The 111,732-nt window shown below is 71.0% G+C and carries 119 protein-coding genes and 1 other RNA gene (2 of these 120 only partly in view); 45 read left to right on the top strand and 75 right to left on the bottom strand.

The genetic code is table 11. The features are described from left to right. The 5 genes in view from BIV28_RS08350 to BIV28_RS08330 are tightly spaced (at most 24 nt apart) and all read left to right on the top strand, a layout consistent with a single transcriptional unit that may run on beyond the window. Window positions 1-577 carry the 3' portion of a Nif3-like dinuclear metal center hexameric protein gene (locus BIV28_RS08350; RefSeq protein ID WP_076260923.1) on the top strand. 326 nt of this gene lie to the left of the window's left edge, so only the last 577 of its 903 coding nucleotides appear in the window; its start codon lies off the left edge, out of view; it ends in the stop codon at window positions 575-577. After that, window positions 493-1,314, top strand: a complete 822-nt coding sequence (locus BIV28_RS08345; RefSeq protein WP_341350207.1) for a zinc ribbon domain-containing protein — start codon at window positions 493-495, stop codon at window positions 1,312-1,314. Before BIV28_RS08350 ends, BIV28_RS08345 begins: the two co-directional genes overlap by 85 nt. A 19-nt stretch (window positions 1,315-1,333) precedes the next feature. Beyond that, window positions 1,334-2,383, top strand: coding sequence for a reverse transcriptase-like protein (locus BIV28_RS08340; RefSeq protein ID WP_076260922.1), 1,050 nt, complete (start codon window positions 1,334-1,336; stop codon window positions 2,381-2,383). Window positions 2,384-2,407: 24 nt separating this feature from the next. Next, on the top strand, window positions 2,408-2,821 hold the full coding sequence (locus tag BIV28_RS08335; RefSeq protein WP_076260920.1) for a rhodanese-like domain-containing protein: 414 nt from the start codon (window positions 2,408-2,410) through the stop codon (window positions 2,819-2,821). Further along, complete coding sequence (locus tag BIV28_RS08330; protein ID WP_076260919.1) at window positions 2,818-4,011, top strand: O-succinylhomoserine sulfhydrylase; 1,194 nt, start codon at window positions 2,818-2,820, stop codon at window positions 4,009-4,011. Before BIV28_RS08335 ends, BIV28_RS08330 begins: the two co-directional genes overlap by 4 nt. 52 nt (window positions 4,012-4,063) lie before the next feature. Here BIV28_RS08330 and BIV28_RS08325 read toward each other — a convergent pair whose 3' ends face one another. The 3 genes from BIV28_RS08325 to BIV28_RS08315 form a co-directional block, all read right to left on the bottom strand. Then, on the bottom strand, window positions 4,064-4,453 hold the full coding sequence (locus BIV28_RS08325; protein ID WP_076260917.1) for a hypothetical protein: 390 nt from the start codon (window positions 4,451-4,453) through the stop codon (window positions 4,064-4,066). Window positions 4,454-4,535: 82 nt separating this feature from the next. Then, a complete protein-coding gene (locus BIV28_RS08320; protein ID WP_076260916.1) occupies window positions 4,536-5,627 on the bottom strand; it encodes an SLC13 family permease in 1,092 nt (363 codons plus the stop codon). Between the two features lie 3 nt (window positions 5,628-5,630). Beyond that, window positions 5,631-6,380 carry a YaaA family protein gene (locus tag BIV28_RS08315; RefSeq protein ID WP_076260914.1) on the bottom strand — a complete coding sequence of 250 codons (750 nt, stop codon included), beginning with the start codon at window positions 6,378-6,380 and terminating at the stop codon, window positions 5,631-5,633. A gap of 151 nt (window positions 6,381-6,531) precedes the next feature. Between BIV28_RS08315 and BIV28_RS08310 the strand changes: the two genes are divergently transcribed. Then, window positions 6,532-7,968 (top strand): RNB domain-containing ribonuclease, encoded by a 1,437-nt coding sequence (locus BIV28_RS08310; protein ID WP_076260913.1) that lies wholly within the window; start codon window positions 6,532-6,534, stop codon window positions 7,966-7,968. Between the two features lie 53 nt (window positions 7,969-8,021). Here the strand turns inward: BIV28_RS08310 and BIV28_RS08305 are convergent, their stop codons facing one another. Further along, window positions 8,022-8,834, bottom strand: coding sequence for a hypothetical protein (locus tag BIV28_RS08305; RefSeq protein ID WP_076260911.1), 813 nt, complete (start codon window positions 8,832-8,834; stop codon window positions 8,022-8,024). Between the two features lie 241 nt (window positions 8,835-9,075). Here BIV28_RS08305 and BIV28_RS08300 point away from each other — a divergent pair, with 241 nt between their 5' ends. Then, the gene (locus BIV28_RS08300; RefSeq protein ID WP_076260910.1) at window positions 9,076-9,405 is read left to right on the top strand and encodes an STAS domain-containing protein; all 330 of its coding nucleotides are present in this window, start codon (window positions 9,076-9,078) and stop codon (window positions 9,403-9,405) included. 33 nt (window positions 9,406-9,438) lie between these two features. On the opposite strand, the gene BIV28_RS19960 is transcribed toward BIV28_RS08300, so the two are convergent. Then, on the bottom strand, window positions 9,439-9,861 hold the full coding sequence (locus tag BIV28_RS19960) for an ATP-binding protein (RefSeq protein WP_076260908.1): 423 nt from the start codon (window positions 9,859-9,861) through the stop codon (window positions 9,439-9,441). A 67-nt stretch (window positions 9,862-9,928) separates the two neighbouring features. Here BIV28_RS19960 and BIV28_RS08290 point away from each other — a divergent pair, with 67 nt between their 5' ends. From BIV28_RS08290 to BIV28_RS08280, 3 genes are all read left to right on the top strand, one after another. Beyond that, window positions 9,929-11,728: a PP2C family protein-serine/threonine phosphatase gene (locus BIV28_RS08290; RefSeq protein ID WP_076260906.1), complete on the top strand. Its 1,800-nt coding sequence runs from the start codon at window positions 9,929-9,931 to the stop codon at window positions 11,726-11,728. 107 nt (window positions 11,729-11,835) lie between these two features. Beyond that, an RNA gene (rnpB, locus tag BIV28_RS08285) (RNase P RNA component class A) lies at window positions 11,836-12,231 on the top strand. 498 nt (window positions 12,232-12,729) lie between these two features. Further along, window positions 12,730-12,990 carry a three-helix bundle dimerization domain-containing protein gene (locus BIV28_RS08280; RefSeq protein ID WP_083707153.1) on the top strand — a complete coding sequence of 87 codons (261 nt, stop codon included), beginning with the start codon at window positions 12,730-12,732 and terminating at the stop codon, window positions 12,988-12,990. A 245-nt stretch (window positions 12,991-13,235) separates the two neighbouring features. Here BIV28_RS08280 and BIV28_RS08275 read toward each other — a convergent pair whose 3' ends face one another. The 12 genes from BIV28_RS08275 to BIV28_RS08220 form a co-directional block, all read right to left on the bottom strand. Continuing rightward, window positions 13,236-13,478 carry a hypothetical protein gene (locus BIV28_RS08275; protein WP_207555855.1) on the bottom strand — a complete coding sequence of 81 codons (243 nt, stop codon included), beginning with the start codon at window positions 13,476-13,478 and terminating at the stop codon, window positions 13,236-13,238. A gap of 43 nt (window positions 13,479-13,521) precedes the next feature. Further along, a complete protein-coding gene (locus tag BIV28_RS08270) occupies window positions 13,522-14,697 on the bottom strand; it encodes an AAA family ATPase (RefSeq protein WP_076260902.1) in 1,176 nt (391 codons plus the stop codon). Between the two features lie 192 nt (window positions 14,698-14,889). Continuing rightward, window positions 14,890-15,453: a hypothetical protein gene (locus BIV28_RS08265; protein WP_076260900.1), complete on the bottom strand. Its 564-nt coding sequence runs from the start codon at window positions 15,451-15,453 to the stop codon at window positions 14,890-14,892. Then, window positions 15,450-15,644, bottom strand: coding sequence for a hypothetical protein (locus BIV28_RS08260; RefSeq protein ID WP_076260898.1), 195 nt, complete (start codon window positions 15,642-15,644; stop codon window positions 15,450-15,452). Before BIV28_RS08260 ends, BIV28_RS08265 begins: the two co-directional genes overlap by 4 nt. Then, the gene (locus BIV28_RS08255) at window positions 15,641-16,510 is read right to left on the bottom strand and encodes a peptidoglycan-binding domain-containing protein (RefSeq protein ID WP_076260897.1); all 870 of its coding nucleotides are present in this window, start codon (window positions 16,508-16,510) and stop codon (window positions 15,641-15,643) included. The genes BIV28_RS08260 and BIV28_RS08255 overlap by 4 nt, the downstream gene beginning before the upstream one ends. Window positions 16,511-16,587: 77 nt before the next feature. Beyond that, the gene (locus BIV28_RS08250; protein WP_076260895.1) at window positions 16,588-16,917 is read right to left on the bottom strand and encodes a hypothetical protein; all 330 of its coding nucleotides are present in this window, start codon (window positions 16,915-16,917) and stop codon (window positions 16,588-16,590) included. Continuing rightward, on the bottom strand, window positions 16,914-17,456 hold the full coding sequence (locus BIV28_RS08245; protein WP_076260893.1) for a hypothetical protein: 543 nt from the start codon (window positions 17,454-17,456) through the stop codon (window positions 16,914-16,916). Before BIV28_RS08245 ends, BIV28_RS08250 begins: the two co-directional genes overlap by 4 nt. Next, window positions 17,449-17,652, bottom strand: a complete 204-nt coding sequence (locus BIV28_RS08240) for a hypothetical protein (protein ID WP_076260892.1) — start codon at window positions 17,650-17,652, stop codon at window positions 17,449-17,451. The genes BIV28_RS08245 and BIV28_RS08240 overlap by 8 nt, the downstream gene beginning before the upstream one ends. 94 nt (window positions 17,653-17,746) lie before the next feature. Next, window positions 17,747-17,998, bottom strand: a complete 252-nt coding sequence (locus BIV28_RS08235) for a hypothetical protein (RefSeq protein ID WP_076260890.1) — start codon at window positions 17,996-17,998, stop codon at window positions 17,747-17,749. Then, window positions 17,995-19,551: a hypothetical protein gene (locus BIV28_RS08230; protein ID WP_076260889.1), complete on the bottom strand. Its 1,557-nt coding sequence runs from the start codon at window positions 19,549-19,551 to the stop codon at window positions 17,995-17,997. Before BIV28_RS08230 ends, BIV28_RS08235 begins: the two co-directional genes overlap by 4 nt. After that, window positions 19,548-19,757, bottom strand: coding sequence for a hypothetical protein (locus BIV28_RS08225; protein ID WP_076260887.1), 210 nt, complete (start codon window positions 19,755-19,757; stop codon window positions 19,548-19,550). Before BIV28_RS08225 ends, BIV28_RS08230 begins: the two co-directional genes overlap by 4 nt. Window position 19,758: 1 nt before the next feature. After that, complete coding sequence (locus BIV28_RS08220) at window positions 19,759-22,008, bottom strand: OmpA family protein (RefSeq protein WP_207555854.1); 2,250 nt, start codon at window positions 22,006-22,008, stop codon at window positions 19,759-19,761. On the opposite strand from BIV28_RS08220, the gene BIV28_RS19955 reads away from it, so the two are divergent. Continuing rightward, window positions 21,989-22,285: a hypothetical protein gene (locus tag BIV28_RS19955; RefSeq protein ID WP_207555853.1), complete on the top strand. Its 297-nt coding sequence runs from the start codon at window positions 21,989-21,991 to the stop codon at window positions 22,283-22,285. The two genes, BIV28_RS08220 and BIV28_RS19955, sit on opposite strands and share 20 nt — an antisense overlap. A gap of 20 nt (window positions 22,286-22,305) precedes the next feature. Here the strand turns inward: BIV28_RS19955 and BIV28_RS08215 are convergent, their stop codons facing one another. The 15 genes from BIV28_RS08215 to BIV28_RS08145 form a co-directional block, all read right to left on the bottom strand. Next, a complete protein-coding gene (locus tag BIV28_RS08215) occupies window positions 22,306-22,950 on the bottom strand; it encodes a 3-keto-alpha-glucoside-1,2-lyase-like domain-containing protein (RefSeq protein WP_076260884.1) in 645 nt (214 codons plus the stop codon). 8 nt (window positions 22,951-22,958) lie between these two features. After that, the gene (locus BIV28_RS08210; RefSeq protein ID WP_076260883.1) at window positions 22,959-23,357 is read right to left on the bottom strand and encodes a phage tail fiber protein; all 399 of its coding nucleotides are present in this window, start codon (window positions 23,355-23,357) and stop codon (window positions 22,959-22,961) included. 16 nt (window positions 23,358-23,373) lie between these two features. Further along, complete coding sequence (locus tag BIV28_RS08205; RefSeq protein WP_076260881.1) at window positions 23,374-23,739, bottom strand: hypothetical protein; 366 nt, start codon at window positions 23,737-23,739, stop codon at window positions 23,374-23,376. An 11-nt stretch (window positions 23,740-23,750) separates the two neighbouring features. Continuing rightward, window positions 23,751-24,518 carry a hypothetical protein gene (locus BIV28_RS08200; RefSeq protein ID WP_076260879.1) on the bottom strand — a complete coding sequence of 256 codons (768 nt, stop codon included), beginning with the start codon at window positions 24,516-24,518 and terminating at the stop codon, window positions 23,751-23,753. A gap of 4 nt (window positions 24,519-24,522) precedes the next feature. After that, a complete protein-coding gene (locus tag BIV28_RS08195; protein ID WP_076260878.1) occupies window positions 24,523-27,624 on the bottom strand; it encodes a hypothetical protein in 3,102 nt (1,033 codons plus the stop codon). A gap of 211 nt (window positions 27,625-27,835) precedes the next feature. After that, window positions 27,836-28,333, bottom strand: coding sequence for a DUF7426 family protein (locus BIV28_RS08190; RefSeq protein WP_076260876.1), 498 nt, complete (start codon window positions 28,331-28,333; stop codon window positions 27,836-27,838). A 97-nt stretch (window positions 28,334-28,430) separates the two neighbouring features. Next, window positions 28,431-29,120: a phage tail tube protein gene (locus BIV28_RS08185; protein WP_076260875.1), complete on the bottom strand. Its 690-nt coding sequence runs from the start codon at window positions 29,118-29,120 to the stop codon at window positions 28,431-28,433. A 71-nt stretch (window positions 29,121-29,191) separates the two neighbouring features. Beyond that, complete coding sequence (locus tag BIV28_RS08180; protein ID WP_076260873.1) at window positions 29,192-29,575, bottom strand: hypothetical protein; 384 nt, start codon at window positions 29,573-29,575, stop codon at window positions 29,192-29,194. 9 nt (window positions 29,576-29,584) lie between these two features. Beyond that, window positions 29,585-30,031, bottom strand: coding sequence for a minor capsid protein (locus BIV28_RS08175; RefSeq protein WP_076260872.1), 447 nt, complete (start codon window positions 30,029-30,031; stop codon window positions 29,585-29,587). After that, complete coding sequence (locus tag BIV28_RS08170) at window positions 30,028-30,378, bottom strand: HK97 gp10 family phage protein (protein WP_076260870.1); 351 nt, start codon at window positions 30,376-30,378, stop codon at window positions 30,028-30,030. Before BIV28_RS08170 ends, BIV28_RS08175 begins: the two co-directional genes overlap by 4 nt. Then, window positions 30,375-30,692 (bottom strand): hypothetical protein, encoded by a 318-nt coding sequence (locus BIV28_RS08165; RefSeq protein WP_076260869.1) that lies wholly within the window; start codon window positions 30,690-30,692, stop codon window positions 30,375-30,377. Before BIV28_RS08165 ends, BIV28_RS08170 begins: the two co-directional genes overlap by 4 nt. Next, window positions 30,692-31,102, bottom strand: a complete 411-nt coding sequence (locus tag BIV28_RS08160; protein WP_076260867.1) for a hypothetical protein — start codon at window positions 31,100-31,102, stop codon at window positions 30,692-30,694. Before BIV28_RS08160 ends, BIV28_RS08165 begins: the two co-directional genes overlap by 1 nt. Window positions 31,103-31,259: 157 nt before the next feature. Continuing rightward, entirely contained in the window at window positions 31,260-31,973 is a 714-nt protein-coding gene (locus BIV28_RS08155; protein ID WP_076260866.1) for a hypothetical protein, read from the bottom strand. Between the two features lie 82 nt (window positions 31,974-32,055). After that, complete coding sequence (locus tag BIV28_RS08150; RefSeq protein ID WP_076260864.1) at window positions 32,056-33,060, bottom strand: major capsid protein; 1,005 nt, start codon at window positions 33,058-33,060, stop codon at window positions 32,056-32,058. 15 nt (window positions 33,061-33,075) lie between these two features. Continuing rightward, window positions 33,076-33,822, bottom strand: a complete 747-nt coding sequence (locus tag BIV28_RS08145; RefSeq protein ID WP_076260862.1) for a hypothetical protein — start codon at window positions 33,820-33,822, stop codon at window positions 33,076-33,078. A gap of 118 nt (window positions 33,823-33,940) precedes the next feature. On the opposite strand from BIV28_RS08145, the gene BIV28_RS08140 reads away from it, so the two are divergent. Then, complete coding sequence (locus BIV28_RS08140; protein ID WP_076260861.1) at window positions 33,941-34,276, top strand: hypothetical protein; 336 nt, start codon at window positions 33,941-33,943, stop codon at window positions 34,274-34,276. Here BIV28_RS08140 and BIV28_RS08135 read toward each other — a convergent pair. From BIV28_RS08135 to BIV28_RS08110, 6 genes are all read right to left on the bottom strand, one after another. After that, window positions 34,273-35,454 carry a phage minor capsid protein gene (locus BIV28_RS08135; protein ID WP_076260859.1) on the bottom strand — a complete coding sequence of 394 codons (1,182 nt, stop codon included), beginning with the start codon at window positions 35,452-35,454 and terminating at the stop codon, window positions 34,273-34,275. The two genes, BIV28_RS08140 and BIV28_RS08135, sit on opposite strands and share 4 nt — an antisense overlap. After that, window positions 35,426-37,072 carry a hypothetical protein gene (locus tag BIV28_RS08130; RefSeq protein WP_076260857.1) on the bottom strand — a complete coding sequence of 549 codons (1,647 nt, stop codon included), beginning with the start codon at window positions 37,070-37,072 and terminating at the stop codon, window positions 35,426-35,428. The genes BIV28_RS08135 and BIV28_RS08130 overlap by 29 nt, the downstream gene beginning before the upstream one ends. A gap of 112 nt (window positions 37,073-37,184) precedes the next feature. Further along, on the bottom strand, window positions 37,185-38,447 hold the full coding sequence (locus tag BIV28_RS08125; protein WP_076260856.1) for a PBSX family phage terminase large subunit: 1,263 nt from the start codon (window positions 38,445-38,447) through the stop codon (window positions 37,185-37,187). After that, window positions 38,444-38,944, bottom strand: coding sequence for a helix-turn-helix domain-containing protein (locus BIV28_RS08120; protein ID WP_076260854.1), 501 nt, complete (start codon window positions 38,942-38,944; stop codon window positions 38,444-38,446). Before BIV28_RS08120 ends, BIV28_RS08125 begins: the two co-directional genes overlap by 4 nt. A 177-nt stretch (window positions 38,945-39,121) precedes the next feature. Next, the gene (locus BIV28_RS08115; protein WP_076260853.1) at window positions 39,122-39,421 is read right to left on the bottom strand and encodes a hypothetical protein; all 300 of its coding nucleotides are present in this window, start codon (window positions 39,419-39,421) and stop codon (window positions 39,122-39,124) included. 295 nt (window positions 39,422-39,716) lie between these two features. Next, a complete protein-coding gene (locus BIV28_RS08110) occupies window positions 39,717-40,637 on the bottom strand; it encodes a hypothetical protein (RefSeq protein ID WP_076260851.1) in 921 nt (306 codons plus the stop codon). Window positions 40,638-40,774: 137 nt separating this feature from the next. Here BIV28_RS08110 and BIV28_RS08105 point away from each other — a divergent pair, with 137 nt between their 5' ends. Then, window positions 40,775-41,311, top strand: coding sequence for a hypothetical protein (locus BIV28_RS08105; RefSeq protein ID WP_076260849.1), 537 nt, complete (start codon window positions 40,775-40,777; stop codon window positions 41,309-41,311). On the opposite strand, the gene BIV28_RS08100 is transcribed toward BIV28_RS08105, so the two are convergent. From BIV28_RS08100 to BIV28_RS08025, 16 genes are all read right to left on the bottom strand, one after another. Next, entirely contained in the window at window positions 41,283-41,777 is a 495-nt protein-coding gene (locus tag BIV28_RS08100; protein WP_076260847.1) for a hypothetical protein, read from the bottom strand. The two genes, BIV28_RS08105 and BIV28_RS08100, sit on opposite strands and share 29 nt — an antisense overlap. A gap of 210 nt (window positions 41,778-41,987) precedes the next feature. Continuing rightward, window positions 41,988-43,526, bottom strand: a complete 1,539-nt coding sequence (locus BIV28_RS08095; RefSeq protein WP_076260846.1) for a DnaB-like helicase N-terminal domain-containing protein — start codon at window positions 43,524-43,526, stop codon at window positions 41,988-41,990. 105 nt (window positions 43,527-43,631) lie between these two features. After that, window positions 43,632-43,964 (bottom strand): hypothetical protein, encoded by a 333-nt coding sequence (locus BIV28_RS08090; RefSeq protein ID WP_076260844.1) that lies wholly within the window; start codon window positions 43,962-43,964, stop codon window positions 43,632-43,634. Next, the gene (locus BIV28_RS08085) at window positions 43,961-44,776 is read right to left on the bottom strand and encodes a hypothetical protein (protein WP_076260842.1); all 816 of its coding nucleotides are present in this window, start codon (window positions 44,774-44,776) and stop codon (window positions 43,961-43,963) included. The genes BIV28_RS08090 and BIV28_RS08085 overlap by 4 nt, the downstream gene beginning before the upstream one ends. Continuing rightward, window positions 44,773-45,240, bottom strand: coding sequence for a WhiB family transcriptional regulator (locus BIV28_RS20420; protein ID WP_207555852.1), 468 nt, complete (start codon window positions 45,238-45,240; stop codon window positions 44,773-44,775). Before BIV28_RS20420 ends, BIV28_RS08085 begins: the two co-directional genes overlap by 4 nt. Next, window positions 45,240-46,163, bottom strand: a complete 924-nt coding sequence (locus BIV28_RS08075; RefSeq protein ID WP_076260840.1) for a ParB/RepB/Spo0J family partition protein — start codon at window positions 46,161-46,163, stop codon at window positions 45,240-45,242. Before BIV28_RS08075 ends, BIV28_RS20420 begins: the two co-directional genes overlap by 1 nt. Then, on the bottom strand, window positions 46,163-46,639 hold the full coding sequence (locus BIV28_RS08070) for a RusA family crossover junction endodeoxyribonuclease (protein WP_076260838.1): 477 nt from the start codon (window positions 46,637-46,639) through the stop codon (window positions 46,163-46,165). The genes BIV28_RS08075 and BIV28_RS08070 overlap by 1 nt, the downstream gene beginning before the upstream one ends. After that, window positions 46,636-47,490 (bottom strand): exonuclease domain-containing protein, encoded by an 855-nt coding sequence (locus tag BIV28_RS08065; protein WP_207555851.1) that lies wholly within the window; start codon window positions 47,488-47,490, stop codon window positions 46,636-46,638. Before BIV28_RS08065 ends, BIV28_RS08070 begins: the two co-directional genes overlap by 4 nt. 14 nt (window positions 47,491-47,504) lie before the next feature. After that, window positions 47,505-48,407, bottom strand: coding sequence for a recombinase RecT (locus tag BIV28_RS08060; protein WP_076260834.1), 903 nt, complete (start codon window positions 48,405-48,407; stop codon window positions 47,505-47,507). Beyond that, the gene (locus BIV28_RS08055; RefSeq protein ID WP_076260833.1) at window positions 48,404-49,291 is read right to left on the bottom strand and encodes a lambda-exonuclease family protein; all 888 of its coding nucleotides are present in this window, start codon (window positions 49,289-49,291) and stop codon (window positions 48,404-48,406) included. The genes BIV28_RS08060 and BIV28_RS08055 overlap by 4 nt, the downstream gene beginning before the upstream one ends. Continuing rightward, the gene (locus tag BIV28_RS08050) at window positions 49,288-49,659 is read right to left on the bottom strand and encodes a hypothetical protein (RefSeq protein ID WP_076260832.1); all 372 of its coding nucleotides are present in this window, start codon (window positions 49,657-49,659) and stop codon (window positions 49,288-49,290) included. The genes BIV28_RS08055 and BIV28_RS08050 overlap by 4 nt, the downstream gene beginning before the upstream one ends. Beyond that, window positions 49,647-49,985, bottom strand: a complete 339-nt coding sequence (locus BIV28_RS08045) for a hypothetical protein (protein ID WP_076260830.1) — start codon at window positions 49,983-49,985, stop codon at window positions 49,647-49,649. Before BIV28_RS08045 ends, BIV28_RS08050 begins: the two co-directional genes overlap by 13 nt. Further along, the gene (locus tag BIV28_RS08040) at window positions 49,982-50,356 is read right to left on the bottom strand and encodes a hypothetical protein (RefSeq protein WP_076260828.1); all 375 of its coding nucleotides are present in this window, start codon (window positions 50,354-50,356) and stop codon (window positions 49,982-49,984) included. Before BIV28_RS08040 ends, BIV28_RS08045 begins: the two co-directional genes overlap by 4 nt. Next, a complete protein-coding gene (locus BIV28_RS08035) occupies window positions 50,353-50,685 on the bottom strand; it encodes a hypothetical protein (protein WP_076260826.1) in 333 nt (110 codons plus the stop codon). Before BIV28_RS08035 ends, BIV28_RS08040 begins: the two co-directional genes overlap by 4 nt. Window positions 50,686-50,807: 122 nt before the next feature. After that, the gene (locus BIV28_RS08030; protein WP_076260824.1) at window positions 50,808-51,011 is read right to left on the bottom strand and encodes a helix-turn-helix domain-containing protein; all 204 of its coding nucleotides are present in this window, start codon (window positions 51,009-51,011) and stop codon (window positions 50,808-50,810) included. Next, window positions 51,008-51,277, bottom strand: coding sequence for a DUF7572 family protein (locus BIV28_RS08025; RefSeq protein ID WP_076260822.1), 270 nt, complete (start codon window positions 51,275-51,277; stop codon window positions 51,008-51,010). Before BIV28_RS08025 ends, BIV28_RS08030 begins: the two co-directional genes overlap by 4 nt. A gap of 470 nt (window positions 51,278-51,747) precedes the next feature. Here BIV28_RS08025 and BIV28_RS08015 point away from each other — a divergent pair, with 470 nt between their 5' ends. From BIV28_RS08015 to BIV28_RS07995, 5 genes are all read left to right on the top strand, one after another. Further along, window positions 51,748-52,206 (top strand): hypothetical protein, encoded by a 459-nt coding sequence (locus tag BIV28_RS08015; protein ID WP_076260819.1) that lies wholly within the window; start codon window positions 51,748-51,750, stop codon window positions 52,204-52,206. Between the two features lie 57 nt (window positions 52,207-52,263). Then, window positions 52,264-52,692: a hypothetical protein gene (locus tag BIV28_RS08010; protein ID WP_076260818.1), complete on the top strand. Its 429-nt coding sequence runs from the start codon at window positions 52,264-52,266 to the stop codon at window positions 52,690-52,692. Between the two features lie 36 nt (window positions 52,693-52,728). Beyond that, window positions 52,729-53,136 carry a hypothetical protein gene (locus tag BIV28_RS08005; protein WP_076260816.1) on the top strand — a complete coding sequence of 136 codons (408 nt, stop codon included), beginning with the start codon at window positions 52,729-52,731 and terminating at the stop codon, window positions 53,134-53,136. Beyond that, a complete protein-coding gene (locus BIV28_RS08000) occupies window positions 53,133-53,363 on the top strand; it encodes a DUF3263 domain-containing protein (RefSeq protein WP_083707151.1) in 231 nt (76 codons plus the stop codon). Before BIV28_RS08005 ends, BIV28_RS08000 begins: the two co-directional genes overlap by 4 nt. 182 nt (window positions 53,364-53,545) lie before the next feature. Beyond that, window positions 53,546-54,508: a tyrosine-type recombinase/integrase gene (locus BIV28_RS07995; protein ID WP_207555850.1), complete on the top strand. Its 963-nt coding sequence runs from the start codon at window positions 53,546-53,548 to the stop codon at window positions 54,506-54,508. A 144-nt stretch (window positions 54,509-54,652) separates the two neighbouring features. Here BIV28_RS07995 and BIV28_RS07990 read toward each other — a convergent pair whose 3' ends face one another. Further along, the gene (locus BIV28_RS07990) at window positions 54,653-56,269 is read right to left on the bottom strand and encodes a hypothetical protein (protein WP_207555849.1); all 1,617 of its coding nucleotides are present in this window, start codon (window positions 56,267-56,269) and stop codon (window positions 54,653-54,655) included. A 508-nt stretch (window positions 56,270-56,777) separates the two neighbouring features. On the opposite strand from BIV28_RS07990, the gene BIV28_RS07985 reads away from it, so the two are divergent. From BIV28_RS07985 to BIV28_RS07970, 4 genes are all read left to right on the top strand, one after another. Next, window positions 56,778-57,452 (top strand): response regulator transcription factor, encoded by a 675-nt coding sequence (locus tag BIV28_RS07985; RefSeq protein WP_076260810.1) that lies wholly within the window; start codon window positions 56,778-56,780, stop codon window positions 57,450-57,452. Then, the gene (locus BIV28_RS07980; protein WP_242652841.1) at window positions 57,449-58,798 is read left to right on the top strand and encodes a sensor histidine kinase; all 1,350 of its coding nucleotides are present in this window, start codon (window positions 57,449-57,451) and stop codon (window positions 58,796-58,798) included. Before BIV28_RS07985 ends, BIV28_RS07980 begins: the two co-directional genes overlap by 4 nt. Window positions 58,799-59,296: 498 nt before the next feature. Continuing rightward, complete coding sequence (locus BIV28_RS07975) at window positions 59,297-60,298, top strand: AfsR/SARP family transcriptional regulator (RefSeq protein WP_076260809.1); 1,002 nt, start codon at window positions 59,297-59,299, stop codon at window positions 60,296-60,298. Between the two features lie 146 nt (window positions 60,299-60,444). Then, complete coding sequence (locus tag BIV28_RS07970) at window positions 60,445-65,820, top strand: peroxidase family protein (RefSeq protein ID WP_242652840.1); 5,376 nt, start codon at window positions 60,445-60,447, stop codon at window positions 65,818-65,820. A gap of 110 nt (window positions 65,821-65,930) precedes the next feature. On the opposite strand, the gene BIV28_RS07965 is transcribed toward BIV28_RS07970, so the two are convergent. Continuing rightward, entirely contained in the window at window positions 65,931-67,739 is a 1,809-nt protein-coding gene (locus BIV28_RS07965) for a copper resistance CopC/CopD family protein (protein ID WP_083707149.1), read from the bottom strand. Window positions 67,740-67,895: 156 nt separating this feature from the next. On the opposite strand from BIV28_RS07965, the gene BIV28_RS07960 reads away from it, so the two are divergent. The 3 genes from BIV28_RS07960 (at window position 67,896) to BIV28_RS07950 (ending at window position 73,970) form a co-directional block, all read left to right on the top strand. Then, window positions 67,896-68,549, top strand: a complete 654-nt coding sequence (locus tag BIV28_RS07960; protein WP_076260804.1) for a hypothetical protein — start codon at window positions 67,896-67,898, stop codon at window positions 68,547-68,549. Window positions 68,550-68,561: 12 nt separating this feature from the next. After that, window positions 68,562-73,256, top strand: coding sequence for a multicopper oxidase domain-containing protein (locus BIV28_RS07955; RefSeq protein ID WP_083707148.1), 4,695 nt, complete (start codon window positions 68,562-68,564; stop codon window positions 73,254-73,256). Between the two features lie 279 nt (window positions 73,257-73,535). Then, window positions 73,536-73,970: a DUF1003 domain-containing protein gene (locus BIV28_RS07950; RefSeq protein ID WP_083707147.1), complete on the top strand. Its 435-nt coding sequence runs from the start codon at window positions 73,536-73,538 to the stop codon at window positions 73,968-73,970. Between the two features lie 67 nt (window positions 73,971-74,037). On the opposite strand, the gene BIV28_RS07945 is transcribed toward BIV28_RS07950, so the two are convergent. After that, window positions 74,038-75,402 carry an MFS transporter gene (locus BIV28_RS07945; protein ID WP_076260800.1) on the bottom strand — a complete coding sequence of 455 codons (1,365 nt, stop codon included), beginning with the start codon at window positions 75,400-75,402 and terminating at the stop codon, window positions 74,038-74,040. A 63-nt stretch (window positions 75,403-75,465) separates the two neighbouring features. After that, window positions 75,466-75,879, bottom strand: a complete 414-nt coding sequence (locus BIV28_RS07940) for a VOC family protein (RefSeq protein WP_076260799.1) — start codon at window positions 75,877-75,879, stop codon at window positions 75,466-75,468. A 129-nt stretch (window positions 75,880-76,008) separates the two neighbouring features. Between BIV28_RS07940 and BIV28_RS07935 the strand changes: the two genes are divergently transcribed. Further along, window positions 76,009-76,401, top strand: a complete 393-nt coding sequence (locus BIV28_RS07935; RefSeq protein WP_076260797.1) for a tautomerase family protein — start codon at window positions 76,009-76,011, stop codon at window positions 76,399-76,401. A 72-nt stretch (window positions 76,402-76,473) separates the two neighbouring features. Then, on the top strand, window positions 76,474-77,397 hold the full coding sequence (locus tag BIV28_RS19695) for an ATP-binding protein (protein WP_083707146.1): 924 nt from the start codon (window positions 76,474-76,476) through the stop codon (window positions 77,395-77,397). On the opposite strand, the gene BIV28_RS07925 is transcribed toward BIV28_RS19695, so the two are convergent. From BIV28_RS07925 to BIV28_RS07890, 8 genes are all read right to left on the bottom strand, one after another. After that, window positions 77,383-77,916, bottom strand: coding sequence for a DUF1990 family protein (locus BIV28_RS07925; protein ID WP_083707145.1), 534 nt, complete (start codon window positions 77,914-77,916; stop codon window positions 77,383-77,385). The genes BIV28_RS19695 and BIV28_RS07925 overlap by 15 nt on opposite strands. Window positions 77,917-78,065: 149 nt before the next feature. Beyond that, window positions 78,066-78,311, bottom strand: a complete 246-nt coding sequence (locus BIV28_RS07920) for a hypothetical protein (protein WP_076260795.1) — start codon at window positions 78,309-78,311, stop codon at window positions 78,066-78,068. A gap of 149 nt (window positions 78,312-78,460) precedes the next feature. Then, complete coding sequence (locus BIV28_RS07915; protein ID WP_076260793.1) at window positions 78,461-78,874, bottom strand: VOC family protein; 414 nt, start codon at window positions 78,872-78,874, stop codon at window positions 78,461-78,463. A gap of 197 nt (window positions 78,875-79,071) precedes the next feature. Beyond that, window positions 79,072-79,530 (bottom strand): hypothetical protein, encoded by a 459-nt coding sequence (locus BIV28_RS07910; protein ID WP_076260792.1) that lies wholly within the window; start codon window positions 79,528-79,530, stop codon window positions 79,072-79,074. Between the two features lie 86 nt (window positions 79,531-79,616). After that, complete coding sequence (locus BIV28_RS07905) at window positions 79,617-80,453, bottom strand: phosphotransferase family protein (RefSeq protein WP_242652838.1); 837 nt, start codon at window positions 80,451-80,453, stop codon at window positions 79,617-79,619. Between the two features lie 50 nt (window positions 80,454-80,503). Next, a complete protein-coding gene (locus tag BIV28_RS07900; protein WP_076260790.1) occupies window positions 80,504-81,286 on the bottom strand; it encodes an alpha/beta hydrolase-fold protein in 783 nt (260 codons plus the stop codon). Between the two features lie 72 nt (window positions 81,287-81,358). Beyond that, window positions 81,359-82,006, bottom strand: a complete 648-nt coding sequence (locus BIV28_RS07895) for a hypothetical protein (RefSeq protein WP_207555848.1) — start codon at window positions 82,004-82,006, stop codon at window positions 81,359-81,361. Window positions 82,007-82,187: 181 nt separating this feature from the next. Then, entirely contained in the window at window positions 82,188-84,443 is a 2,256-nt protein-coding gene (locus BIV28_RS07890; RefSeq protein ID WP_076260787.1) for a GAF domain-containing SpoIIE family protein phosphatase, read from the bottom strand. A 498-nt stretch (window positions 84,444-84,941) separates the two neighbouring features. Between BIV28_RS07890 and BIV28_RS07885 the strand changes: the two genes are divergently transcribed. The 4 genes from BIV28_RS07885 (at window position 84,942) to BIV28_RS07875 (ending at window position 89,085) form a co-directional block, all read left to right on the top strand. After that, window positions 84,942-87,749, top strand: a complete 2,808-nt coding sequence (locus BIV28_RS07885) for a TolB family protein (protein ID WP_207555847.1) — start codon at window positions 84,942-84,944, stop codon at window positions 87,747-87,749. Window positions 87,750-87,838: 89 nt separating this feature from the next. After that, entirely contained in the window at window positions 87,839-88,615 is a 777-nt protein-coding gene (locus BIV28_RS07880) for a hypothetical protein (RefSeq protein ID WP_076260783.1), read from the top strand. Window positions 88,616-88,712: 97 nt separating this feature from the next. Then, a complete protein-coding gene (locus BIV28_RS20415; protein WP_278247766.1) occupies window positions 88,713-88,838 on the top strand; it encodes a hypothetical protein in 126 nt (41 codons plus the stop codon). Then, window positions 88,801-89,085 carry a cyclic-phosphate processing receiver domain-containing protein gene (locus tag BIV28_RS07875; protein WP_083707143.1) on the top strand — a complete coding sequence of 95 codons (285 nt, stop codon included), beginning with the start codon at window positions 88,801-88,803 and terminating at the stop codon, window positions 89,083-89,085. Before BIV28_RS20415 ends, BIV28_RS07875 begins: the two co-directional genes overlap by 38 nt. A 654-nt stretch (window positions 89,086-89,739) precedes the next feature. Here BIV28_RS07875 and BIV28_RS07870 read toward each other — a convergent pair. Then, entirely contained in the window at window positions 89,740-90,123 is a 384-nt protein-coding gene (locus BIV28_RS07870; RefSeq protein ID WP_076260781.1) for a hypothetical protein, read from the bottom strand. Between the two features lie 367 nt (window positions 90,124-90,490). Here BIV28_RS07870 and BIV28_RS07865 point away from each other — a divergent pair, with 367 nt between their 5' ends. Both BIV28_RS07865 and BIV28_RS07860 read left to right on the top strand, forming a co-directional pair. After that, window positions 90,491-92,737: a molybdopterin cofactor-binding domain-containing protein gene (locus BIV28_RS07865; RefSeq protein WP_242652836.1), complete on the top strand. Its 2,247-nt coding sequence runs from the start codon at window positions 90,491-90,493 to the stop codon at window positions 92,735-92,737. Between the two features lie 11 nt (window positions 92,738-92,748). Next, window positions 92,749-93,225, top strand: coding sequence for a (2Fe-2S)-binding protein (locus tag BIV28_RS07860; protein WP_076260778.1), 477 nt, complete (start codon window positions 92,749-92,751; stop codon window positions 93,223-93,225). A gap of 242 nt (window positions 93,226-93,467) precedes the next feature. On the opposite strand, the gene BIV28_RS07855 is transcribed toward BIV28_RS07860, so the two are convergent. Further along, window positions 93,468-94,361, bottom strand: a complete 894-nt coding sequence (locus tag BIV28_RS07855; RefSeq protein WP_076260776.1) for an MmyB family transcriptional regulator — start codon at window positions 94,359-94,361, stop codon at window positions 93,468-93,470. Between the two features lie 308 nt (window positions 94,362-94,669). Here BIV28_RS07855 and BIV28_RS07850 point away from each other — a divergent pair, with 308 nt between their 5' ends. The 5 genes from BIV28_RS07850 to BIV28_RS07825 all read left to right on the top strand — a co-directional run bounded on the left by BIV28_RS07850 (window position 94,670) and on the right by BIV28_RS07825 (window position 99,927). Then, window positions 94,670-95,977 carry an MFS transporter gene (locus tag BIV28_RS07850; protein ID WP_242652834.1) on the top strand — a complete coding sequence of 436 codons (1,308 nt, stop codon included), beginning with the start codon at window positions 94,670-94,672 and terminating at the stop codon, window positions 95,975-95,977. A gap of 476 nt (window positions 95,978-96,453) precedes the next feature. Further along, entirely contained in the window at window positions 96,454-97,332 is an 879-nt protein-coding gene (locus BIV28_RS07840) for an aldo/keto reductase (RefSeq protein ID WP_076260771.1), read from the top strand. 34 nt (window positions 97,333-97,366) lie between these two features. Further along, entirely contained in the window at window positions 97,367-98,107 is a 741-nt protein-coding gene (locus tag BIV28_RS07835; RefSeq protein ID WP_076260769.1) for an SDR family oxidoreductase, read from the top strand. A 29-nt stretch (window positions 98,108-98,136) separates the two neighbouring features. Continuing rightward, window positions 98,137-99,126 carry an aldo/keto reductase gene (locus BIV28_RS07830; RefSeq protein ID WP_076260767.1) on the top strand — a complete coding sequence of 330 codons (990 nt, stop codon included), beginning with the start codon at window positions 98,137-98,139 and terminating at the stop codon, window positions 99,124-99,126. 231 nt (window positions 99,127-99,357) lie between these two features. Then, window positions 99,358-99,927 carry a GNAT family N-acetyltransferase gene (locus BIV28_RS07825; RefSeq protein WP_076260766.1) on the top strand — a complete coding sequence of 190 codons (570 nt, stop codon included), beginning with the start codon at window positions 99,358-99,360 and terminating at the stop codon, window positions 99,925-99,927. 57 nt (window positions 99,928-99,984) lie between these two features. On the opposite strand, the gene BIV28_RS07820 is transcribed toward BIV28_RS07825, so the two are convergent. The 3 genes from BIV28_RS07820 to BIV28_RS07810 all read right to left on the bottom strand — a co-directional run bounded on the left by BIV28_RS07820 (window position 99,985) and on the right by BIV28_RS07810 (window position 103,626). Beyond that, complete coding sequence (locus BIV28_RS07820) at window positions 99,985-102,435, bottom strand: DUF4132 domain-containing protein (RefSeq protein WP_207555845.1); 2,451 nt, start codon at window positions 102,433-102,435, stop codon at window positions 99,985-99,987. A 97-nt stretch (window positions 102,436-102,532) separates the two neighbouring features. Beyond that, window positions 102,533-102,901 (bottom strand): hypothetical protein, encoded by a 369-nt coding sequence (locus tag BIV28_RS07815; protein WP_207555844.1) that lies wholly within the window; start codon window positions 102,899-102,901, stop codon window positions 102,533-102,535. Between the two features lie 86 nt (window positions 102,902-102,987). Further along, entirely contained in the window at window positions 102,988-103,626 is a 639-nt protein-coding gene (locus BIV28_RS07810) for a hemerythrin domain-containing protein (RefSeq protein ID WP_207555843.1), read from the bottom strand. Between the two features lie 161 nt (window positions 103,627-103,787). Between BIV28_RS07810 and BIV28_RS07805 the strand changes: the two genes are divergently transcribed. The 4 genes from BIV28_RS07805 (at window position 103,788) to BIV28_RS07790 (ending at window position 106,808) form a co-directional block, all read left to right on the top strand. Further along, window positions 103,788-104,261 carry an ANTAR domain-containing protein gene (locus BIV28_RS07805; RefSeq protein WP_076260758.1) on the top strand — a complete coding sequence of 158 codons (474 nt, stop codon included), beginning with the start codon at window positions 103,788-103,790 and terminating at the stop codon, window positions 104,259-104,261. A gap of 98 nt (window positions 104,262-104,359) precedes the next feature. Next, window positions 104,360-105,439: a glycerophosphodiester phosphodiesterase family protein gene (locus BIV28_RS07800; RefSeq protein ID WP_076260757.1), complete on the top strand. Its 1,080-nt coding sequence runs from the start codon at window positions 104,360-104,362 to the stop codon at window positions 105,437-105,439. 370 nt (window positions 105,440-105,809) lie between these two features. Continuing rightward, the gene (locus BIV28_RS07795; protein ID WP_076260755.1) at window positions 105,810-106,166 is read left to right on the top strand and encodes a DUF1622 domain-containing protein; all 357 of its coding nucleotides are present in this window, start codon (window positions 105,810-105,812) and stop codon (window positions 106,164-106,166) included. 39 nt (window positions 106,167-106,205) lie between these two features. After that, a complete protein-coding gene (locus BIV28_RS07790) occupies window positions 106,206-106,808 on the top strand; it encodes a nucleotidyltransferase family protein (RefSeq protein WP_076260754.1) in 603 nt (200 codons plus the stop codon). 19 nt (window positions 106,809-106,827) lie between these two features. Here the strand turns inward: BIV28_RS07790 and BIV28_RS07785 are convergent, their stop codons facing one another. Then, on the bottom strand, window positions 106,828-107,601 hold the full coding sequence (locus tag BIV28_RS07785) for a hypothetical protein (protein ID WP_076260752.1): 774 nt from the start codon (window positions 107,599-107,601) through the stop codon (window positions 106,828-106,830). A gap of 230 nt (window positions 107,602-107,831) precedes the next feature. Between BIV28_RS07785 and BIV28_RS07780 the strand changes: the two genes are divergently transcribed. Continuing rightward, window positions 107,832-108,053 (top strand): hypothetical protein, encoded by a 222-nt coding sequence (locus BIV28_RS07780; protein ID WP_207555842.1) that lies wholly within the window; start codon window positions 107,832-107,834, stop codon window positions 108,051-108,053. Between the two features lie 95 nt (window positions 108,054-108,148). Beyond that, window positions 108,149-108,559 (top strand): VOC family protein, encoded by a 411-nt coding sequence (locus tag BIV28_RS07775; protein WP_076260751.1) that lies wholly within the window; start codon window positions 108,149-108,151, stop codon window positions 108,557-108,559. Between the two features lie 78 nt (window positions 108,560-108,637). Here the strand turns inward: BIV28_RS07775 and glsA are convergent, their stop codons facing one another. Further along, window positions 108,638-109,666 (bottom strand): glutaminase A, encoded by a 1,029-nt coding sequence (gene glsA / locus BIV28_RS07770; RefSeq protein WP_083707140.1) that lies wholly within the window; start codon window positions 109,664-109,666, stop codon window positions 108,638-108,640. A gap of 136 nt (window positions 109,667-109,802) precedes the next feature. Further along, complete coding sequence (locus tag BIV28_RS07765) at window positions 109,803-110,474, bottom strand: MBL fold metallo-hydrolase (protein ID WP_076260749.1); 672 nt, start codon at window positions 110,472-110,474, stop codon at window positions 109,803-109,805. Between the two features lie 105 nt (window positions 110,475-110,579). On the opposite strand from BIV28_RS07765, the gene BIV28_RS07760 reads away from it, so the two are divergent. Next, complete coding sequence (locus BIV28_RS07760; RefSeq protein WP_076260748.1) at window positions 110,580-110,990, top strand: nitroreductase family deazaflavin-dependent oxidoreductase; 411 nt, start codon at window positions 110,580-110,582, stop codon at window positions 110,988-110,990. A gap of 18 nt (window positions 110,991-111,008) precedes the next feature. Here the strand turns inward: BIV28_RS07760 and BIV28_RS07755 are convergent, their stop codons facing one another. Further along, a protein-coding gene (locus tag BIV28_RS07755; RefSeq protein ID WP_207555841.1) for an alpha/beta fold hydrolase crosses the window boundary here: on the bottom strand, window positions 111,009-111,732 show its 3' portion. It continues 215 nt past the right edge of the window; only the last 724 of its 939 coding nucleotides appear in the window; its start codon lies off the right edge, out of view — the gene reads right to left on this strand; its stop codon occupies window positions 111,009-111,011.

The raw sequence follows: 111,732 nt of genomic DNA, 5'->3' as shown, positions 1-111,732 counted from the left end.
CCCGGGGGTGTCCACCGTCCTCGCCGACGCGCTCGGGCTGACGAGCCAGCGACCGCTGACGGAGGTCGGCGGCCGCCCGGCGGGACGCATCGGGGAGCTGCCCGTGGCCGTGTCGCTGCACGACTTCGCCGAGGCGCTGGCCGACGCCCTGCCCGCGACGGTGGGCGGGATGCGGGTCAGCGGCCAGCCGGACGCCGTCGTGCACCGCGTCGCCGTCATGGGCGGCTCGGGCGACGACCAGTTCGACGCGGTCCGCGCGTCGGGCGCCGACGTCTACGTCACGGCCGACCTGCGCCACCACCCGGTGCTCGAGGCCCGCGAGGAGGCGCGCGACGGCACGCCCTTCCTCGTCGACGCCGGGCACTGGGCCACCGAGTCGCTGTGGCTGGCCAGCGCGCGCGAACGCGTCCTCGAGGCACTGGGGGAGGACCCGACCCCGGGCGCGGAACCGACTAGGGTCGTGGGCAGACTCTCGAGCGTGCGCACCGAGCCGTGGACCTTCGTCGTCGGTGCCAACCGAGCCCAACCCGAGCCGGGCCCTGCCCGCGACCGGACCGACCCCGGAGGTGCGTCCTGAAAGCCGACCCGTCCCGCCAGTGGCGCCTGCTCGACCTGCAGGCCATCGACACGCGACTCGACCAGATCGCGCACGCCAAGGCGAACCTGCCCCAGCTCGCGGCCGTCGACGCGGCGCGTCGTGAGGTCGGCGCCCTCGAGACCGACGTCGTCAACGCCCGCACCGCGGCCGACGACGTCCAGCGCGAGCTGACCAAGTCCGAGCAGGACGTCCAGCTCGTCCGCGACCGCGCGGCCCGCGACCAGGCCCGGCTCGACTCCGGTCAGGGCTCGGCCAAGGACCTGCAGGCCCTCCAGCACGAGCTGACCTCCCTCGCCCGCCGCCAGGCCGAGCTCGAGGACGTCGAGATCGAGGTCATGGAGCGCGCCGAGTCCCTCGCGGCCCGGGTCACCGAGGTGCAGAACCGTCACGCCGAGGTGGCCGAGCGCCTGACGCGCCTCGAGTCCGAGCGCGACGCCAGGCTCGCCGAGCTCGACGCCGAGGCGACGAAGGTGGGCGCCGGGCGCGCCGACGTCGTGGCCGGCGTCGGAGACGACCTCGTGAGCCTCTACGAGAAGATCCGCGCGTCGAGCGGTGGCCTGGCCGCCGCGGCGATGCAGCACCGGCGGTGCGGCGGCTGCCGCCTCGAGCTGAACCCCGTCGACATCGACCGCATCCGCAGCACCCCTCAGGACGAGATCATCCGCTGCGAGGAGTGCCGCCGCATCATGGTGCGCACCGCCGAGTCGGGGCTGTGACGCGCTCGGAGCCCAGCGCGTGACCGGGACCTCCGGGACGTCCGGGCGCCGCCTCGTCGTCGAGGCCGACGGCGGGTCACGGGGCAACCCCGGTGTCGCCGGCTACGGCGCCCTCGTGCGTGACGCCGAGACCGGCGCGGTGCTCGTCGAGCTGGCCGAGCCGCTCGGCCAGCAGAGCAACAACGTGGCCGAGTACTCCGGCCTCATTGCTGGGCTGACGGCCGCCGCCGAGCTCGCCGCCGGGCCGCGCGTCGTCGCGAGGTTGGACTCCAAGCTCGTCGTCGAGCAGATGTCGGGCCGCTGGAAGATCAAGCACGAGGACATGCGCCGCCTGGCGCTCGAGGCGCGCGAGGTGGTGCGTCGCATCGCCGACGCCGGCGGCTCGGTGCAGTTCGAGTGGGTCCCGCGCGAGAAGAACAAGGCTGCCGACGCCCTGAGCAACGACGCGATGGACGGCAAGAGCGTGCGCCGCGTCCTCGAGGGCGCTGCGCGCGTGGACGCCCCCGACGCGTCAGCGGCGCCCGACGCGTCGGCGGTGCTCGAGCACGCCGCCGAGGCCGCTGCGGCGGTCTCGGCATCAGCCTCCGTCTCCGCCTCCGGGCCGACGACGTCGAGCGCCGCGACCCGCCCGCTGCGGCTCCTGCTCGTGCAGGTGCCCTACGACGAGACCGTCGGGTCGCGCGTCGTGCGGGCCGTGCAGCGACTCGTCGGCGACGACGCCCGCGTCGTCGGGTCGGCCGAGCCGCCCACCGCGGACCTGGCCCGGACGCTCGCGACGGCGCTCGACGCGTCCGTCGACGTCACGGAGGCGTGGGACGGCACGGCGCCGGGGGAGGGTGCCGACGAGCGGGTGCGCGACGCCTACCGCGGCCTCGTGGCCGAGGGCGGCACCGTCGTCGCCGTCACGTCCCGCCGCGGGGTGCTCTCGGTGCTCGGCGACGTCCTCGCGACGCCGACGGCCCGGTTCTGGGCTTTGGCCACCGCCCCCGGGAGCCTGTCGGCCGTCGAGGTCTGGGAGGACGGTTCCGCGTCGGTGGCTTTCACCAATCGGACCGACCATCTCGCCTGACGGACGCTGTGCGATATTCGCTGCATGAGCTATGCCGGTGACGTGACCCCCGAGCAGGCCTGGGCGGCCCTGCGCGACGAGCCCGGTGCGGTGCTCGTCGACGTGCGAACGAGTGCCGAGTGGTCCTACGTCGGGCTGCCCGACCTCGCCGAGGTGGGCAAGGACGTCGTGCTCGTCGAGTGGCAGAGCTACCCCGACGGCCGGGTCAACGAGCGCTTCGTCGACGACCTGGCCGCGGCCGGCGTCGGCAAGGAGCAGCCGGTCTACTTCCTGTGCCGCTCGGGCGTGCGCTCGGTGAGCGCCGCCGAGGCCGCGACCGCCGCGGGCTGGGCGCAGTCGCGCAACGTGCTCGAGGGCTTCGAGGGGCCGCACGACGCGCAGCGCCACCGCGCGGTGTCCGGCTGGAAGGTCGCGGGCCTGCCGTGGGTGCAGGGATGAGCGCCGACATCGCGGGCGCGACCCAGGGTTGGCGACCCGACACCCTCGCCGTGCGAGCGGGCTTGTCCCGCAGCGGTTTCGAGGAGACCTCGGAGGGCCTGTACCTGACCTCGGGCTTCGTCTACGACACCGCCGAGGACGCCGAGGCGGCGTTCAAGGGCGATGTCGACCGCTTCGTCTACTCCCGGTACGGCAACCCGACCGTGACGATGTTCGAGGAGCGGCTGCGGCAGATCGAGGGGGCCGAGGCCTGCTTCGCCACCGGCTCGGGGATGTCCGCGGTGTGGGTGGCCCTCGCGGCGCTGCTCGGTCAGGGCGACCGCGTCGTGTCCTCGCGGGCCCTCTTCGGCTCGTGCTTCGTCATCCTCGACGAGATCCTCCCGCGCTGGGGCGTCGAGACGGTCTTCGTCGACGGGCCCGACCTCGACCAGTGGCGCGAGGCGCTGTCGGAGCCGACGACCGCGGTGTTCTTCGAGACCCCGAGCAACCCGATGCAGGAGCTCGTCGACATCGCCGCCGTCAGCGAGCTGGCCCACGCCGCCGGCGCCAGGGTCGTCGTCGACAACGTCTTCGGCACGCCGGTGTTCAGCAAGCCGCTCGAGCACGGGGCCGACATCGTCGTCTACTCGGCGACCAAGCACATCGACGGCCAGGGCCGGGTGCTCGGCGGGGCGGTGCTCGGGCCCAAGGAGTTCGTCGACGGCCCGGTGCAGAACCTCATGCGGCACACCGGCCCGTCGATGTCGCCGTTCAACGCCTGGGTCCTCGTCAAGGGCCTGGAGACGATGTCGCTGCGGGTCGAGCGGATGGCGGCCAGCGCCCTCGAGGTCGCCCGGTTCCTCGAGTCGCACCCGCGGGTCACGCGCGTCGTGCACCCGTTCCTCGAGTCCCACCCCCAGCACGAGCTGGCCAAGCGCCAGATGCTCGGCGCCGGCACGGTCGTGACGTTCGAGCTCGACGGTGGCAAGGACGAGGCGTTCGCGCTCATGAACGCCCTCGAGGTCATCGACATCTCCAACAACCTCGGCGACTCCAAGTCGCTCATCACGCACCCGGCCACGACGACCCACCGCCGGCTGGCGCCGGAGGCCCGGGCGGCTGTCGGCATCACCGACGGCGTCCTGCGGGTGTCGGTCGGCCTCGAGGACGTCCGCGACCTCGTCGACGACCTGGGCCGCGCCCTCGGCTGACGCCGTCGCACCGGGCCGGCTCGGGCGAGCCGCCGGGCCGGGCCGGACGCGCTCAGCCGTCGGTCGGGACGGAGAGGATCTCGCCCAGCACCGCGGCGAGGCGTGCGGCGTCGACGGAGCCACGGCCGGTCAGCTCGACGGTCGGGGAGTCGACGCCCGAGCCCTCGGTCGAGAGCCGGGCGCGGTGCGTCGTGGCGTCGACGTACACCCAGTAGTCGATGCACGGCGGCGGCCACTGGCCGCCGTACGACTCGACGACCCCGCTGGCGGGGTAGCGCTCGAGGAACCGGATCGGGTCGGCCTCCCACAGCAGGTCACCGACGACGCCGTCACGCGGGTGGGCTGGGGAGGACCGGGAGAAGCCCGCGGACGCGCGGAGGAAGAGCGCGTCGAGCACGGCGCACACCGTCGCCGACCAGTCGTCGTCGAAACCCTCGGGCACGCGCCCACTGTAGGTCGCCGTCGCCCCGGTCGGGCGACCTCGGGGTCGGCGCGCCAGGTGGTCTCGGCGACGCGTGAACCGTTCAGGCCGTCGCGGCGAGCGTGAGCGTCGTGGCGCCGACGACGACGACCGCGCAGAGCAGGCCCGTGCGCGCCACGCGTCCGGCGTCGACCGTGAGCCCGGCCGAGCGGCACCGCTGGGCCCAGAGCAGGGTCGCCACCGAGCCCCACATGGTGACGATCGGGCCGGTGTTGACGCCGACGAGGAGGGCCGCGAGGCGTGCCGGGGCGTCGGCGACCGTCGGCTCGAGGGCCAGGTAGGCCGGCAGGTTGTTGATCCCGTTGGCCGCGAGCGCGCCGAGCCCGCTGACGCGCAGCAGCGCGGTCGCGGTCGTCCCCTCGCCGACGAGCGTGCGCAGCCACTCCTCGAGGCCGGCCCGCAGGGCGGCGTCGACGACGAGGAAGAGGATGCAGATGCCCATGACGGTCAGCCAGGGCATCTTGATGCGGCGCAGCAGCTCGGGGGCGCGCCAGTAGGTGACCGCGAGGAGGAACAGGGCGGCGGGGACCGAGGCGAGGGCCGGTTGCAGCCCGGACACGAACGCGACGGCGAGGGCGCCGCAGGTCCAGGCCGTGATGACCATGAGGAGGTGGTCGTGCGGCTCGGCCCGCGGTGGGGTCTCGTACCGGCTGCGCAGCTGGGTGCGGTGCAGCAGCCACAGCACGGCGACGGTGGCGAGGATCGCGGCGAGCGCGGGGGCGGCCATGAGCCGCAGGTAGCCCCACGTGGAGACGCCGAGCGCCGCGAACGGGTGCAGGGACAGCAGGTTCGTCAGGTTCGACACCGGCAGCAGCAGCGAGGCGGTGTTGGCCAGCCACAGGGTCGTCATCGCGAAGGGCAGCGCGGGCGCCCCGACCTGACGCGCCACGGTCACGGCGACCGGCGTGAGCAGCACGGCCGTCGTGTCGAGGCTGAGCACGACGGTGGAGACGACCGCGAGGGCGACGACGAGCAGCCACAGCACGGCGACCCGACCGCGGGCCAGGCGCGCGGCCCAGTGGGCGGCCTCGTCGAAGAGGCCCGCCTGGTCGCAGAGCTCGGCGACGAGCGTGATGGCCACGAGGAAGACGAGGATCGGGGCCACCCGGTCGACGAGCTGCGCGAGGTCGAGCACGGATCAGTCCTTCGCGGTGGCGGCCAGCTGCCACGTCTTGCCGGGCCGCTCGGGCGGGGTGAGGGTCACCGCGAAACGCTCGGACAGCGCGTCGGCCAGGGCCTCCGGCGTCCGCGGGGCCTCGCGGCCGACGAGGTCGCGCGTGACGAGGCCGCGGGTGTGCTTGGCCATGTGCGAGGCCCCCGGGACCGTGACGTGGACCGTGCGGCGGGCGACGTGCGCCGGCGGTCGCCACATCGACGCGTACGTGCTGGAGCGGCAGTCGACGACGAGGCCGCGCTCGCCGGCGGCGCGCTCGAGCACGGGCGCGAGGTGGGGGCGCCACACCCGCTCGAGGTGGCCGATGCCGGGCAGGTCGGCGCAGGCGTGGACGCGGTAGGCCGGGATGCGGTCGGTGAGCCGCACCGCGCCGAAGAGCGCGGACATGACGACGATGCTCCGGTTGGCGCGGCGGCGGGCCGCGGCGTCGAGGCTCGGCAGGTCGAGCGCCTTGTAGAGGACGCCGGAGTACACGTCGGCGGCGACGCGTGCCGGTCCGGTGAGCAGCCGCGTGTTGCGCTCGACGTCCTCGACGAGGTTCGGGCTGACGCGGAGCACCTCGGGGGCGCCCGGCTCGGCGCTGATCGCGGCGACGGCGCGCACGGTGTCCTCGCGCAGCGGCGTCAGCTCAGGGAAGGACAGGGAGCCGAGGTCGAGCGGTCGTCCCCGGCGGGCCGGGGTCTTGCCCTCGGACGGGGGCAGGAGGATCAGCACGGAGGCCAGCCTAGGCACTTCGGGGCAAAGGTGGCGCACCCCTCCCACGGCGCGCTGGCGCCCGTGCCTTCCGGCCGCGCCTCCTCGGGACGCAGCGGACGCACGGGGCGCGTCGGCGCCACCGGTGACGCGGCGTGCATAGGGTGGCGCCATGCCCTCGAGACACATCGTCTTCCGCCCGGCACCGACGCCCGGCGACGTGGCCCAGGCCCTGACCGCGCGCTTCGAGGAGATCCGGCGCGAGGCCCAGCTGCCCGACGCGTTCCCACCCGAGGTGCTCGCGGAGGCGGCCGCGGCGGCCGGGGCCGCGCAGCTGCCCGAGCGCGACGAGACGGCGGTCCCGTTCGTCACCATCGACCCCCCGACGTCGATGGACCTCGACCAGGCGATGCACATCGAGCGGGCCGGCGACGGCTTCCGGGTGCGCTACGCCATCGCCGACGTCCCGGCGTTCGTGCGGGCCGGGGGAGCGGTCGACACCGAGGCACGACGCCGGGGCCAGACCGTGTACTGCCCCGACGAGCGGGTGCTGCTGCACCCCAAGGAGCTGAGCGAGGGCGCCGCGAGCCTGCTCCCGGACCAGGTGCGGCCCGCGTTCGTGTGGGACATCACCCTCGACGCCGACGGTGAGGGCACCGCGGTCGAGGTGTTCCGCGCCCTGGTGCGCAGCGTCCGGCGCTACGACTACGTCGAGGTGCAGCACGCGGTCGACGCCGGCACGGCCGAGGCGGTCCTCGTGCTGCTCAAGGAGGTCGGCGAGAAGCGGATCGCCCTGGAGCGCAAGCGCGGCGGGGCCTCGCTGCCGATGCCCGAGCAGGAGGTCCAGGAGGACGGCTCGGGCGGGTTCACGATCTCCTACCGCCCCCTGCTGGCCTCCGAAGACTGGAACGCCCAGATCTCGCTGCTCACCGGCATGGGCGCCGCCGACCTCATGCTCCGCGGGAAGGTCGGCATCCTGCGGACCATGCCGACTCCGGACCCCCGCGACCTCGCACGGTTCCGCCGGCAGGCCGCCGCCGCCGGCGTCCCGTGGCCCGAGGGCCTGCCCTACGGCGAGTTCCTCCGCACCCTCGACCGGGCCGACCCCAAGCACCTGGCGCTGATCCACGAGGCGACGACCCTCTTCCGGGGTGCCGGGTACACGCCGTTCGACGGCGCGGTGCCCGACCAGCCCCTCCACGCCGCCGTCGCCAACCCGTACGCCCACGTCACGGCACCGCTGCGCCGGCTCGTCGACCGCTTCGGTCTCGTCGTCTGCGAGGCGCTCTCGGCGGGTACCGACGTGCCGGGCTGGGCGCGTGAGGCGCTCGCCGCGCTGCCCGAGGTCATGTCGGCCTCGGACCGGCGCGCCGGCCAGGTCGAGCGCGCCTGCACCGACGCCGTCGAGGCCGCCGAGCTCGTCGGCCAGGTGGGCGCGGTGCTCGACGCGGTCGTCGTCGACGTCAACGGCAAGGGGGTCGTCGTGCAGCTCGTCGACCTCGCGATCGTCGCGAAGGCCACGGGTACGGCGCGGCCGGGCGACTCGGTGCGCGTCCGCGTCGAGACGGCCGACGTGTCGACGGGCGCCGTCGGGCTCACCGTCGTCTGAGCTGGTCGACGCCCGACGCGTCAGGCGGGGACGGGCGTGCGGCTTTGCGGGTGTCAGGGTGTGGGCTGGGCCGGGTTCGCCGGGAGGGTGCCGGTCGAGGGCGACTGCGGGTCGGTTCCGCCGGTCGGGGCGGTCGTCGTGCCGGTCGCGGACGCGTCCGAGGTCGAGGTGCCGGTGGGGGCGCCGGTGCTCGTGCTGCCGGCAGCGCCACCCGACGCGGGAGCGTCGGTCGTCGCGGCAGGGGCCGGGGTGCCGGTGGTGGTGCTCGTCGGCGTCGGGCTCGTGGTCGCCTGCCGGGACGCGTCGGAACCCGAGGAGCCGGACGTGCCCGACGCGTCGGATCCGAGCGCCTCGACGACGGGTGCCGCGGCGGCGCTGCGACCGATCGTCGTGCCGGTGACCTGCGCCCCGGTGGTCAGCTGCACTCCGGTGAGGAAGGCGGCCGCGACGGCGAAGAGGGCGCCGGTGGTCGCGATCAGGCGGCGGGCACCGGCGCGGTCGGGCAGGCGCCACCACTCCGGGCGGCGCGAGGCGACGGTGCCGCGGTTGTAGGCACGGGCGAGCACCATGGCCTCGCGTGCCCGGGCCATGGAGTTCGTGTAGAGGTTCGCGGCAACGGCGGTGACGACCGATCCGATCGCGGCGCCGGCGATCGTGCCGAGCAGGCCGAGCCGCGAACCGAGGGCGGCCGCGGTGGCGGCGGCCAGCGAGCCGCCGAGGATCTGGGTCAGCGAGAGGTCGAGCAGGCGCGAGCGAGGGGAGCCGTCCTCGGGCTTCGTGACGGGCAGCTCGCTGGTGCGGTCGGCGGCGAGCACCTGGGTGTCGTCGAGGGAGGGTCGGGCGGTCGGGGGAGCGGTCTGGGTCATCGTCCTCAGGGCAGGTTTCCGGTTGCGGGGCGGTCCACGTCCACGCTGACGAGCAGGGACGTGCGCGCCGTCCCTCTCAAGGACGACGAGCGACGGGCCGGGATCGTTGACGCAGGCGCCCGACTGTGACTCGGGTCACAGCCGGTCGTGCTCGCCGGTACAAACGTGGGGCCCGGAAACCGGTGACGGCGACCGGTCCGCGGGCCTACGGTTGGAAGGTCCGGGGGGAGGGAGGAGTCACGTGGACGTCTCGGTATCGGCGGGGGACTCCAGCAGCCTCGTACGGCTGGCCGGTGAGGTCGACACCTACACCGTGCCCGACGTGCGCGCGGCGTTCGACTCCGTCGCCCTGGCGCCCGGCGCCACCGTCGTCGTCGACCTGCGCGACGTCACGTTCCTCGACTCCTCGGGCCTGGGCGCCGTCATCGGGCTCTACCACCGGGCCCGTGCCGCCGGCGCGACGCTGCGCCTCGTGTGCGACGGGGTGTCGCTGCGCCTCGTGCGCCTGACGCGTCTCGACCAGGTCATCGACGTCGAGGCCTCGCCCCGGGAGGACCACGCCGTCCACTGAGGCTCGCCGCCCGTTCGCCGGCGCGACCGATCGTTACCGGCTGGGCGCGCGCGAGGGTCGCGACGGGAGGTTGACGTGCAGGCGCACCGTGGTGCGCGCCGGCGTCGACTCGATGACGAGGCGGTCGGTCAGGCTCTCGGCGATCCACAGCCCGCGCCCGCTGACGGCCTGGTGGTCGGCCTCGCGCACGACGGGTGCCGAACCGCCACCGTCGTCGTCCTCGACCGTGAACACGAGTGACTCGTCGAGGGCGTCGATGCGCAGGTGACCGTGGCCGCCCCCGTGGACGATGCTGTTGACGGCGACCTCGTGCACCGCCATCTCCGCGTCGCCGACGCGCTCGGGGACCCGATCCTGCGTGACCGTGCGTACGACCTCGCGGACCCGGCGCAGGTCGTCCGGGCCGAAGTCGAGACGGACGAGCTCGGTGTCGCCGTCCACCGTCGGCGTGGTCACCTGTCCATGGTGGCACTCCATCGTCGTTATCGGGGACGACGACGCGGCCAACTGCCAAGATGTGCGCATGACTGCGACGGAGCCGGGCGCCGGCGGCGTGACGCCCGGCGTCGCGCCACGCCTGGCCGCGCTCGCGCGGATCGTCGCCCAGCTCGGCGCGGCGGCCACGATGGACGACCTCACCGAGATCGTCACCGAGCGCGCGTCCGACGTCATCGGCGCCTCGCGGGCGGTCTTCGCGCTGCGTGACGGCCCCGACCGGCTGCGCCTCGTCGGGACCCACGGCATGAGTGCCCGGCTGGTGCGGCAGTGGGCGATCTTCGACCTCGCCCACCGGACGCCGATGACCGACGCGGTCCGGCTGGGCAGGACGATCGTCGTCGAGAGCCGTCAGCAGATGCTCGAGCGCTACCCCGACCTCGAGGACGAGGCCGTCGAGCGCTCCAGCGTCACCCTGGCCCTGCTCGAGCCGGCCTCGCACGAGGCGATCGGCGCCGTCGGCTTCCGGTTCGACGGACGCGTCGGCCCTCCCGACCCCGAGGTGCTGTCGGTGCTCGGCGTCCTCGGTGACATGTGCGCCCAGACGATGCTCCGGCTGCAGGCCGAGGAGCGCAGCGCGTCGCGGGCCGCCCAGCTCGAGTTCCTCGCCGACGCCTCCCAGGCTCTCGCCGGCAGCCTCGACTACCGCGAGACCCTTCGGCAGGTCGCCTCGCTGGCCGTGCCGACGCATGCCGACTGGTGCTCCGTGCAGCTCGTCGACGACGGGGTGCTGCGCACGCTGGCCGTCGCGCACGTCGACCCGCAGAAGGTGGCCCTCGCCAAGGAGCTCGAGACCCGCTGGCCCCCCGACCTCGACCGTCCCGGTGGGGTCTCCGAGGTGGTCCGGTCGGGCACGAGCCTGCTCGTCGAGACCGTCACCGACGAGATGCTCGTGGCCTCGGCACGCGATGACGAGCACCTGCGGATCGCCCGCGAGCTCGGCCTGCGCAGCGCCATGTCCGTCCCGCTCATGGCGCGCGACCGGGTGCTCGGGGTCATGACGTTCGTCGCGGCGGAGTCCGGGAGGCGCTACACGCCCGAGGACATCGTCTTCGCCGAGGACCTGGCCCGTCGCGCGGGGCTGGCCATCGACAACGCCGACCTCTACTCGCAGACGCGTCGTACTGCCGCGGTGCTGCAGGCGACGTTGCTGCCGCAGGAGCTGCCCGACGTCCCCGGCTGGGGCTTCGGCGCCGTCTACCGCCAGGCCGGCCGCACCGACATCGGCGGCGACTACTACGACGTCGCAGCACTCGAGGACCAACGGCTCGTCGCCGTCGTCGGCGACGTCATGGGCCGTGGCGTCGATGCGGCCCTCGGCGGCTCGCGGATGCGCTCGGCCGTGCGCGTCCTCGCCACCCAGCACCCCGAGCCCGACGCCCTCGCCCGCGCGGTCGACCGGCTGATGGCCGTCGAGGCGCCGACGCCGATGGCCTCGGCCGTGTACGTGCTCTTCGACCCGGGCTCGGACAGCCTCTCGATGACGATCGCCGGCCACCCGCCGCCCCTGCTGATCCGCAGCGGCGAGGGCCGCTACGTCGAGGACGGCTCACCGCTGCACGGCATCGGCACGGTCGCGCGTCCGGTCGTCAACCTGCCCTTCGGCATCGGCGACGTGCTGCTCCTCTACACCGACGGGCTCGTCGAGCGTCGCGGGGAGGGGATCGACACCGGTCTCGAGCGGCTGCGCGGGGTGGCCGAGAAGCACTTCCGCGACATGCCCGCCGACGCCGACCTCGACGAGGTGCTCGATGCCCTCGTCGAGGCCGTGACCGATCCCGACCGGCACGACGACGTCGCCCTCGTCGGCTTCCGACGCGTCGCGTGACCGTGGCCCCCCACGCGGCGGGACGCGTCGTCCGGAACGTGCCCGATGCCCAGCGAGCCTGCGCTGGTTGGGAGCCCACGCGTCCGGACCCCTATGCTGGACGCGGATGAGTCGGCCAGGCGGTCGCGTCAGGGCTTCGGCCCTGCCGAGGAACGTCCGGGCTCCGAAGGGCAGGGTGGTGGCCAACAGCCACCCGGGGTGACCCGCGGGACAGTGCCACAGAGAACAGACCGCCGGAGGCCTCGGCCGCCGGTAAGGGTGAAACGGTGGTGTAAGAGACCACCAGCGCTCCAGGTGACTGGAGCGGCTCGGTAAACCCCACCCGGAGCAAGTCCAGACAGCGCACGATCGACGCCCTCGGGCGTCGGGAGACCGGCCCGGTCGAGTGCGCGGGTAGGACGCTCGAGCCGGCCAGCAATGGTCGGCCTAGATGGATGGCCGCCACCGCGGATGCCGGTAACGGCGCCGCGGGACAGAACCCGGCGTACCGGCCGACTCATCCGCTCAGAAGCCGCTGTTGGTGCTTGATCTGGCGCTGACCTGCGGAAACGCGCTGGGAGCGGCTGGGAGTCGTAGGGTGCGGCGGGGTGGGATTCGGACGGACCTAGACGGACCGGGGCGGTTCGGCGAATGCTGGGACGGACCAGAGACGGACCAAGATCGAGGCTCGGAAGGCTCGGCATCATCGAGCCATAGTTAAGGTTCCGCGGAAACCTTGTTCATGGGGCGGTCGGATGATTCGCAACGCGGTCAGGCCGCCGCCCGGGGGATGGGGGCGACGGCCTGACTTCAAACGCCTCTGAGGGACGAGGCGTCGACGCGCAAGCTGGGATGGCTGCGCGTCGGGTGATCGGATCGTCGCACACAGTGGATGCACAGATCGGACAACGGCTCAACTGTCATACCTCCTCAAGGCCGCGAACGGCCGCAGCCTGGTCACGGGGTTGGGCTGGAGGTCCGGGGCCTTGCGCGAGCCTGCCAGTCGCGCCCACCATGGCCGCATGGATCGAGCGGCTGAGATGAAGGCCTTGGAGGAGGTCCGCGCCCGGCTGGCGGAACGCTTCCCACACGTCCACGAAGACGTCATCGAGGCTGCGGTCCGGCTCGCGCACTCGGAACTCGACGGGCCGGTGCGCGACTTCGTTCCGGTGCTGGTCGAACATGCGGCCCGTGACCGGCTCGCCTTCGCGAGCCGCGACGAGCTGCCCCCTCCCGGTGTGGGTGAGGTCGTCGTCGGCGCCTCTCACGAGACTCGCGTATAGCCCTGATGCGGCTGAGGTCACTGCCGATGGCGTTTCCGCGATTCGCTGACGCGCGTGCATGCTCGGTGACAGCCTTGAAGGCAGAGGTGGCCGGGGCGTTGAAGGTTTAGCGTCGGCGCCGACGGGAGCACCCCCACCGCGAGGGGGGCTGCCGGTCCGGGACGCCGGGCACTCGCCCGATCTGCTCGTCTCGGATGACGGCAACGCCCCCGCCACGCAGGCAGCGCGGCGGGGGCGTCCGTCTGTCACGAGCGCGGCGCGACGGGTGTGAGCTGATCGGCACGGAACCACTGGTCGACGACGGCATCTGCCTCGACGACGAGGTAGGTGACCCGGGCCCACCATTGCCCGTCGCGCTGCTGCCAGGCGGTGACAAGCCCAGGGTGCGGGCCGCCGTGCTCGCGCGTGTGGTTCACCCAGCAGTGCTGGCGCGCCGGCGGCACTGCTGGGGTGGGGTGCTCGTGCCCCCGTCCTGATCCGCCGGCCATAGATCCAGTATGGCGATCGATAGAACACGCGTTCGAGCACCCATCACTCTTCGAGCAGCTCCTTGCGCATTTCCTCTGGGATCAGCCCCTCGGACAGTGCGGTGAGCACAGCGAACGGCTGCAGGAGCGGGTTCCGAAAGCGATACGTGTAGCGCCGAGGAGTGCCTTCGCGCTTGAGGACGGACCCCCGGTCGGCGTCGGTGAAGGCCTTGAGGTGGGGAGCGAAAGCAGGGATCTCGTAGACCCGTCCCATGATGCGGCTCAGCGGGTCTCTCACGGCACGCGAGGTGAATCCGCCCAGTCGGTTCTTCTCGGCAAGGGCACACGAGGTGAGGACGCGGGCGAACAGGTTGTCGGGTCGAGGACTCTGGATCGCGGTCTGATACTCCTTGGCCAGGGAGTGCTTCGCTACCGCGACGGAGATGGCGTCCTCGACGTCGCCGGTGGTGATCGTGGTGCGGTCGTCTTGGATCGCACGCAGGGTTGCCTTCTGAGTGAGCAGGTGCACGTAGTGGGGAAGGCCTTCCGCGAGTCGGCCGATCTGCGTTCGTGCCTGAGACTCGATCCCCATCTCGAGCACAGGAAGCCCGTTGTCGATGATCGAAGTCATGTCCGCTTCGGTCATTCGGGGCATGGCTACTTCGGCGATGGCTCGTTGCACGGACTCGTGCTCTCCCACGAGCTGGTCGATGGAGTCGGCCACGCCGACGATGACGAGCTTCGTGGGCACGGCATGGTCCGACAGCGCCTTGAGCGTGTCGGCCATCAGGCTCAGGGTGTCGTCATCTTCGATCCGGTCGAACTCATCCATGATGATGACAGCTGGTGGTTTGATGCCCGCCAACATGACCCGGATCTCATCCGGATCCGGGCTGCCGTAGGTCCAGGACTCGGGGATCTCGAGCTTGAGCTGCCTGCAGACCTTGGTCCACAGGGACGTGAACTTGTCGACGGTGCTGCAGTTGATCTTGGCGGGCTGCACACTGATCCCCATGATGGGCGCGACGAGCTCGTGGAGCACGTTGGCCAACGAGGTCTTCCCGACGCCGCGCTCGCCATAGATGACGATGTGTTTGCCCGGCTCGGCGATGGCCGATGTGATGTCGAAGACTTGCTCGAGGCGGCCCGCGAAGAGATCCCGACGCGCGACGGGAGCGCTCGGAGTGAAGACCTGATTGAGGCGTCGCAGGCGTTCGTCCTTGGACAGAGTCGTCTCCATGCCATGCATGCAACCAGAAACAGTGACTCTTACAGACTGAAACGACGCTGACACGCCGCCGCACCTAGAAAGAGCCCCGCCCCGAGAAGGGGGGCGGGGCTCTTCGGTGCCGGCCGGTGGTTGGCGTGGGGCGCCGGGCCGGCACCTGCGATTCGGGGTCGCGTCGGTGACGCTACCTCGAGGGTCCGACAGTCAGTCGGCGTGCTTGCCCTGATACGGCTGGCTGAGGGCGTGGTCCACGAGGTCCTGCGCCGAGTCGGTCTGCTCGCCGGCGGCCGCGGTGCCGTCACCGAGGGACGCGTCCTGGTCGACGCCCTCGACCTCGGTCGGGTCTGGGATCGGCGGCAGCGCGTCGGCGGGAGCGACGTTGTCGATGACGGGGGAGGTCTGGGACCGCTGCACGAACGCGACGACGACCGCGGTGACCGCGAGGACGGCGCCCACCTGCGAGTCGGAGAGCGTCAACCCGTAGACGGCGACGAGGGTCACGAGGGCCTTCACGAGCCCGACGATGACGCCGAGCATCGTGTCCTTCGTCGCCCAGGCGCTGTATACGCCGACCATGGCGGAGACGACGGCCATGATGGGGCCGAAGGTGTCTTGGCTGATGCCCAGGCCGAAGGCGAGGGCGACGCCCAGGACTGCCTCGATGAGCCCGAGCCAGGCGGCGGGCTCGCGGCCGAAGATGGTGATGGCCTTGGGTGGGTCGACGATGACTCCCTCGAGGGGGAGGCGCGTCAGGTCGGTGGTGCTCATGCTGGCTCCTTCTGGGTGCTGGCGCTGGCGCGCGAGTAGGCGTGGTTGACGGCGGCGACGGCGGCGACGGCGGCCGCGCCGCCGAGGACGGCGCAGGCGAGGATGATCGCCCCGCCGACGTAGACGGCCTGGCGGGCCTTGATCTCGAGCGCGGGCCGCGCTCGGCGGGCAGGGTCTGCCGAGCGGCTCACGGCCGGTACGCCTTCGCCCGGAGCGCCCGGTAGGCGCGGTCGGTGACGGGGCCCCAGACGCCGTCGGCGACGACACCGAGGGCCTTCTGGACGACCTTCACGGTGGCGAGGTTCGCGGCCTGCGTCTGCGACCCCCAGACGCCGTCGATGACCCGGGCGCCCCACTGGCGCTGCATCGTCTTGCGCCAGGTCGCGTTGTACTTCACGAACCGGGCGCGGCCCTCCTTGCGGACGATCCACATCTGCCACAGCGCCGCGTCGGTCTGCGGGCCCCAGACACCGTCGACCTTGAGCCGGAGTGCCTTCTGGATGAGCTTGACCCGGGCGGCGACCGCGACGGTCTGCCCGACGTTCGTGACGGCCGCGGCCATGAGCGCGACGTACTGCGCGTAGGTCCGGCCGACGACACGCCGGTCGCCGTCATCGGGCTCCGGGCCCGACAGCCCGTCGCCGCCGGCGAGCCACTCGGCCCACTGGTCGCGCATCGCCTTCGACGCGTCGGCGGACTTGTAGAGGCCGCAGTGCACGTGCCGCTGCCAGCCCGGGACCCGGAGCCGGCCGAGCCAGCTCGACCACCAGGAGCGGCGCCGGAAGTAGGCCATGATGCCGACCCGGCGCAGGTACAGGACCCACCGCTGCGCCTGGGCGTCGGTCATGCCCTCGGCGTTGAAGTCGACGTGCCCGGAGCCGGTGTCGGTGCCGCCGGAGGCTGCGTTCTTCCGGTACGAGCCGTAGCCCCTGATGATGACGAGCTTGGTGCCCCTCGTCAGCGGGTCGGCGGCGCCGAGTCGGCGCGCCTCCGCGATCGGGGCCTTGAGGTCGATCGACAGCATCGTGCCGTTCTCCTCGTAGGTGGCCAGTGCCATGGACGTCTCCTCGGGCATGAGGAAGGCCCCGCCGCGACGGGGTGTCGCGCGGGGCCCTCGGGCTGGGACTGCTGGGGCTACAGGTCCTCGTCGAAGCGCCAGATCAGCGCGACGAGAAGGCCGAAGAGGGACAGTGACGTGAGGACGACGCGGTAGCCGGGCGGGGACGCCTGCGAGGCGGCCTCCCAAGATCCGTAGGCGCCGACGGCGAGCACGCACGCGAACGCGACGCCGATGCGGTGCAGCCGGCCCGTGAGCAGGTGCCAGCGGCGCACGAGCGTCGAGACGAGCAGCGCGAGGGAGACCATGGCGAGGCCGACGTTGACGTAGCGCATCGGGAAGAGCACGAGCGCGACGATGAGCAGGGCTGTCGCAACGGCGAAGACGATGACGTCGCGGTACCTCACTTCGTCACCACCGGGCCGCAGTAGGTCGTGGGAAGTGGCGGGTAGGGGTTCGTCGCCTGGGCGTTCTTCACCTTCTGCCGGTTCGTCACGTAGTTGGCGACGGCCTTGCGGAAGCCCTCACGGTCGGCCGAGTAGACGGTGACCACGATCCGGTCGAGCGCCTCGTTGACCTGGGCGGAGGCGTCGAGCCTAGCCTTGTACGCCTCGGCGAAGCGCTGGTTGTAGTCGGCGACGCACGAGCCGAGCTTGTCCAGGTCGTTGCCGGCGCGGACCAGCTGCAGGCTGGAGACGCCGGAGGCCGCCATGGCGAGGATGACGAGCCACGGCATGACGACGTCGAACCGGGAGCGGACGCCGTCGCGGGTGGCCTTGCGCTGCATGAGCCGTGCCCAGGCGCGGGCGCGGATGCTGGCCCGGTGGAGTCGTTCCTTCATGGTGCGGTTCTCCTTGCCGAAGGGTCGGTCTGCGAGGTCGTCGACGATGACCCCGGCGATGAAGCCGAGCGCGAAGACGCCGGCGAGGATGACGGGGCTACTCATCGCTGCCGTCCTTGGGCCGGTTGCCCTTGTCGCGTTCGCGCCAGTAGAGGCCGGCCATCGTTCCGGTGAGGACCGTGGCCAGGGTGGCGACGGCCCCGTTGGGGTTGAGGTCGCCACGCCAGAGGCCAACGATGACGACGAGTGCGATGAGTCCCAGGACGACGGAGACGAACCAGATGGAGGCCCTGGGGCTCATCGGCGGGCCTTGGTTTCGCGCATGGTGCTGCTCCCTCGAGTCGGTGCGCTGGGTGGGCCTCGGTGGAAGGGCGCCGCGGGGCGGCTCGAGGTGGTCAGAGGTCGAGGACGAGCCACGCGACGTGCGTGAACGATCCGTCGTAGAGCAGCACCCACAGCGGGTGTGAGCCGAGGGGGCCGACGGTGCCGGTATCGAGCCAGAGCTTCCCGGCGGGCCAGTCCCGGTGCGGGTTCGCTGTGACGGCGACGAACGGCGGCTTCGGCCTCGGCGCCGGCTCGCCGCGGCGCGCAGCTGCGATCTCAGCGTCGACGCGCGCGACCTCACGGCGCAGTGTGGTGGTGCTCATGACCAGTCCGGGGTGAAGTCGGGGAGCGGCCCTGCGACGGAGGCGTACTCAGCGAGCGTCATGTCGCGGTACTGGCCGAGCGCGGTGGAGACGGCAAAGACGTGGCCGTCGTCGTCGGCGGGCTTGCCGAACCCAACCGCCCGGTCGATCCCGTCGATGCGGACGAAGAACTGCGGCTCACGGCCCACCGCGTCGGGGGACGGGACGAAGACCGGCACGCGGTAGCGGTAGTCCGGCATCTGGTGCCAGATGTAGATGGCCGTGCCAAGGGACCCGCCGTGGGGGCGGACGTCCCACTGCTGCCACTCGTCGTTGACGGGGTAGGCGCCGACTGCCATGTCGGTGTAGGCAGTGATCGTCCAGTCCGAGCCGGGCGCTGGGGTCATCGGCAAGAGGGGGTCGATGTCAGGGGCGTGCGGGGCAGGCAGGTCGACGACCTGGGCTCCGAGCGGGGGCGGCCAGGACCCGAATGACCCGGTCCAGCCTGAGACGGGCGCGAGAAGGATGCCCGTGGCGTAGCCGATGTTGCCGGAGATCTCGTCGCTGCCGCCGCCGGCGGCGACGACGTCGAGGTAGATGTCTGCCCAGCGGATGCCGACGGTGTGGCCGTCAGGGTCGAACTCCACCGAGCCGGTCCACGTGAAGTCGCTGGGGTTGATGGGGACCCAGTCACGGCCGCGCTTGAGCAGGCTGAACTCCGGCGGGAGCTGGCGGAGGGTGGGTCGCTCGCGCCAGTAGCCGTTGGAGTAGCCGATGTTGAGGTCGGCATAGCTCTCCGGCGGGCTCGATAGGACGGCACCGGAGCGGTCGTACCCGGTGGCGGTGGCTGCGGTGGCGAACAGGTCCCCGTCTGTGGGGCCGAGGCTCATGTAGGAGTACGGAGCCGTACCGGGCGGGGCGAGGCTGCTGCCTCGGGTCGCGGACCCGTCGTGGCGGACTGCGTCCATGGCGTGGTTCGGATCCGCGTCGTCGGGGATGGTGACGCCTGCGCCGGCGTTGCCGTTGCCGGCGTCGGCCTTGGCGGGCACGAGGCCCGGCTCGGTCCACGTTGACCAGGTCCAGCCATCGAGGACCTTGAGCCCGTCTGGGGGCTCGACCTGCAGCCACGCCGCGCGCAGGGTCGCCGAGCCCGAGATGACGGTGACCCGCAGCAGCGGCGCGCCGTCGTTCCAGAGCCGCTCGAAGCTGCGGTCTCCGGCCGGGAGCGGCACGACTGCTCGGCCCGCCACCAGTGACGAGACGGCGGTGGGCGCCCAGCCGAACGGGGGGCTGTAGGACCAGTCCGGGTCGAAGCCGGTCTCGACGGTGACGGAGGCGGCGCCGGCCGTGACGTCGATGATCCAGTTGCACTCGCCCAGGACGTCGCCCGGGATCGCGAGACGGGGGATGTCGGAGTAGAGGTAGAACTGGTCGCCGGCGTTGACGGTGACGGTGGTGTCGGCGCTCTCTCGGACGTCGAGGGCGTAGTACAGGTCGCCGTAGGGGTCGAGCGGGCCGGCCTCGACGACGACGTCGTAGAGGGCGAGCTGCTCGCCCGGCCACGCAACGGTCACGGCGCGCCGCCGCCAACCTCGCCGGGCCGCTTGATCCAGGCGACACCATCGACCCACGAGGAGGACGCTTGCTCGCGGATCAGGACGAGGCCTTCGACCTCGTTGTCCTTGACGCGGTTGCGGCGCTCGGCCGCCACGGCGTCGTCGAGGCGTGCGACCTCGCTGCGTGGGGTGCGACGATCACTCGGGCGCTCGGGCTGTCCCATGTCACACCTCCTGGGCGAGCTCGTAGGTGATCTGCCTGCGCGCGAAAGAGATGCGGACCTCGGTGACGCGGTGGTCGCTGTCGGCGTTGACGCCGCCCTGCTTGACGGTGGTGCGGCACACGTCGCCGACCCAGACGCGCTGCAGCAGCATGAGCGTCTTGGACGGCTTGCACGTTACGGAGGTGATGTCGTCGCTGGTGCTGCCGTAGCGGATCATCTGGCGGGCGATCTGCCCGGCCCGGGCGACGGTGCGGTTGGGCTCGGTGGCGCGGGTGCGCTCGAAGGCCAGGCCGTTGACCCTGGGGCCGCGGGCGTAGGCCTCGAGCACGGCGCCGCCGTCGATGTCGGAGGTGACGATGCCGACGGTGGCGCGCTTGTCGGCGTCGCCGCCGGTGGTGAAGTCCTCGACGACGCCGCCGAGCTCGAGGTGCACCTGGGATCGGCGGCCGCGGCGGGCGGCGGTGCGGGCGATGCGCCGGGTGGGGGTGGTGTCGATCCAGAACTCGGGGGAGTCGTCGGCGGAGAGCTGCTCGGCGAGGGCGTCGTTGACGGTGCGGTGGCGCTTGTGCTCGTACTCGTAGTCGTCGCGGATGCCGAAGGAGGGGCAGTTGGTCTCGATGTTGAGGTCGACCTTGCCGAAGGTGGGGTCCTGGGCGTGGGCGATGAGGCCGGCGTAGAGCGTCGGGCGGGTGACGTTGTACCAGGCGGTGAGCACGTTGGGCTTGACGGACACCTCGTCGAAGATGGTGTCGCCGGCTGTGCCGTAGAGGCGCAGCTCGTAGATGTCGGTGCTGTTGGCCGGTGCGTCGATGGAGAAGCTCTGGGGTGTCCAGCGCTGCTTCGGGAAGGTGGGCGGCAGGGTGACCCACTTCTCGTCGAGGATCTTGTGCGGGGCGCTGGCGTGGCGGCGGTTGATGTAGCCGAGCCAGCCGTCCTTGGAGGGGCCGACGTAGTCGATGAGGTTGGCCCACAGGGAGATCTCGAGAGCGGTCGGGACGCGGGTGTCGTTCTCGAAGGTGAACCACTGGTTGTGGGCCTGCCGGTGACCGATGCGGGTGCCGTCCCACGTGAGCAGGATGCGGCGGTTCTTGGCCTGGTTGGCGGGGGTGTCGTTGGGGGCGACCTGGACGGTCTCGCCGCGGCCGTAGTCGTTGACGTGCAGGTCCGGTCGGGCGGCGAGGATGGTGGCCTTCGCGGCGGCCGCGCGGCGCTCGGAGAGCTTCTGGCCGTTGCCGGAGTCGACGTCGGCGGTGAAGGCCTCGAGGGTGATCGTCTGGCCCTTGGGGATGTCGGCGACGAGGTTGCGGATGATCTGCTCGCCGCCGGCCAGGTAGCCGGAGGCGAGCGGGCTACCGGCGTAGGGCTGGTTGCCCTTGAAGATCGCGGCGGTCTTCTCCTCCTTGACGACGACCTTGAGGACCGCGGTGGTGCGCAGCGCCTTGCCGCCGGCGAGGGCCTGGGCGCCCTTGACGATCTGGCTGGTCGGGGGAGCCATGGAGGCTGAGCCGGGGAAGACGACGGGGTGCCAGTGCTTGAGGTTGTCCTCGAAGCCGCCGTTCTTGAGCAGCTCGGGGCGGGGCCGGCCGATGATGGCGTTCCCCAGGTGCCAGCGGGTGCCTTCGCACTTGAAGGTCCAGGTGGGGCCGCCGTCGGTGGGGTCCTCGACGATGACGAACCACGACTCGCGGATCATCTCGTCGCCGGACCAGATTTGCACCTCCGTGCCGATGTCGAGCAGGTGCGCGCGGGGGTGGTTCTTGCGGATGGTGAAGGAGAAGGTGAGGACGCCGCCCTGTGCGTAGGTGGCGTCGCCGAGCTGGGCGCCCTTGAGCTCGCCGAGCGGGGTGCCGGTGCGGTCGACGACGAGGAGCCGGAACTGGGGCAGGTGGGTGGTGGCGTCGATCTTGAAGAGGCGCAGCGGTGTCGCGCTGGTGCTGAACCGGGTGGTGCCGTGCGCGCTGACGTGCTCGACGTCTCGGGGCAGGCCGAGGTGGCTGCTGAACCGGGTGGTGCCGTGCGCCGCGACGACGTCGGGGGTGGTCGGGGTGCCGGCGTGGCTGGTGAAGCGGGTGGTGCCGTGGGCGGCGAGAAGGTCGGCCTCGGCGAGCGTGCGGCTGCTAGATCCGACCCCGATCGGTGATGTTCCAGTGGTCGCGAGAATGACCGCGGTCGTGCAGGACGAGCTGACGCTGACTGGGGACTCGCCGGTGGTCGTGGGTAGGACGAGTTCGGTGCCCGACGACGACTCCACCGTGACGGGCGACTCACCGGTGGTGGTCTGCGCCACGCCCTCGGTCGACGTGCTCGAGGAGGACTCGACGGTGACGGGCGCGGTGCCGGAGGTCGTCGCGACGGGGATCGTGCGCGCGGACGACCCAGCGCCGACTGGGCTCATCCCCGTGGTGACCGGCACGAGGCTCGAGGCGGATGACGACCCCACCGACACGGGACCGGAGCCGGTCGTGGTCGCGGCGTCGATAGCACCTGGGAAAGTGCTCGCTCCGGGGAAGGTGCTGGTACCGGGGTAGGCCACGGGCGTCCTTCCTTGCTAGAGAGCCTCGGTCGGACCGACCAGGGTCCATACCTTGAGGTTGCGCCAGGAGGCTGCGGCCGAGTAGCAGACGAGGCCGAGGTAGGGCCCGTTGTTGCCCCAATCGACCTTCGCTGTGGTCAGCAGCGTGTCGTTGATGGACACTGCGAGGGCGGAGCCGTGGATCTGTGCTCGCAGCTTGATCCACGTGCCGTAGGCGATCGAGGAGTCGAGGGCGTAGGTGCCTTGGGCTGTGAACGCGTCAGACTCGAAACCGACCGCGGTGACGTTCGTGCCGTCGCCCCGCAGGTCGACACGCTGGCCCTGCGTTACGTCACCCGGCCCGGTGCGCAGCGTCAGACCGGCATTGCCGGCGCCGCTGTCGAGTCGGACCTCGACCTCGACGACCGCACTGGCGAGCTGGATCCGCGAGGCGGTGTACCGCAGGCGCTTCGTCGAGGTGGAGGCGTCGGTCTGGTGGATGCCGTTGGCGTCGGCGGTCCATGTCCCAGTGCCGGCCGTCCAACCCGTGAGGCTGGTCAGAGGAAGCGCCGCGCGACTGCGCCACGGGTTGAGCGCCGCGTTGACCGCGTTGAGCCACGCAGCATCGATCGGGGTGCCGCCGCCTGATCCGTCGACGAACGTCGTCGTGAGATTGCTCATGGCGTCGCTCAGGCGCCCGAGAACGGGCCGACCGCGATGGAGTGCTTGATCTGGGCCTGCCCGGTCGGGGACTGCGACGCGCTCAGCGTGTTCCCGAGCCGGTAGGTGCCCGACGTCGACGCCGACCAGGCGCCCCAGTGCGAGTAGGTGCCGGAGGCGACGTCGAAGGTGACCTCCGAGGACCAGGCCACGCCGACGGTGGCCGGCTGCAGCGTCGGGCCGAGCGGGCCCACGGCACCCGCGGCGTTGAAGGTGACTGCCTTGCGCGCGTAGGCGGGGGACCCGCCGCTGGCCTCGCTGGCGCCCGTCGTGCCCGGCGAGGCCGTGTGCAGGGACAGGTGGGTGATGCGCGCGGCCTCCTGGTCGGCCAGGTAGTTGCGCTCGGCGTCGGTGATGAGGGTGGCCATGGGGTCTCCTTGTGGCTCAGGCGATCTCGAGGGTGTGCGTGAAGTCGCCGGGCGGGAACGTCTTGTTGCCGCCGTCGACGAGGGTGATCGGGCCGCCCGCGATGGGCTCCTTGAACCACCGGTTGCCGCCCGAGAGCGAGTCGTAGACCCAGATCTCGTCGGCGGTCCCGTCGGGGGTGTCGAGGCTGATGGGCGTCTCGTTCGCCAGGTCGATCTCCGTGTCGGAGACGACGTCCGGTTCGGCGAAGTAGAAGGCGGAGCGCACGATCCCGGCCACCTCGCTGCCGCTGTTCGCGAAGGTCGCGTAGTACGTCGGCATGTCCGGCGGGGATGCCTTGCCGGCGAGGTACTTCGCGAGGATGAGCAGGGCGAAGATGTCCACGTGGACCCCTCTCAGTACGTGTCGTAGCAGGACACCGTGACCGGCGCCGTGCCCTGGTTGGTGAGCCCGGTGTCGGCCGGGATGGTGAGCGTGCCGCCGGGGATCGAGAGCCACTCCGACGGTGAGCCCATCGGGAAGATGTCGAGGCCGGCCGACGTCGTGACGGACTGCTCGCGGCAGTCGAAGACCGTTCCGGTGGCGACGCTGGTGCGGGTCCGCATGACCTGGCCGGAGGCGTTCTGCCGCAGCTGGACGGTGCCGGCCCCGGTCGTGGTGACGACGAGCGTGGCAGCGCGGGTGCCGGCGTTGCGTAGGGTCTTCGTCTCGCCGGGGGCCAGGGTGATGGAGCGCTCGTCGGCGCCGCGCTTGAATGGGACGAGGGCGGAGAGCTCGACCTCGGCGAAGACCAGGAGGTTGCCGCGGGGCTCGGTGATGTCGGCGGCGGTCTGGATGACGCTGACCCACTTCGGGACGGCCTCACCGACGAGGAGCGTTGCCGCCCTGTCGAGCCCGTCGCCGGGCATCTCGTGGCACCGGTTGTAGGTCGCCCACGCGGTCGCCTCGTCGGGGCAGCGGACGCGCCAGCGGGCGAGCAGCGGCCAGGGCTTGCGACGGTTGGAGGACTGGTCGCCGCCGGGGGCCACGGTGGGCTCGGTGACGTCGACCTGCTGAGGTGGGCGCCCCCAGCCCTGGGGGACGCGCATCGACCAGAGGCACCCGTCCGCGTCGGGCTCTCCGGTGTTGAAGGTGACGCCCGCGAACTCGATCAGCGTTGCCACGCCGTCACCTCGCCATCGCTGCGCGCTGGATGTCCTCGACGGACGTCACCGGGTTCGGCAGGGCCCGCATGACCCGCTCCATGAGGCGTTCGAACCGCTCGTAGTCGATGTCGCGGCCGCCAGTGGCCGCGCCTGCCGCCGGAGCGGCGCTGCGGCTCGCGGCGGGCAGGGGCACGACGGCGCCGCGGCCGGCGATCATCGACCGGACCGACGCGGGGACCATGCCACGGTCGAAGGAGCCGTCGTTGATGGCCTTGAGCAGCGCGCGGTGCTTCTGCGCCGGGCCGTTCTGAATGACCTCTTCGCCCGGGGACAGCGCCGTCAGAGCACGGTCCTCGCGAGGGCCTCCGGGGCCGCGGACGGTGCCGCCATGCGAGTGGCCGTAGTAGACGTCCGAGCGGCGGGAGGCCTGCGATGCCGCCTGGGCGGCCGCCTGGCCGTACTTGCCGTAGACGGCGCTGATGGTGATGGTCTTGCTGGCCACGCCAGCGATGGCGTCGGTCAGGGTGCCCAGGGCGGCGAGGGCGTCGCCGGTGTTCGCCTTGAAGGTGGTCTCGCGCCAGGTGGGGACGCCGTTGATGACGCCGACCCACTCCTTCGTCTTGCCGGTGGCCGGCGCGGTGTCGGCGTCGAACTTCGTCGGGGTCGCGTGGTCGGGGACCTGGGCGATCTTGTCGAGGAGCTCCTGCACCTGGTCCTTGTTGAACCCGAGGGCGGTCGCCTGCTTGAGCACGTCGGCGCGCATCTGGATGAACTTCTGGCGCGCCTTCTCGTTCGAGGAGGCGAGGTCGCCGTTGGTGCCGGCCGCGATCGAGGCGGCCTTCACCATGCCGATGATGTTGTCGCGGTTGCGGACGGCCTCCTCGGAGGAGCCCTTGAGGCTGAACTGCGCCGCGAGCGTGGCCTTGGCCTGGGCCACCGCGGCGTTCGCCGAGTCCTTCTGCTCCTTCGTGGCCGCACCGGTGACCTTGCCGGCCTTGCCCTGGGCTTCGGTGAGCCGCAGGGTGGCCCGCTCGACGCGGTCCTGCGCCGACGCGAGCTGCTCGGCGGTGGCCTTGCCGCTCGACTGGAGCCGGGTGAGCTTGTCCTGGGCCTGCGTGAGCGACAGCTGCGCCGAGGCGACGCCGGAGCCACCGGTCGTGTGGCCGGTCTGGTTGGCGACGTCGCGGGCGCGCTTCTGAGCGTCGGCGAGGGCCTTCTCGGCGTCCTTGATCGGGCGCGCGAGGGCGTTGCCGGCGCGGTCGTAGGCGTTGACGGCCTCCTCGTTCGACAGCTGCTTGCCGTTGAGGAGGTCGAGCTGCTGCTTGAGCAGACCGGCAGCGTCGTTCTGCTCCTGCATCTTGACCGTGGCGATCTCGGTCTGGTCGGCCGTCTTCTGCTGGGCGTCGGCGACCTGCTGGAGTGTCGTGGCGGTGATGCCGTACTTGGAGGCGGCGCGCTCGTTGGCCTCGACGGAGCCCTGCGTCTGGGAATTGGCCTGACCTGTGGCGTCGGCGAGGTCCTTGTTGGCCTGCTGGGCGTTGCGCAGCTCGGTGTTGTTCTCGCCGAGGGCCGAGCGAAGGTCGTGGGCGGCGCCCCAGAGGTCGCGGTGGTTCTGGATGGCGTCCATGACGACGACGTTGACCCGGCGCATGGCGTCCTGGTTGCCCGTCGCCGCGAGGGTCACGTCGTCGAGGCTGATGCCGAGCTTCTTGGCGGCGTCGATGGCGCCCTGCTTCTGCAGGGTGTCGTAGGCGACCTTGCGGATCGACTCGTCGATGACGCCATTGGAGCGGCGCAGCGCGTCGGCGTAGTCGTCGGTGGCCTGCTGGGCGTTGCGCTGGCTCTCGGCGTTCGAGGAGATGACGTAGGACAGGGCCGCCAGGGCGATGCCGATGATGCCGGCCGAGGTCTGCAGGGCCCGGAGGCTCGTCGCGGCCCGGGTCGACATGCCCTCGACACCACCGAGGGCGGTCTCGAGGGCCTTGATCGGTGCGGAGAGGCCCCGCCAGGCCTTGAACCCGATGAAGACCGACCCGGCGACCTGGGCGATGTCCGCGAGGGTGTCGGTGGGGATGGCGTTGATGGCGTCGGCGAGCAGCCGCAGCATGGCCAGGGTTCCGGTGCCGAGCGGCGCGAACGCGGTGACGAGGTGCCCAGCGAGGGTGACGAGGGACTCGACGGCGTCCATCACCTGCGGGAAGACGGAGCGGATGTAGTCGCCGAAGGCGACGACCCCGCCGCCGGACATGGCCTCGTCGAAGCGGCGCGACAGCTGGTAGACGTACACGCCGGCGTCGCGCAGCATCGGCTCGAGCGCGATGAGCGCGGACAGGAGCCCGGAGGTGAGGTTGCCGGCGGCGTTGCCGGTCATCGTGGAGAACTCGCCGACGATGCCGTTGAGCTGCGGCATCCGGGACTGCAGGTCGGCGATGGCGGCCTGCAGCGGGCCGAGGATGTTGCTCGCGGCGGTGTGCGCGAGCCCCATGATGGCGGCCTTGCCGTCGTCAAGGGTGGCCTTGTAGGTGAGGCCGAGCGCGGTGCCCTTCTTCATCTCGGCGTTGATGCCGACGAGGGCCAGCACGCCCGCCGCGCCCATCGTCGCGAACCCGCCGGCGAGGGCAGTCGTGCCGGCCGCGACGGGCACGAGCGCGGGCCCGAGGATGCCGATGGCGGTGATGAGCGCGCCGGTGCGGCTGTGGGCGTTGCGGCTGGACCGCTCGACGCGCTTGTTCGACTCGTCGACCCGGTCGTTGGCCTCGGACAGCTTCCGGGAGGCGTCCGCGGCTTCGCCGGTGGCTGCCGCGACGGAGCGGCGCGCGATGATGACGCCGCGCTCGGCCGACAGGATCTGGGACGCGCTCGCGTTGCCCCGGTCGCGGACCTCGTTGAGGCGTGCCTGGGCGATCGCGAGCCGGAGGTTGGCGTCCCGGACCTTGTCAGTGGAGCCGCGGACCGCGTCGAGCGAGGCCATCGCCTTGGCGACGCCGTCGACCTCGACCCGGACGTGGGCGTCCTTGCCGTCGAGCTTGTCGATGGCGGCGTCGGCCGCGGCGGTCTCCCGCATCCAGTCGGAGTTGTCGAGGCGGAGGTATCCGACGATGGCGCCGACGCTGGTCTCGGTCACGTCATGTCCTCCCACTCGGTGTCGGGCTGGGTGCCGGGGTCGCCGGCTGGGGTGGGCGTGAACGTGCGGGCGATGCGGCTGTGCGGCTCGGACAGCAGGCCGTAGAGCCGGCGCCGGAACTCCCACCAGGTCAGGTGGTCGGCGTGCTCGAGCTCGGTGCCGTAGAACTGCTGGAAGTCCGCGACGATCAGGTCCTCTTCGTCGAGGAGGTCTACGAGGCGGAGGCCGGGACCGGTGAGGGCTCCGTCGGGGAGCTCGTACCACTCGTAGACGCCGTCGCGGCACTCTCCTCGGCCGTAGCGGGCGAGGTCGTCGTCAGGTTGGCCGCCCCCCAGGCGGCCACTGCTTCCGGGTGGATGCCGGACTCCCAGATCGCTTCGGCGGCAAGCATGGCCGCGGCGTGGATGTCGGCGAGGGGGCCCTGCCCCTGGTCGACGATGCGGAAGTGGGCGAGGGCGGCCATGCCTGCGCGCCAGGCGGCGTCGATGGGGACGCTCTCGGTGCGCATGCGGTCCCAGAGCTCGTCGGAGAGCACGAGGCGGAAGAGGTCCTCATCGGTCTCGTCGGCGGCGTCGAGCTCGGCCTGGCTCTTGGACATGAGCTGGGAGAGGCGCCAGCCGCGGTCGATGTCGACCGGGGGCACCTCGTAGTCGGTGCCGTTCGGCATGGGGAAGATGAGAGGTTCGGGTGTGAAGCGCTTGAGCGCCATGGTGCTGCTCCTTGGCTGGGTGGCTGGGAGTGGCTGGGATGGTGGAGCGCGGGCGGTTCCCAGCCAGGGCCGCCCGCGCTCGTCCTGGGCTCGAGGACTACGCGCCGCGCGTGTAGGCCAGAGCGTTCGAGGTGCCGGCGGCCGTGGTGACCGTGACCGGGGCGGAGCCGGCCGATCCGGCGGGGACGGTGGCGACGATGTGCGTGTCGGACACGACGGTGAAGACCGTCGCCGAGACGGCGCCGAACTTCACGCCGGTCGCGCCGGTGAAGTACTGGCCGCCGATCGTGACCTGGGCGCCGGCCGCGGCACCGCTGGGGGTGGCCGACAGGACCGAGGGGAGGGTCGAGTTGCCGGGGTTGGCGATGTCGACGAGGATCCCGTCGCCCTTGAAGTTGACGGAGATCTCCTCGATGTCGGCGACGCCGGTCTTGGACCGGTTCCACTCGACGAGGGCGCGGCCCTGCTTGCCGTCGTTGCGGCCGTTGCGGTCGTACCAGCGGACCCAGACGCGGGCCGCGTCGCCGAACTTGAAGCGGGCGGCGCGGATGATCTCCTGGACCGGGTCGAAGACGCCGGCGTTGCTCTTGCGGTTGAACTTCACCGCGAGCAGCCAGCCGTGCATCGTGACCTCGGTGGCGGCGAAGCCGTCCGTCTCGTACTCCGAGGCGTCCTGCTCGGTCATGTTGTCCTGGTCGTTGACGTCGGTCGTGCCGACCAAGCGCGCCCAGGTCGTGTTGTCGGCCGAGATGTCGACCGCGAGCCGGCGGGCGAGTTCGTTGCTCATGTCGGTTGCCTCCTACAGGCGTGCCGGATGACCCGCTCGCGGTCTTGCGGCGGGGGACTGTGGGGTGGGTGCTACTCCGTGTCGCCGTTGTCGTCGGCGGCCGGCACCGGCTGCGACTCGAGGACGGCGGGCGTGGTGTCGTCGGCGCCCGGCTCGTCGTCGCGGTCGGCGAGGGTGGCGAAGTGGGCGCGGATGGCCTTGACGCGGTCGGCGTTCGAGCGGCAGCCCGTCAGGTCGATGCCGTACTCGGTGGCGTATCCCTCGAGCTCGGGCTTCTTCATCTGGTCGAGCTCGTCGACGACGTGCTCGACGACGTGGAAGTCGGCCGGCAGGGCGCGCATGGCGTCGATGACGGCGTCGTCGTCGGTCTCGAGGACGAACTGGTCGCCCTCGGGCTGGAACCGGACGGCCGGCTCGGTGAAGTGCAGCGGGTGGATGCTGGTGAAGCGGGCCATGGTCGTCTCCTACTCGGGCCGCAGCGCGGTGGTGGGCGGGTTGATGTCGGCGTACAAGTTCGCTGAGTGCTCCCAGCGCTGGTCGGTGTCGGCGCCCATCGGCACGGAGGTGCGCCGCAGCAGCTGCACGAGGTGGCAGGTGCCGTACTGGCGTCCGGTGAGGCCGTGCAACGCCCGGAAGATGGCGACGTTGAGGTCGTTGGCGTCGAGGTAGGACTCGGCCCGTGAGCGGACCTGCACGCCGACCAGGGAGAGGGCCTCGCGGGGCTGGTCGGTCAGCGGGTAGGTCGTGAGCGTCACGCAGCGGTCGGGCTGGTCGAGCATGGTGCCGAAGGTGATGGCGGTCTCGCCGTCCTCGTAGGGCGTGTCGGGCCGATAGACGGCGACTCCGGCGTCCTGCAGCTCCTGGGCGAGGCCGGCGAGCAGGTCGCTTTCGTAGCCGCGCTCGCCGCTCACAGGGCCCGCCTGATGTCGGTGGCGATGATCTCGAGGGCGGTGTCGGCCTCGCTGAGCAGCGCGGACTCGAGGAACTTTGCCTGGCCGGTCTCGTGGCGCAGGTCGAGGCGCTCGTGCTGGTAGCGGGCGTAGGGGCCGTCGTAGGTGATGGAGGCGGTGGCGTCGCCGTCCTGGTGGTCGAGGTGTACCGCGGCCGAGCCGGCGAGGCGCCCGGTCTCGACGGGCGTGCGAGCGACCGAGACGGCGCGGATGTGCTCGCCGGCGCGCGCGACGGCCGCAGGGGCGACGGCGGCGACCTCGGCGGACAGGCTGGAAAGGTCGAGGTGGCGTTCGATGCGCAGGCTCATGTGAGGGTCACCTCGAGGTGGTCGACGTCGGGGTCGCCGATGACGTGCCGCTTGGCCAACAGGACGCGGGCGGTGCGGCCGGGCAGCGCCACCTTGGAGTCGGGGGTGAAGACGGCGGCGTCGGCGACGTCGGCGTAGAGGGTGGTCTCGGAGACGACCTGCTCGCCGGTGGCGTCGCGGACGAGCTTGCGTGAGTCCTCGAGGAAGACGTCGCGGTCGACCGAGGCGCCGAAGATGTCGCCGTTGGCGCCGGAGCCGGTCTTGGTGCGGACCGTGACGGTGGTCAGCTGGAAGTCCTCGGCCGCGGCGAACATCAGCCCAGGACGCTCGGGGTGAGGCCGGCGGCACGCAGGATGCGGATCGCCTCGGGGCACAGGACGTCGACGAGCCGGGCCCGCGCGGAGGCGGCGTCGGCGGCGCCGGCGTACTCGACCTCGGCGGTGCCGACCTTCTTGCGGACCGCGGCACCTGCACCGACGGCTGCGCCAGCGGCCGGGTCGACCTTGGCCGCGGCCATGGCGGCCGCGTGGGCGCAGGTGGCGTCGCGGAACGCGTCGAGCGTCGCTGTGGCGGTGGGGAGCCCGGCGCTGTCGGTGGCGTACCAGGCGGTGATTGTGGCCTCGGCGACGAGCCCGGACGCGGTGCGCAGCAGCTGCACGGCGTTGGCTGGCGCGCTCGCGCCGGTCCAGGCGGCGAGGTCGTCGGGGGTGGCGTAGGTGGGCACGGCTACCTCCGAGAGGTGTTCGGGTGGGGCGCAGGTCGGCTCATGGCAGGGAGCGAAAGGACCCGGGGTGAAACTCCCCGAGCCGCCTTCGAGACCAGGTGCTCACGCTCACGGTTGCGTTCCCGGGGATCTCGTTGACGCCCCACCCGATGGCGGGTCAGGCGCTGCGGTGCTCGGCGAGCCGCGCGCGCTTCTCGTCGGCCGTGCCGGTCTTGGACAGGCCGGCCTCCTCGAGCGCCTGGTCGAGCGCGGCGCCCTTGAGCTCGAGGGCCTCGTCGGGCGTCTCGCCGGTCGGGTCGGCGCTGTCCGGGTTGGCCTTGGCGCCGATGTCGGCGAGGACCTCCGGGACGGGCTCGTTGCCGACGAGGGCGCGCTCGGCGTACTCGGTCTCGCGCTTCTCCTGGGCGGCCGGGTCCGACAGGACGACGCCGACCTTGCCGGTCACGTTGCCCTCGTCGTCCTTGACGTCGTGCTCCTCGTAGGTGCCGACGGGGCCGGGGACGACCGGCTGGCCGACGGAGCCGTGGATCTGCGGGGAGACGACGTTGGGGCCGTGGGGGTTGCCCTCGGGGCCCTCGGTGCCGGCGTTGGTCGGGGCGAGGAAGTCGCCGTCCTTCGGGTCGACCGCGGCGTCACGCAGCGGTGTGCCGACGGACTCGTGGGTGACATCGCGCGGGTCGGGCGGCGCGGGGGTGTCCTCGGGGTCGGCGGGCTTCTTGGAGCCGATGCCGTAGCCGGCGCCGAGCATGTACTGGCGCACGCCCGCGGGGAGCTCGCCGTCGAACTTCGCGACGCCGTCCTCGAACTGGAGGACGACCTCGCCGTAGCGCGACTCGCCCGTGTAGGTCTTGTCGGGGCTGCTGATCTTCATGGTGCCCTCCCTGGGCGGTTGTGGTTCCGGTTGGAGCGGGGCCGGTTGTCTCTCCAGCCCCGCTCCGCTCAGGGGGTCCGGGTCACTGGACCTTGACGTTGCGCAGGACGGCGACGGACTTCGTCCGCTTCACCGCGACCGCGACCGGGCCCATCTCCGCCTCGCCGGTCTTCACGGCACCGGCGGTGGTGAAGTCGGGGAGCCAGTTCTGGACGAGCGGGCCGTCGGCCATCGAGACACCGTGGACGCCGTCGAGGCCGAAGCGGACCGCGAAGATGTCGGCCAGGCCGGTGATGTTGCCGCCGGCGCCGGCCCCGTCCGCGTCGCGGGTGTTGAGCGCGAGGATGTCGGTCGCCGAGCCGTCCTTGGTGCCGGGGTCGACGAGCGGGATCCCGTTGTAGGACTCGATGACCTGGCCGACGTCGTTGCGGTCGACGGAGTACTGCCCGGCGAATGAGGCGACGGTCTTGAAGAGCGCCTTCGCCTTGCGCGGCAGGTAGATCGCGTCCGGGCGGCCGTCGAGCAGGCCGAGCCAGGCGTCGATGTGCGCGATCGTCGCGAAGGCCAGGGCCTGCGTGTTGATCGCGGTCCAGTCGAGGTAGCCGGCGGCGACCCCGTTGCTCAGCGGCAGGTACTCCGTGGAGGTGCCGGTGACGAGCTTGGAGATGCCGTCGAAGCCGTTGGCGTCGACCGCGGTGTCGCCGTTGAAGAAGGTGTCGCTGAACTTGGCGCTGGACGCCTTGAGCAGCTCACGCATCTGGAAGGCGGTCTCCGCGGCCTGAGCGACGCGGTTGAGGACGCGGTCCACCTGGAAGGACCCGCCGAGCGGCTTGAGGTCCACGGTGTAGCGCGCCTTCGTCGCCTCGGTGGGCGTGTACTCGCTGTTGATCGCACGGAAGGCGGCGCCCCGCTGCGTGATCTGGCGGGTGTAGCCGTAGGTGAGGGTGGCGCCGTTGCCGGCACCGGAGACGACGTCGTCGAAGGTGATGCGGTTGAGGACGTCGTTGCTCTTCTGGAACTCGTCGATGATCTGGACGTCGATGTCGTCCGTCGCGTTGAGCTTCGCCTGGGCGAGGGTCACGGGCATGGTGTGCTCCTGAGGTCAGCGCGCCATCTTCTGCGTGATGGCGTCTTCGAGGGTCTTGGGCTTCGCGGCACGCTCACCGGATCCACCGGTTCGGTCCGCACCGCTCGCGCCAGCCGCCCGGGCCGCCTTGAGCTTGGGGTTGTCCGCCACGGCGGACTTGATCGCCGCGTCGACCTTGGACTGGAAGTCGTCGGCGGACGGGTCGAGGTCCGCGACCTTCGCCAGGAAGGCTCGCGAGTCCAGCAGGGCGTCCGGGTCGCCGGAGTGCTTGCTGGCGGTCTTGTAGACGGCGAGCTCGACCTTGGTCTGGCGGCCGTCGCGCTGGCTGTCGGTGAGCTGGGCGGCGAGCTTGACCGGGTCGGGCTTCTCGCCGTCCTTCTCGGGGTTGATCGCCGCCATGATGGCGTCGAGGGTCTTCTTGGCGACGCGCTCGTCGCCGTCGGCCTTGCGCAGGTCGGTGATGATCTTCTGCGCGCCGGCGGGCAGGGAGTCGACCTTGCCGTCCCAGGCGTCGGGGTTCCACGTCGCCGTGTCGGCGGTCTTCGTGTCGCCGGTGGCCTTGGTGGCGTCGGTCTTGGTGTCCGTCGCGGTCGAGTCGCCGCCGTCGGTGGTCGTGGCGTCGCCGCCGTCCGTGCCGTCACCGGTGGCGTCCATGCGGGCGTCGCCGAAGCGGGCCTTGTGGAAGGCGAGGAGCTCGTCGACGGTCATGCCGTTGGCGGTGAGCGGGGCGGTGAGGGCTGCGGTTCGCGCGATGGTGCTCATGGCTGGGATCTCTTCTCTCCGGCGCCCGGCCGGTTGTCGGTGACTGTCATAGACCACAGGTACGGTCTGGGGCGGACCGTCACGCGCCAGGCGGGACGGCAGTTCGAGGGGAGGCACTGTGGCCGAAGGTGACGCCACGAAGAAGCAGAAGCGGATGGTCGTGGGCTTCAACTGGCTGACGGAGCAGGGGCTCCAGCATGAGAGGTCTGTTGCGGTCGGCGACGAGGACATCGAGGCGCCGGAGGTGCTGCGCGACGCCGCAGTTGGCTTCCCCATCCAGGTCACCATCGCCTCGACGCGACGCCTGCTCTACAGCGAATGGTGGGGTGCTAAGCCAGGCGAGGCGATCGGCGCCGAGGTGAAGGAGGGGGTGCTCTCGATCCTGATCGCGGGCAAGATCCGGCATGCCTACGCACCGGGCGTCTGGCGAGAGGTTCAGTTCGATCAGGACTAGCCGTTGCCGAGGTCGAGCTGCTCGCGTCGAGGACGCCTGAGTAGCCCGGTCGCAGCCACGTGAGCCCGGACCCGGGCCTGCGCCTTCCGAACGTCGGCGCGGGCCCGGGCACGGTCCGACGGGGTGAGCGCCGCCTGCTCGCGCTGCTTCGCGGCCCGCACCGCCCGCTCGAACGTCCGCAGCCGCTGCGCGTCCCGGTAGGCGCGTTCGTCGGCCGAGGTCCAGTCTGGCGCCGGAGGCATCCGCGTCACGCCCGGCAGGTACGGCACCAGGGTGTGCGTGCAGTTCGGGTGGAACAGGCCGGCCGCGCGTGCCTGGTCGACGGTGCCGGCCACCTCGAACGTCACCATGACATCGCTCAAGGCCGACTGCGTCGTCGTCTCCCCGGACGGGTACCGGCTCGACAGCACTCGGCCCTCCCACGGCCGACACAGCGGGCACGGGTGCGCGTGCGGGGCGACGGTGAAGAACGAGATCCCGGCGGCGGCCATGCGCGCCTCGTGGGCCTCGTTGTAGGCGCGCTGCACCGCAGTCCGGGTGGCCATCTCGACGTAGGAGGCGAGGTTCCATCGGCGGCCACGCGAGTCCTGGAAGCCGGTGATGCCCTGCGACGTCAGCTCGTCCCAGGCGCCACGCTGGGCCGCGGCCGGTGCGATGCCGTGCATGATCTCGGACTCGGCCGCTCGCGCAACGGCTGCCCGATAGGCGTCGTCGCCGAAGCGGGTGACGCGGGTCGCGGCGTCCTCGAGGTTGCGCTGCAGGTCGAGGCGCATCGTTATGACCGAGGAGAGTGCGTGCGCGGTGACGGGCTCGGGCTGGGGCGCGGTCAGGGTTCGCAGCAGGCTCGGGTGGGCGCCGGTGAGCCGGGTGAGGGTCCGCAGGGCGGCCGCGGCGCCGGAGCGGCGAGCCTCGTCGGTGACGCGGCGTGCGAGCGGTGTTGCGCGGGAGCGGAGCTCGGCGGCGACACGGTGGGCCGCGATCTGCATGCGGCGCAGCATGTCGAGGCGGGCCGCGGACCCGACCGGTGCGGCGAGGCCCCGGCGGGCGTAGTCGGCGACTTCGGCGATGAGGTCCTGCTCGGCGGACACGTACTGGGCGACGACCTGGGCGGCGAGCAGGTCGACGACGCGGGCGAGGTCGGCTGAGTCGTCAGCTGGCCGGGACGGCTGGGTCGCCACCGGTGTCGCCGTTCAGGTTGCCGGCCTGCTGGGTCGGGTCGTTGGGGTTGGCCGGGGGCGCGAAGCCGCCGAGCGGGTCGGACAGGCCGAGGGCCTTGGCCTCCTCGATGATGAGCTTCACCTCGTCGTCGACCTGCTGGTCGTCCCACTCGGGGTGGATCATCGCGACGAGCGTCTTCTTGGAGGCGGCCTCGGCGCCGGAGAGGGCCTGCGCGGTCTGCGCGAGCACGAGCGGGGAGTCCTGCACGCCGTCGGGGAACTGCACGTCCGGGCGGGCCGGGACGACTGCGGTGCCGAAGATGGCCTTGTCGACGGCGAGGAGCTTCTCGATGATGTCGGCGATGCGGGGCCGGGCCACGCGCAGCTTCCGGTCGCGGGTCAGCAGGGACCGCTGCTCGCGGGCGGAGACCTCGGTGGCGGTGACGGCGGCGCCGTACCCGTCGGCCTCGCCGAACGTGGCGGCGGAGTAGCCGGCGGTGCGCAGCGCGGTGAGGACGAGCTCGCTGACGGTCCTCTGGTGGGCCTCGTAGCGGATCTCGAACTGCTGGGCCATGAGGAAGCCGTTGGCGCTGCCTGTGCCGGTGGGGTTGAGGGAGCCGACGGCGGTGCCGAGCGGGGAGAAGATCTCGCGATCGAGGTCGAGGCTGGCGCCCTGGCCAGGGCCGTTGGAGTCGAGGAGCTCGCGGGAGGCGAAGACGCGGGCCTTGCCGAGGCGGATGTCGCGCATCCACGACGTCCAGGCCTCGTCGACGGCGTCCATGAGGCCTTCGATGCCGTCGAGGTCGGAGCGGCCGAGGTGCCGGCCGATGGGGTCGTTGCGCCAGCGCCGCTGCGGGGTGACGTTCGGGATGTAGACGACGTCGAGGCCGGGGGATTCGGTGGAGATCGACGACTCCTGGTCGATGTGCTCGGCCAGGCCCGCGGTCGAGGAGTGCTCGGTGAGCGGGACCTTGGTGCCGAGCTTGTCCTCGGTGCCTTCGTACAGGCCGTGCAGGATGACGCCGACGCCGTTGCTGTCGAGCTCGTGCCGCTCGACGTGCCGGGTGACCTTCTGGCCCTTTCGGGCAACGACCCACCAGAACGTGACGCCGATGAGGTGGCCGTAGCGGAACTCGGGCCAGGCGGCGTCGGCGTCGACGAGGGTGAGGAACGGGGCGTCGGGGCGGATGGTCCGGTCCCAGGCGACCTTGAGGTAGTGCCCGCTGAGGGCGGAGCCGAGCTCGGCACCCTCAGCGAGTGTGTGCAGGGCGCCGTCGTCGATGAGCTCGTCGAGGCGCTTCTGGGTGGCCTCGTCGTCGACGGTGATCGCGGGTGCCTCGGACCAGAGCAGGTCGGCGGAGGCGCGGGCGATGTCGGAGGCGAGGGGGATGTGCAGCTGGGTGCCGGGCTTCTGCAGGTCGCCGACGGGGCGCCCCCAGAAGAACCGGGCGGCGGCGCCGGCGATGCCGCCGCGGTACTGGGCTGGCCGGTCGATGCGGGCGGCGGTGGGTGTGCCGCGGTAGACGGTGGTGAGGGTGTCGGGGTCGCCGACGTACCAGGCGTCCCAGATCCGCATCCAGCGCGTGATGGGCTCGAGCTCGGCGGGGGGCCAGGCGATCCCGTTGTCCGGCAGCGGCATCAGTCGTCCTCCTCGCTGGCTCGGTGACGGGCCTCGCAGTCACGCGCGAGGGGCTTGATGGGGTGGTGGCGGCCGCACGTCTGGCACTGCCACGGGTTCCCCGGGTCGATGCTCACGCCGCGGCCAGGATGGGACGCCACAGCGACTCCGTGGTCGTGACGACGTAGCGGGCGCCGTCCAGCGAGTGGTCGGCGACCTTGATCGGCTTGTCCTGGCCCTTCGCGGTGGCCTTGGGGTCCCACGAGTAGCCGGGCGCCTCGGCGATGAGGCCGGTGCAGCGGTCGGAGACGGCGAGGTCGCCGGTGCCGAGCAGGGAGGCCATGGTGCGGATGCCGTAGGAGACGTCGTTGTCGGCATCGCGCAGGTTCGTGACGCCGTCGACCTGCAGCTGGGTCTTGAACGAGGCGGCGGACGGGTCGACGAACAGCCACTCGGCCGGCGGCTCCCCGGGGGCGGGCTGGTGCTGCTCGCCGACGAACGCGCGCAGGCGCTCCGACAGCTGCTGGTCGGTGAGCATGTGGCCCTGCTGGGTGCGCCACTCGTCGAGCAGGAACAGCCGGGGGCGCAGGCCGAGGGCCTCGTCGGGAACGTCGGCGACGCCCAGGACCAGACCCGTGGCGGGGTTGTTGGTGCCGTAGTCGACACCGACGCCGAAGACGCGCCGCATGCGGGGCAGCGCAGCCCAGGGCACGACGTGCCGGTCGGGGTCCCACATCGGGAAGATGGCGCCCTCGGCGGCGACCCACTCGCCGAGGATGAACCGCCGGTACCAGAGGCCGGTGAACTCGAGCTTCTTCTGGGCGACGTACTCGGGCGTGAGGGCCGGGTTGTCGTCCATCGTGAAGTGGAAGATCCGCCAGTGGGGGAGCAGGTGGTGGCGGTCGATGAACTTGGCCTTGAGCCAGTGGGCGGGGTTGTCGGGGTTGGTGGTCCCGAAGAGCTTGGCGCCGCGCACGGACATGCGACCGAGCAGCTGGGTGAAGAACTGCTCGGGCAGCGTGGTGACCTCGTCGACGTAGGCGCCGGCGACGGTCATGCCTCGGATGACGAGCTCGGCTTTGGCGTCGGAGGCGCCGAGGACGTGGACGCGTCGGCCGAGGATGCTGACGGTGGGGGCGCCGTAGTTGCCGACGACCTGGGCGGCCGCGTATCCGGTGAGCGCTGGGTCCTGTAGGGGGCCGATGACGTTGCGCCAGACGGCGTCTCGGGTGCGGCCGACCATGACGAGCTCGCCGCCGCGGGGTGCGTTGGCGATGAAGAGCATCCAGCGGACGAGGGAGCCGATGGTCTTGCCGGCGCGGATGGAGCCGTGCCAGAGGTTCACGGAGCCGGTGGCGTTGCGGACGCTGGTGAGCTGCTTGGGGGAGAGGCTCACGGCTGGGTGTCGGTCTCGTCGTGGATGCCGAGCGCGGCCGCGGTCTGCTGCAGCAGGCCGATCACGGCGGTGGAGCCGCCGGCGTCGTGCAGGTCGAGCTTGAGCGCGCGGTCGATGGCGATGCCGGTGGCCTGCATGATTTTCAGCTGGTCGGCGAACGTCGGCTGGTCGAGCTGGTGCTCGTTGTAGGTGTTGTCCTTGCCGCCGAAGTTGAACGCGATCGTCGGCTGCCAGGCCTGCGCCCGGAGCCGCTCGGCGTCCTCGAGGAGCGCGAGCTGGAGCTTGGCGCGGCGGGCCTTCGCGTCGAGGGTGTTGGCCTTCGTGGCGGCCTCGGTGCTCGAGCGGTCGAGGGTGATGCCGAGCGCGCGGAGCCGGCGGTCGATGGTGCTCTTCGTCGTGCCGATCTCGGTCGCGATGTCGCGGACGGACCGGCCGGCGGCCGCGAGGTCGCGCAACTGCTGGTCGAGGCCGTCGGTCCAAGGGAAGGGAGCCGCCATGGTGACTCACCTGCCTCGGGGTCCGCGCAGGCGCCAGGCCTGCCCACGGTGGACGGTGGATGGAGGGGCCGGTGTGGCGAGGGGTGGTTCGTCTCCTGGCCGGCCTCGTCTCCCAGGGCGTGGGTGCGGCGAGGCTGCCGGTCCCGTGGTGCGACGACCCGACCGGCGAGGTGTGGGTCAGGCGCTGCGCGGCGCCTGGTTGACCGAGACGGTGATCTGGTCGGGCGACCAGCCTGCGCGCGGCTTGTGCTCGGGGTTGGAGTGACCGCTGAGCGACACCGTCCACGGCCCCTCGCCGAGGGCGCCGGATTCGATGAGCGCGCGAGCGGCCTGGGCGGCGTTGGTGATGGAGTCCTGGGTGTGGTCCTCGCCGAGGTAGGTCGCGCCGTTGCCCTTCATCTCGTCGACCTTCTCGGTGACCGCGGCGTCGAGCCCTGCGGGGTCCGTGACGGTGATTCCGCCGATCGAGTAGCTCATGACGATGCTCCTTCGGTTGGGACGTGGGCGCCGCCGACGCAGGTGAGGACCCTCCACGGCCAACCCGCGACGACGGACGAGGGGCCCGACGCTCACTCCGGGCGCGCACTCCCCACGGGCCGCTCGAGGCGGGCACATTCGTCGGAGATGGCAGCTCGCGGTGCGGCGGCGGGGGCAAGGGGAAAGCCCCGGCTCAACGTGAGTCCGGGGCTTGCTGTGACCGTCAGGCTGGGGGCGCACTACACCCCTTGCCGTGTCACACCCGAAGAATGACATCCGTGTCATTCGATGTCAATCAGGACGCTTCGTCGCGCCTCCGCTCCCGGTCGAGCAGGGCCGCGAAGACCTGCGTCCGGTCGTAGAGGGCGTGGCCCTGGGCCGAGTAGCCGCGCGTCGAGATCATGCCCCGGCGCGACCACTGGCGCAGCACCGCCGGCTCGTAGCGCATGCCGAGCTGCTGGCGGATGTCGGCGACGAGCTGCTCGGCGGTGAGCAGCTGCGTGGGGCCGGCCATCCGCTCCCGCCAGCCCTCGAGGGTGTCCTCGAGGCCGCACCGGCAGGCGATCGGCTTGTCCCGGTCGGGCCGGTACTCGGCGTCATCGGGCACGACCCACACCCAGTCGGGGTAGGCGGCCGGGTCGGTCGTCGGCTGCGGCAGGTGCACGGGCCAGCGGCGCCACGTCGGGGCCTTGACCCGGACGCGGCGGCCACACTGCGGGCAGTCACCGATGACGATCCGGTCATTCTTGGGCGGCCAGGCGACGCGCTTGACGGCGCGGGCGAGCTCGTCCAGGTCGGCGACGAACGTGGTGCCGTACTCGTGGCCGGCGTCGGACCAGGCGGTGATGCGGTCGGCTTCGCGGGTGAGGAAGTCGACCATGGCGTAGATGTCGCCGCAGTCGATGGTCTCGGTGGTCTCGAGGCGGAGCTTGCCGTCGGGGCCGGGCTGCAGGGTCTGCAGGGTGACGGGCCACTGCTCGATGGCGGCGTGGACCCAGAAGGCGAGTGTGACGGGGGTGTCGAGGCGGGCGTCGGGTGGGAGCTCGACGTCGTCCTCGGTGGCTGGTCGGATGACGGCGGCGCTGGTGAACGTGCCGCCGGCGCGGACCTCGATCGGGTCCAGGACGTGGCGCCAGCCCTTGCGGATGGTGGCGAGGTCTTCGCGGGCTGCGTCGGCGGGGCTAATGGTCTGGGGGTCGGTGGTCGTATCGGTCATGCGGGCGCTCCTCCGAGTCGGCAGTGCATGAGCGGGCAGTGAGGGCAGGAGAGGCCGATCGCTCGGCGGCAGTCGGGGGCTGAGGTCACGGTCGCGCCTCCCCCAGGAGGCCGGCGTGGGCGGGCATCATCGCCGTCATGGACAACACCGTGGTGGCCGCGTGGATCGGCTTCGGGGGCGCCTTCATCGGTGGCGGGATGGCCTGGCTCGGTGGCTGGCTCACCATGCGATCGCAATGGACGCGAGAGCGCTCAGCGCGCCAGATCGAACAGCTGGCCGACATGCTCGACACCACCACGCGACGCCTCGCCGACAATCCACCCCGGAACGAGGGCTCGGTCTGGGTCACCGACGTGACCCAGGAGTCGATGCGCAACCTGCACTTTGTTCGCGTGATGGCAGCCGCTGCGAGTCCGCACCTGTTGCAGCTGGTTGAGGAGATCTTCCTCGACGAGGACGCGGAGTATCGGCCTTTCATCCCTTCGACGGACGTCCGTGTTCTCAACGGCATCGTGGCCCGCTGGTGGCCAGACCCCAAGGGTTTCGAGGAGCGGGCCGCATCGCTGGAGGAGTATCGGCTCGAATTCCCATGGACGGCTCTGACGGATCGCCCGGCAGACCCAGTGACGTCCATGGCTGTGCGCATCACGCACCGTCTCCGTCGCGGGAAGTGACGATCGCTCCAGCCTCGTCGTGTACCGTCTCGACCGCGGCGTCGCCGCCAGCAGGATGCTCCCCTGTCTCCTGCATAGCGGCGGCGCCGTCCACACGTCCAGCAGCCACCACGGCGTCAGCGACCTCACACTCGATGTGGCTCCAGAGCGCGGATGAGTCGGAGACGAACTCGCCGCAGCGGCACGTCCAACCGCCAGCCACACGCGTCGCCCGATCGTGCTGGTGCCGGTAGATCGCTGCGCGGGCTGCCTCGACCTGGGCGGGCGTTGCACGCGCGGCGACGAATCGGGACGTCCCCGGCTGTCGGGGCGCCGAGCCCGCCATCGTGGACGATGGGGCGTTGGTCCAGTCCACGATGCTGGCGAGGACTTCGGCGCGCGGGTCGTACTGCCCGACGTGGTCGGCGAGCATGGCCTCGAAGCTCGGCTTCTCGGAGTGGTCTCGGTCGGCGTGTGGTGTGGTCATCGGAGGGTCCTCTCGCTGGTCGGGTCTGGCTGGTGTCTGCGGTGACGTCGCCCCGGGTCGGGGCGAGGTCGTGACCTCGCCCGCTCGCTGGGGCGAGCTGGGTCCTGTTTCGTGCTCACTGACCTCGCCCCTCGCCTAGAGAGGCGGGCGAGGGGGCGAGGTCGTTCTGGTGCCCTTTCGGGGCGAGGTCGGGGCGAGGTGGGGGCGAGGTCAGCGGGCATCGTCTTCGTCCTCTCGGAACGTCGCGATGAGGCTGTGGTTGTGGGTGCCGCGCGGGCCTGCGGTGGTGGTCAGGAAGCCCTCGCGGACGAGCGCGTCGATGGCGAGGCGGACGTACTCGCGCTTGCCCTGGACGCCGTCCTCGATCTGGCGGCGGGAGGCGCCGGGGGTCATCTCGACATAGCGGGAGACCTTCTCCATGAGGTGGGTGGGTCGCATGCCGCCGTCGGCGCTCTTGGGCATGGTGGAGGGTTCTTCGAGCCAGGCGGCCATGGTGCCGTCGCGGGAGTCGATGACCAGGTGCGCGACGGCGTTGCCGAGGGCGATCTCGCGGACGGCGCCGGGGCGGTCCTTGTGGACGGCGATGGCGGCGCGGCCGATCTTGCCGCGGCCGAAGGGCTCGAGGACCTTGACGCCGTAGGCGGCGCCGTCGAGGCCGGCGAGCTTGTGTCCGGCGCCGATGGCCCAGCGGCCTTGCTTCTCGCTGTCCTTGACGACGTGGTCGATCTGCAGGACGGCGGGGCCGTGGTCGGCGAGGTGGCGGGGGAGCAGGTCGAGGTAGCGGGCGGCGTCTTCGTTGTCGAGCAGCGAGAGGCCGTGCATGGTCATGGCTTCGGTGACGCCGTCGATGACGGCGAGGCTGGAGGTGGCGGCGTACTGGTCGAGGAGCTTGCGGCCGGCGTGGTCGAGTGCCTGGGATGGTCGGATGTAGTGGAAGAGCTCGACGATGGCTTCGGCTGGGGCGCCGAGGTGGACGAGGCGTGGGACGACGCGTCCGGCGCGGTCCTCGAAGTCGACGTAGGTGACGTGCTCGCCGTTGCGCAGCGACTGGGCGGCGGCGATGAGCGCGACCCAGGTCTTGCCGGACTCGGGTTCGCCGCTGATGGAGTGGATGGCGGAGGGGTAGAGCAGGCACTGCCCGTCGTTGCGGGCGAGCTCGGTTGGCTGCTCGAGGACTTCGCCGTTGCGCAGGATGTCGGCGAGGTCGACGGGCGCCCAGGAGCTGGTGGCGACGTGGTCGACGCCGGGGACCCCGCGGGGGATCTGCTCGAGGTGGTCGGTGCAGCGGGCGTAGAGGTCGGCGGCTGGGGTGTCGCCGCGGTTGTCGATGTCGGCGAGGCCCTTGAGGTGGTGCTGCTGGAGGCGTCGGAGGGCGGCGTGCTCGGCGACGATCTGGGCGTGCCAAGAGCCGTCGATGACCCCGATGCCGAGGGTGGTGAGGTGCTCGAGGTAGGCGCGGCCGCCGGCGCGGTCGAGGTCGCGGCCGAGCTGGTTGGCGACGGTGATCTTGTCGACGGGTCGGGTGCGCGCGTAGAGGTTGAGGATGGCGTCGTAGATGAGCTCGTGGCGCAGGTCGTGGAAGTCGCCGGGGGCGGTGACGAGGCTGATGTCGTCGAGGGCCCGCGGGTTGGTCATGGCGGCGCCGAGGGTGGCCTGTTCGGCCTCACGGTCCTGTGGCGGCTGCCAGCCTGGCTGGTCGTCGGGTGGCGGCGCGACGGTGAGGTGGCGGTCGCGTGGTCGGTCGGTCACCGGCGCCCTTTCGGCTGGTTCGGATGATTCGGGGCGCCCGCCCCGGGCTGGGTCCCGGGGCGGGCTGCTCCGCCAGGGGTGCGGAGCGGGTGCGGCCCGTAGGGGTCAGGCCGCCGTCTCAGGCGTCGCGCCGCAGGAGCAGTCGACGCGCTGGCCTGGTCGGGAGGGACTGGTGCACACCGGCTGGCCCGAGCTCGGGCAGTCGATCGCAACGCCGCCGAAGGTCTTGGTCTGGTGGTAGCGCCAGACCAGGTGCAGCCCCTGCGGCAGCAAGCCAGTGCGCTTCGCACTGCCGTCGTCGGTGTGTCCCGGGCAGATGCCGAACTTGACCGAGCGCACGGAGGCTCGGCGTTCTGAACCTTCGACGCCCCCCCTCGCGTCGATCTGGAAGGGCAGCGGCTCGTGGTCATCGGCCGGGTCGTAGCGCTTGGGCGTCATGCGGCTGTGTCCTTCCGATTTGCCTGCCCGGGGTGGGCGAGGTCTGCGTTGCGAGCGAGCAGTGCGAGGAGGTCCTGGCGGCCGGCGCGCGCGAGGGCGTTCTGGACGCCGGAGCGGTCGGCATAGCCCAGGCGGGCGGCGATGCGGTCCGCAGTGGTGAGGGGGTCGAAGCGCAGGAGGTCCTCAACGTCCTCGAGCAGGTACTCGATGGGCCGGCCACCGTTTCGGGTCGCGTCGTGGACGACCTGGGGGATGGCGGCCGGGTCGTCGATCGAGTCGTCGTCCCACGCCATCGGCGGGGCCCAGCCCTTCTTGGCCGCGAGCCGGCGGATCTTGTCGCTGCGGCCGGGCTGGTCCCACAACTGCTCGTAGGCGACGTGGATACGGTCGCGGTTCATGGCTGAGACGTAGGGCCCGACCTGCAGCATCAGGTTGTGGATGATCGGCACGGTCGCGCCGGCGGCCTCGGCGATGGCCTCGCAGGTGTGACCGATGGCCTGGAGTGCCTGCAGCCGGCGGACGACGCCGACTCGTGGGACGAAGTCGTCGCCGGAGCGGTCGTGAAGCCGCGCCGGTCGGACCGCGAGGATCTTGGCCGCGATGGTGCGCGTGATGGTGCCCTGCTCGTGGCGTGTGAGCGCAGTGATCGTCGTCGGGGAAACGCCGGCGGCGGCCGCGATGGCTCGCTTGGACGAGCCGGACGCGAGCAGCCGCTCGATGTGCTGCTTGACCGGGTCCGAGTCGACGCAGCGCTTGATGCCGCGCTCGCGGTCGAGCCGCCACTTCTTCGTGTAGTGGTAGTCGTAGCTCACGCGATCGCTCCTCGACGAAGCTCGCGGCGCTCGTCCTCGGTGAGGCCGCCCCAGACGCCGAACTCCTCGCGGTGCTTGAGCGCCCACTCGAGGCAGGTCTGCCGGACCGGGCAGGGCTGGCACATGCGGACGGCGTCGCCGGCGTCGCGGTCGCGCTTCGGGTAGAAGGCGTCCGGGTCGTCGGTGCCGCGGCAGGCGCCGTCGTGCATCCAGTCGGGGGTGCCGTGGATGTCGACGACCTTGTTGCGGCGGGCGGCTCGGCCGGCCTCCTTGGCGGTGACGCGCTCGGTGGCACGTTCACGGCGGAGTGCCCTTCTGGTGGAGGAGAGCCCGGCCTGCTGGAGGTAGTAGTTGACGGTGGACGTGGAGACGCCGTGCTCCTGGGCGATCGTCATGAAGCGGTCGCCGGCCGCGAGCCGGTCGATGATCTGCTGCTTCTCGGCGGCGGTGAGTCGGCGGGCCATCACGCCACCGCCGTCGCGTACTGGTGGCCAGGCGGCCGTGTCGCCGCTAGGTCGAGGGCCTGCCGATCGCGGAGCACCTGGCGGTCGGTGCAGTTGAGGCGGTTGGCGACTTCGCTGTCGGACAGCCCCTCGGCCACGAGCCGGCGGACGCCCTCCAGGCGGTCGACGCGCTGCATGGGCAGTCGCTCACCGGAGAGCACGCGATCGACGAGGGCCTCGTCGTGCGCCGGGACGACCTCGAGCTCGCCGCGCTCGTCGGCGCGGATGGCAGCCTCCCAGCACTGCCCGCAGGCGACCCCGCCGACGACGGTTCGCGCGTCACCGTGGTCGCAGACGATGGACAGGGCCAGACGGTGCGACCTGGTCAGCCAAGAGGACCGGCTGGACGACCTCGTGCTGGCAGAGCCAGACTTCTTGGACCTGACCTGCTTCGCCAGGTCGGTTGCCTGCCCGATGGTGAGCTCGTCGTTGTCGACCATGTCCTGCGCTTCGATCGGCAGCTCGAGCAGCAGCAGTCGGGCACGGATCAGCGCGACGCGGTAGCCGGTGGAGCGGGCGATGTCGGCGACGGCGACGCCCTCGTCCTGGAGCGCCTTGAACGCGCGGGCCTGCTCGATCGGGCGCAGCTCCTGGTGCATGGCGGCGGCGAGCATCGTCGTGGTGACGGAGCGGGCGTCGGCGCCGATGGTGACGAGGCACGGCACGGCCGGCACGCACGCCCGCTGGCAGGCCTCGAGGCGGCGGTGGCCGTCGGTGACGACAAGCAGTCCGCCCTGGTCGTTGACGACGAGCGGCTGCAGGAGGCCGTTGGCGCGGATGCTGTTGGCGAGCTCGTCGATGTCGAAGAGGTGTTCGCGGACGTTGCGCCGGTTGGCGACGAGGTCGCGGACGGGGATGGTGCGCAGCTCGACTCGGGTGGCCATCACGCCACCTGCCGGTCGGCGATGTTGCGCACCGTGTAGAGGTCGATCGTGGCACCCGGGATCTCGTCGCGGGCCGCGTACACCTTGAAGGCGTGGATGGCGACGATGAGTGAGTCGTCCGCGATGACCCCGGCCGCGGTGAGCGCGTCGAAGGTGGAGCGTTGCAGCTTGTCGCCATCGCCGGCGCCGCGGCTGGTGACGTACATGGGGGCGTCGTCGCGGAGCAGGTGGGCGTTGCGGCCGGTGCGGTAGTGGCTCTTTGGTCGGGCGAACCGGAAGGTGATCTGGACGCCGATGGCGCCGGTGGCGCGGTCCCACTCGTCGGAGGCGAGGTGGGCTGCTTCGGCGGCGGCCTTGACGTCGGCGCGCCAGGGCTTCACCTTCTTGCTGGACTCGAGGAGGATGCCGTTGCCGACGTGACGCTTCGAGCCCTGTGCGCCGGGGGTGCCGTTGACGTTGAAGGTGAGGCGGCTCATGCGACGGCCTCCTGCTCGGTTGCGGGAGTGGGCAGCTGGTCGGGTGACCAGTCGGCGGGGAGCGGCTGCACAGGCCACTCGGTGCAGGCGACGAAGGCCGGGTCGACGTCGTCGGGCTTCTTGCGCTGCTCGCCGCGCTTGTACGCCTGGAACGAGGTGGCCGAGCGGGCGTACTGGGCGCCCTGCCAGTCGTGCAGCCGCGCGAGGTCCCAGTCGCCGGGGTTGATGCGGTCGACGCCGCGCGGGCCGTCGAACTGCTCGAACCGGTACGGGTCCGTCGCGAGACGCCAGGCGAGGCGGCCGGCGGCGAGAGCGTCTGCCTCGGCGCCGTGGGCTTCCTGCGCGGTGAGGTCGACGCCCCAGAGGCGGCAGCACTCGAGGAGGGTGTGCGGCCCGCAGGCGGCGTCGGGGCGGCGGCCGTTGGGCTTGCCGGGCCGGTACGGGTCGAGCTGCTTCTCGAGGACCATCGTGTCGATGACGGGGCGGATGCCAGCGAACGCGGCCGCGAGGGTGGTGTGCCCGTGTCGGACGAGCTCGGCGTGCAGGAGCGTCAGGTCGTAGACGACGTTGTGGCCGACGACGGGCAGCCCGGAGCCGATGCAGGAGAGCAGGTCGGCGGCGAGCTCGCGGACGCCGGTGGAGGCGTCGCGGCCGTCGAGGCGTGCCATCTCGGTGGTGATGCCGTGGACGTCGGTGGCGCCCTGCGGGATGTCGATGACGGGGTTGAGCATCCACGAGCGGGTCGTGGTCTTGACCCCGGCGCCGGCCTCGATGATGGCGGCGGTGACAATGCGGTCGCGGTGCGGGTCGACGCCCGTGGTCTCGAGGTCGAAGAGCGCGAGGCGGCTCATGTGCCAGCCCATGTTCACCACTCCGGCTCGGTGGTCGGGTCGCCCGACTCGTCGTAGGAGGCGTACTGGCCGGCGGGCGGGTCCTGCTCGTCGATGACCTCGCCGGTGACCTCGTCGGCCTCGTAGTGCTCGCCGCCGACCGGGTCGGCTGCGCGCTCGAGGCCGGTCTCGGTGACGGGCTGGTCGCGGACGGCGCCGATCGAGCCGGGCCCGACCTGCTCGGCCTCGACAGCCTTGACCGCGCGCAGCTGCTCGCGCATGTACTCGGCGGACGTCGGGACCCACTTGGCCAGGCGGTGCGCGGCCGTCTTGAGCCACATCGACTCCTCGTGCTTCACCCACGGCGAGTAGGCCGAGGAGGCGCCCTGCGACGAGGCCTTGGCGCGCTCGATGTCGTCCCGGTTGAGGATGACGACCTTCGACGTCGCGCCGTCCTTCATCACGGCGTAGGCGTAGGCGCCGAGGAGCTCGCCGCGGCCGCCCTTGCCGAACCAGTCGATCTCGTGGGTGGGCCGGTCGTCGCGGCCGGGCACGTAGGAGAACTTGTCGTTCTCGCGGACGACCTCGACGATCACCGAGGAGACGGCACCGGCGCGGTAGATCAGCTCGACGACGCCCTGGTAGCCCATCTGGCCGCGGACCTGCATCTGGCCCTTCACCTTCTGCGGCACGAGGTAGTACTGCTCGGTGCCAGGCTCGAGACCGCGGCGGGCGGCGTCCAGGAGCGCGCCGAGAAACGACGCCGGGTCCTGCCGGGCGGCCTGCTCGAGGTTGCGGTCGCGGCGCAGCGCGCCGATGGCGACGCGGCACCACGTCTCGGGCTTGATGTGCGACGGCAGAACGACGGCGAAGTCGCCCTGGTACTGCTGGACGAGCGCGGCCGGGGTGTTCTGCTCGGTGCGTGCGACGGCGGTCATGACGCGGTCCTCTCGGTCAGGAGTGCGGCGGTGAGGCCGCGGGCGGGGTTGAGGTACGGGGTGGAGCCGGCGCGGCCGGCTCGGCGGTAGGCGACGGTGAGCCCGGTCGGGGTCTTGGCGACCCGGCCCGTGCCGAGCTCGTCGCTGATGCGGGCGGCGGCGCCGCGGTAGGCGGTCTCGGCGTCGTCCTTGGCGGCCTTCGCGGCGGCGTACTCGAGCGCGAGGGACAGGTCGATCTCGACCTCGGTGTCCTCGATGTCGGGGTGCAGCTGCCGGATGGCGCGGTAGGTGGCGTCGTGCTCGTCGATCGACGGGACGTGCCGGCCGAGGGAGTCCATGAACGCCTCAGCCTCGGTGACGAGCCACGCCTGCTTCTGCGGGTCGGCGTCGACGACGTACTCGCGGAACTCCATGAAGGACGTGAGCACCGAGAAGTAGCAGCGCCGCCGGCCCGTCACGAGGAGCGTCCACTGCGCCTGGTCGTCGTAGTAGACGGGCACCTCACTGGTGCCGGGCTCGCCCCACTCCCAGTCCTTCGTCGAGGTCTTGCACTCGAGCAGGTCATCCACGTCGACGAGGGCGTCGGGGGAGGCGACCTGCCACGGGAACAGGTCGCGCTCCCACGTGCCGGTGCGCTCGACGCGCATGTCGGGGTGCTGGTCGCGGAACCACTGCCGCAGCGCGGGCTCGAGGTAGTGGCCGCGGCGCTTCTCGTCGGCGTTCTGGCCGTCGTCCCAGGCGAGGTTCCCGGTCATCTTGTGCCACAGGGAGAACCGGGACTCGTAGGGCGAGTGGCCGACGACGCCAGCGATCTTCGAGGCGCTCATGCGCTTGGCCCACTCGGGGCTGCCGGGTGCGAGCGTCGGGATGAGGGTGGCGGTCATGCGGCCACGTCCTTCGCGGTGGCGTCGAGGACGTCGACGCAGCGGGAGCAGGTGACACGCGGGTCGGTGAGCGCGTCGACGAGCTCGGCCGGGGTGAGACCGGTGCGCAGCTCGCGGCGCCGGCACAGGACGCACTGGATCCAGGCGGTGAGCCCGTGCTGGGCCTCGACGGCCGCGGCGGCGCGGTCGGCGTGGTGGCGGCCGCGGAGCTTGCCGGCCGGGTGGGCCGCGCGAGCGGCGGCGAGCCGGACGCGACGTGAGTGCTTCATCGCCAGGGCGACGAACGCGAGCACCCCCAGGACGGCGAGGTACATGAGCATCTCGCTGCCGGCGGTGACGCCGTTGGCCGGCAGGGTCAGCGTCCCCATGTCCGCTCCTCCTCTAGGCGAAGCGCGACGCAGTCGGCCTCGAACGCGCACGTCTGCCACGGGGCGGCGTGCTGGTGGTCGCAGTCGGCCTTCCAGTCCTCGTCGGCGTCGAAGGACGCTGCGAGCCCGGCGGGGGCCTCGATCCACTGGCCGGCCGAGGTCTCGCTGTCGCGCCAGAAGAAGACGCGGCCCTCGTCGGTCTTGACGGCGGGGTAGGACCAGGAGGCACCGGCGCCGTGGTTGCGGCCCACACGGCCGGGCTGGCCGGCCGGTCGGGCACCGGCGGCGACCCAGTCAGCGACGACGGGCTGCTCGAGCGCGGTCACGAGTGGAGCTCCTGGCTCAGGGCCCTCGCCGAGGCGTGCTGCTGGGCGACGGTGGTGGGCCAGTAGTCGACGGCGAGCTCGGCGTCGGTCGGGTCGAAGTCGTCGTCGACCTCGTCGTCGCCGGCGACGGCCCCGGACTCGAGGGACTCCTGAACCCGGCCGAGGATCTGCTCGACCTGCTTGGGCGACAGGGCGATGAGCGCCTGGTCGTGGTCGCTGGTGAGCAGGACGTAGGGGTCGGTCGCGCGGAGGCTGAGGCTGACCGCGGCGTCGTTGATCCCGTCGAGATTCGTCATCGGCAGCGGCATCGGGCGCCGGATGGGCGAGCGGTGCCGGCCGACGTACTCGGCGTTGCGGGCCGTGGTCGTCATCGGGTCACCGACCCCTCGGTCGAAGGACCGAAGACCTCGACCTTGGCGCCGGCCAAGCCGGTGACCGGGCTCGGGCCGACGATGGTGATGCCGCCAACCGTCGAGCGAACGCCCTTGAGCTGGAGGTAGGCGGCGACCTTGCCGATCTCGGCGAACGTGTCGACGTGGAGCGAGACGGTGACGATCCCGGTGTTCGCGTAGGTCGTCCCCTGGATGCCGACGACGTCGAAGTCCTGGATACGGATGCGCTTGGCGACGGCGTCGATGGCCGCGCGGATGCGCTCGGCGTTGCTGGTGCTGGTGCTGGTGGTACTGGTCTGGGTCGTCATGAGACGATTCCTTTCGTCGCGAGCACCCGTTGATCCCTTCGCCAGGAGCGGGTGCTCCGTCATGTGCTGAGTGGTCTTGCTCCGGCCGCCGGTCGGGGTCGAGTCGGCTGGCGGCCGGATGTTCAGGCGGCCCTGCGGGAGTCGATCCAGCGCTCGAGGAGCCGCTCGTCGTAGCGCCAGATGGGCCGGTTCTGGGTGCCGAGGTTGATCGCGAAGGACGCGAAGTCGCCTCGGCGCGTGCGCTTCCGGGTCGTCTTGATGTGCTCGCCCAGGCGGGCGGCGACCTCGTGCGCGGTCAGCAGGTGGGTGGGCGGCTTCGTGCTCACGCCGGCACCTCCTCGTAGCCGAGCTGCTGGAGGGCCTCGCCGTGGTTCGCGACCTCGAGCACCGCGAGCGGCGCCCACGAGGTGACGCGGCCCTCCTCGTCGGCGGCGACGACGAGAGTCCCGTGGTCGCCGTTGGTGAGCGGGCCGATGGAGATGACGACGTGCTCGACGGACTGCCCGGTGGGCAGCTCGATCGGCGGGTCGAGCCGGAAGAGCACCGCGTCGTTGACCCAGCCGAGGTCGCGGATGCGGGTAGCGGTGTTCATGCCGAGGCTCGCTCAGTGTGCGACTGCACGTTGCACATCGTGGGCTCAAAAATCGTCCCGGGAGGGACGTCGAGAGCCCTTTCGATGGAACGTGCGGTCTCGGGGGAGCAGGTGGTCCGCTCGCCGGAAGCGAGGTGGCCGATGGTCGAGGGGCTCAAGCGCGGCTTCGTGGTCTTGGCGGCGAGCCCTCGGACGGTGAGTCCGCGGTACGCCATGTGCTGGCGGAGGGCCTGGCGGTGGACCTTCACGTAGAGCCTCCTTTCAGCTGTCATGTCGGATTCCTTCCAAATGTAGACGACTGTGCGCTGTGTGACAACACACTACACAGCGTAGACGTGTTTGTCTACGAAATCCGGGGGAGAAGTAGTGCCCCGACCTGCGCGTCTACAAGTCACAAGCGTGTGAGTTGTAGACAGCGCGTCTACAGTGGCCCTTGCCGATGCCGTCTACACCCCCTCAAGGTGAGCCACGTGAGCGAGTTGTCCCAGGCCCTCAAGGCCGCGCAGAAGAAGCGCAGTGGATGGTCGCTCCGGAGGATCGAGGAGGAGATGGAGCATGCCGGCCACAAGGTGTCATTCGCCACCATCGGGAACTACCTGCGCGGAGACCACGGAGTCCCAGACGACTCCACGCTCCAGGCGTTCGCCGCAGTCTTCGACGAGCTCGACATCGTCACACTGCGGCAGCTGGCGCAGGTGCCGGCGGGAGAGGGGGAGCCCTACGTCCCGCCGGCCGATGCGTCCCGTCTCTCGCGGACCCAGCGCGCCGCCATCGACGCCGTCATCGCAGCGATGCTCGAGCAGCCCGAGTCCGGCGCGGTAGTCACGCGCCTGCCCGGCCCGAAGCCGCCCACCATGGAGGACATCCAGGAGGGCCGCGCGGCCGCGCACCGCACCCGACGTCATCGCCGGGAGGACCGTCAGACCTGACGGTTACGTTGCGGTCGCGGCTCAAGCAGCGGGCCCACCAGTGAGTCAGGGGGCAACGTGGCGCAGCACCATCCGTGGAGGGCCATCCGGGCCCTGGCCGACTGGACGGTGCACTGGACCGGGGAGCTGCCGGAGGGTGTCGACGCCGCGACCAGGTGGGCCGATCGCACGATCTGGCTGCGCTTCGGGCTCTCGCAGGTACAGCGTCGCTGCATCATCGAGCACGAGCGGCAGCACATCATCCGCGGCCCCGGCGGTCACGAGCTCTACGAAGAGCGCTCGGTCGACGTGGCCACGGCTCATTCGCTGATTCGCCTCGACGAGCTGATGGATGCGGCAAGGTGGGCCCGGTCGATGCCGGAGCTCGCCGACGAGTTGAACGTTACTGAGGACGTGGTGCACGTCCGGTTGAGACACCTGCACCCGTCGGAGCGAGCGTTGCTTCGGCGGGCGGCAGTGGAAGCAGGCGAAGAGTCGACGTGCTGAGAGGTCACCAGACCTCGTGACTTGAGGAGACAGGGAATGAAGCGCATCACAGGGGCCGCCGCCGTTGTGTTGGTGTTGGCGGGATGTGGCAAAGGTGAGGTGCCCGTCGCGACGGCGAGCCCGACCGTGTCGGTGACTACTACGACCACGACTCCGACACCGGAGCCGACAACGACTACCAGGCCGGCGGGGCCAGGTGCCTTCGTTGCTTGGGCCAAGACCGCTCGGTACGGGACGCTGGATCTGTCGAGCGTGGGCGATGAGCAGCTACTCAAGATCGGGAACAGCTTCTGTGAGGTCATGGCGACTCAGTCTTCTTTCGGCGACGCCGTTCAGGCGATGCTGACCGGCAAAGAGCATTCGGAGACCGCCGACCAGGTCGACGCGCTCTTCAGGCAGTCCGTCATCAACTTGTGTCCCCAGCACAAGGACATGCTGCCGTGACGGAAGAGCTGCTTGCGTTCGAGCGCCGGTGGCTGAACGATCCGCGGGCCAGCGACGGCCGGAAGGCGCAGGCGATCCAGGCCGAGTTTGGCGTCTCGGAGACGAGGCACTACCAGAGGCTCGTCGCGGTCCTGCACACCGATGAGGCGTGGCGGGCCGACCCCGCGACGACGTCAGCGCTCCTGGGCCGGCTCAAGGCGCGAACACGGGCGAGGCGCAGCGGCTGATGGGCCATGTCAAGGACCGGTGGACCCGCCCGGGCGACCGAGGCCGACGGGTCCGCACCGAGCGGTGGGGCCGCGGCAAGCGGTGGCTCGCCTCGTGGATCGAGCCCGACGGTGGCGAGAAGACGGCCGCGTTCGCGACGAAGGACGCCGCCGAGGCGCACCTCGCAACCGTCGACACCTCGATGCGCGCCGGCACCTATGTCGCCGAAAGTGCCGTGACCTTCGAGCAGCATGCGCGCACGTGGCTCGGCCGGCAGCTGCAGCACGAGCCCGGCACGGCTGAGACCGCCGAGCGGCGACTGCGCCTGGACGCCTACGACGCGTTCGGCCACAAGCCGCTGCAGCGCATCACGAAGGGCGATGTCCAGGACATGGTCGCCGCCCTCGCGCGGCGCGGCCTGGCGCCGGCGACGATCGCGCTGTCGTTCGTGTACGTCCGCGCGGTCTTCAATGCTGCGCTCGACGAGCGGCTCATCGTCGTCTCGCCGTGCAAGGGTGTCCGGCTGCCGAAGGCGGACCACAAGCTGATCGCGCCCATGACCGTCGAGCAGGTGATGACGGTGGGGGAGCGCGCGCCGGCGCACCTGCGCCGGGCGGCGGTGTTCGCGGCGGGTACGGGGATGCGGCCGGGGGAGTGGCGCTCGATCACGCTGGACCGGGTGAAGCCGGGCAAGGTGCACCTGGACCGCCAGCTCGCCCCGGGCACGAGCGCGTCGAAGGTGGTCTGGGGGCCGCTGAAGACGAAGGCGTCCTACCGGTGGGTGTCGCTGTCGCCGTCGATCGAGAAGGTGCTGCTCGAGCAGATCGAGATGGGGACCCGGGGTCCGGAGGGTCTGGTGTTCTCGGGGCTGCGCGGGGCGCCGCTGCGACGGCAGCAGTTGCAGTACGCCTGGGACAAGGCGACAGCCGGCATGGACTTGCCGGACCGGTCGGGGTGGCACGACCTGCGGCACTTCCACGCGTCGCTGCTCATCGCCCAGGGCGCGTCGCCGCGCGCGGTCGCGGACCGACTGGGGCACAAGGACCCGTCCGAGACGCTGGCGACCTACTCGCATCTGTGGCCGTCGGACGAGGGTCGGATCTGGGCCGCGGTTGAGGGTGTCTTCGGACTCTCGGACGGACCCGAGACGGACCAGCCTCGGTAACGCCGCAGGTCAGAGGCTGGTTCTTGGGTTACCCGGCGTACCGGCCGACTCATCCACCCCCAGGGCCTGGGCTCGACCTCGCGGTCGTTCACGCGTCCATCCCCGTGGGGAGGTGACGATCGTGCAGGCCCTCGAGCGTCGGGCTCATCGCACCGTGGGGTTCTTCTGCCGCCACTCGGCGGAGGCCGGTGTCGACAGCCACTCCTCGGAAGGGATCAGTGTGTCGACGCCGTAGTAGGCCGTGGCGCAGTTGCGGGCCCAGTCCGGCGAGGTGGTGAGGCGGAACGGCTCGGTCGAGCCGGAGATGGGAGTGGGCGTGAACCGCACGATGCGCCTGCCCTCGCGGATCTGTGCCTCGACCGCTGCGTTGTTCTGGTCCCAGGCCTTCGCGCGGACGGACATGTCCAGTACCAGCGCTGTACTACGCGGCACGATGGACCCCAACAACACCGTGCCGAACAGGGCCGACGCCCCGAGCAGTGCCGCCATGGCGGGAACCCTCGCGTTCTGCTGCCAGCGGCCGGAGCGGCGGCCCAGCCAGTAACCCGCCGCGGCGCCGTAGAGGGCGGCGGTCACCAGGGCGGGGATCAGGAAGCTCGTCCAGGCGCGCTGGAACCGCCAGCCCTCGGGTCCGTAGCCCTGCCGCAACCCGGCGATGACGCCGAACGACGCGATCACCACCAGAACCGCCGGCAGCACCACCACGAGCAGCGTGCGCGGACGGGTCCACGAGCCCCCGGCGAACGGCAGCGACGTCCTGCGCAGGGGCGCGCTGCTGGCGAGCAGACCGACCAGGAGCCCGGCCACGATCGCTGCGTAGTACGCGGGCTGGGAGAGGATGATCGCCCACGAGCTGAGCCAGCCGTGAACCGTCTCCGAGAGGCCGTGGAGCGACACCAGCGACTGCTGTTCGTGCCGGTAGGAGATCTGGGTGCGCAAGCGCTGGCCCGGCGAGAAGTAGAGGACGACGAATCCGGCGAACAGACCCATGAGCCACACGGCGAGCCACGTGATCGGGAAGCGGGCCCGCCGGTCCCGCCACGCCAGCAGGGCAGACAGCAGGGCCGTCACCGCGTACACGGCGCCGACCACGAAGAAGGCCTCGCCCAGCGATGCGATCACGAAGCCCATGAGCAACGCGAGCACGACCGCCGTGACGCGCACCCATCGCCGGGGACTGCGTGCGGCGACCACGAGGATGACCACGTTCCAGACGCCCAGGATCACCGGGACCGTGTGCGTGACGGTGGCAGCCGACCAGAAGAGGACCTGGTACACCACGTTGCCGGCGAAGAACGTGAGAGCCGACACGACGACCGCGAGGAGCCCAGCGGCCGCCGCCGGCCACCGCCACTGCAGGTGGCGCAGCGCCAGGTACAGCACGGTGAAGATGCCGACCGTCAGCGTGACGACCAGGACGAACGGCAACAGGCGAATGCCTCGGAGCCCGTCGGCGAAGACCAGGACCTGGCCCACGTGGTAGGCCAACCGGCCGTTCACCTTGAAGTAGTAGTAGTCGATGAAACCCAGTGAGCCGTAGTCGCGGACGCGTGTCGCCGCGCACCAGTCCTCCGCCGCCAGGCGAACGGTCCGGCCGGCGAAGGCGCCCAGCGCGAGCAGGTGCACCGCGACGGCGGCCGGCGGAAGCATCAGCAGCGCCCAGACCCATGGCCGGCGGCGGCTTCGGACGGTTGACCGCTCGTCGTCAGCACCCGAGGGTTCCGTGGCGTGTTCGGCCCCAGCAGGGGCAGGAGAACTCATCGCATCCCGACCCTTCGACGGACCTTGCGGCATCGAGCACGACCCGAGGGACGTGAACAGGCGGACATACGCAACTTCCGATGCAGGTCTAACACGGCGCTTCGGAACGCGATGCCTCAATGGCGCAAACCTCCCGGCCGCGCAACCGACGCCCAGGTCCCATGACCTTCGACTCACGTCGGCCGCCCGAAGAGACACCCTGAGAAGTCGCGCATCCGGATGGTCGGACGAACGTCCTACCCGCGGCCTGAGCGAACGTTCAGTCGAGCCACGTTTCGGATCAGGAGAGTTCGGCTTCCGTGCGTCGATTCGTCTGGCGGTCAGCAGTGGTCGGCTCAGGCGCCGGTGGGGGATCTGTCCGGCTTGAGCCGCAGACGTTCGGTGTCATTGCCACGCGTCGTCCGAAAACGTGAGACGTGGTGCACGCAGGCGCCCATACTTGAGCCGGGGGAAGGACGGGGGCCCATGTGATCGGCCACCGGATCGCTTTGGGGAGGCAGGGCGGATCATGAGCGTGACGGCAGGTCTGCGGGCCGAAGGTGACATCGTCGGAGAAATCATCCGGGTGATGGTGGTGGATGACCACCAGACCGTCGCGGCCGCAATGGCCCTGGCGATCGACATGGAGCCGGGACTGAGCTGCACCGGCTCGGCCCATTCCGCGGCAGAGGCTCGTCGTCAGGCCGCCGACCACCGACCCGACGTCATCGTCATGGACGTCAACCTCGGTGATGAGGACGGCATCGAGCTCGCGGCCGAGCTCATCCGTCAGAACCCCTGCCTCCACGTCGTCGTCCTCACCGCCGACATGGGCGAAGGGCTGCTGCGGCGCGCAGCCGCTTCGGGCGCGGGCGCCTTCCTCCTCAAGGACGGGAGGCTGACCGAGCTGTTGGAGGCCATCCGCAACCGGGACGGCGACGGGCTCGCGGTTCAGCCCCGCGTGCTTCGTGACGTGCTTCGCGAGTCACCGCCCGCGAACAGCCACACTCCGCTGACCGCACGGGAGGCCCAGGTGCTCACCCTCCTGTCCGAGGGTCACAACACCGCCGCCATCGCGCGACACCTGGGCATCACGCGCCTGACCTGCCGAGGCTATGTGAAGAACCTCCTCGTCAAGCTGCAGGTGCACTCACAGCTCGAAGCGGTGGTGACCGCCAGGAAGCTCGGCCTGATCGGTCCGTGACCGTGCGTCACCCGACCTCGATCGGTTCCGCGGCGCGTACGGCCACGGTACGGAGCCGAGCGGTCCGTCGCTTCGTCTGGTGGAGCCTGCTGGCCCTGCTGGTCTGTGCCGTTGGCGTGAGCCTCGCGGTCAGAGCGGCTGCCGCGGACATCGCGGTCCTCGACGCGAGCAGGCACGGCGCGAACTTCGCTCGGCACGCCGTCGCGCCGTTGGTCAACCAGGCACTGCGCGACGGTGAACCCACTGCCGTACGTGCCTTGGAGGGGCGGATGGAGAGCCCCATGAGGGACGGCTCCATGGTGCGCATCAAGGTGTGGGACCAGGGCGGTCACGTGATCTGGTCCGACGCTCCCGCCCTTCACGGCGAGAGCTTCGACCTCGAGCCAGAGGAAGCAGCGCTCTTCGGAACCGATGCCGTCCTTGCCCATGTCTCCGACCTCAGCAAGGAAGAGAACGCGACGGAACAGGCCTTCGACGAGCTGCTCGAGGTGTACGCCGCGACGTCGGACGCCGACGGACAGCCGATCCTCGTCGAGTCGTACTGGGGGACCAGCCGCATCCTCGACGACGAGATCGTGATCTCCTCGCGAATCGTGCCCCTGACCCTTGCAGCGCTCCTGCTCTTCATGCTGGCCGTGATCCCGCTGGGTCTCTCGTTGGCGCGACGGGTCGATGCAGCACAGGATGAGCGTGCCTCGCTCCTGCGCCATGCCCTCGCCGCCTCGGACATCGAACGCCGCAAGGTCTCAAGAGAGCTGCACGACGGCCTGATCCAGGACCTGACCGGACTCGGCTACTCGCTGCCTGCGATAGCTCGACAGCTACCGGAGGATGCGGCGGAGTCGAGGCAGGCCCTCGAGACCCTCAGCCAGCAGCTGCAGACGGACATCTCGGCCCTGCGGGCCATCCTGACGGACCTGTACCCCGTCAGCCTGACTCGAGAAGGCCTCGCGCCGGCGATCGAGCAGGTCGCCGCACCCGTGCGGGCGGCGGGCATCGACGTGGTGATCCACATCGACCCGACCCTGAACGTCGTCTCCCGCGAAGCAGTCGAGCTCGCCTACCAGGTGGCCCGTGAAGGACTCCGCAACGTCGTCAAGCACGCGCGGGCGACCACCGCGTGGATCACCGCGGACACGGTGGGGGACGAGGTCGTCGTGACCGTGACGGATGACGGCGACGCCCACGCCCTCGTGCCATCCGGTGAAGGACATCTCGGCCTCAGGCTCATCGAGGACAGCGTCACCGACATCGGTGGCTCGTTCAGTGCAGGCCGGGCGTCTTCCGGCGGGGCGCAGCTGGTCGCGCGCTTCCCCAAGATCTTCGTGTGGTCCTGGGCACGGTGAGACGCCCGCACCCTCATTTGCGGGTGTGAGTCATCCCCCTCGGTGTGGGGGCTTGAGGACCCCTCACCGGGCACTGTTGCGGCTCAAGGGGGTTCGAAACGATTGCCCCATGGGGAACGAGCGCGCACTGGGGACGAGGAAGCTGTTCGAACACGTGCGCAGCGCGAGTCCGGGCCGCTTCGCCCCGGGATTCCCCCGATCCCGGAACGCCGACCCCGGCCGGTCCGCAGGCCACTCGACTCCAGGCCGGTTCCTACCAGTGACGGTGGAGCGTCCTGGTACGGGCCGCCGACGCGTGCCTTCCACAGCATCCGACGTCGAGAAGACAGGCGATGGCTCGAACCGGGCGGCCTGTCCGGGATCCTCCCCTCCCGACTCGCAACGCGATGCATTGTCCCGGTGGGAGTTGCGCGGCGGGCGGTCAGGTCGGCGGCCACGCCGCCGGCCTGACCGTGCACCTGCCCACGCATCCGGCGGCCGCCCATGAGCGGGGGAGCGATGTCCGACACCTCGGCCGTCGTGCCAGGCTTCGGAGCGTCCCACGCCATCCGGATCACCCTGCTCGGCGGGCTGCGGGTGCAGACCGGTCAGACGGTGCTCGGACCGCGACAGCTGGGCGGCGCCAAGCCGCGGCACCTGCTCATCGCTCTGGCACTGGCCAGGGGCCTTCCGCTCTCCAAGGAGCACCTGGTGTCCCTGCTCTGGGAGGGGCAACGGCCGGTCACGTGCTCGGCGACCATCGAGACCTACGTCTGCGTCCTTCGTAAGCACCTCCACCTGCAAGGACAGGTCCGAGGCGGCCCCATCCAGACGCAGTCGGGCTGCTATGCGCTCGACATGGACCACGTCGATCTCGACATCGTCGACATCGCCCGTCTCGTCGAGCGCGGCCTGCACCCCAGCGTCGACCCGGCGACCGCACTGCCACTGCTCCGGCGCGCGCTGGCAAGCGCATCGGTGCCGCTCCTGTCGGACGAGCCACGGGCGCGGTGGCTCGATCAGGTGCGCGCCGAGCACGAGCGGTTGACGTCGGAATGGCTCGTGGCGGCGGCGGAGAAGGTCACCGCGGTCGCCCCCGTCGAGGCAGCGAGATGGGCGCGCCAAGCGCTGGACGCCGATCCGCTCGACGAGGAGGCCTGGTACGCCTACCTGCACAGCATGGAGCGGTCGGGGCGCCCGGCCGAAGGCCTTCGCGCCTATGACCGCTGCAGGAGGCTGCTCGCCGACGAGCTCGGCTGTGCTCCCGGAGAGAGACTCCAGCAGCTGTACGCGCGGCTACTCAGACAGTCGGCGACGACGGACACCGACCTGGAGCAGCTGATCGACGCCGTGGTTCGGCTGCACCAGGCCACCCACGACTGTGAGGCGGCCGCTGGTTCGACGGGCGCCCGCGCCGGTGGCCCTCCGCTCTCGGTCGAGCAGGCTCGGCGCACCTTGAGCAGGCTGCTGCGCAGCGCCTCCGAGCCTCGTCCGCGGCTCATCCGGACGGCCGGCGCATGACGGTGCACATCCCCTCCCGGGCGGGCGTCCGTCGCGCGACGCCACGCGCCGCCGGGGCCGCGCCAGAAGGTTTTCCAGAAGGTTTTCAGAAGGTCCCCACAGCACCGTGAGGCGAACACAGGAACAACTCAGGAGGCAGGTGTGCCATGAAACACTCCATCTGGAAGTCGCCCGGGCGTGCCCCCACCCGTGCCACAGCGACGCACGGCCGTATCTGGTTGCCGTCGCTGACGATGCGGTTCCGCCGCGTCGCCGCCGGCATCGCCTTCGTCGTCCCGGTGGCGATGGTGGTGCCTTCGGCGGCCTCGGCGGCGACGGCGCCGACCGGCAACGGGTTCGTCGTCACTGCCGGTGACCTCACGTTCATCCTCAAGCAGATCAAGATCGCCGAGCGGCACTCGGTGACCTGGACCGCCTCGAACCCGTGCGGCACTCTCGTCGGGCCGGCGTCGGACCAGATCCCTGACCGCCTCACCTCCTACGGACTGCGCACGACCGACGGGTCGTGCAACAACCTGTTCCCGGGGCGCGAGACCTTCGCTGCAGCCGACCAGCCGTTCCCACACCTGGCCACGCCGACGTTCCGTGACGCCGAGCCGATCACCGCCTCCTTCCCGGTAGGCCCTCCCGGACCGACGAGCTACAAGCAGCAGAGCCCCGGCAACGTCGTCGTCGACTCCCAGCCGAGGACAGTGAGCAACCTCGTCGTCGACCAGACCTCCACCAACCCTGCGGCCATCGCGGCTGCGGGGTTCCCGGTGCGCAGCCAGGGCAACCCCGGCAAGTTCCCCTGCACCACCGACCCGGACCCGCTGGCCGACCCACCGGTCGACGGCGTTCCGGCCGGCTGCGTCCCATCGCACCAGACCCTGGACATCCCCAACGTGACGACCGACGTCGGTCTGTCACCACCGTTCAACTCGATGTTCACGTTCTTCGGCCAGTTCTTCGACCACGGTGTCGACCAGACGGTCAAGGACCAGGGCACCGTCTTCGTGCCGCTCAAGGCCGATGACCCGCTGCGGACCCTCGGCCCGGACGGCAAGGCCAACACCGGCGACGAGGTGCCCGCCTCCCAGGCGTTCATGGTGCTCTCACGCGCGCAGGTCAGGCCCGGACCCGACGGCGTCTTCGACGACAACCCGGCCACCTCGGTGGACGAGACCGCCGACAACGTGCCGGCGGACAACACCGACTCCCCGTGGGTGGACCAGAGCCAGACCTACACCTCCCACTCCTCGCACCAGGTCTTCCTGCGCGAGTACTCGTTGGTCGGTGGAAAGCCCGTCTCCACCGGCAAGTTCCTCGGCGGGCTGGCCGCCGGCCAGACCTACCCCGGTTCCCCCGACGGCACGGACGGCATCTCCACGTGGGCATCGGTCAAGCGGCAGGCAGCCCAGAAGCTCGGCCTGCTGCTCGTCGACCGGGACGTGACCAACATCCCGATGCTGGCCACCGACCCCTACGGCAACTTCATCCCGGGCCCGGCTCGTGGACTGCCGCAGTACGTGACCGCGACCGGTCTCGTCGAGGGCGACATCGCGAACCCGGTACCGGTCCCGGCGAACGTCGCGCACTTCAACACGCCCTTCCTGACGGACATCGCGCACAACGCCGACCCGTCACCGCAGGACACCGACCACAACCCGTCGACGCCGCCGGTGGCCCCGACGCCGGACGCGGACACCAGCCCCTCGGCTGACTTCGCGAACCAGCCTGCCGGCACGTACGACGACGAGATGCTCGACGCGCACTTCGCCTGTGGTGACGGCCGCTGCAACGAGAACATCGCGCTGTCGACGATCCACCAGATCTTCCACTCCGAGCACAACCGGCTCGCGGACGACATCACGAACACGCTCAACGACCCGGCCAACGCCGCACTGCTGGCCGACTTCCAGGCGCCGCACCTGGTCAACGGGACGGATGCCAGCTACGGGTTCGGCGGCCGCCTCTTCCAGGCCGCCCGCTTCGTCACCGAGATGGAGTACCAGCACCTCGTGTTCGAGGAGTTCGGCCGCAAGATGGTGCCGGCGATCCGGCCGTTCCACGTCTACTCGCCGGACATGAACCCGGCGATCGAGGCCGAGTTCGCCCACGCGGTCTACCGCTTCGGCCACTCCATGCTCGACGACCAGGTCGCGCGCACCGACACGAACCCCGACGGGTCGAAGCTCGACAACAGCCTGCCGCTGCTGACGGCCTTCCTGAACCCGCCGGCGTTCTTCGACAACAAGGTCGACCCGACCCACCCGGTCTACACGCCGAGGGAAGCCGCAGGCGCGATCGTGATGGGCTCCTCGGACCAGACCGGCAACGAGATCGACGAGTTCGTGACCGAGACCCTGCGCAACAACCTGCTGGGCCTGCCGCTCGACCTGCCGACTCTCAACATGACGCGTGCCCGCGACGCCGGGGTGCCTCGGCTCAACGAGTTCCGCCGGGCGGTGTTCGCCGACACCAACGACGGACAGCTCACGCCGTACACCAGCTGGAGCGACTACGGACAGCACCTGAAGCACCCGGAGTCACTGATCAACTTCGTGGCGGCCTACGGCACGCACGACACGATCACGTCGGCGACGACGCTGAAGGCCAGGCGGGACGCCGCACGCGCGATCGTGGACCCGCGGCCGGCCGTCATCGACCCGACCACCGGAGCGATCATCACCCCGGCCGACGTACAGCCCGCGGACGCAGCCGACTTCATGTTCGGCACGGGCGCGTGGGCCGACGCGAACGGACGGACCACCACGGGCCTCGACGACGTCGACCTCTGGGTCGGTGGACTCGCCGAGGTCACCAACCTCTTCGGCGGCCTGCTCGGCAGCACCTTCAACTACGTCTTCCAGACGCAGCTGGAGAAGCTGCAGGACGGTGACCGGCTCTACTACCTGGCACGCACGCCGGGCATGAACCTGCGCACCCAGCTCGAGGGCAACTCGTTCTCCGAGATGATCCAGCGCAACACCGACGGCGCCGACACTCTCAAGGCCGACGCCTTCGCCACGGCCGACTGCAAGTTCCAGCTGTCCGCCCTCAAGGGAACGGCCGCCGACTTCACGGCGCTCGGATCCACCGTGGCGGACGACCCGAACACACCCGACTGTGACGAGAGCCTGCTGCTGCTCCGTTCGCCGGACGGCACGATCTCCTACCGGCAGCGCAACACCGTCGACCCGCCCGGCATCAACGGCCAGTCCGTCTACAACGGCACGGCCGGCGTGGACCGCATCAAGGGCGGCAACGACAACGACACCTTCTGGGGCGGCGCCGGCAACGACGTCATCGACGGGCAGGGCGGCGACGACATCGCCCTCGGTGGCGACGGCAACGACATCATCACCGACCTCGACGGTGCTGACGTGCCCAAGGGCGGCCCGGGGAACGACGCCATCGACGCCGGTCCCGGGGACGACATCCCCATGGGCAACGCAGGCCAGGACTTCATCAACGGCGGCGCCAACGACAACGAGACGTTCGCCGGTCCGGGCAACGACTACGTCATCGCAGGTCAGGGTGCCGACGCGGTGTTCGGCGATGGTGGCGACGACTGGATCGAGGGTGGCTCCGGGCAGGACCTGCTCCAGGGCGACCACGGTGCCCCGTTCTTCGACGACCCGGCCGAGACGGCTCCCGGCAACGACATCTTCGTCGGTCAGGTCGGCGAGAACGACTACGACGCCGAGGGTGGCGACGACATCATGGCGCAGAACGCGGCCGTCGACCGCAACGCGGGCGCGGGCGGCTTCGACTGGGCGATCGGCCAGTACAACACCGTGGCCCAGAACGACGACATGATGATCAACAACAACCTCGGCGGCCTGCCGATCCAGATCATCGTCAACCGCGATCGGTGGCAGGAGACGGAGGCCGACTCGGGAACCTCGTTCGACGACATCCTCAAGGGCACGGACGGCGTCCTCGCCTTCCCGCGCCTGATCGGTGGCGGCGGGTTCACGGGCTGCAACGCTCTGGACCAGGCCGGCGTGGCCCGGATCAAGGGACTCGCCGCGCTGCTCCCGCCGGTCGCGCAGTGGCAGGGTACGGCGGCCGAGACGGCGTCCCTGTCCGTCACCGGCACCTGCCCGCTCAGCGGTCCGGTCTGGGGTGAGGGTGACATCCTGCTCGGAGGCCCGGGCAGCGACACCTTCACGGGACGTTCCGGCAACGAGATCATCGACGGCGACAACGAGCTGCGTACCGCCATCAGCGTCACCGACGGCAACGGACACGAGTTCGGGCGCACCGACCTGATGGAGAACAAGGCCATCCCGGGCGTGGGCGACGGCAACTTCGGTCCTGGCACGACGGGCATGACGCTTCAGCAGGCCGTGTTCGCCGGACTCGTCGACCCGGGGCACCTGGTCAACGTCCGCGAGGTCGCCGACAACGTGACGACGCGCGCAGACTGCTCCGCTGCCGTGCCGCTGAACTGCGACACCTCGGTCTACGCCGGACCGCTCTCGCAGTACACCGTCACGACGAACGCCAACGGCTCGATCACGGTGGCCGACGCCAACGCGACGGTGCCGGCTGTCGGCGCGGCGCCGAAGGACGACGGCGTCGACACCCTGTGGAACATCGAGCAGCTGAAGTTCAGCGACACGACGGTGACCGTGGCGACGCCCTCGGCGCCGACCATCACCAGCCTCGTGCCCGGCAACGGGTCCGTGACGGTGAACTTCACCGGCCCGGCTTCCGCCACCAGCTTCACGGTCAAGGCGTTCCTCGGAACCGACGTGACCGCGGCGCCGGTGCGGACGATCACCGGGATCTCCCGGACGGCGACCTCGGCCACCGTCACGGGGCTCACCAACGGCTCGCTGTACACCATCACGGTGGCGGCAGTGAACCAGTTCGGCACCGGCGCCTCGGCGTCCGGGACGGCCACCCCGTTGGCTCCGACGCCACCGGCAGCACCGACGATCGGCGCGGTGACGTCCGGCAACACCACGGCAACGGTGAGCTGGACCATCAACGCCACACCCGCCGCGCCCGCGAGCTCGATCACCTCGTTCCGGGTGCAGGTTCGCCTGGCGACGACGAACGCGCTGGTGCGGACGGTCACGGTGACGCCGGGCACGGCGACGTCGACGACCGTCACGGCGTTGACCAACGGGACCGCCTACCGGTTCCAGGTCATCGCGGTGAACGCCGTCGGGTCGAGCGCGCCGTCCGCGCTGTCCGCGTCGGTCACACCGGCGACGGTGCCCGGGGCTCCGGTCATCGGGAACGCGGCGAACGGTCGGCAGGGCGGCGCCATCACCGCCATCGCCAACTGGGCTCCTCCGGCGTCCAACGGCGGCTCGGCGATCACGGGCTACCGCGTGACCGCGCTGCGGATGGGTGCAGGGAACACGGTGCTCGGTACGACCGTGTCCGCCCTGCAGCCTGCTACGGCTCGGCAGCTGGAGATGACCCTCCCGCAGACCGGCAACTACCGGTTCACCGTGCAGGCAGTCAACGCAGTGGGAGGCGGGGCCCAGTCGGCCCGCTCGAACCAGGTGCTCGGGCGGTGACCCTAACGCCAGGTCCCGACTGAACCGGGACGGAGGGTGGTGGCCCCGGCCACCACCCTCCGTTCTGCGTGCGCCGGGCTTCGGAGGCGGGCGCGGCCCCCCCAGCGGCTTCACGTCACGTCGGCAACCACCGGCACCGTGAACGAGATCGTCGTGGGGTCGCCCTCGGCCGGCGTCACGACGAGGCGCACGAGCCAGGGGCCGGAGTCGGGGAAGCTGAGGCCCACTTCCGTGGCTCCGCTCGAGGCATCTTCGTCTGGACCCACCGGCAGCGGCGCCGGCGTGGGGGAGAACCCGGGGCGGCTGATCGAGCCAGCGACTGACGCGATGCTCTGGCGACCGGATGGCGCCGCCAGCGTGACCAGGGCGACGGTGTCCCCGACCCGCGGCTCGGGCACCTGCACGGACACCGTCGATCCGCCTGCAGAGATGATGCCGCTCCACGGCTCCACGTAGTCCGACCGGGCGGGCACGATGACGACCAGTGCCGCCGTCAGAGCGAGTACGGCGCCCGCCACGGCCGTCTCGCTGACCAGGCCGAGCCGCAGCCGTCTGGAGCCGACGACCTGCGGGGGAACCATGAACCCCTCGTCCGCGCCCTCGTCGGCCGTCGGCCCGGCCGTGGCGGAGGCGCGGGCGGCCGTGCGGGAGGTGTGCTGTCGCGGGAGCGCCACGCGATGGTGCTCCACCCACAGGCGAGCGATGTTTCCGAGGGCGACGAGCACGACGACCCCGCCCACCTTCGCGAGGAGCACCGCCCCGTACTCCGTCGAGGTGACGGCAGCGAGCGACCCCACCTCGGCCCAGGCGAGAAAACTCCCCGAGACGACGAGCACCGACACCGAGACGAGCGCGACGGTGGAGAAGCGGGGGAGCGCTCGACCGATCGCCTCGCGCTGCGCAGGCTCGCCGGACCCCACGACCAGACCGACGAGTCCGCCGAGCCAGACGACCATGGCCAGCATGTGAAGGAGGTTGAGCCCGAGGGTCGCCAGGGGCCAGCTCGTGGCAGCGGCGTGGCCGGCCGGCGGCCAGGTGGCGACCAGGACGACAGTGAGCACCACGGCTGTCGCACGCAGCGCACCCATCAGGCGTCGGGTCCCGCGCGGCCCGAAGGACAGCGCGGCGACGAGCAGGGCGGCAAGAGCCACGAGGAGGAAGGCGCGCACGGAGTGCACTGCGTCGAAGGTGCGTGAATGCGTGTCCAGTGTGTCGGGCGCCGTCCAGATCGCCTCCAGCGGTCGCCCACTCGCGTAGACGCCCTGGACCAGCATGCTCCCGACCGTGCTCAGCGCCAGCGCGACGGCGCCGACGACCAGCACGCGGCGGATCCGCCGAGAGGAGAGCCCCTCGGGCCAGAGCCACACGACCATGAGCAGCACCCCGGGGCAGAGCACGCTGCCGGCATACCCGAGCCACCGCAGCGGGCCGAGCAGAGCCCCGGCCGTGTCGTTGTGGCTGTCGTCGGGTGGGTTGCCCTGCACGGGGCTGGGGGCGCCGATCGAGAAGCGGAAGGTGCCCGTCACCGGATGCGTGTCCGCCGAGCTCGACTGCCAGACCACGACATACGTGCCCTGGTGCAGGCCGGGCCGGAGGGCGACCTTCAGGGCGCCCGACGTTCCCCGGACGGCCACCACAGGCCCCGCGTCGACCCGTCCGAAACGGTCGTCGTAGACGCGGATCGCACTGTCGGCGGGAGCGACGGACTCCCCGAACGTCAGGGTCACGGCATCGGGGGCAGAGGTGAGCACGGCGCCGGCCCGCGGGTCCGAGGACCGGAGCCGGGCGTGAGCGTCGGCAGGTCCCGCCACCACGAGCATGACGAAGCACGACAGCACCGCGACGAGCACGATGCGTCGCGGCCTGTGCACCGGCGTCGCCCTGGTGCCCCCCATCGGCATGCGGCTCGGCGCCCCCATTCATCGAGGGTAGGGCGACAGTGCTGCACCCGGGCGCCATTCGCGGGCAACGAGCGTCGGGCACGGCGCTCGTCCAGGGGCTTCGGTGGCTCCGGCGCCCACGAGGTCGGTGCTGGCCAAAAGGAAGGTAGAAGGTCGGCTCGCCACGCTGGTCGCATGAGCAGATCCTTGTCCGCGATCGGCCGCAAGGTGGGCACGGTCGTGCTGTGCGCCCTCCTGGGAGCCGCCATGTTCCTCGGCGGTTGGCGAACCCAGGTCCTGCTCTCGGGCCCACCGGACCCGAAGACGCTGACGGTCGGCAGTGTGACCTACACCGTCACCGATGCGGTGGAGGTGGCTGGTCTGTCCAGCGCGGACCTCGGTGGAATGACGCACGGCGTGCAGAGCCTCGTGAGCGACGACAAGGCGCTCGTCCGCGTGGCGTTGAGGGTCACCGCCGGTGACGTGGACACCGACTACGACGCATCGGTCCTCCAAGCCGTTGTCGAAGGACAGACGAAGGGCATTCAGCCGGTGGGAGGTTCGCTGCCGGTGCAGGGCCACCTCGCCGCGCACTCCCACCTCGAGGGATCACTGTCCTTCGTCATTCCTCGCGGGAGCGCCCGCGTCGTGCTGACCTCGGCCACCGCAGCGTTCCAGGTGCCCCTGCTCTACCTCTCACCGGGCGAGGGCGACTCGCACGGGGACTCCAACGGGGACTCCAACGGGGACTCCCACGGGAATTCACACGACGCCCAAGGGCCGCCGGCCGGGCCGTCCGCTCCCACGACCACCGCACTCACGCCCGGGTTCTCCGCAGGCTCTCGTTGAAGGCAGGACGTCATGGCCTCGACATCACCACGCACACCCGCCGGCTCGCTCGGACGGGGCGGCCTTCCCGACGTCCTCATGGCGCTGGTCGTGGGGGTCACCGGGGGAGCCTGGCTCTCCTGGCTCGACCTGCATTCCCCGGCCGCCGCAGTCTCGCAGGGCCCGGTGGGGCACACCGTCACGGTGCTCGCCTTCACCGTGCCGCCGGTCCTCGCGATCCTCCCCGTGACGTCGGCCTCGCTCCGCGGCAGGGTGGGCGAACCTTCGGCGGTCCTGCGTTGCGTCATCGCCGTCGCGGTCGCCCTGGCCGTGGGGAACCAGTTGCGGCTGGTCGTCCTCGACGATGCACCCGGCGGACTCCCGGTCCTGAGGCTCTTCGGGGACGCAGCGGTCGTCCTCGTCGTCATCGTGCCCGGTGTGGTCCTCATGAGGATGATGCAGCGAGCACCTTTGCGGCCAGCAGGGATTCGACGCCGGATCTCCCGGGCCTCACGGGTGTTCGCCGCCGGCTTCGCCGCGGTGGCCGTCGTCCTGGTGGCCCCGGTCGCTCAGGCGTCCCCAGCTGCCCCGACCGCTGCAGGTGCTACCGGTGCGGCAGGGTGCCTCGACGGCGGCCCCGTCGACCGGTCCTTCGACGTCACCGCCATCGACGTGAACATCCCGATCAACAGGTTCGGGGACCACGACCCGCTGGGCAAGATGTACGTCCTGACCTCGAAGGTGGCCGCCGTCCGTGCCCAGGAGGCGTCCCAGAAGGTCTCGGTCGGGCTGCGCGACGACGCCATCCAGCCGCTGGTGATCCGCGCGAACGAAGGCGAGTGCGTCCAGATCCGCGTCACCAACTCCGCATCCGGGGGCTCGTTCGGCCTGCACATCGACGGCCTGGAGTTCGCGTCCGGGTCGTCCGGTGACGCCGTCGGCCAGAACGCTGCGTCGGACATCGCCACCGGGGGGAGCCGCACGTACCGGTTCGCGATCCCGCTCGACAGGCGTCTCGAGGGCGGCCACTACATCCACCCCGGGCCCGGCTACCGCGCGGCAGTCGCGCACGGCCTGTTCGGTGCCCTGGTGGTGGAGCCGCCCGGGTCGACGTACTGGAACGCCTCCATCACGGGTCAGCCTCTCGAATCGGGCTGGGAGGCCATCATCAAGCCCAGCGCACCCAAGGCGTCCTGCGTGCCATCAAGCGCGTCCCCGACCTGCGCGTTCCGGGAGGCAGCACTGCTGCACCACGAGATCGGCAACGACAAGGAGCTGCTCAAGGACGCCAAGGGGCTGGACATCCCCTTGGTCGACAACCTGACGGGGACGTACCGCCCGGGAGCCTTCGCGCTCAACTACCGCTCGGAGCCGTTCCGCAACCGGCTGCTCGCCTTCCCCAAGGAGAAGTCGCACGCGTACAGCTCGTACACCTTCGGCGAACCGGCGACGCCCATGGTGCGCGGGTACCTCGCCGACCCGACCAAGATCCGGCTGATGCACGTCGGCAGCGAGAAGTTCCACGTCTTCCACCTCCACGGTGGGGGTGACCGCTGGCGGTTCAACCCGGTGTCGGATCCCTCGTACAACTACGCGGACACCGGGCTGCGCAAGGACCCCACGACCGTGCTGTCCGCCTCGCAACGCCTCGACTCCCAGTCGATCGGTCCGGGCGAGTCCTTCAACCTCGAGATCGAGGGCGGTGCCGGGGGCGTCCAGCAGTCCGTCGGCGACTTCCTGTTCCACTGCCACATCGCCAAGCACTACAACTCGGGCATGTGGGGGCTCTGGCGCGTCTACGACACCGCCCAGCCCGACTTCGCCCCTCTCATGGACCGCCCGGCGCCACCTGCTGCGGTCGACTCGACAGGCCTCATCGGCAAGACCATCAACGGCACCAAGATCACGGCCACCAACCTCGACAGCTGGATCCGTCCGCAGCTGCCGCCGGCCGGCGTCCCACGCAACGGGCAGGATCCGACCGTCTGGAACTGGAAGGTCGCGGGCTCGGGCGCCAAGCCTCTGTACCTCGGTGCGCCGGCCGACCCGACCAGCTTCGCGGACTCCCCGAAGGTGCTCACCGGCCAGCCCAACCTGCTCCTGGTCGACAAGAACCGCCTCGTGTCCGGCAAGGACGGCACCCGGCCGACGATCCTGTTCAACCCGCTCAACGGCAGACCGGCCTACCCGCTCTTCCGCCCCGCGATCGGGAAGCGCCCGCCGTTCACCCCCGCCGGGCACACCGGCACGCCGTACCTCGGTCCGAACGCGAACCAGTCCTCGACGTCGATGAGCCCGTGGAACAACCGTGCCGACGGGCTGTGCCCCGCCCAACGACACCTGCGCACCTTCAACGTCGTCGCCATCGGCAAGACGATCCAACGGACGCCGACCCTGTCCGACCCGGAGGGCAAGCTCTTCGTTCTCGCCAAGGACAAGGCCGCCGTCGCTGCCGACCCGAAGCGCTCCGACCCGCTGGCCATCCGCGCCAACCAGGGCGACTGCGTGGCGATCACGCTCACCAACGAGATCCCGGACGCCTCCGCCTTCGACAAGTTCTCCAAGACGACGATGCACATCCACCACGTCCAGTTCGACGTCCAGGGATCCGACGGTGTGAGCGCCGGATTCGCGTTCGAGCACTCGGTCCGGCCCTACCAGGTAGAGGACGCTCAGCTTGCCGCCGCGGGCGCCGCGGGTTCCACCACGCTGGCTCTGACCGACGTGGCCAAGCTCGTGGGCGTCGACGCCAACGGCAAGGCCACCAAACCGTTCATCGGGGTCGGCGAAGGTCTCGAGTCCATCGAGATCCATCAAGTCGTGGCGGTGAACCAGACCTCGAAGACGGTGACGCTGGACACGCCGCTCATCGCCACCCACGCAGCCGGTGAGTTCGCCGGTACGGAGTTCATCCAGTACCGGTGGTATCCGGACGCGCTGCTGGACAACGTCTTCTGGCACGACCACGTGGACGGGATCCACGGCTGGGGGCACGGCCTCGTCGGTCAGCTCATCGTGGAGCCGTTCGGCTCGACGTACCACGACCCGGCCACCGGCGCCGAGGTGGACTCCGGCACGATCGTCGACATCCACACCACGACGTCCCTCGCCCCGGGGCTCGTCGAGGGCAGCTTCCGTGAGCTGGCCCTGTGGACCATCAACGACAACGACGCCGGGCAGTACTCCACCCTCAACAACAGGGCGAACCCGCTGGTCGACCGGCCTGACACGGCGCACCAGTTCAGCTCGTGGACGTACGGGGACCCGATGACGCCCTTGCCCCGGCTCTATCCCGATGACCCCCTGGTGGTGCGGACGATCAACGTGTCGCCGACGGTCGACTCGCTCCACCTCCAGGGCGGCCGCACGCTGCTGGAGCCTCGCCAGACCGCCAGTAGCGGCACCGGCTCAGCGACCCCAGCGGGGTCGATCATCGACACCATCCACTACGGCGTCAGCGAGAAATTCACCCTCGTCTTCAACGGCAACGCGCCGTACATGCGGATGCGCCCGGGTGACTACCTCTACGCCAACGGCGTCGAGAAGCACACCCAGCAAGGCGCCTGGGGCATCGTCAGGGTGCTGCCCGGCACGGTCGAGGACCTTCGCCCCCTGCCGGGAGTGCCGACGCCGCAGGCCGCCTACACCCCGCCCGTGGCCACCGGCGGCCCTCCTCCATCGTCCTTGACCACGGAGACGCCGTGCCCCGCCTCGGCGCCGACCCGTCGCTTCGACCTCAGCGCCGTGGACAAGTCCCAGGACCTGAACGGCGGCCGGACGGCCTTCGTGCCGAACGGTGACGTCCAGGCGATCAAGAACCGCCTCAAGAAGCCGGTGCCCCTCGTGCTGCACGTGGTGGCGGGCGAGTGCATCACCGTCAACGTCACCAACCTGCTGCTGACGCCCGTCGGCTTCTCGGTGGGCAAGCTCGACCGCGCGGCCGAATCCGGCGGCGTGGACGTCGGATTCGCGCCCGAGCAGAACGTGGCCCCCAACGCGACGCGCACCTACACCTACTACGCGCCGACGGACCGGGTCGGTAGCGCGGTGATCACCGACCTCGCGGCGCCGGGGTCGGAGAAGAACGGCCTCTACGGCATGGTGGTCGTCGCACCCAAGTCACCCCTGGACGGCGCGCGTACCGAGTTCAGCGATCCCGTGTCCGGCCTCGCACGTGACATCGGCGCACAGGTCCTCGTGCACGTCCCGGGGGCAGCAGTGCCCGACTACCGGGACCTCACGGTGACGATCGCCGACGACGACGAGCAGATCGGTCAGGACTTCATGCCCTATCCGGCCGGAGCCAACGTGGGAGCGTCCCTGGTCAACTACCAGGCCGCACCGGCCGGTGACGGCGCCAACGCCTTCAAGGACCCCGGCCAGGTGCCACTCCTGACCGCGTTCGCCGGTGACCCGGAGCTGGTCCACGTCATGGTGGCACCGGGCAGCGAGAGCGCCCACGTGTTCTCGCTCGGGGGCCTGAGCTGGCCGCAGGACCGCAACATCGCTGGTTCGAACCTGGTCAGTGCCCAGGGCATGGCGCCGTGGGAGTCGTTCGACCTTGCCGTCGAAGGCGGAGCCGGGGGCACGCAACGCGCAGCCGGAGACTACTTCTACGGCGACCTGAGGCGGCCGTTCACAGCGGCCGGGGTGTGGGGCCTGCAACGGGTCCTTCCCGTCACCACGACGACGTGCCCCATCCTGCGGGTCGACGGCAGCACGTGCTGAGGGGGAGGCCGCAGCGGGCTCGGGGCGCTGCGGAGGTGTGACCGCCCCATCAGGAGGGTGCGTGAGGTCTTGGGCGACGCCGCCGGGCCGTCCTCCGGGGAGTGGAGCGGGCGGCCCGGCAGAGTCTGGCGCGCACCCCGAGGGTCGGGTGTGCGCCGCGGTCCGACTGGTGGTGGCAACCTGGTTCTGCCGACAGTTCTCGCGTGCCGGCCGACTCATCGGCTCGCGCTCACTCGTTCTTGCACCATGCGCTCGGCTTCCGGCCCTACGGTGACCTGCATGACCGATGTGAGTGTTCCCGAGCGACGGCATGCGCATCCCGCCTTCAACGCCGTGCTGCAGAAGCGGGCCTCAGACTTCCAGCTGCGGACCGCCGACAAGATCACGGCCTTCGCAGGCTCCATGAGCTTCGTCTACCTGCACGCAGCGCTGTTCGCCTTGTGGATGGTCTTCTTCGAGAAGAGCCCGTGGCCGACGCTCACGCTCGTGGTGTCGCTCGAGGCGATCTTCCTGTCGACGTTCGTCATGATCGGGCAGAACCGCCAGGCCGCTTTCGCATCCGCCAAGGCGGCCCACGACTTCAGCGAGTCAGAGCTCGAGCTGAAGACGAACACCGAGCTGACGCGTCAGATCCACGTGCTCACCACGGAGCTCCACCGCCGGCTGCTGGCGGATGCCGGTGACGGAGCCCGGCCGGTGACGCCGGAGCGCTGACGCGGGGCGTGAAGAGCCGCGTCACCGTCGCCTTGCGCGCGGCCGCAACGATGCCCGGACGACGCCGTCAGCGGGTCGGGTCGGGGGCGGGTTCGGCCACCCGTTCGTCGGTGCTGATGAGCGATGGAGGCGCCACGGCGGGACCCTCCTCGGCGTCGGGCGCGGCCGAACGGGCGTCGGCGAGGACGTCGGCCGGCACGTGCCGCTCGAGGAACCGTCTGGCCAGCCGCGTCGAGGGGTGGATGCCGATCGTGGCCACGACGACGATCCCGGCGATGAGCAGCCAACCGCCGGCCCCCCAGTTCATCGCGAGGAAGGTGTAGAGAGCGGGTGCCCAGACCCGGCCGAGCGTGCCACTGAGCTCGGCGGCGCCCTGGTAGGCCCCGCGCTGGCGCGGGTCCATCAGCTCGGCCTCGAACGACCAGCTGGCCGCGGACAGGTAGAGCTCCGCACCGGTCACTGTCACGTGCCCGAGCCAGACGAGCGCGATGGTCAGCCAGCCGACGGTGTCGTGCGTGGCCAGGGTGATGATGCACGACACGACGAAGAACACCGATGACACGCGGATGGCCCTGAGCGCCGTCGGCACGTCCCTGACGCCGCGCGAGGTGACCATCGGCAGGAAGATGCACATGACGGTGTTCGTGCCGAAGAGGAAGGCCAGCAGCACCCGTGGGGCGTCGGTCTTCTCGACGAGCCAGAGCGGGATGACGACGTTGAGCAGCACCTGGTTGGTCCAGAAGACGCCGCTGAAGAACGTCGTGAAAAGCCAGCCGAGGTTGCGCAGCGGCCCGGGGCCGGGGACCTTTACCTTGCGGTCCTCGGGGCTGCGCTCGTCGTGGGAGGCCTTGGGCAGGCGGGTGATCGCCACGGCGTTGACGAGGAAGGCCACCGACGTGAACCACGGCAGGGCGTGGAGCACGTCGTTGGAGTGGAAGGCCAGCGCGATGCCGCCGAGCATCGAGCCGAGGGTGAAGCCGACGTTGAGCGCCGAGTACATGTAGGCCCGTGACCTCACCCGCTCGGCGGCCGGCAGGACGTCGATCGTGTAGGCGCCGTACGCCGCGCCACCGAGCGCTCCGATGACCTCCATGCCGACGGCCATCATGACGTATCCCTGGAACCCGTCGATGAGTGGCCACAGCGCGAACATCGCGGCCTGGCCGGCCGCGCTGACCGCCCACATCCTCTTGGGGCCGAAGCGGTCGACGAGCTTGCCCATCGGCAGGGCGGCCAGGAACGCGGCGACGCCGGCGATGGTCAGGCCGAGACCGACCTGTGCGGCCGACAGCCCGACGATCTGCGTGAAGAACACGGCCGACCCGGTCATGAAGGTGCCCTCGCCCAGCGCGAAGAGCAGCGACTGGACGGACAGCCGGCCCGCCAGCGGCGACGGCGGGCGGGTGTGGCGCAGGACGGCGTCGAGAATCACCCGAGGATTCTCCAGACGCAGCCACTCGGTGTCACGGCAATTACCCGGTTCGCGCCGGCGTCGTTAGCCGCCGAAGTCGTCCGCGCTCATGCCGTCGGCGTGACCGTCGGGCCACTGCACGAGCTCGATGCGGTAGCCGTCGGGATCGGTCAGCCACGAGGTCCAGAAGTCCGGGGAGCCGTCGGGCGAGTGGGGCGTCTCGGCGACGACTCCAGCGGCCGCGAGTTTGGCGACAGCGGCGCCCATGGACTCGACCTGGACGACAAAGTGGTTCAGACCCTGCGGGTCGATCCTTCCAGCGCCGGGGCGATGCGCGAGCTCGAGGGCCACGAACTCGTCGCCGGGGAGCTTGAGCATCGTCAGGCTGCCGAACTCCGTCTCGGGCACGGTCCCGACGACCTCGTAGCCGAGTACGCGGTAGAACGCGAGGGAGCGGGTCAGGTCGGAGACCCTGAGCCCGATGTGCAGTGTTCTCATCGACCAGTCCTATCGCTCCGGGACGGCAGAGGAGTGGTGTGTGTGCTCGCCGAACGTGGCGCGACGGGCATCGAGCGTGCTCTGGTGCGAGCATGGTGCCCTTGTCCGCGTCGCCCGAGAGGCCCGTCGATGCCGAGCACCCTGATCGAGGTCCGTCGCAGCTACACCCCGGCCCAACAGGTCGACCTCATGGATGCCGTGCACGGCGCGCTGGTCGCGGCCTTCCGGATCCCGGAAGAGGATCGCTTCATCCGCCTGATGGAGTTCGAGCCGCACGCCATGGTCAACGGGCTCGAGGAGGGGGTCGCCGACACCTATCTGCGGGTCACGATCGACTGCTTCTCCGGGCGGTCGATCGGGGCCAAGCGCGAGCTCTACCGGCAGATCGTGGAGCGGCTCGCCGAGCACGGCATCCCACGGGAGCACGTCTCGATCCTCCTGCGCGAGAGCCCTCCCGAGAACTGGGGATCGGGCGGAGTCGCCGCCAGCGACTACGACCTCGGGTTCGAGGTCAACGTCTAGGAGCGTCGCTGCGAGGACGAGGAGGGGGCGCGGCAGTTTTCGGCGACGAGCTCGGCCACCTACCCTGATGGGGTGGTGCACTCAGCCGACGCCGGGGCCCCGGACGGGGACACCTGGGTGCGGTCCGCGCTCGCGGAGCTCAGTGCGATGCCCGGCGTCCACCGAGCCGGGCTGGCGCTGGCCGAAGGTGGTGGACGACGACTGCTCTTCAGCGCCAGCGACCGCGACAACGGGGTCGCTGTCGACTGGTGTGAGGTCGATGCGTACGAGGACGTGCCGCTCAACCACTCGGTGCGCACCGGCGAGCAGGTCGTGGGCACCCTCGATCACCTCGCCGGCGAGTATCCCGCCTTCATCGGCCGACAGGCCGCGAGCACGTGCGCGATCGCTTCCGTGCCGATGGTGTCGGCCGGACACGTCCACGGCGGCTTCGCCCTCTTCTACGACACTCCTCAGCCGTTCGACCATCAACAGATGCAGGGCCTCGAGGACCTGGGGGCGAGGTTGGGTGCCGGGCTGCGTCGCGCCCAGCGCGCCACGACGCACGCCAGCCGGTCCCTCACGGACGAGCCGGTCCCGGAGGGGGCAATGGCCGCCACCTACCGGGTCGTCGCGCACCCCTCGGCGGTGGGGCCCGCGCGGGGCTTCATGAGGAGCAGCCTGTCCGGCTGGGGCGTGGACGCGGACACGATCGAGGACGCGGTCCTGTGCCTGAGTGAGCTGGTCACCAACGCCGTCATCCACACGGAGTCCGGGTGCGAGCTGCGCGTCGTCCTCGACCACGGCGTGCTGACCACGACCATCCGCGACGGCGGGTCGAGCCGGGTGGTCGACCTCAGCCGGGTCTCCGTGGAGCCGCTGGCGGTCCACGGTCGCGGTCTCCAGATCGTCAGTGCGGTGGCAAGCAGGTGGGGCTCGGAGCTCGACGCCGTCGGGATGACCGTGTGGTTCGTGCTCGAACCGACCGTGGAACCGAAACTCTCAGAGCCGGTCTAGGGCCCCGAGGTAGCGCTGCGTCATCCGGTCCTGAACGAGTCGAGTGACGGGCCCTCCGAGTCTCGCGAGCACGGACGCGGGCCTGGACACCCCGGTGACCGTGAAGCGGATGGCACCGTCGGTCTGGCGCTCCAGGACGAACCGCTCCTCGCCGGACTCCGGGTGCCCCGGAAGTGTGCCGTAGGTGAACCCGCGCCGGTCTGGTTCATCGACGACCCGGACGACACGGCAGGGAATCCGGAGCGACAAGGGGCCAAGCCCGAGCCGCATCACGACAATGGCGCCGACCTTCGCGGTGGCAACTGAGGCGCGGACACGAAGACCCGCCCTTTCGTGCATCCGCCAGCTCATCAGATCGCTGGCCAGGCCTTCGAAGTCCCTTCGCGTGAGCAGCGCCGTGGCCTGAAAGTGCTTGTAGCCCAGCGGCGCCCGGCCGGCTTCTGTCGCGTTGGCCGGGTAGGACAGGGGAACCGCCTGGAGCTCGGCGACCTTGTCCGGGCAGATTGAGCGGACTGGCATGCGTTCATCATCTCTGACGACCGGCAGCCCGCCCGAAGGGTGGACTGACCCGTGCGAACGTGGCCGCCACGCGCGGCCTCAGCGTCCGTCTGTCCCGGACGCGGAACAGGCAGCGCGCGCAGTCGCGTGCATCGGAGGTCGAGCGGGAGTCAGATGGAAGGAAGGCGCGGGAGCACGACGAAGGTCATGACCGCGCCGAGAACGGCCAGGGCCAGGCCGGAGAGCCACGCGATGAACCATCCGCGGTGGCTCGATCGCACGGCCATGACTGGGTCCCAGACCGACGTGGCGGCCGCGGCGCCGAGGAGGAACGTCATGGGCAACACGTAGGTGACGGACACCACGACGGAGCCGACGATCAGGAGTCGCTGCTGGAGCGACAGGCCCCGAACCACGATGCCTCCCTCCTTCCGAATTGACGTGACCAGCCACGCCGAACGGTACGGCCAAACACGGGAAGGGTGTCGGGTACGCCTTGGTTCTCGAACCGATAGCAGCTCTCGACGAGGGACCTACCCGTGCGCTGCGTCCCCGGAGCCCGGCCCTACTGGACCAGGAGGCAGAACGGGTGGCCCGCGGGATCGGCGAGCACGTAGAGAGGCTCGCCCTCGTCCTTCGACCGGTCGTGGAGCAGTTGGGCGCCGAGATCCTCCGCGCGCTCCCGATGCCGCTCGAGCTCTTCAGCGGTGGGCACCCTGAAGTCCATGTGCATCTGCATCGGCACCTGCTCCGAGGGCCAGGTCGGGGGAGCGGTGTCGGTCTTTCGCTGAATGGTCAGGACGCGACTGCCGTTGCCGTCGAGCAGAACCAGCCAGTCGGCGTCGTCGGGACTCCCATCCGTCGGCGGTTCCTCGCCGGCCCGATAGTGCAGCCCCAGCAGCTGACGATAGAACTCGGCGAGTGCCCGGCAGTCTCGCGCGTCGATCGCGGTGTGGAGCAGGACGGGAAAGGCAGACACGGTGACTCCTTGCCGTAGGGCTCTCAGGCTAGCCTCGCGGGCTTCACTGGCACGTCAGCAGAACCGCTCGGCGGAATCACCGCATCTGCGTGCCGTGCCGTCGAGCCCTGGAGGGGGTGCCTTGCGCAGGCGCTACCTTGCGCAGTCGCTGCGCACGCCCGGCGCGGGGCGTCGGTCGACTCTGGGTCGCAACCCGCTCAGGTGTCGTACTCGTAGCCGTCCCACGGCTCGTAGTAGCAGATGAAGTCGCCAGGCTCGATGTTGATCGTGACCATGCCGTCGGAGTGGTTGACCTTCCATCCGAACTCGACCCCGTCGATCGTCGTCGTGAACGGCTCGACGGTGATGGGTTCGGAGACGTAGTGGCCGAGTCGGGCGAGCTGCTCCGCGACCGTGTCCTTGCCGTGACCGGGGGCCGCCTGTCCGGGAGGTACTCCGTCGGTCCTGCCGAGACGGGCGACCTGGACCTCGTCGAAGGTCCCATCTGGTTTCCACCAGAACAGGCCGACCCAGGCGAGGCCGTCGTGGGTGAACAGCTCGTCGCTCAGGAAGAACTTCCGGCCGTCATCGGCGGTCCCCGCGTACGGGACGTGGTAGTCGTCCGGTCGAATGGTGAACCGGTCGGGTGCGCCGGCTGCTGGTGCCTCGTCGGCCATGAGCGTCTCTCCGTCGTGGGGTCCTCGAGCGGGAACTGCTCCGCCCGCCATCCGTCGTGCGGCCGCCGTCAACGCGGCGTGGCCGCTCACTCGCTGCTCAGCAGTTCCTCGATCCAGGCGTCGAGACGCCGCCGGAGGACGGAGCCGGTCAGGTGTCCGCGACCGATCCCCGCGTAGTTGGCGGCCCACTCCTCGACGACCGGTTCGGCCTGGGCAGCGGCTCGGCGGTCCCACGCCGCGATGTCCTGGACCTGCTGTCCGGAGGCGTTCCGGTACGCCGTCAGCAGCGTGTCGGCGGCGTCGCGGTCTCCGAGGAGCACCACGTCCTGGCGGCTCCAGGCGAGGTCGATGCCGCGAGGACCGTGACGGGCACCCGACCAGTCGACCACTCCGGTCAGGGTGTTGCCGTTCCACAGGGTGTTGCCGCTCCAGAAGTCCCAGTGCGTCAGGACCCCGTTGCCCCGGTCCAGATCGGGCCAGTCCTGCCGCGCTCGCAGGGCGATCGGGCTGTCGCCTGCCGGAGGTGCTTCGGGGACCGCACGCAACCCGGTGCCGGCCACAGCATGGATGCGGGCGAGGACGGCACCGAGCTGGTCCGCGATGGTGTCGATGGCCAGGCCTTGTGACGGCGGCGTGCCGGGCAGCATGCGGGTGACGATCGCGGGCCCGGTGGCCGAGGCGTCGTGCGCGACGAGAGCCGGCACCAGATCTCTCAACCCCTCGAGTCGGTCCAGCACCAGCACCTCGTGCCGAACCGCACTGTCGCCGGGTGGGAACCGGCGCACCACGTACATGTCGATGCCATCCGTGACGGTCGCGGTGACCGCGTGCTCCCCGCCCGACAACCGCGCCACGGCCCGAACGGGTCTGCCGAGCAGCCGGGACGCTTCGACCGCGTCGATATCCAGCGCGTCCGAGGCCACCCACCCATCATCACAGAGCATGGCCATCTCGTCGGAAAGTGGGCGCGGGTTCAGGAGCGGGCGGCCGCCCACGTCATCTCGGCGTCGACGTTCCCGCTCCAGAAGTCGTCGTCGTGCCCGCCGGACGTGAAGTGCGCCTCCGCTGTCGGGAGACGACGCGCCAGCACCCGGTTGGCCGAGATGAAGGGGTCGGACGTCCCGCAGTCGAGCCTCACCGGGATCCCGCGCAGCAGGTCGAGGCGGTTGAAGATCGAGTACCGGTCGAAGTCGGCCCGTCCGTCGTAGGCGGCTGCGGGCGTCTCACTGCCCTTCTGCCAGAGGGCCGCGCTGGCCGCGACCACCCCACTGACTCGCGTCCGGCCGAGCTCGCTGGCGAGCAGCAGGGCACCGAAGCCACCCATCGACCAGCCCAGCAGGACCACGCGTGAGGACGGTGCCAGCCCCGACGCCTCGAGCGCCGTCGGGATGAGCTCCTCTCGGACCAGCGCGCCGGTGTCCGTGCCGTCGCGGCGTGGGTGCCAGTAGCTCCTCCCGCCGTCGACGGAGGCGAGTGCCATCCGCGACCGCTCGACGGCGTCGCCGAAGCCGAGGCCGAACGCGTCGTCGGCGCCACCGCCGAGCCCGTGAAGGGCGACGACGAGCCCACGGGGTTGGCTCGTGCGCGGCACGGCCAGCCTCCAGCGCGCGGACTCGACGCCGAAGCGGCTCGGCATAACCCCCTCGCTGAGGGTCGGCCCGTCGGTGCCGGAGCAGCCGGACAGGCCGGCCGCGGCTGCGAGGGCGAATGTCCCGGAGAGCACGGTGCGCCGCGACGGACCCGACCCTGTGGTCATTCGGCGAGCCTAGGGGCTGGACCGTCTGCTGACGGCGCGACGCGGCGTGACCGGGCGAGCCCAGCAGCCCTGTCACGCAAGGTGCCTCGCGATCGTCGTCAGGGCGTGGTCGCGTTCGGCGGCGCTCCATCGGCGGCCACCGAGAGTCACCCACGCGACCCGGTCGCGCGTGACGAACGCGACCAGAGGCACGTCGCCGACCCCCGCCATCGGTGTGCTGCCGACGACGACGGGAATCCCCTCGACCATCTGGAAGTCCCCGTGGGCGCACTGCGCGAATGCCGTCTGGATGAAGCTGTAGAGGTTCATCGGGTCGCCGACGACCATGGTCACCTCGACGTAGGCCACCGACCGGGACGCCGAGTAGGCGCCTGGCGTCGGCTCGCCTTCGTCGGTGCGGGCCTCGACGCGGCGGATGCGTTCGGCCCCAGCGGCGTTGACCAGGTTCTCCCAGGACCGGCCCGCCCACGGTGCCGGCTGGTCGCAGGACACGGCGTCCGGGTCCGGGAGTGCGTGGCGGCATCGGTCGGCGTCGCCGGCGTCCGGGCCGGGGAAGATGACGTCGTTGCGTTCGATGGCCGTGGGCCGGTCCGCGCCGAAGATGGCCACGACGGGGACATCGGACAGGTCGCTGGTCGGGGCGCGGCCGAGGTCGTTCTGCGTCGCGCACCGGGCGGCCTCACCGACCGCGGTCATCGTGGGCGCGGCGGGCGTCGTCACGGATGGACCGGTCGGGCGCGGCGCCGACCGGCCCGACGTGCAGGCGGTGAGTGCGACGGCCAGCGCTGCGAACGTGCACGCGAACCGCGCTGTGCCGCCGACCGTTCGCGAGCGTCGTGCCTGGCGGTGCCCCCCTGAGTGCATGGTGCAGAGTGTGCCAAGGCCGCCGTCATCTGCGTCGTCACCTCGCCGGCGCGAGGGGGTCGAGGACGGCGCAGATGATGGCGGTGTCGTCCCGCCGCGGGAGGTTGGGCATGCACTTGTTGAGCAGGGAGGCACACAGGTGCTCGGCGGTGGCCGCGGGGCTGTCGTCGACGACGCCCGCGAGTCGCTGCAGTCCGGCGTCGATCGGCTCGCCCTCTCGCTCGACGAGTCCGTCGGTGTAGAGGACCAGGGCGCTGCCCGGTAGGAGCCTGACGGTGTGCTGCCGTCGGGTGGCGAACATGACGCCCAGCGGCGGGTCCGCGTGGTGCAACGGTGTCGTCGGTGAGCCCGGGGTGCGCAGCAGCGGGGGAGGATGGCCGGCGAGCGAGTAGGTCAGACTGCCGGCGCGGCGGTCCAGGACGACGGCGGCGGCCGTCACCATCGTCTGGGTGGAGGTGGCCGTGACGAACCGGTCCAGCTCCTCGAGCAGCCTGGCGGGTTCGTGGGTGGGTGCCAGCGCTCGGGCCGCGGCGCGGATCTGGCCCATGGCCACGGCCGCGCTGGTGTCGTGACCCGCGACGTCCCCGATCGTCAGCAGGGTGCGGCCGCCGGCGAGCGGGATGGCGTCGTACCAGTCGCCGCCGATGCCGTATCGGGCGTCCGCGGGCAGGTACCGAGCGCTCACCTGCATTCCGGGGAGGTCGGGCAGGGGCTCGGCCAGGAGGCTTCGCTGGACGAGCATCGCCAGGTCGTGGTCGCTGTCGTGCTCGACGGCCCGGCTGATGGCCTCCGAGAGCGCGGCGCCCAGGCCGGACAGCACCGTCAGGTCGGTGGGGGTGAGGGCGTTCTCCTCGTGGAAGCCGAGGACGAGGGCGCCGAGGGTCCGCGAGCCGATGCGCAGGGGCAGGCCGAGCCAGCACGGTAGGGCGGCTCGTGCCAGGGCCGCCCGGGCGTCCGGGTCGGGGACGACGCGGTCGGTCAGGGTGGGCAGGTACACCGTGGACACGGTGACGCGTGCGTCGGACAGCGGCGAAGGGGCCGAGCCCGGGGAGGGCTGCCAGACGACCTCCAGGTCGTCGGGGAGCCCCACCTTGGCGATGGTGAGGAGCGCCCCGGGGTGGCGTTCGTCGACGAGGGCCAGGCGTGCGGCCGCCGCGTCGTAGGGGGCCGTGCCGTCGACGAGCACGGCTCTGGTCACGTCGGTGAGCGATGCCGACGCGACGAGTGCGGTCAGGACCCGGTGCAGGTGTTCGGTTCGTTCCAGTGCGGCTCGTTCGGCCGTCACGTGCTGGGCCCGCACGAGCGCGCCGGCGACGAGGTTGGCGAAGACGCGCAGCTCGTCACGCTGCGCGGGTGGGAAGGTCTGTGGGGCGTCCCAGCCGAGGCCGAGCGCGCCGATCACCTGGTCGTGCCCGACCAGCGCCAGCGACGCGGTCGCAGCCAACCCTGCCGCGGCGGTGTCGGCCAGCAGGAGCGGGAACTGCGCCCCGAGCTGCGCCAGGTTGCCGAGCCACACCTCACCGCGCCCGGCCATCGCAGCGCCGAGCGGGGTGGAGCCGTCGACGGGGATGGTCGGGTATCGCTGTGCGACAACGGGCGTCAGGGTGGACAGGTGGTAGACCCGCGCCACGTCGTGCGCCGCGCCCACCTCCCGCACGGCGATGTTGGAGAACGTCGCACCGAGCGCCGCGGCGCTATGCTCGGCGACGGCACGCGCCAGGTCCTCGATGGTGTCCGACCCCGTCAAGGCCTGCACCAACGGCGCCAGCGCGATGGTGGGAAAGGGCGTCCGGTCGACGGACGCGTCGTCAGCGCCGTCTCCGTCGCGTCGCCAGTGCTTCAGGTGCAAGGCACAGATGTCGGCCAGCGCCAGCAGCAGCTCACGGTCCGATTGGCTGAACTCGTGCGGCTCCACCCAGCTGATGCCCATCACCCCGAGGAGGACGCCGGCGGTTCGCAACGGGAGCACCGCGTAGGCGCGCTCCTTGCGGGACACCAGCTCGATGATGCGCGGAAACCGCTGTGCGGTCTCAGCTTGCGAGGCCAGCCACACCGGCTCCCCGGTCGTCGCCGCCCAGGTCAGGGGCAGGGACAGGTCGCCCACCTCCAGCGGACCGCACGCCTGTTGTTCCGAGCGGGTGTACCCGAGGCTGGCCAACGGCTCGACGGCGTCGTCGTGCACGAGAGCGACAACGCCGCCGGCCGCGCGCAGTGCTGCGACGGCCTGCGAGATCACCAGCTGGGGCGTCTCGGCGTCCACCGGAGCGGCGGCGAAAGCCTCCAGGACCACCATCAGACGCTTTCTCGGCAGCAGGGAGTGCTTGGACGGCGGGTCGACGCCTGGGGGCTCAGCTTTCGACATCACTCACTCCGTATGGCCTGCCGCACCGTCGACGTGGCAGCCGCCGATCCGGCCACTCCTCGGCAAACCGGGAAGCCATGTCAAGCCTTGCTCGCACTCCCATCACCGTCAGCCCTTCCGCCGAAATCAGGCGTGGCTGCGGGGGCACATGCTGGACCATCTGGTGCATAGCGCTCACGGATCGTCATCGACCGACGAGGCGCGGGACGCCCGACCTTCGGCGCGCTGGGGGCGGCATTTCACACGACGCTGTGCGAACAGTCGTGGGCGTCCGAGTGCATCGGGTCGCACGGTTGCGTGGACACCCAAAGGGATCGACGCAGATCGCGGTGTCAGGCCGGACTCGGTCGGTGGAGGCCTTATCCTTGCCGCGATTGCGCCCGCGGGGCGCGCTGGACAAAACAGGGGTGGATGGTGCGGCGTACTCGCGTGCCTGCGATGGTCGGGGCGGTCGTGCTGGGTTGGGTGGCGGCGGTGTCGGCTGCCGCGCCGTCGGCCCACGCGGCCACGGCCGCCGACGTCGCCGTGATCGGTGACCAGATCACCTCGACGCGGCTCTCGTCCTCCTCCGCCACGTACCCCGAGGGGCCGGTGGCGGGCGTCCCGGCAGCCCGGGTCGACCCGGCGTCCTCGACGGTCACCGTCTCGGTGCAGGACCCCGTGAACGGCGGCTCGGCGACGATGACCATGGCGTGGCCTGCACGCACCGGCTCGTGGGCGCTGGACTTCCGCGGTCCCGACGCCGAACAGACGGTCAAGCTGACTCGCGGGACCCGGAGCTGCACCTTCACCTCGGGCACCCTCCAGGTCTACCTCGCCGAGACGACCGCGACGGGAGACGTGGCTGCGCTGTCCGTCGACGCGACCGGCTCGTGCGGCCTGTCCGGAAGCGGCTTGTACGCCGGCGCCCAGGTTCGCATCGGGGACAACGACCCGACGCGCGTCGTGTCCGTCCCGCGGGCGACCCCGGCCAGTGTCTCCACCGGTGCGGTCAACGGCACCGTGGTCACCCGCGACGTCACCGTGACCAACACCGGTGACCGGCCGTGGACGGTGCGATCGGCCGTGGTCGCCTCGGCCTCTTCCCCTTCGAAGTTCACGGTCACGCCGGACGGAAACCACTGCACGGGACTGACCCTGACGACCGGGCAGACGTGCACCGTGCAGGTCACCGTGACGGCCAGCTTCTACACCGTCTGGGAGGACCTCGTCGTCGGCGGCGACAGCCCGATGACTCTGGCCGTGCCGTTGACGCTCGAGGGCTACAACCCCGTGGAGCCACCGTCAGCACTCGCCGCCACCCCGGGGCGGCTCTCCGCCACCGTGTCCTGGCAGCCGCCGAGTAAGCTGCCCGTCGTCGGCTACCGCGTCTACGACGTCACCGCCGGCTCGCGCACCCTGCTGGCCAGCGCCCCCGCGTCGGCCACCCAGGTCCTCGTGCCGGGGGCCGGACCGCGCACCCTGGCCCTCGTGGCCGCCAACGGACGCTACGCCGAGTCGCCGGATGTCGTCGTGGATGTCCCGGCGGTGACGAGCGAGGTCGTCGCCAGCGACCCGTACGGCAGCACCGTCTCCTTCGCCACCGACCCGGCGTCGCCAGCGGAACGCGCCCTGACACTGGAGCGGGTCGATCTGGACGCGTCTCGGACACTGTGGGTCTCGTCGGGCGGCGTCGGCGTGCGGGTCTGTCCGGTGGCGACCGAGCAGTGCGTGACGGTGCCCGGCACCGACGGCACCGCCAACCCTGACGTCGATTCACCCACCGAGGCGCGGTGGCTGCCCGACGGCAGCATCGCCTTCCTGCGCGGGAACTCAGACCAGCTCCGCACCCTCTGGGTCGTGCGCTCTGATGGCACGGGACTGCGCAAGGTCGCGAACGTCCCGAACCACGACCAGCTGGCGCCGGCTCCCGATGGCACGCAGGTCGTGCTTCGCAACAACGACGGATTCGGCCGCTTCGAGCGTGTCCGCCTTTCCGACGGCAGCATCACTGCCATCCCGGGCACCGACGGGGCCGACAACTTCACCGTGTCCACCCGGGGCCAGCTGGTCGTCGAACGCCGGGTCGACACGGCCTCAACGACCGGCCCACGCACCGCCACGGTCATGAATCTCGACGGATCCGGGGCTCGCCGGCTCGCCCTGCCGATCGGGGACAACCGGGCAGTCACGTTCGATCCCACGGGCACCCTGGTGGCGTTCGCGCGGTACACCGGCGACTTCGAGGCGACCATCTGGGTGGCCGCCGCCGACGGCACCGCGGCGCGCCAGCTGTCCACCTCGACCGGGTGGTGGCTCGGCCTGAGATGGTCCGTCGATGATCGGATGTCCCCGACGGCCGGCATCGCCGTGCCGGCCTACACCACCCGCAGCGCCGCCCTGACGATCGGCGCCGCCGACGGTGACGACCCGGTCGGGTCGCTGCGCCGCGAGTGCCGCCTCGACAGTGCAACCACCTGGAGCCCGTGCGGACCGACCCTGAGCCTCACCGGGTTGACTGTCGGAACCCACTCGGTCAGTGCCCGGGTCACCGACCCCGGCGGCAGGCAGTCCGGCGTGGTGTCCAAGAGCTGGGTCGTCGACGCCAGTGCGCCCACCGCGGCGATGACCGCGCCCGCGTCGGTGCAGACGCGGACCCCGGTGACTCTGACGTGGACGGCCACGGACGCCGGTGGCTCGGGCGTCGCGAGCTACGACGTCCGCTCCCGGTACGCCTCGTCGTCAACCGGTTTCGGCGCGTACGGCTACCCCTCGGCCTGGCAGAAGCTGACGGCCACATCGCTGAACGCGACGCTGGGCGCGGGGAACCAGTACTGCTTCTCCGTCCGAGCCCGGGACCGGGCCGGTAACACCGGTGCCTGGAGCGCCGAGCGCTGCACGTCGATGCCGTTGGACGACCGCGCCCTCAGCGCGTCGACCGGGTGGACGAGGGGCAGCTCGACGAGCTACCTGTTCAACACCTACAGCAAGACGGTGAAGACCGGCGCCCAGCTCACGCGCAGCGGTGTCCAGGCCCGACGCCTCGCCGTGGTGGCCACCACCTGCTCGACCTGCGGGAGCGTCGACGTCTACCACGCCGGCGGCAAGCTGGGCCGGCTCAGCCTCTACTCCTCCACTACCAGGACTCGGCAGGTGCTGTGGCTGCCCGTGCAGACGGTGACCCGTACCGGCACCGTGACGATCCGGAGTCTGAGCACCAAGCAGGTCCTGATCGACGGACTCGCGATCACGCACTGAGGTCGCTACGCGCCGAGTCGACGGCAGGAGATCGCCGTCGTGGAGTCCCGGCATCCACCGCCAGACCCGACGCGTGCGGAAGGAGGGCCATGGGCTCTCTCGAGGGCTACTACTGGACGCATTCTCGGCCGGGCCGGCTGGGGCGGATCAGCCCGGTGGGCTTCGGCGCCTTCGGCGTGGCCGGGGCAGCGGCGGGCCTGGCGCAGACGGTCTCGTCCAGCGGGGTCGCGTTCAGCGCGCTGATGGCGGTGGGCTGCGTCAGCTTCCTGCTCATGGTCTGCGACATGGTCGTCGCCGGGCTCGTCGGGCGGCCACCGGCTCCCGTCAGGGGTGCGGTGCGTCCGCTCGGACAGACGCGCACCTTCAGCAGTGACCGTCAGCTGCTGGTCGGGTTGACGCTCGGCGTCGCCGGTGCGGCCCTGACCGGCTACGGGTTTCCGCCACCAAGCGGGGCGCCGTGGCTGCGTACGGTGTTCGTGCCGCTGTTCGCCGTGGCAGCGGCAATCGGGGCCGTGCTGACCGTGCGTAGCCGGTCGCTGGCCGTGCGCATCGACGACGCTGGCGTCCACGGCAACACGTTGCCGTGGGGGCGGCGCTTCGCCACGTGGGAGCAGATCGCCGGCGCCTCTACGCAGGCCTACGCCGACTCGCCGGGGGCGTGGCTGGTGTTGCAGCTCCGCGAGGAGTCCGAAGGGCCCGTTGTCGCAACCTCGGGCGGCTGGAACTCGCCCAAGCCGGCCGGACGCCGCACGTGCCGGATCATGACGGCGTACCTGCTGGCGAGCAGCCAGGAGGTGTGCGAGGCCATCACCGGCGACCCGATGTTCCGCGGCCCCGCAGTGGTCGAGGTCGACAGGCACGGGTGACGCCCACCACCCGGCGTCGCCCACGGTCCGCCAGCGGCACGGAATGGCGTTCTGCGGCGGCCCGGCTCGGATATGTGTCGACTGAGTAGGTGCCACCGTGCATGATCTCGCCATGTCCTTCGTCTTGCTCGTCGACGACACCCGCACCTTTCGCGACGGCCGCGAGCACCTGCGGGCGCGGACGAGTGTGGAAGCCTTGGGCGGCCTTGGGACAGGTTCGTGACTTCAGGCATGGGCAGCTGTGGCTTGACCATGACCTGGGCATCGTGAACGGCACGGTTGACAGCACCCTGCCTGTTCTGGACGAGCTGGCGCGGGCGGCCAGCGAGGGAGATCCATATCCGTTCGACCTCGTGGTCGTCCACACGGCCAACCCTGTGGGAGCGGCGACGATCATGCAGGTCCTGGAGCGATGGAGCTACCCGTCCCGTCGGGTGCCGAGCGCGGACGAACTGGTGGACGAGACCTGACGTCGAGGCATCGCGATGCGCGGGAAGTTGCGGGCGGTCCCCGAACTGGCCGCTGCCACGTGCTCTCGCGGCTAGTGTCTGGTTGGTGAATGGGGTCCACGACGGAGAGCAGGCTGATGAGCGCGCGGTCTGGCGTGCCGAGTCGGTAGCCGTGTGTGCCGCCCTCGGCGTCCTGCTCGTGGTTTTCGGCGGCTACCTTGCCCTGACCGCACTGCTGCCCGATGGCGCCGATTGGGTTGTCCGGACGGGCTCGGCCGTCGCGGGCTTCGGGGCGGCGACTCGGGCCTATCGAGGGTTGCTTCGTTCCCGAGGTTTCGAACCGACCAGTCTTGGCGTCCGGCTCCGGCATGAACGGGCTACGACCGGGCACTGAGGCAGCAGCATTCGCGACGTGCCGCATGAGCGATCGGGGCTCCATGGCGTTCAGGCGTCAACGAAACGGCCTAGCCCCGTGAGGTATTCGCGCATCTGCTGATCGTTGGCTAGCCGATGGGTATCCAGCGCGACAACGAGTTCTCGCAGGAGTGGTCGTGTCGATTCCTCGAGGCTGTTCGGGCCCATCGGTGTCCATGGCTATCTGGCAGTCGACGACGGGCCCGAGGACTACACACGTCGCCATGTTCGCCGGTAGCCGAGCGGACACACCGGCAGGGCTCAGGACCTTGGCGCCCAAGGGGCGCACGCCGCGGTGACCGCCTCGAGCGCATCCCGGGTGCTCTTCACGTAGGGGCCGCCGTTGCCCATCGCTGTCATCGCCGTCGCGGCCGGCTCGAACACCTTCTTCGCGTCGGCGTCACCGGTCTGCGCGGCCTCGCCGTACAAGGCGCCGAGGCGCTTGGAGTACTCGGTCATGTCCGCGGAGTACACCTGTGCGTTCGTCTCCTTGTACCGGGCGAAGAACGACTGGCATGACTCCTGCAGCGGCTTCCCACCGGCGGAGCAACCGGCCAGGGCGGCAACGCCACCCACGACGCCGGTCAAGAGCCCCGCCGTGAGGCGCAACCTGACGACACTCTCGATCGCCTTCGACTGGCGCACGTCTTCCCCCTGATCCGCATGTGTGATCGGCAATCTAGCCCGCGTATGGGCGTGGAAGCGCCCGATTGCCGACGGTACGGTCCTTGGGGCACCCTGGCTGCTCGACGTGCGCTGGTGGAGCGGCCGTGACCATCCGCATTGCCGCTCGTTGGGACAGGGCAATCCGGAGGCGCCTCTGAGGCGAACCACGGACGCGCCCCCACGTGCAGCTCGCCATCACCCCCGGCCCCCGGCCGCGCGTGCGCCTTCCGAGAAGGGACCCCTGTCGATGACGACGATCTCTGGCCAGCCGCACGAAGAAGGCACCGGACGAGCCTCTGACCCACCAGCACGGGGGGTATCCCGGAGGAGGTTCATCGGATTCGTCGTGGCGGGTGCCACGCTCACCGTCGCGGCCGAGATCGGGGGAGCCGAGGAGGCCGTCGCGGCGGTCCCCAGCGTGCCTCAGATGCCCGAGCTCTACGACCTCGGCGACCTGCAGACCCACTCGGCGCTGCCGACCTCCCAGCTCATAAGCATCACCGTCGACGACAAGGGCATCGCCCACTTCGCCATCCCTCGCATGGAGGTGGGCCAGGGCATCACGACGGCCGCGGCCATGATCATCGCCGAGGAGCTGGCGATGCCCGTCGAGGACGTCCGGGTCACGCTCGCCCCCGCCCGCCCCGAGCTGGTCTTCAACCAGCTCACCGGTGGTTCCAACACGATGCAGTCGATGTTCACGCCGATCCGGGTCGCGGCCGCAGTCGCCAAGGGGGCCCTCCTGCGCGCCGCCGCGACGGCCCTCGGTGCCACGGTGTCCTCGCTCGTGGCCAAGGGCGGCGTCGTCACGGCCCCCGACGGAAGCCGGCGCACCTACGCCGAGCTGTCGGGGCTCGCGGCCGCGTCCACGACGACGGCCGTCGACGTCGAGCTCGACCCGAGCACGTCGTTCGACGTGATCGGTACCCCGCGCAACCGCGTCGACGCGCTCGAGGCCGTCACCGGTCGCAAGCAGTTCACGATGGACCTCGACGTGCCCGACGCGCTGCCGACGATGGTCTGCCGACCCCCGACGCTCAACGGCTCGCCCCGCAGCGTCGACAACCTAAGCGCCGTGCAGGGGATGCCGGGCGTCACCGACGTCGTCGTCGTCGACACCGGCGTCGCGGTGCGGGCCGAGACCTTCGGCCAGTGCATCGACGCCGTGCGCGCGCTGCGCGTCACGTGGGCCGGCGGGCCGGTCGAGGGCGAGTCCGACGACTCGGTGCTCCGACGCCTCAAGGCCGCCGAGCTGCCGATGGCGGTGCCCAAGGTGCCACTGCTGACCCAGACCGTCGACATGCGGTTCGAGTTCATGTTCCGCAGCAGCGCCGCGCTCGAGCCCAACTGCGCCATCGCCGACGTCCGCGACGACCGGGCCACCGTGTGGGCCGGCCTCAAGGCGCCGATCGTCGCCCAGCGCAACATCGCCAAGGCCGTCGGCCTGCCGATCGCGAAGGTCGACGTCAACGTCGTCACCGGCGGAGGGTCCTTCGGGCACAAGCTCTTCGGCGACGCCGCCATCGAGGCCGCGAAGATCTCCAAGGCGATGGGCAAGCCCGTCAAGCTCATGTGGCACCGGGCCGACGAGCCCCGCCAGGGCCGGACGCACCCGATGGCCACCTCGAGGATCCGGGCAACCGTGCTCGCCGGTGAGGTGCTGACCTTCGAGCAGCGGCACACGAGCATCAAGACCGACTTCGGCCACGGCCTCGGTGAACGGCTCACGGCCATGGCCTCCGAGCTGCCGGCCGGCCTGGGCAACCTCGGCCTCGCCGAGTCGATCTTCACCTTGACCCAGGAGCTGCCCTACAACTTCGGTGTCGTCACCCAGCTGCTCGACGAGGTCGACATGGGCTTCAACACCGGCAGCATGCGCAACATCTACTCACCCGACGTGGCTTGCGCCAACGAGCTCTTCATCGACCAGCTCGCGAAGAAGCTGGGCAAGGACCCGCTCGCCTTCCGCCTCGCCTTCCTGCGCAACGAGCGCGTCAAGGCCTGCCTGCGCAAGGTCGCCGAGGCCGGCCAGTGGGGTCGGTCGATGCCCGCAGGCACGGCACAGGGCGTCGCGATCCACTCGGAGTACAAGGGCGCCACTGCGGTCCTCGTCGAGATCGACTGCCGGCCCGAGACGGTGAACCGGCAGGTCCGCGACGCGGTCACCGGCCCGCGCGTCACGAGGGCCGTCATCGCCATCGACGCCGGCCTCGTGGTCAACCCACGCGGCCTCGAGGCGCAGATGATGGGCGGGGTGTCCGACGGCATCGCGCTCGCGCTGACGAGCAGCAACCACCTGCAGGACGGTCACTTCCTCGAGGCGAGCTGGGACAACTACTTCTACACGCGTCAGTGGAACGTGCCACCGAGCTTCGAGTGCATCGTCATGCCGTCCGACGCGCAGCTGCCCGGTGGGGCGGGGGAGGCCGGCGTTGCGGCCACGGTTGCGGCCACGGCCTGCGCGTACGCCCGGGCGACCGGCACCGTCCCGACACGCTTCCCGATCAACCACAGCACCGTGTCGTTCACCCCCAAGACCTTCGTGCCGCCGGTGCCGGCGTCGCCCACCGACGGTCTGGCCCACACCTACTGAGGAGCACCCCCATGGCACAGCACACCTTCAGGGTCAACGGCGAGCCCGTCACCGTCGACGTCGCCGACGACGTACGGCTCCTCTGGGTCCTGCGTGACGTGCTCGGCATCACCGGACCCAAGTACGGCTGCGGGATCAACGTCTGCAAGGCCTGCACCTCGCACATCAACGGCAAGGCCTTCAACCCCTGCTCGGTCCAGGTCAAGGACATCGGACCCGACGACGAGATCACGACGATCGAAGGCCTGCCCGACACCGTCGGTGCCGACCTGCACCCGATGCAGGAGGCCTGGCTCGAGCGAGACGTCGCCCAGTGCGGCTACTGCCAGCCCGGGCAGATCATGGCGGCGGTCGCGCTCGTCCGCAAGGTCCGAGCCGAGGGACGCCAGATCACCGACGCCGACCTCGACGGCATCCGCAACGTGTGCCGATGCGGAACGTACACGCGCATCAGGGAGGCGGTCCGGGACGGCGCCAAGCGCATGTAGCTCAGCGGCCGGCCCCCGACGCCCCACAACCCGGGACCAACGCCACGACCGATCGGTAGCAGATCCGGTAAAGGGGCTCACGCCGACGAGCGACGTGAGTCCCGGGCGCGATCATTGCGGCGGTGCGCCGTCGCCGGGGAGGGGAAGACTAGCTCCTGCCGCACGGCCGATGGGGCTCGCAAAGTCGTGCACCCGAAGGGCGGTAGATCCGGTAGATGGCCGCGGCCGTTGGGGAGTGCGGTCTACTGGCTCCTTGAGCTGGGGTCGACAGCGCGGGAGCCCGTCGCTGCGTTCGGGTCAGCGGTAGCCCAGCTGGCGAGGAAGCTGAGCGCTTCGGCGGAGGCGCTGAGGGGCTCGACGGTGTAGGTGATGATCGTGAGCCCGGTGTCGCCCGGCAGCTCAAGGGCTTCGCCGGTGAGTTCGAGGTCCCCGATGACGGGGTGGTGCATCTGCTTGATGGAGGTGCGGTGGAGGCGGACGTTGTGGCTGGCCCACCAAGTGCGGAACTCCTCGCTGCGGGTGGAGAGCTCGCCGATGAGATCGGTGACTCCGCGGTCGTAGGGGTTGCGGCCGGCTTCGATGCGCAGGGCGGCGACGGTGTCCTTGGCGACGGTCTCCCACTGGACGTAGAAGTCGCGGGAGCGTGCGTCGAGGAACATGTACCGGGCGAGGTTGGGTCGGCTGCTCTCGTCGGCGTAGAGGTCGGACAGCAGGGCGCGGCCCAGTCGGTTGACCCCGAGGAGGTCGAGTCGGTTGTTCCTGACGTAGGCGGGGGCGCCGATGCTGTCCAGGATGCGTTGGACCCCCGGACGGAAATGCTGCTTGGGCCCGGTGCGTCTTTGACGGCCGCCAGCGTTGGCGGCGCGGGCGAGGTCGAAGAGGTGGGTGCGTTCGGACTCGTCGAGCTGGAGCGCGCCGGCCAGGGCGGCGAGCACTGACTCGGAGACGCCGGTGAGGTTGCCGCGCTCGAGCCGGACGTAGTAGTCGGTGCTGACCCCGGCAAGCATCGCGACCTCCTCACGGCGCAGCCCGGTGACGCGGCGGTTGCTGCCGTAGAGGGGCAGCCCGGCCTGCTCGGGGGTGATCCTGCCCCGGCGTGAGGTCAGGAAGTCGCGCACCTCGGCTCGGTTGTCCATGCGACCGACCGTACGTGGCCGCTGCGGCGGCTGGGAGGGTCTGGCGTTACCGGTAAGAGCCGGCACTCCCGCGCGGCGCGCGGTGGATGTTGTCTGGACGTGTCGCCGAGGGAAACCGGGCCCCAGGCCCGGCGCTCCCATCTCGAGCTGCCCTGCACCCTCCCGGAAGTGATCGCGCCATGTCGCAGTCAAGTACCACCGTGCCCGAACCCATGTCGGAACGCGTGTCCCAACCCTCCGCCAGCCCTGCCGTCGGGCATCGAGCATCTCTGTCGCGGACCCAGGAGTCGGCTGCGCTGGGGGTGGCGATGCTCGGGTTCTTCGTGGTCGCCCTCGACGCGCAGATCGTGAACGTGGCGCTGCCCGACATCGGCAAGAGCCTCGGCGGCGGGCTCTCCGGGTTGCAGTGGGTCGTGACGGGCTACACGCTCACGTTCTCCTCGCTGCTGCTGTTCGCCGGCACCCTCTCGGACCGGATCGGGGCCCGGCGCGGCTACGGCATCGGGATGGGGATCTTCGTGCTGGCCTCGGTGGTGTGCGGTCTCGCTCCCACGCTGCCGGTCCTGGTGGCGGCCCGCGTCGCCCAAGGCGTCGGCGCTGCGCTCATCACCCCGACCTCGCTGGCCCTGATCCGCGAGGCCTACCAGGACGCCCGTCGACGAGCCAAGGCCGTGGCCTACTGGGCGCTCGGCGGCTCGGTGGCGGCCGCCGCCGGACCCATCCTCGGCGGCGTGCTGACCGAGATCGACTGGCGCATCATCTTCTACATCAACCTGCCGGTCGGGCTGCTCGCCCTCGTGCTGCGCAGCCGGGTCGCCGACTCGCCTCGCCGCGCCCACCCCGTCGACCCGATCGGCCAGATCTCGGCGCTGGCCGCGCTCGTCGGCCTGACCTACGGCCTCATCGAGGGCGGCAGCCGCGGCTACGGCAGCCCCGACGTCCTGGTCGCGTTCGCGGTCGCCGCGGTCGGCGCCCTCGCCTTCCTCATCTCCCAGGCCCGCGGCCGGCACCCGATGGTGCCGTTGGACCTGTTCCAGTCCCGGCCGGTCGCGATCTCCTTGGCCGCCGCCTTCCTGACCATGGCCGGGTTCTACGGCGTGGTCTTCGTCCAGAGCCTGTACTTCCAGCAGGTCCGGGACGCCTCACCGCTGCAGACAGGCCTGCTCTTTCTGCCGATGACCGCACTGGTGGCGATCCTCAACCCCGTCGCCGCCCGCGTCGCCGTCCGGTTCGGGTCCCGGGTGCCGATCGTGGGCGGCCAGGTCCTGATGGTTCTGGGGCTGCTCGGGCTGGCGCTGGCTCCGCTCGACCTGCCCCTGTGGGCGATCGCGCTGTTCATGGTCCCGGTCGGGGTCGGCGGGTCCTTCACCGTGCCGCCGCTGACGTCGCTGCTGCTCGACGCCGTGCCCGCCCCCCGAGCCGGCACCGCCAGCGGTGTCCTGAACACCGCCCGCCAGGTGGGCGGTTCCATGGGCGTCGCGGCATCCGGCGCGGTCATCGCGCACATGGCCGGCTTCATGGACGGGCTGCGCGTCAGCCTGGCGGTCATGGCCGTGCTCGTGGCTCTCACCACCGTCCTGAGCCTCCTGCTCCCGGCCGGCAAGGACCACGCCTGATGAGCCACCGATTCTGAACCCAGCTCGCGCGGACGGGCACCGGTGCGACACCAAGCAGCAGCCGCGCGACACGATGAGCCGCCGGCTGAACCGGCTGGGCATGGCGCACGACGTTCACCGGATCGAGGAGGGGACTTCACCGGCAAGACGGTGCACCCGTTCACGACCCACGCCATGAGCGGCCTGGGCACCGCGATGCGCGACTACGCCGAGGTCTGCCGCGGCGCCGCCCTCGGCGAGGGCCTGGCCGTGCACGGCGAGCAGGTCCGGCAACACGGACCCCGCGCGGTCCCCGCATGGCTGCAGCGCCTCGACCTCGCAGAGCCCGCCGGCCAGGCCGGCGGATGGCCATCCGCCAGCCTTCTCACCCGCCCCCGCCCGACGCGACCCCGTCCGCGAAGGGGGTAACACCAGCCCCTCCCGGTAGCCGCACCGGCTGCCTACCGTCGAACCAACCAGAACCACAGGAGAGCCGCATGGACATGCTGAAGCTGAACAACGACGTCAAGATGCCGGCCCTCGGGCTCGGGGTGTTCCAGACCCCGCCGGAGGAGACCCGCGCCGCTGTCGAGGCCGCCCTGAGCACCGGCTACCGCCACATCGACACCGCCGCCGCCTACGGCAACGAGCGTGAGGTCGGCCAGGCCATCCACGGCTCCGGGGTCGACCGCGACGAGGTGTTCCTCGAGACCAAGATCTGGATCAGCGACTACGGCTACGAGGAGACGCTGCACGGGTTCGACAAGAGCGCCGGCAAGCTCGGCGTCGACCAGATCGACCTGCTCATCCTGCACCAGGCGCTCCCGTCGGAGTTCGACAAGACCATGGAGGCCTACCGCGCCCTGGAGACGCTGCTGGAGCAGGGCAAGGTCCGCGCCATCGGCGTCAGCAACTTCATGGTCGACCACCTGACCCGGCTCCTCGACACCGCGACGGTCGTCCCGGCGGTCAACCAGATCGAGGTTCACCCCTACTTCCAGCAGCGCGAGGTCCAGGCGTTCGGCGCCGAGCACGGGATCCTCACCCAGGCCTGGTCACCCATCGGTGGCATCACCTTCTACCGCGACGGCAATCACGGCAGCACCCTCGAGGACCCGACCATCGTCGGCATCGCGCAGGCCCACTCCAAGAGCCCGGCCCAGGTGATGCTGCGCTGGCACCTGCAGCGGGGCCGCTCGGTGATCCCCAAGTCGACCAAGCCGCACCGCATCGCGGAGAACGTCGACGTCGTCGACTTCACCCTGACCGCCGAGGAGCTGGCCGCCATCGACGCCCTGGACACCGCCCAGCGCGGCGGACCCGAGCCCGAGGACATCACCCTGGAGAGCTTCGGCCGCCCGATCCCCGAGGCGTGAGCGCGCCTCGTCCCAGCGACAAGAAGGACATCGAATGAGCAACCACTCCGACAACCGGGTCGCCGTCATCACGGGGGCCTCATCCGGGATCGGTGAGGCCACCGCCCGCACGCTGGCAGCCGGTGGCTACCGGGTCGCGCTGCTGGCACGCCGGACGGACCGCATCGAAAACCTGGCCGCCGAGCTCGGCCAGGGCGCCATCGCCATCAGCGCTGACGTCACTGACCGTGACAGCCTGCTCGCGGCCGCAGACCGCGTCCAGCAGGAGCTCGGTGGTGCCGACGTGCTGGTCAACAACGCCGGCGTCATGCTGCTTGGCCCCTTCGCCGCTGAGCAGCGGGCCGACTTCCGGCAGATGATCGAGGTGAACCTGCTCGGCGCCATCACGACCACCGAGGTCTTCCTCGGCCAGCTCAAGACCGCCGCCGGTGAGCGCGGTGGTGACATCATCAACATCTCCTCCGTCGCCGGCCGCACCGCCCGCGCCGGCAACGGCGTGTACGCCGCCACCAAGTGGGGCCTCAACGGCTGGTCTGAGTCCCTGCGCCAAGAGCTCCTGCCCGACATCAGGGTCACCCTGATCGAGCCCGGCGTGGTCGCCACGGAGCTACCCACCCACATCACCCACCCAGAGACCCGAGAAGGCGTGGGCAGGCTCTACGACCGAGCCCAGGTCACCGCGGAAGACATCGCCGACGTCATCGCCTTCACCCTCGAGCGGCCGCGGCACCTGGCCATCAACGAGATCCTGCTGCGTCCCGCCGGTCAGCTCTGACCGCTCCCGTCACGAAAGAAGAACCGCACATGAAGACACGCACCCTCGGCAGCCAAGGGCTGAAGGTCTCCGCCCTCGGTCTCGGCTGCATGGGCATGAGCCAGTCGTTCGGTCCCCGCCCCCCACGCGAGGAGATGATCACCTTCCTGCGCGCCGCGGTCGAGCGCGGCGTGACCTTCTTCGACACCGCCGAGGTCTACGGCCCGTTCCACAACGAGGACCTCGTCGGGGAGGCGCTGCAGCCGGTCCGCGGCGACGTCGTGATCGCGACGAAGTTCGGCTTCGCCTTCGACGAGAACGGCGCGCAGAGCGGCGTCACCAGCCGCCCCGAGAACATCCGCGCCGCCGTGGAGGGCTCGCTGCGGCGGCTGCGCACCGACACGATCGACCTGCTCTACCAGCACCGCGTCGACCGGCAGGTCCCGATCGAGGAGGTCGCCGGAACAGTCAAGGAGCTCATTGACGCCGGCAAGGTGCTTCACTTCGGGATGTCGGAGGCCGGCGTGCAGACCATCCGCCGTGCGCACGCGGTGCAGCCGGTCACAGCCCTGCAGAGCGAGTACTCCCTGTTCTGGCGCGAGCCGGAGGAAGCGATCCTGCCGGCGCTCGAGCAGCTGGGCATCGGGTTCGTGCCCTTCAGCCCCCTCGGACGCGGCTTCCTCACCGGCCAGGTCACGAAGACCACGCAGTTCGGCGAAGGCGACATCCGCGCCTCCCTGCCGCGCTTCGAGCGGGAAGCCCTCGAGGCCAACCTCGCTCTCGTCGACCGCATCAAGACGGTCGCCGAGCGCAAGCACGCCACCGTCGGGCAGGTCGCCCTCGCGTGGCTGCTGGCCCAGAAGCCGTGGATCGCCCCGATCCCCGGCACCCGGAGGATCGAACGACTCGACGAGAACCTTGAGGCCGCAGACCTCGAGCTCAGGCCCGAGGACCTCGCCGATCTCGACGCCGCAGCCGCGAGCGTGCGGGTCCAAGGAGCGCGCTACCCCGAGGCGATGCAGCAGATGATCGATCGCTGAGGGGGCGTCCGGCTCCGCCACGTCGTCCCCGTGACGGAGTCGCGGGTCCGCTGCCCACCCTCGGGAAGTCAGCGCCGCGACGTCGGGGCGCGCTGTACCGCGAGGCACCCAGGCGAACTTCCTGCTTCGGCGAACTCTCCGGCTGCGGATCGTCCGCAACGACTCTTAGCGTGCGGTCATGGCAGCGTCCACCCGGACAGCGTGCCGTTGCCTGACGAGGGGGAGCGAACGATGACCACGGTGCGCGTAGTGCCGGCTTCGGCCGAGATGTGGCCACAGCTCGGCCGCGCCTTCGGGCCACGGGAGAGAAACCCCGATTCCTGCTGGTGCCAACGCTTCTGTCGGCATGACGGCCCCGACAACCGGGAGGCCTTGCACCGCGAGGTCCGTGAAGCCGAGGTCCCGATCGGCCTGCTGGCGTTGCTCGACGGCGGTGTCGTCGGCTGGACGCGGGTGGTGCCGCGATCCGTGCTGCCGGGCATCACCGCGCACCGGGCGCTCGCCCGCATCCTCGACGAGGACCCGGACGCGTGGTGGGTGGCCTGTTTCGTGGTGCGCCGGGAACACCGGGGGAGCGGCATCGGAGTGGCGCTGCTCGAGGGAGCGGTGGACTGGGCCAAGCGGCACGGCGCGTCGGTGCTCGACGGTCACCCGGTCGACGTGGACCGGCTCGCGGGGACCCCGTCGCCGGCCGGCCTCTTCACCGGAACACTCGCGATGTTCCGGCAGGCCGGTTTCGCCGAGATCGGCCGTACCTACCCGACCCGGCCGGTGATGCGGGGCGAGCTCCGCGCTCGGTGAGCAGCGCGGCACACCAGCAGGACCGGGGCGAGCCTGGCGGCACGCGCAGAGCGCTCGTCAGCGGAACTGCTCGAGGATGACCGGGTCGGTGATGGCCGCGTCGTCGGCCAGCAGGAAGGCCTTGGAGAGGATGACGTCGAGCAGGCCGTCGTCCTGCTCGAACGGGAGGAAGAGCGTCGGATGGCGGCGCGTGTGGTCCGGGACGATGCACAGGTACCTGTCGTCCGGACTCATGAGGACGTTTCCCGACCCGAGGTGGATCCGGTACGTGCGCACGGATCCCTCGACGACGAGGAAGGGTCCCTCGATCCTGGCCCGGTCGGCTATCCGGGTGCGGGGCAGCAGCCGCCGCAGCGCCTCCCGGCGGATCTCGGCGGACGCGTTGAGGGCACCGACGCTCGCCGTGCCCCAGTACGCCCGGGCGCGACCGACGCCGCCATCGGCCCAGGTGGGGTCGGTGGCGATCGTCGTCACCCCGACGAAGAGGTCGACGTCGCGCATGACCTCGGTGAAGACGCGCGGTGGAACGGTGTCGAGCTCCTGCTCCACCCACCGGGCAGCGCGTCCGTCACCCTCGAGTCGCTCGAACCGCACGCGGTCGCTGCTGCAGAGTGACGCGTGGCCGAGCGGGCCGCCGACGTCCTCGACCAGGTCGTGGTGGAAGTGGGCTCGCCAGCCCGTGTCGGCGACCGTGCGCACCGCCTCGCCGTTGTAGCCGCCGTCCCAGCTGCCGAGCTGCTTGGCGTTCCAGTCGCGGGCGAGCATCAGGGCACGCGCCTGCGGGTATCGCAGTATGTGCCCGGCGAACCGGTTGGAGTGGGTGCGGGTCTGCTCCTCCGCCGGCGTCCGCCGGTAGGTCTCGCGGAAGGCCTGACGGAAGGGCTGGGGCGTGCCCGTCTCGAGCAGGTGGTCACGCCAGCGGCGGATCTCCTGGCCGTCGACCAGCAGGGGATGCCACAGCAGCAGCCGCTCGGACGCGTCCACCCGGCGGGCGCTGCCGTCGTGGGCGCGCAGGTGCCAGCCCCCGTCGTCGTGCCGGGGCAGGCCCGAGAAGCAGGATCCGTCGGCGGCCCGAGAGGTCCAGATAAGGCCGCGTGCCGTCCACCCCACGACCGGATGGCCCACGTAGAGGTCGGTCCACTCGGCGACGGACCACGAGTGCTCCTCGGCGAGCAGCTGCTCGAGCCGTCTCCGCTGCTGGCTTGCCAGCTTCCTGGCTCGCGACGCCGTGGCGCGCAGGTCGGCCAGCTCTTCGGGGTGCGCTCGCACGTCGGCCGGTACGGACGCCGTGACCTGGCCGGACGCGTCCCGCCACCGAATGGACACCTTGGGCGTCGCGTCGCCGCACAGCTGCAGGAGCGCGACGTGGCTGCCGACAACCCGCTCGGCGGTGCCGTCGGGGCGGAGGTCGAGGGTGGGCACGGACCGTTCGACGAGCTGGCCACGCGTGACACCGGACGCTTGTGCGACGTCCGCGAGGGCGCCGTCGACGGCCTTGCGCACCGTCCTGTTCGCCACCTGGTCGCGGACCCGACCGAGCGCCGCCGCCACCGCCGCCACCGGCGCCGATGTGCTCTCGGCCGTCGTGGCCATCGAGGCCAAGGCGGCCACGGCTGCCGTGGCCAGCCCCTGGCACACCGCCACGCCGCCGGAGCCGCCCACCCCGATGCCGGCCCGCACGGCGACCTCCCCGACGAGCCGCGCCGTGTCAGCCGTGGGACACGCTCCGACGAGCATCCAGACGGCCCCGCGCGCTGCGTGGAGGCTCTGGTCGGTGAAGACGATCCGGACGCGCGGGTCCACGCCGCGCTCGGCGACCATGAGCGCGATGCCGACCAGCTCGCGTGCCATCGCGGCAGCGCCGGGGTGCGCCGAGACCGCTGCTCGGGCGTCGGCCCGCCACCTTGCGGTCGGGCGGACGCTGGTGCCGTAGGAGTCGAGGCAGGCGCTGACCGCGGCGGAGACCATTGCCGGGTTGGCGTCCAGGATCTCGCGCGCAGCCGGCGCGAAGCCGTCCGCGTCGTGGCGCAGTGCAGCGGGAACGGTCGGGTCCGAGGCGGCGGCGAGGAGGGCCGAGATGCTCAACGTGAGCTTCACCTTCGCGGCGTGGGTCAGGTAGCAGCTGTCGCCGATGCGGGCCACGAGGTGCTCGACGTCGGGTCGGAAGCCCTCGTGCCCGGCGAACCTGCGGCCCGCGGTGAGGGCCAGCCTGAAGTACTCCTCGACGTAGATCCCGGCCCCGGGGGTGAATCTCTCGGAGGCGTCGCAGCGGCGGACGCTGCGCCCGAGGAGCCACTCGGCGTCCGCCACGGTCCACGGCAGATCCTTGCGTTCGACGGCCCTGATGACGATCTCGCTCGTGCCTCCCGAGCCGAACTGGCTCGACTCGTGCAGGACTGCCGCCGCAGCGGCTGCCCGCTGCTCGTCGGGACCTGCCGCGCGCAGCCGGGCGCGCAGACCCTTGGCCTGTTCGGCCGTTGCGCCCGACCCGAGTCGGAGCGAACGCACGAAGCCCTCGTGCGCGCGCATGAGGGCCAGGAGCTCCTCGGGCGGGTCCGCTCGGACGACCGCGTGGTTCGCGCTCCAGACCTGGACCATCCGCGCGTCAGCCCCCGACGAGGGGGACGAGCCTGACGAAGGCGACGTGCTCCCCGGCGGCCAGGTCGATCTCCTCGTCGAGCAGCTCCACCTGCCGGTCACCGACGAGGACGAAGAACCCGTTGCGTTCGAAGGCCCGCTCGGCGATGTCCGCCTGACGCTCCCAGTCGACGCGCACCGGACCCGGCTCGGGGGCGGACGGCTCCGCCGGCGTCACCAGTCCTCTCCACGGCCTCGTCGGGCCGGCGTTGTAGCGCGCGACCTCGGCGCGCACCCGGTGCCGGATGAGCTCGCGGACCGTCACCCGGTCCGGGAGGTCGACGAGCTCGAGCGTGTCGACCGGTCGACCGGACGCCGTCTCGTCGTGAACCACCATCGTCGCCATCGTGCCCCCTGTGCTGTGCGGTGTCCGGAGCGTAACCGCCAGGGCCGACGCGTCGGCCTGTTCGAGGGGAGCTCCTGCTAGCCGGGCTGCCAGGCCGGCGCGACGTCACGGTGGTAGGACCGGCCGGCGAGCTTGCTGAGCAGGAAGGTCACCGGCGTCGGGATCGCGGAGCGAAGGTAGGCCCGCTCCGCGTCGGGCATGCCGTCCTGGACCCAGGCCATGAACCGACCCGACTCGGTGAGGGAGGCAGGGCGCAGCTGCTTCTCGACGGCCTTCCACTCGGGCGTCTCGAGGTGCGGCAGCAGGAGCGGCTCGAGGTCGTTCTCCTCGTGGTGCAGGTGCCGCTCGACGACCTCGTGCGCCGTCAGGATCGCCTCCCTCGCGGCGTGCGCGTCGCCGGCGCTCCCGGTCGAGGCGTAGGTGTCCATCGCCGTCTGCGCCCCGGCCAGGGCGTCGGCCATGGCCTGGTGCTCCGTCTCCATGACCTCGACCAGCTCGGTGGCACCTTCCACCGTCGCCAGGAAGGGGAAGACGTGGGTGTCCTCGCCCTCGTGGTGGTGCTTGAGCTGGTCGTGGAGGTTGGCGTAGGCCACCTGCAGCTGCCGGGCCCGTGCCCGGTCGCCGTCGGGCGCGGTGGCGAGGGCGGACTCGAGCCGACCGAGGTCGCGGCGCACCGCCGCGTGGATGACGCGGTTCATCGTCATGGGACCTGCCATGCTCGAGACCATAACCATCCGGACCACGGGCGTGGGCCCGAACGGCCCGCTCACGTCCTTGCCCCCGGCACCCGCGGCGAGGGCCCGGACGGCCGTGGGCGACCGGAGTGGCCTCCGCGAATGCCACCGTGGCGTGCCATGGGTCCTCGATACTGGGTGGCATGGGCACCGAGACGTCCGGCACGGACGACCTGACGCGTCGCGTCGATGAGCTCAGCGCCCAGCTGGCCCTGGCCCGCGCGGACATCGACCTGCTGCTCGAGAGCAGCGGCCGGACCGGTCTCCGACTGGATGCGAATGAGGTCGAGGCGGGCCGGACTCGGGGACAAGCGGATTCGGATCGTGAGCGCATCAAGCTCCTCGAGGACCGGGCCGTCCTCGACCGTGAGCTCCTGGCCGAGATCAGGCGTGAGGGCGTGCTGCTGGAGGGCGAGAACCGGAGCCTGCACGAGGCGCTGCAGGCGGCGCGCGCCATCGGTGCCGCCGTGGGAATCGTCATGGCGCTGCGCGGGATCCGCGAGGTCGAGGCCTTCGGAGTCCTGCGTGTCGCGAGCCAGGCGCGCAACCGCACGCTCCGCGCGGTCGCAGACGACGTGGTCGCCTCGGGGGACCTGAGCTCGTTGCCCGAGATCTGACCTGCCGGCACCGCCACGCGACGTCCCTCACCCACGGTTCCGACGCCGTTCACCCGGCCGTACGGAGGAGTCTTCCCGGCTCCGTACCGTGCCGGGCCATGAGAGCTCATCGAGTCGCAACCGCAGCCCTCGCGCTGGCTGGTCTGTCCCTGGTCGTCTCCGGTCCCGCGCAGGCGACGTCGCCCACCCCGGGCCCCGGCGTCCTTCCCCAGAAGACCCAGTTCGACCTGCAGGCCCACCGAGGCGGCATCGGCATGACCACCGAGGAGTCGATCCCCGGCTTCGCCAAGGCCCTCCGGCTCGGCGTCAGCACGCTGGAGCTGGACACGCACCTCACCAAGGACGACAAGGTCGTCGTCAACCACGACCGCCAGATCAGCGCGCAGAAGTGCAGGGACACCGGCCCGGCCTTCCCCGGCGACCCGATGTACCCGTACGTCGGCAGGTACATCAAGGACCTGACGCTCGCCGAGATCAAGACGATGGACTGCGGCTACCAGCAGCTGCCCGGCTTCCCCCAGCAGGAGCAGGTCAAGGGCTGGCGCATGGCCGAGCTCAAGGACGTCCTCAACCTGGTGAAGGACTACCGCGCCAACCAGGTGACGCTGAACATCGAGACCAAGGTCGAGGCGGGGGCGCCGGACCAGACCGCGCCGCGTGAGCAGTTCGTGCGCCGGGTGTACGAGGAGATCCACGCGTCGGGCATCGAGCGCCAGGTCACGATCCAGTCCTTCGACTGGGGTGCGCTGCAGCAGATGCACCGGCTGGCGCCTGCCTGGCCCCTCGTCGCCCTGACCAACCACGACTTCCTCGAGGTCGGCAAGCCGGGTGCGTCGCCGTGGCTGGGTGGCATCGACGCCGACGACTACGACGGCGACGTGGTCAGGGCGGCCGCGGCGGCCGTGCCGGGCCTGGCGGCGATCTCGCCGAACTACGGCTTCCCGCAGAACGGGAAGGTCGGCGACCCCGGCTTCCGGTTCTACCCGGACGCCCGAATGGTGAGCGAGGCGCACCAGCGCGGGCTGAAGGTCATCCCGTGGACGTGCGACGACGACGCGACCGTCGAGGCGCTGATGGACATGGGCGTCGACGGCGTCATCACCAACTACCCCAACCACGTCCGCGACATCATGGCCCAGCGGGGCATGCGACTGCCGAAGGCCTACCCCGCACCGTGACGCGTCGATGCGGGAAGCGCGTCCGGCCTCCTCGGCCGGACGCGTTTGGGCCCGGTGGGAACGGGCACGTACGGGTATGCGCCTTCGCGACCACCACAAGGGAGACCTGGCCCTGGCGGCCCTGACCGTGGCCGCCGGCGCGGCGGCCGTCGTCAACGAGGCGGCTCGCTGGGCGGCCCGGCATCGCCGCCGACGCCATGCGGCCCGGCAGGTACGGCGCTCCTCGCCGACGTAGCCGCCCTTCGACGCTTCTTGCCCACGTCGGCGGCTGGGCTGCGGCACCATTCGGAGTAGGGGAGTCGGCCGCCGGTCCCGTCGGCCGTCCGTCTTCCTGCGGGTTTCCGGATGTGGTCGAGGGATCGGGAGCGGCGTGGACTTCAACGAGGCGATCGAGCTGGCCGGCAAAGGCATCGACGTGGCCGGGGTGGGCGTCCTCGTCGTCGGCGCCCTGCTGGCGGCGGTGCGCGCGGCCCAGGGCGTCAGGGCTCACCAGCCCGGTGTCTACCGGCGGTTCCGTCAGCAGCTCGGCCGCACCATCCTGCTCGGTCTCGAGCTGCTCGTGGCCGCCGACATCATCCGCACCGTCGCCGTGACCCCGACCCTGGACAGCGTCCTGGTCCTGGCGCTCATCGTGGCGATCCGGACGTTCCTCAGCTTCTCCCTCGAGCTCGAGATCACCGGCCGGTGGCCGTGGCAGAAGAGTCCGGACGGTCCCGGCGCGGACTAGCCGGGCCGTCTCGTCCGGAAGGTTTGCGACCATGGGACGGTGAACGACTGGGTCACCACAGCGACCGGCCTGCTGCGCGACCATCCCGCGGTCACCAGCATCGAGTTCGCCGGCTCGCGCTCACGCGGGACCAACGCGGAGCTGTCCGACTGGGACTTCGCCGTCGAGACCTCGGACTTCGCCGCGCTCGCCCGCGACCTGCCGGCCCTCGTCGAACCGCTGCACCCGCTGAGCCGGCAGTGGGAGCCGATGGGCCACTTCCCGGTCTACCAGGTGCTGCTGCCCGGCCTGACGAAGATCGAGTACCTCTTCCTGGGCCTGACGCAGGAGCCGCTCCCGGCGCGTGCACCGACGCCGGAGACGCTGGCGGCTGTCGACACGCACTTCTGGGACTGGATCTGGTGGATCACGACCAAGGCGGCGCTCGGGCTCGACAACGTGGTTGCGGACCACCTCTCGCAGCTGCACGCCCATCTCCTCGGGCCCATGGGCGTGGAAGAGGTGCCACCGACCATCGACGCCGCGGTCCGGGCGTTCGTCACCCGGCGCGACGCGTTGGAGCGGGAATACGGGGTGTCGGTCGACCGAGCCCTCGAGGACGAGGTGCGCCGCGGGATCCACCGCGTGCTCGGCGGTCGGTGACGCCAGCCTCGTGGGCTGCTCACTCCTGCGGTGCCGCCGTGACCGTGATCGTCGCGGGCGAGTCCGGCCGGAGCGGCTGGGGCGCGACGTCCGCCGCGAAGCGGGCCCGGGCCGCGGCGTCCACCCAGAAGACCCGCCGGGGCCTGCGGGGCACCGTGGGCCGCCAAGGGTTGCCGGTGCGTTCGAGACCCCCGCCGAGCATGTCGAACATCGCGCTCTCGGGGACCTCGAGCGCCAGCTCCGCCCGGACGGCCCCGACCGCGTCCCGAGCCAGCGACGCGTACTCACGGTCGTCGATCTTCCTGGTGCGCAGGTCGTCGACGACCAGGTAGGCGCAGAAAGCCAGGAAGAGGATGAAGGCGACGTTCCCGACCCAGCTCCTCCAGAACATCCCGACAGCGCCGAGGACCACCACCGTCGCCAGGCCTCCCCGGAGGACGAGCCGGTAGCCGCGCTCGCGCCACGGGTCCAGGCGCGCGAGATCGGGCACGCGGACCTCGACCGTGCCGATGAGACGCCCCGTCGGGTCCTGGCCCGGCTCCAGCGGACGCAGCGTCGTGGCCTCGATGACGCCATCGGGTCGCAGTCGCCCACCGACGGCGATGGCGGCGCCCGCCCCGAGACCGACGTCGTCGACCTGCTCCGCGTGCCTCGCCGGCACGAACACCCGCGCGGCCTCGGTGCGGGGCTGCCGTCCGGACTGCAGCCAGAACACGATCCCGAGCTCGCCGTCGAGCTCGGTCTGCTCGGGCGGCGCGGTGACGATGCCTTCGTCGGCCCACGGGGTGCTCACCGCTGGATCATGACAGGCCCCCGGCGCGTCGACCACGCACGACGCGCGCCGTCCGAGGAGTCCCATCCACCCGCTGTTCTTGTGCCGCAGCCCGATCCGTGGCGTGATCCCTGGGGTGCCTGCGCCCGCACGGGGCTCGCGAGGTGTTCGATGGGACGGTGGCGAACGTCTCCGACCGGCTGATGGCCCGAATCCACCGTGACTTCGGACCCCGACACGTGGACGCGGTCGTGGCCCGTCTCGGGAGCATCCCGGAGTCCCTGCCCCTCGGGGGCCGCCAGGACCCTGAGCGGCTGCAGGCCGCGCTGGTGCTCCCGGCCCACGGGAGCTTCGAGGCCTTCCTCGACCTCGTCGACCTGGCCGAGAAGGACTGGCGCGACCTGCTCGTCGGGGCCGGCCTGGCCGGCGCCGACTGGGCAGAGCGCCTGGACGACGCGCTCGGTGGGGGCTGACCTTCCAACGGCGCGCCTCCCGCGGGACCGGCCGAGGACTCGTCCGTCGGTCGCGACCGGGCTCGCGTCGTTCCACGGTGTGGCACGATCTCCCGGTGCTGCGACTCACGGACGTCATCATCGACTGCCCGGACACGATGGAGCTGGCGGGCTTCTACTCGGAGGTGACGGGCCTGCCGGTGAAGCCCGGCAGCGACCGCCACTGGGCCGGCATCCGGCTCGGTGACCTCGAGCTGGCCTTCACCCGCGTGGAGGACTACCGCGCACCGCAGTGGCCCGACGGCCAGCATCCCAAGCAGTTCCACCTCGACTTCGAGGTCGATGACATGGACGTGGAGCAGAGCCGCGTGCTGGCCCTGGGAGCCACGCTGCGCCAGGACTCCGTCGGACCCGACGGCTTCGGCTGGCGCGTCTACGTCGACCCCGTCGGTCACCCGTTCTGCCTGTGCCGCAACAAGGGAGTCACCTGGACCGACCGCGGCCCCACCTGGCCCAGCGCCGGCTGAGGCAGGCACCCGACGACGCATGCCGGGGGAGTGCCGACCTGTCCGGGTCGCGCGAGAACGCCCCCTCTGTGGGTGGTTTCAGGGTTGTGGCCGGACCGGCTCGGAGGCGAACAGGTTGAGGCCCAGCCGCTCGGACAGGAACTTCGTGACGAGCTGGCCGCGCACGCTGTTTCCGGCTGGGTCCAGGGGTGGCGAGAACGTGGCCAGGCCACCCTTGCCGGGAGACACGGTGACCACGCCTCCGCTGACGCCGCTCTTGCCGGGCATGCCGATCTCGTACAGCCAGTCCCCGGACAGCTCGTAGAGGCCCGCGGTCGCCATCACGGCGAGGACGCGTCGGCACACGCCTCGGGCGATGACGGTCTCCTGCGTCTGCGGGTTGACGCCGCCGTTGGCCAGGGTCGCCGCCATCACGGCGAGGTCGTGGACGGTCACCTCGACCGAGCACTGGCGGGTGTAGGCCTCGGTGGCCCGGTCGGGGTCGAAGTACAGGCGGCCGTAGCTGTGCAGCAGGTGCGCGATGCCCTGGTTGCGCATGTTCGACGCGGACTCGGAGGCATACACCTCCTCGCTCACGCTCAGCTCACGGCCCGCGAAGCGCGAGAGGCCCTCCCGGATCCGCTCGAACTTCTCCTCCGCGGTCGTGCCCGGCACGAGGCTCGTGGTGGCGATCGCCCCGGCGTTGACGAGCGGGTTCATCGTCCGGTCGTCGTTGAGCTCCACGGCCATGAGCGAGTTGAAGGGGAACCCGGTGCTGTTGACACCGAGCCGTCGGCGCGCCGCGTCGTAGCCGACCGCGTCGCACACCAGGGCGAAGACGAACGGCTTCGAGACGCTCTGGATCGAGAAGTGCGTGTCCACGTCGCCGATCTCGAAGGAGCGCCCCCGGGCGCCGACCACGCAGATCCCGAACCAGTCGGGTGACGCCTCGGCGAGCACGGGGATGTAGTCGGCGACCTGGCCCTCCGTCGTGGCGCGGTAGCGCTGGTAGGCCTCGGTTACGAGCCGCTCGACCTCCTCGGCCTGCGGTAGCTCGCCGGTCGAGACCCGCGGCGGTGTCGTCGCCTCGTCGAAGGGAAGCCGCTGGTGCATCGACAGCTGGGTCATGAGGTCCCGCCCTTCGGCGTCGTCGTGCTGTCGACGGTAGTCCGGGCGTGGGAGCGCCGAGGTGGGATCGCGAAGGTGGGATCGCGAGGGTGGGATCGCGAGGGTGGGATCGGCGGTGGCCCGGCGCTGCTCCCGCTCAGGCGTCGACGTCGCCCGTCGGGCGCCACGGCTCGTGCTGGTGCGCCAGCCAGACCTCGTCGGGGTCCAGGCCCCGGACCAGCCGTTGGCCCTCGGTGCGCGGGTCGTCGAGCTCGTCGAAGAAGACGGCCGTGTCACCCGCGATGACGATGGTGCGGCCGGCGGCTTCGACGACGACGACCTGCGAGCCGCGGGTGTGGCCGGGCGTCGGGACGAGGCGGACCCCAGGCAGCAGCTCGTGCGGGCCGTCGACGGGCACGTACTGCACGCCTGGCGCGTCGACCCACTCGCGGATCGTGTAGTCGTCCTGCCTCCGGGCGTCGTCGAGCTCCTGGCGTTGGACGTACACCGGTTTGCCGGTGAAGAGGTGGTTGCCGCCGCAGTGGTCGAAGTGCAGGTGCGTGTTGACGACGACGTCGACCCCGGCCAGGTCGAAGTCGGCCTGCTCGCTCAACGGCGTCAGGAGCGGATCCATGTCCTCGACCGCCGGGTGCCGCTGCGTCAGGCCGGTGTCGACGAGCACGCGGGCACCGGGGTGCTCGATGACGTGCACGTAGACGGGCATCCGGTCGCCGTCGGCGAGCAGCTCGGCCACGAGGACCGGCGTGACGGTCGGCGTGGAGGCTTCGCGTCGCGGCGTCGCACCCTGGTCGGTCCCTGAGTCACCCATGCCCGAGAGTCTGGCGCAGGCTGCCGGCTCGTGGTGCCCGAGCGACGCGTCATCGCGGTTCGCCGTAGAGTTCGAGAGGTCGGTTGCCGTCGAGAGGATCGCGCCATGGACCGTGCCGGCCAGGTGGATGAGGCGACGTGGGCCGCCCTGCAGCACAGCCAGATCATCGACCTGACGACGACCGGTCGACGCACCGGCAGGCCTCGACGCATCGAGATCTTCCTGCACCACGACGACGACCGGCTCTTCGTCACCGGGATGCCACGGGCGGACCGGAAGCGTGACTGGCTCTACAACATCGAGGCCGACCCGCACATCGTGGTCCACCTGAAGCAGTCCCTCGTCGCCGACGTGCCGGCCACGGCGCGGGTCGTGACCGACCCGGGCGAGCGCAGGCCGTTCATCGAGGCGGCGGCGCGGCGATGGCGGCGCACGGACGTCGCGGAGATGATGCGGCACAGCCCGCTCGTCGTGCTGTCCTTCGACGCCCCCGGTGACCACGCGCCGGAGCGCTGACACCGGTCCGGTCGCAGGTCAGCCCTGCAGCGCGCTCTCGAGGGCGCTGCGGATCGTCGCCGGCCAGTCCGCCTCCCGGGCGACGGTCACCAGCCGGGAGGCCGACGACAGCCCGAGCAGTCGGCTCTGCGCCTGCTGCAGGGCCGTGTTCACCTTCTTCGTGTCGACGGAGGCCGGCCACTGCGGTTCGAGCGGTGCGACGAGGTCGTAGAGCGGTGTGGACGCCGGCGGGAGCCTGAGGTAGGCGTCCCACGACCTGGGGTCGAGGCTCTCACGGTTGGTCGTCGGGTCGTTGAAGCGGTCGAGGTCGGCCTGCAGGTTGCTCAGCGGGAGGTCGCCCGCGTCCTTCGGGGGCAGCAGCCGGGCCAGCGCCCCGCGGGGTCCCATGAACCCGGGAGGTGCCGCATTGACGAGCACGACGGCGCGGGCGTCCTTCTCGTGTCGACTGATCCAGGTCAGCGCGATCGGTGCGCCCACCCCGTCGCCGACCACGACGAGCGGACGCGTGAGCCCGAGCTTCGAGATGACGCGGTCGAGGTCGTCGGCCAGGGACTCGAAGGTCTGCGTGCTCGGCGCGGAGTCGCTGCGGCCGACGCCGAGCCGGTCGTAGAGGCACACCTGCGCGTGCGGTGCCAGGTTCGAGATGTAGGGGCCGGTGTCGTCCATGGACCGCCCGTAGTCGGCCACGAGGACGACCGCGGGCCCGGTGCCGTCACACCGGGCGTGGACGTGCCGGCCGCCG

Origin of the sequence: Intrasporangium flavum (assembly GCF_001956915.1) — a bacterium.
Lineage (GTDB): Bacteria > Actinomycetota > Actinomycetes > Actinomycetales > Dermatophilaceae > Monashia > Monashia flava.
The sequence above is the reverse complement of the archived record's forward strand: the minus strand, read 5'-3'. Positions and strand labels throughout refer to the sequence as shown.

Bases quoted from the DNA above. Each gene is read 5' to 3' on its own strand.
- BIV28_RS08335 (WP_076260920.1), top strand. From the start codon at position 2,408: ATGAGCTATGCCGGTGACGTGACCCCCGAGCAGGCCTGGGCGGCCCTG.
- BIV28_RS08330 (WP_076260919.1), top strand. From the start codon at position 2,818: ATGAGCGCCGACATCGCGGGCGCGACCCAGGGTTGGCGACCCGACACC.
- BIV28_RS08310 (WP_076260913.1), top strand. From the start codon at position 6,532: ATGCCCTCGAGACACATCGTCTTCCGCCCGGCACCGACGCCCGGCGAC.
- BIV28_RS08305 (WP_076260911.1), bottom strand. From the start codon at position 8,834: ATGACCCAGACCGCTCCCCCGACCGCCCGACCCTCCCTCGACGACACC.
- BIV28_RS08290 (WP_076260906.1), top strand. From the start codon at position 9,929: ATGACTGCGACGGAGCCGGGCGCCGGCGGCGTGACGCCCGGCGTCGCG.
- BIV28_RS08280 (WP_083707153.1), top strand. From the start codon at position 12,730: ATGGATCGAGCGGCTGAGATGAAGGCCTTGGAGGAGGTCCGCGCCCGG.
- BIV28_RS08275 (WP_207555855.1), bottom strand. From the start codon at position 13,478: ATGGCCGGCGGATCAGGACGGGGGCACGAGCACCCCACCCCAGCAGTG.
- BIV28_RS08270 (WP_076260902.1), bottom strand. From the start codon at position 14,697: ATGGAGACGACTCTGTCCAAGGACGAACGCCTGCGACGCCTCAATCAG.
- BIV28_RS08265 (WP_076260900.1), bottom strand. From the start codon at position 15,453: ATGAGCACCACCGACCTGACGCGCCTCCCCCTCGAGGGAGTCATCGTC.
- BIV28_RS08255 (WP_076260897.1), bottom strand. From the start codon at position 16,510: ATGGCACTGGCCACCTACGAGGAGAACGGCACGATGCTGTCGATCGAC.
- BIV28_RS08245 (WP_076260893.1), bottom strand. From the start codon at position 17,456: ATGAGTAGCCCCGTCATCCTCGCCGGCGTCTTCGCGCTCGGCTTCATC.
- BIV28_RS08240 (WP_076260892.1), bottom strand. From the start codon at position 17,652: ATGAGCCCCAGGGCCTCCATCTGGTTCGTCTCCGTCGTCCTGGGACTC.
- BIV28_RS08235 (WP_076260890.1), bottom strand. From the start codon at position 17,998: ATGAGCACCACCACACTGCGCCGTGAGGTCGCGCGCGTCGACGCTGAG.
- BIV28_RS08225 (WP_076260887.1), bottom strand. From the start codon at position 19,757: ATGGGACAGCCCGAGCGCCCGAGTGATCGTCGCACCCCACGCAGCGAG.
- BIV28_RS08215 (WP_076260884.1), bottom strand. From the start codon at position 22,950: ATGAGCAATCTCACGACGACGTTCGTCGACGGATCAGGCGGCGGCACC.
- BIV28_RS08210 (WP_076260883.1), bottom strand. From the start codon at position 23,357: ATGGCCACCCTCATCACCGACGCCGAGCGCAACTACCTGGCCGACCAG.
- BIV28_RS08190 (WP_076260876.1), bottom strand. From the start codon at position 28,333: ATGGCGCTCAAGCGCTTCACACCCGAACCTCTCATCTTCCCCATGCCG.
- BIV28_RS08185 (WP_076260875.1), bottom strand. From the start codon at position 29,120: ATGAGCAACGAACTCGCCCGCCGGCTCGCGGTCGACATCTCGGCCGAC.
- BIV28_RS08180 (WP_076260873.1), bottom strand. From the start codon at position 29,575: ATGGCCCGCTTCACCAGCATCCACCCGCTGCACTTCACCGAGCCGGCC.
- BIV28_RS08170 (WP_076260870.1), bottom strand. From the start codon at position 30,378: ATGAGCCTGCGCATCGAACGCCACCTCGACCTTTCCAGCCTGTCCGCC.
- BIV28_RS08165 (WP_076260869.1), bottom strand. From the start codon at position 30,692: ATGTTCGCCGCGGCCGAGGACTTCCAGCTGACCACCGTCACGGTCCGC.
- BIV28_RS08155 (WP_076260866.1), bottom strand. From the start codon at position 31,973: ATGAAGATCAGCAGCCCCGACAAGACCTACACGGGCGAGTCGCGCTAC.
- BIV28_RS08150 (WP_076260864.1), bottom strand. From the start codon at position 33,060: ATGCCCGTGACCCTCGCCCAGGCGAAGCTCAACGCGACGGACGACATC.
- BIV28_RS08145 (WP_076260862.1), bottom strand. From the start codon at position 33,822: ATGAGCACCATCGCGCGAACCGCAGCCCTCACCGCCCCGCTCACCGCC.
- BIV28_RS08130 (WP_076260857.1), bottom strand. From the start codon at position 37,072: ATGCCGCTGCCGGACAACGGGATCGCCTGGCCCCCCGCCGAGCTCGAG.
- BIV28_RS08120 (WP_076260854.1), bottom strand. From the start codon at position 38,944: ATGGCGGCTCCCTTCCCTTGGACCGACGGCCTCGACCAGCAGTTGCGC.
- BIV28_RS08115 (WP_076260853.1), bottom strand. From the start codon at position 39,421: ATGAGCTACTCGATCGGCGGAATCACCGTCACGGACCCCGCAGGGCTC.
- BIV28_RS08110 (WP_076260851.1), bottom strand. From the start codon at position 40,637: ATGACCGATACGACCACCGACCCCCAGACCATTAGCCCCGCCGACGCA.
- BIV28_RS08105 (WP_076260849.1), top strand. From the start codon at position 40,775: ATGGACAACACCGTGGTGGCCGCGTGGATCGGCTTCGGGGGCGCCTTC.
- BIV28_RS08100 (WP_076260847.1), bottom strand. From the start codon at position 41,777: ATGACCACACCACACGCCGACCGAGACCACTCCGAGAAGCCGAGCTTC.
- BIV28_RS08090 (WP_076260844.1), bottom strand. From the start codon at position 43,964: ATGACGCCCAAGCGCTACGACCCGGCCGATGACCACGAGCCGCTGCCC.
- BIV28_RS20420 (WP_207555852.1), bottom strand. From the start codon at position 45,240: ATGGCCCGCCGACTCACCGCCGCCGAGAAGCAGCAGATCATCGACCGG.
- BIV28_RS08075 (WP_076260840.1), bottom strand. From the start codon at position 46,163: ATGGCCACCCGAGTCGAGCTGCGCACCATCCCCGTCCGCGACCTCGTC.
- BIV28_RS08070 (WP_076260838.1), bottom strand. From the start codon at position 46,639: ATGAGCCGCCTCACCTTCAACGTCAACGGCACCCCCGGCGCACAGGGC.
- BIV28_RS08065 (WP_207555851.1), bottom strand. From the start codon at position 47,490: ATGAGCCGCCTCGCGCTCTTCGACCTCGAGACCACGGGCGTCGACCCG.
- BIV28_RS08060 (WP_076260834.1), bottom strand. From the start codon at position 48,407: ATGACCGCCGTCGCACGCACCGAGCAGAACACCCCGGCCGCGCTCGTC.
- BIV28_RS08055 (WP_076260833.1), bottom strand. From the start codon at position 49,291: ATGACCGCCACCCTCATCCCGACGCTCGCACCCGGCAGCCCCGAGTGG.
- BIV28_RS08050 (WP_076260832.1), bottom strand. From the start codon at position 49,659: ATGGGGACGCTGACCCTGCCGGCCAACGGCGTCACCGCCGGCAGCGAG.
- BIV28_RS08040 (WP_076260828.1), bottom strand. From the start codon at position 50,356: ATGACGACCACGGCCCGCAACGCCGAGTACGTCGGCCGGCACCGCTCG.
- BIV28_RS08035 (WP_076260826.1), bottom strand. From the start codon at position 50,685: ATGACGACCCAGACCAGTACCACCAGCACCAGCACCAGCAACGCCGAG.
- BIV28_RS08025 (WP_076260822.1), bottom strand. From the start codon at position 51,277: ATGAACACCGCTACCCGCATCCGCGACCTCGGCTGGGTCAACGACGCG.
- BIV28_RS08005 (WP_076260816.1), top strand. From the start codon at position 52,729: ATGAAGCGCATCACAGGGGCCGCCGCCGTTGTGTTGGTGTTGGCGGGA.
- BIV28_RS07995 (WP_207555850.1), top strand. From the start codon at position 53,546: ATGCGCGCCGGCACCTATGTCGCCGAAAGTGCCGTGACCTTCGAGCAG.
- BIV28_RS07990 (WP_207555849.1), bottom strand. From the start codon at position 56,269: ATGAGTTCTCCTGCCCCTGCTGGGGCCGAACACGCCACGGAACCCTCG.
- BIV28_RS07985 (WP_076260810.1), top strand. From the start codon at position 56,778: ATGAGCGTGACGGCAGGTCTGCGGGCCGAAGGTGACATCGTCGGAGAA.
- BIV28_RS07975 (WP_076260809.1), top strand. From the start codon at position 59,297: ATGTCCGACACCTCGGCCGTCGTGCCAGGCTTCGGAGCGTCCCACGCC.
- BIV28_RS07970 (WP_242652840.1), top strand. From the start codon at position 60,445: ATGAAACACTCCATCTGGAAGTCGCCCGGGCGTGCCCCCACCCGTGCC.
- BIV28_RS07965 (WP_083707149.1), bottom strand. From the start codon at position 67,739: ATGGGGGCGCCGAGCCGCATGCCGATGGGGGGCACCAGGGCGACGCCG.
- BIV28_RS07960 (WP_076260804.1), top strand. From the start codon at position 67,896: ATGAGCAGATCCTTGTCCGCGATCGGCCGCAAGGTGGGCACGGTCGTG.
- BIV28_RS07955 (WP_083707148.1), top strand. From the start codon at position 68,562: ATGGCCTCGACATCACCACGCACACCCGCCGGCTCGCTCGGACGGGGC.
- BIV28_RS07950 (WP_083707147.1), top strand. From the start codon at position 73,536: ATGACCGATGTGAGTGTTCCCGAGCGACGGCATGCGCATCCCGCCTTC.
- BIV28_RS07940 (WP_076260799.1), bottom strand. From the start codon at position 75,879: ATGAGAACACTGCACATCGGGCTCAGGGTCTCCGACCTGACCCGCTCC.
- BIV28_RS07935 (WP_076260797.1), top strand. From the start codon at position 76,009: ATGCCGAGCACCCTGATCGAGGTCCGTCGCAGCTACACCCCGGCCCAA.
- BIV28_RS07925 (WP_083707145.1), bottom strand. From the start codon at position 77,916: ATGCCAGTCCGCTCAATCTGCCCGGACAAGGTCGCCGAGCTCCAGGCG.
- BIV28_RS07910 (WP_076260792.1), bottom strand. From the start codon at position 79,530: ATGGCCGACGAGGCACCAGCAGCCGGCGCACCCGACCGGTTCACCATT.
- BIV28_RS07900 (WP_076260790.1), bottom strand. From the start codon at position 81,286: ATGACCACAGGGTCGGGTCCGTCGCGGCGCACCGTGCTCTCCGGGACA.
- BIV28_RS07890 (WP_076260787.1), bottom strand. From the start codon at position 84,443: ATGGTGGTCCTGGAGGCTTTCGCCGCCGCTCCGGTGGACGCCGAGACG.
- BIV28_RS07880 (WP_076260783.1), top strand. From the start codon at position 87,839: ATGGGCTCTCTCGAGGGCTACTACTGGACGCATTCTCGGCCGGGCCGG.
- BIV28_RS07860 (WP_076260778.1), top strand. From the start codon at position 92,749: ATGGCACAGCACACCTTCAGGGTCAACGGCGAGCCCGTCACCGTCGAC.
- BIV28_RS07855 (WP_076260776.1), bottom strand. From the start codon at position 94,361: ATGGACAACCGAGCCGAGGTGCGCGACTTCCTGACCTCACGCCGGGGC.
- BIV28_RS07850 (WP_242652834.1), top strand. From the start codon at position 94,670: ATGCTCGGGTTCTTCGTGGTCGCCCTCGACGCGCAGATCGTGAACGTG.
- BIV28_RS07840 (WP_076260771.1), top strand. From the start codon at position 96,454: ATGGACATGCTGAAGCTGAACAACGACGTCAAGATGCCGGCCCTCGGG.
- BIV28_RS07835 (WP_076260769.1), top strand. From the start codon at position 97,367: ATGAGCAACCACTCCGACAACCGGGTCGCCGTCATCACGGGGGCCTCA.
- BIV28_RS07830 (WP_076260767.1), top strand. From the start codon at position 98,137: ATGAAGACACGCACCCTCGGCAGCCAAGGGCTGAAGGTCTCCGCCCTC.
- BIV28_RS07825 (WP_076260766.1), top strand. From the start codon at position 99,358: ATGACCACGGTGCGCGTAGTGCCGGCTTCGGCCGAGATGTGGCCACAG.
- BIV28_RS07815 (WP_207555844.1), bottom strand. From the start codon at position 102,901: ATGGTGGTTCACGACGAGACGGCGTCCGGTCGACCGGTCGACACGCTC.
- BIV28_RS07810 (WP_207555843.1), bottom strand. From the start codon at position 103,626: ATGGCAGGTCCCATGACGATGAACCGCGTCATCCACGCGGCGGTGCGC.
- BIV28_RS07805 (WP_076260758.1), top strand. From the start codon at position 103,788: ATGGGCACCGAGACGTCCGGCACGGACGACCTGACGCGTCGCGTCGAT.
- BIV28_RS07800 (WP_076260757.1), top strand. From the start codon at position 104,360: ATGAGAGCTCATCGAGTCGCAACCGCAGCCCTCGCGCTGGCTGGTCTG.
- glsA (WP_083707140.1), bottom strand. From the start codon at position 109,666: ATGACCCAGCTGTCGATGCACCAGCGGCTTCCCTTCGACGAGGCGACG.
- BIV28_RS07765 (WP_076260749.1), bottom strand. From the start codon at position 110,474: ATGGGTGACTCAGGGACCGACCAGGGTGCGACGCCGCGACGCGAAGCC.
- BIV28_RS07760 (WP_076260748.1), top strand. From the start codon at position 110,580: ATGGACCGTGCCGGCCAGGTGGATGAGGCGACGTGGGCCGCCCTGCAG.